The sequence below is a fragment of the Pseudobacillus sp. 179-B 2D1 NHS genome (genome assembly GCF_045370945.1).
In the GTDB taxonomy this organism is placed as follows: Bacteria; Bacillota; Bacilli; order Bacillales; family Domibacillaceae; genus Pseudobacillus.
In genome coordinates, this window is the sequence record NZ_JBIQDP010000011.1 from 57,672 (window position 1) to 153,225 (window position 95,554).

Here is a 95,554-nt window from a genome sequence, read left to right on the forward strand (position 1 = left end):
CAAGTTTAATCACGAGATGAAAGGGATTTTCCTCGCTTTGTTCTATTCGTTATTTTCTTTCTTTATCCCTTCACTTGTTCATTTATGTATTAATACAAAAAGTTTGATCTACGGATACCCCAATGAGGTTTTGATAATTCCATCCAAAGTGCTTTGAACGGACCGCTGGAGAGAGGTTGTTTATTCACAATTGTGATGTGTGCCAAAAGATGCAAGTACCAGCATTTTTCCAACCGCAAGCTTATCAAAAAGATCGAGTCTGCCTGTGATGAAAACGGTATTATTTTTAGAAACGACATGCTAAAATGAGAAAAAATGAATAAAAAGGCAGGACTTTTTTTGTATGGCTAATTCTAAAGTAATGACAGTCATGGAAAGAATAGCAAAACTATACCGACATAAGGATTATATGGACGATAAGAGCTTTGTTAAAACGAATCATATTTTTTTATTGCATAGGTTGAAAATAGCATCCATTATTTTGCTGATTTTATACGCTTATTATTTATATGTGGATGTTATTTTGGTTAATGATTTAAAAGATCCTAGTTTTAGATACACGCTGATCGCGCTCCATTCTGCTGGTTTTCTCTTATCGATTTTGTATCTTTATTTTTACCGCAAGATAAAAAATAAAGGATTCATTTTCACATCTATGTGGCCCGCTTTCCTTATTAATACGTACGTTATATTTTATGTTTTCATGGGAGCAATGGCTTCTATTAATAGTCAAAGATTAACTGGAAATGTTGATGCTTATGCGATTATTCTGATTAGTGTAGCTGTCATACTTCCTATAAAGCCTAAACATGCATTTTTCATTTTTTTGTTTAACCATGCGGCTTTTCTTATAGGCCTTTATATGGTGAATGAAGATAAATACACTCTTATAGCCAAACAAATCAATACAACCATTGCAGCAATTATAGCCTTTTTTATTGTTCTGACGTTTTATGCAAATCGAAGAAGCCAGTTTATTCATAAATTAAAAATAAAAGAAAACGAAGCAAGCTTTCGGAAGTTATTTGAAGTCAATCCGTATCCGCTGCTTCTTACTACAATCAGTGATGGCAAGATTGTGTTGATTAATCAAAGAGCCATCGATTTTTATCAGCATTCATTTGGACAGATAGAGCCATTTGACGGAAATCTGATTTATAACAATTTAGAAGAGAGATTCTTCATTGTTAAACAACTTAGTAAATACGGCAGCATCAAAAATCATATTGTCGAGCAAAATATATCTCCTGACGTGACTAAATGGCTTTCTGTAAACTATGAATTGATTGAACATGAAAATGAGAAGCATATTTTAGCTGGAGTAACCGATATAACGAATTTTAAAAAAGTAGAAGCTGAACTGAGAAGGCATGCCTCGGTAGATATTCTTACCGGCGTAATAAACAGGAGGAGCGGCACGGAAATTTTACAGAATGCCCAAAAACAACATAAAGAATTTATTTTGTGCTTTATTGATATAAACAATCTAAAAGAGGTGAACGATAAATACGGTCATTCAGAAGGAGATGAATTGATTAAGTCGGTTTGTCAGGAAATAACAAAGCATATAGAAAAAGAAGATGTTTTCTTTCGGTATGGCGGGGATGAGTTTATTATCGTCTTTTTTAATAAGCAAATGTCTGCGGTCCATAAAGTATGGGATGACATCCTTGTTGCTTTTGGTGAAATGAACGAATTACACAATAAGCCGTACAGCGTCTCAGTCAGCCATGGTTTTTGCTATTATGAATCAGGGACGGATATTTCTTTGGAAGAAGCGATTAACCTTGCTGATACAGACATGTATAAAGAAAAATCTAAATCTAAACAAAGTAAAATTTCTATATAGAGCAGAGTACATGTCCTGTTTTTTATAAAGGGATACATCCGAATGAACGGATGTTTTTTACTTCTCTTTCAATTGTCTGCAAACAGGTGATAATTTTGAAGCAGAAAAATAAACATAGAACCGCTCAATCATCTTAGCTATTGAGCGGCAGCATGTATCTCTTCTTATTTTTTTACAGCGTGAATATAATGAATCGTTTCAAATGAAGTTAAATAATCCGTTCGGTGACTGAAAAATTGTTCATTTATTTGAGCTGGTGATAAGTGCTCATAGATAAGCAACCCTACCTCTTCTAATAACCTCTCGATTTCAGCGTAAGAGAAGCATGATTTCATAGGTTCTCCGCTGGCAGCGGCCATTTCCACCATGTTTGCTACTCTATTCGATAATCCTTTTTCCTTAAACAGTTTTTCGTCTGCATAATCAAATACGATCGAGCTGCCTGACGGGATATTTGCAAATAGGTGTTTAAATAATTTTTTTATTTCATTTTTGCTTAAATAATAGGAGACTCCTAACAAACTAAAAAAGGTTTTTTGATCTTTAAACCCTTGTTTGACTAATTCCTCGTTAGAAAACTGTTTCGTAAAATCCATTGGAACGAAGTGAAGATGATTGGGAATTTCTAGGGCTGTACTCGCCAGTCTCTCTTTTTTGAACGCTTGCATAGATGGATGGTCAATTTCAAATATTTCCAGGTTTTCAATTAATTCCGGGTGGCGAAAACAGAATGTATCTAATCCAGCGCCAAGGATCACATATTGTCTGGCACCTAATTTGATTTCATGGTTTAAAACTTTTTCGCAAAATGCTGCTCGTGCTAAGGGAGTAGGGGAAAGCTGGACTTGGGTAATCCATTTTATAATTTCATCTGGATCGTTGTTAAGCCTCTGGGCGATCTCTTTGTTGAAAAAGTAAACGCCTTGAATCATATGCTCTCTAATCTCCGCAAACTCTTTTTTAGAAATGAACTCTTCGGCGATAAAGTCGTCAAAAACTTTAGGTGAGTCATATTTACTATGATAGGCACGGCCAAAGGCTGATATTAAGGCTGTTAAACTTACCTGGTTTTGATTCATGCAATTTCTCTCCCTTATAAAATAAAATAAGATTCCCCTGGCCAGGAGAATCTTATTATAGATGATTGAATTTTAATTGTAAATTATAGCATAAATAAATTTTTTTGTCAATGATTTCGCTTGTTCTTTCGATGGTCCCTCTTATCAAATAGCAGGAGAAAATAGCCAATCAATTTTTCTGAGAACACAATGAAATAGAGGAATGAAAGAAGAAGTCTGAGGAGGGGGAAACGACTTTATTGTGGGGTGTACTTTTTTAAATACAAGAAAGATATCTTTGGAGTAAAAAGGGATTTGTTCTTTTTGGGTAAGAGAAAATGATTCGTTAGGTTCGCTTCTAAACGATCAAAAAGATATAAACTGTGTAAGTCAATAAAGCGTCATTCCGAAAAGATAAGGCGGTATATCGTAATTAAACGACTTTCTGCAAGCTAACCTTCTTTATCCCGCTCGTGCTTTCGGCGTCATGTCAAGATGGTAGATAGTGAATTAGTAATATTTTGTAATTAATATTTTATGTTAAAATAAGCCAGAGGAGGGGATCACTATAAAAAGATTGATGACAGGTCTAGCCGTAATAGTTTTATTTTTCATGCTCTCCATTCAGTCGTCCACTTCCACAGCAAGGGCTGCTAGCAGTCCTAGCTTAATGGAGCAAGTGCAGGCGCTTATGGATGCTGGAGTCATGGAAGGCTATCATGATGGAACATTGCGACTCGATTCGTCAGTCACAAGGGGACAATTTGTGGCGTTTCTAGTAAGAGCTCTGGATTTGCCATCTGGTGACTCTGGATTTAAGGATGTAGGCCCCGGCAGCAGTTTATATAAAGATATCAGTGCTGCGAAAAAAGCGGGGCTTCTTTTAGGAAATGCCGAGGGCTATGCGCTCGCCAATGATCCGGTCACACGTTCGGATGTAGCTGTTATGCTTGATCGGGCCATGCAGCTAAAAGGAGAGTACCCAACAAAAGCTGCACTCACGTATAAGGATGCAGCAGATATTACCCGGTACGCCTATGAATCTGTACAGCGCATGACTCATTACGGACTCATTAAAGGAACAGCAGATAATTATTTTTTACCGAAGAAAATTGCTACACGCGGTGAATCAGCCGTGTTTGTGTATCGATTGATGGAAAAGCTTGATTTATTCTCTGGAAGCAAGGATCCGATTACGATTCCTAAGCCGATCGATTCCTCAGAGGTTGTCGTCCCAGTCAATGACTACCAATATATTAAAGTAAGAATGAATACGCGCGGTGTACCTCTTACATACGACAAACGTACGATAGATGCACATATTCGCTCAACTGATTATCATTATTACTATCATATGGGAAATGCCTCTAAGCCGCTTGGCTCCTTGAGAGTGACATTGAGAAAGTTGGATAACGGCGATGTATTCGCCTTTACAAAATTTATCCATAATGGAAACAATACATACTCAGCATCTGTCATTGTGCCGTTTCAGCAGTCGGATAATTATTCATTGGCTAAATATAATACGTTCGGCCAGGTAGATCAAAAGCATGATGATACATTCGGTGTTGATAAAACGTCACATCCGACCGGCATTTTATCAGCGAAAAAAGGCAATGCGGTGGTCAATGAAATGATGATCGGCAAAAACTATATTTCCCTTCATCGCCAGCATAATTACCCGACCGGGGATAAATCTGTTCTTCGCGAGCTGATTGAGGAGCGGGAAAGCTATCAAATGTACACGGATAAAGCGCGCAACCTCGTTACGACGCATGTCAACGTATCTGTCCGCTCTAAAGCGATTTCGGAAAACTGGATACTGTTATCGGATAAGCGTTTATTTGCCAATGATAACAACAGAAACGATTGGTTTAAACGGACGATCAGCCAATATACAACTATCAACAACTGGCTTACGGCGGACGGAGCTTACACGAAACTGCCATGGTCAATTGAGCCTGGTTATAAGATGGGATACGGCCGTAACATCACGCGCCTTCAAGGGGGAGTGTATTTAACAGCCTATACTGGCAATAAGGAACGCTACTTTTATGATCTTGTCATTAATGCAGTGGCCGATTTGGATGTATTCTCTAGCGGAGCGATCACAGCAGGAAAGAATCCGATCTTTCCGACGGAATATACAAGTTCGTTGCTTAAAAAAACATACGGTCTAACTGCTCCCTATGTTGACACTAGATTGAATGAAAACGCCGCTTTGTTCTTGAAAAACACTTCCGAATCGTTATCTATTCGAGAGCTTCAAGGCACCAACATTCGTTATGCTGATTATTTGGTGAAACAAAAAAGCCTCGGAAACATTATCCCAATCACAGCTTCTAGCTATTTAATCGCTGATTATTATGGGATCGGAAATAATCATGCCAAAACACATGCGTCACTCAATCACGCACTCGGTGAGATGCGTTTCTTGCTCGAAACATATAAGCAAACGAATCATCCTGCTTACTTGAAAACAGCCCGTGAAATTAAAGCGGGTATTGAAGCGCTTCATCCAAAGTGGATCCGCTCTAATGGTGATCTTTGGTACCGAGTAAGCCCAGCAAAGGCATTTGGAGGCGATGACTACCCTCATTTGACCCTAGCAGATCTGCTGTTAAGCCAAAATATATTTGCCGAAACAGGCATCCCGCGCAGTATAATATTTGACGAAATGATTCGCTCAAAAACGAAGTATATGGTTAACAATAAGGTGCCGATACCGGCCTTTATCGTTCAACTTCTTCGTGAACAAGGCTTCGGCAGCCTGATTAATAGCACATACCAATCTAGCACAAACAAAGCAGATATTGAAAAACGTCCTAAAGATTCGCTTGATTTGCTAGCAGAGTGAAGTTTATGTGGTGAAAATTTCTTTTCATATCCAATATCAACGTGAATTCTATCCTTTCTGTTTGCCAAATAACAATAAAAGGCGAAGGGCGATCTTTTGTAATTAGGAAAGAAATTCGCGATTCGAAAAAAGAAGCTTACGGGATTGTTTTAAAGAAAAGATTCAATAATATATGAAAAAGACCATTCTTAAAGTAATTATTTTAGAATGGTCTTTTTTGTGCGGGGTTACTAAAAAATATTTTTACACATTTTTTACATGGTGTTAGCAAGTAGATGGATAGCCGATGTGAGAGGGAGTGGCAGAAAGCATGGTCCTGTAATTTGTGCAGTTTTTCTTAGGATATAAACAAAGCGGAGTAATCAAAGAAACGTTTTATGGTAAATTTAAAAAGGAAAAAAATATTGGAAGTGAGGAATCAGATGAGTACAGTTAAAAAGCATAGTCCTAATCAATTAAAATTAATTTTACGAGGATTGATAATCATTATAGGAGGATTTATCGCAGCATATGGACTTGAAACCGTATTAATCCCAAATAATGTATCCGATGGAGGAGTAACCGGCATTAGTATCGTTGGTTCACAACTATTTGGATTACCTTTAGGAGTCCTCATTGTTGTTATTAATATTCCTTTTGTTTGGCTAGGTTATAAACAAATTGGTAAAAGCTTCGCGATTTATTCCATTATCGGCATCGCTTCACTAGCTGTTGGCACCAGTCTTATGCATCATATGCCAGCTATTATTGAAGGGGATACTTTGCTCGTTACTGTTGTCGGCGGAATTATTCTCGGCTTTGGAATGGGGTTAGCCTTGCGTAATGGCGGGGCGTTGGACGGTATTGATATGCTAGCCGTTCTGCTCTCTCGAAAATTGCCGTTTGGGACGAGTGATTTTATTCTTTTTTTAAACCTATTTGTATTCATTTTTGTCTCTACCGTATTTGGTCTACAAGGGGCCATTCTTTCCGCCATTGCTTATTTTATCGCTTCTAAGGTGATTCATATCGTTGAAGAAGGCTTAAGCGGATCAAAAACCTTTAAAATTATTACAACTCAACCTGAATTAATGGTAAAAACGATACGAGACCGCTTAGGAAGAAGTGCCACGTATAATGAAGTGTATGGCGGTTATTCCCATGAAAAGTTCAAAGAAATTACATGTGTTATTAACCGGTTAGAAGAAAGTAAAATTAAGGAAATTATTAATGAAATTGGCGAAGAGGCTTTTGTGACCGTATATGACGTAGCAGAGGTAAAAGGCGGCAATTTCAGAAAGCATAATATCCATTAGGCGAAAGTTGGCAAATAGATAGTCAGGCAACAGACAGCCCCTTTGGACAAAGTGTATATAAAGGGGCTGTCTGTTAATTGTGTTTGAAGAGTTTTTCATTTATATACCTATAACCTCTTTGTAAAACAAATGATACGATTGGCTTCGCTAAATCCTAATTTAAGATGCATCGCTAAACTTTCTTTGTTTCCTAATTCACAGTCACTAGCAAACTCCTGGCAGCCCCGTTCTCTAGCCCAATTTTCGCACGTATGAATTAGGCTTCTTGCAACCCCTTGCTTACGAAAAGCTTCTTTTACATAGAGTCCCTCTAAATATCCCACAGGGCTTGAAGTTGTCCCTTCAACATAATCATAGCGCAATTGGCATTGGGCAAACCCAATGGCTTCATTGCTATCATAAGCCAAAATTATAGTCGCATCTGGCTGGCCAAGAAGCTGTGTCATTTCGTGTATAAGTTCCTCCAAAGTATGTCCAGGCCAGAGCAACAAAGCAAGTTGAGCAGCTTCTTTCGTATCTGATAATGTTGCCTCTCTTAGCATAAAAGAACCTCCCCATTCAGTCTGTCTGCGATATGCCAGTCGTTTGGCGAGTGTGGCTCCATTTCAGGCTCCTTGAAAACAAACGCCAATATGTAAATGTAAATTTTCCTTATAAGAATTTCAGGTAACAGAGATGAACCATTAGGCTGAATGAAGCGAGAAAAGAGAAAGGGACCAGAGCGGCCCCTTTTCTAATGATAAATGTGAAGCCTGCTTATCTTTTGGAAATCCATCTATTTGAACGGCAAAGGAAGAAGGGAATGATTCGCTTATCAGGAACCAAGCTTTATTATTGAATGGATAATTTGATCCCAGTCTTCACAATGAATTTCATGTCCTGATCCATCAAGAGCCACTAATTCAGCATGAGGGATGGCTTTTGCAAGAGCAAGCCCGTGCTCGTATGGCAAGGCTGGGTCCTCTGTACCATGAATAATGAGCACAGGTACGTCGATCTCATTCATTCGATCGAAATACTCGTCTCCGCCTTGTAGCATGGCATGATTAAACCTGCTTGGTAGCTGTTTGGCACGATCGTATTCTTTTGCCGCCAGTTTATACATTCTTGCTTGTTCATAAGGTTTGGATCCAGCTAAAGTTTTCCACCCATCTGCCAGATAGGCAATAACGGCCTCTCGATCGCACCAATCTATCGATGCATTCTTCGCATGGTGATCCAGTATGCTTTGATCCATTGGAGGCAACTTTTCCGCTTCAGTCCCAAACACACTTGATGCAATGAGTGTAAGCGTGAGTGTGCGTTCTGGATATCTCAGGGCAAGAATCTGGCCGATCATACCGCCTAAGGACATTCCAACGATATGTGCCTGCTCTATAGAATAAGCATCTAGCACACCTGCCGCGTCATCGGCCATGTCCGTTATTGTATAGTTGGAAGTACCAGGCTCATATACTGTCGATCGCCCAAGATCCCGATGATCATAACGAATGACAAATCGCCCTTGATCAGCGAGGTGGAGACAAAAATCCTCATCCCACCAATCCAATGAAGACATCGCTCCCATAATCAAAAGTACGGCAGGGTCCTTACGGTTTCCAAAGCATTCTGTGCATATATCTACATTATTTATTTTCACTATCTGTTCACTCATATTTTTACCTCCGTATAATTTATTATCTAATCGCCGTTATTAAGGCGCAGATCAATAAACTCTTTCCGGAGTCTCATTGGCCTGCCCCTTTAATTATCGCAGTCGAACCCACTTAATAATCATGACGAGGCCTCCTTTTGACTAGAGTTAGAAAGGGGATCACCCCTTATATGTATGACTATAACATAACGTAGTTTCCTCACATACCGAAATTTCTCTATGTTTTATCAAATATGGCTGTGCAACCATGTTTCTAGGAAAATCTAAAATAAAGAAAGTTTTTATATAATTTGATATGCAGTAAATCTCAATGTGTCATACATAAAAAATAAGGCCCGAGATATTCAACTAACGGGTCGTATTTATAGATTTTTCTTCTGTTTCTTGAGAACGCTGATACTTTGCGCAGAGCGGAAAAAGGAAGGAGGTTAAAGTCATCAATAGAAGATACACAAAGATGGATGGCCAGCTCAAATGATAGCGATAAATAGTGAAGTAACATAGCAGTATGGCTATTAGTACACATAGGGCAGAATAAGTTAAACGTGAAGAATGAATCATTGTATAGTGGGTTTGACATTGTTTGCAATACAGAGCTCTGCTTTCAATGAAAAGTGAGGGGTAAATTTCAGTCCATTTGAACCTGCGATGACAAGTTTCGCATTTTTGCAGATTGATGTTTAACACCTCCCTAAAGATGATTTAATGAAGTTCTTCTATTAATGATACTGCATAGGGCAATGAGAAGGAAGTGATTTTATTTTAGCGAGTGAGAGCAGGAGAAAATCAAAGGGCCTATTCCTTGTTTAGAGGATAGGCTCTTTTGGTCTATATACATTATCTAAGAAAACTTTGGTTGGGAAAAGATCATTGTCTACATCGATGGTATAGCTGAACCCTTTCTTGCATCCTTGGGGAAGGGGCTCCTTTGTTAAGCGGTATTGCTTTAGAAATCTACTTTACCATTGGCAATGTAATTGTAAATGATGTGCCTTGCTGCTCTGTACTTTCGACCGTGATGGCACCATCATGCGCTCCGATTAAAGATTTAACAATAGCCATGCCTAAACCGGTCCCCTCTGATTTTTGCTCAGTCGTCGTTCCGCGATAATAGCGATTAAACAAATTTTGTTTCGTTTCCTCGTTCAAGCCAATTCCATCATCCTCAATATGAATAACAATACCTCGTACCTGCTGTTCGATGGTTGTCTCAATATTTACGGAAGCTTCGTTATGAAGCACAGCATTCATATAAATATTTTGCAGCGCACGCCGTAATAAATGATCATCAAATGCTAGTTGTATATCCGGCGTCGTAAAATGCAATTCGAAGTGATGAGGCTCTGCACGTAAATCATTGCTCACATCAGCTAAGACGCTCTGAACGAACTCCACAATATTTTGCTTTGTTTTATGGATCGGTATGGCCTGTGAACCATCAAAGCGCATGGCTAAATTTAAATCCTGCACCAGTTGCTCTAGATGCGAGCTTTTGAGATCAATTTCTTGAATAAAATTTTGCTGCTCTTCTTTTGACCAATCATAATCAGAGTTTAATAGCAAGGTAGAATAGCCTTTAATATAAGTGAGCGGCGTTTTTAAATCATGTGAAATGCCTGCAATCCAATCGCGCTTCGCTTCCTCTACCTGAGCGCGTTCAATTTTCGCTTTTTCTAACTGCAAGCGCATATCAGCAAGCTGCGTAATCACTTCCTGATACAAGCGATAGCGCATCTTTAATTTTTTCTTCCGTGTATACATTTTCTCGCACTCTTGCAGCGGGGAAAAATCTTCATGGGCAAGCTGGTTAATCCATTTCATCACAAGCAGCAATGGGCTGCCAAAGTACCAGCCAAATAGTAACATGCACAGCACCGTCACCATGCCAACAACAATGAGCACCAGCCATTCATAACGCTCACCGCCAAGTCCGAACTTTGGTAAAATCCCATCCATAACAGTTGGCAATATGATCGCTAACAGCAGCAGCCAAATCAACGAGCCTAATAGTAAATGCCAAATAAAGCGTTGTTGAATTTTCATTATGCCTCACCTGTTGGCGGAATAAATTTATAGCCAATCCCGCGCAAATTCACAATAATACTTGGCTTTCTCGTATTATCTCCTAGTTTTTTACGCAGTTTAGCAATATGGATGGTAACGGTTTTTTCTTCCCCAAACACATCTTCTCCCCAAACGAACGCATAAATTTGCGCTGTGGTGAACACGCGGTTCGGGTTTTTACAAAAGAAATGGAGTAACTCTAATTCTTTCGCCGTCGCTTCCACTGCTTCTCCTCGTATGGTTAATAAGGCTTCGTCAGGTGAAAAAGCAAACGTATCGTATACAAAGCTTTTGGCCTCGGGCTGTGACGATTGTTTTTCATACACACGCTGGCGTCGTAAAATAGCGCGTATTCTGGCTACTACTTCAAGCGGATTAAATGGCTTGGTAATATAGTCGTCACCACCGACGCTTAACCCAGTTAATTTATCGAAATCGCTCGAGCGTGCACTAATAAATAAAATGGGGGCTGTTGTTTGCTGACGAATCGCTGAGCATAAGGCAAAGCCATCACCATCCGGCAGCATGACATCAAGCAAAATAATATGGAAGTCTTGCTTGAATAGGGTTTGCATGGCTTCTTCTTTCGTTGATGCGGTGACGATATGAGAAAAATGTTCTTTCTGTAATGTAATGGTAAGCAGTTTTAAAATGCCGACTTCATCATCCACAATTAAAATTTTAGCGTCGTCTGTCATTGTAATCCCTCTTTCCTATTTCTATCCTAACAAGTTTTTCTTTTTATACCTATCTTAAAAATAAATATTACGTACATTTTCCTGCCAGTTTACTTTATTTTTACTTTCATCTTTTACGCTTGATATAAGCAAAAAACAGGAGGTTTCGCATGTGACTTATATTATTCAAACGCATCAATTAACGAAACGCTTTACATCTGAGCTCATCATCAATCATGTAAGCATGAAAGTGAAAAAGGGGGAAATATACGGATTTCTTGGTCCAAATGGTTCTGGCAAAACAACGGTTATGAAAATGCTGTTAAATTTAGTTAAGCCATCTTCTGGCGACATTATTATACAAAATGAATCGATTGCGGCCACTTCCTATAGCTACTTAAAAGACATCGGCAGTTTAATTGAGTATCCGATTTTTTATGAGGACCTTACTGCGCAGCAAAATCTGCAATTGCACTGTGCCTATATAGGCTATGACGATCATCGCCGCTTGGAAAAGGTGTTAGAGACCGTTGGCTTGCAGCAAATTGAAAAGAAAAAAGTAAAGGAATTTTCCCTTGGTATGCGTCAACGCTTAGCGATTGCGCGCGCCATCATTACAAAACCAAAAATTTTAATTTTAGATGAACCCATTAACGGGTTAGATCCTGTCGGCATTAAAGAAGTGAGGGAGCTGCTTGTTACTTTGAAAAAACAATACGACATGACCATCTTAATTTCCAGTCATATCGTAGCTGAAATTGAGTCTATTGCCGATACAATCGGCGTATTAAAGGATGGAAAATTAATCGAGGAAATCGCCATGCCTGCATTGCGCGAGCAGCATCAGCCAACGACAGAGATCATGGTAAGCGACGCAGGAAAAGCAAAGCAATTGCTGGAAGAAGCGTTTCAGGCCAAGGTACAAATCATTAACGCAACGACATTGCGCCTTACAAAAGTAAATGTAAAAACAGCCGATTTAACGAAACACTTGATTTTACACGGAGTAGACGTTGAGAGAGTGGAAATGGTGCATCAAACGTTGGAGGAATACTTTATTAACCGCATCAAAGGAGGGTACACACATGCTGCATTTAATTAAGCTGGAATGGAAAAAACATCAAATGACCCGCTATTTTAAAAGCTTTGCCTTTTGTATGATTGGCATTTATGGATTTGTGGCGCTCATTGCCTTAAGTTCAAAAAATGAAATGGATGGCGCAATGAGCTCCTTTCATGAATTTATGTCGCTCCTCACCATCCTATCGAATATTACCTTTATTATTTTCGGCAGTGTTATTTTATCGCGCTTAATTATTTCAGAATTTCGCACTAAAACAATACAAGTGGTATTCACATATCCGATACAACGGAAAAAACTATTGTTGGCTAAATTAACACTTGCTTATGCCTTTACGGCGGGAAGTCTATTAATCGGCCTTTGGCTCATGCAAATGATCACGTATTTTTTGCAGCCTTCACTCGGACTATTTGAAGGCACGGTCACATTACAAGAAATATTCTCCGTTTCTCCAAAGGTAGTATCAAACGCATTAATGATGGGGGCCATCGCATTGATTCCACTGTTTTTCGGTATGCGAAAAAAGTCCACCTCAACAACAATTACCTCAGCGGTCATTATCGGCTTTTTAATTAATGCCACAGTTTCAGACGGTGGGGACACCTTCAGCTTAGCGGATGTCGTATTTATTCCACTTATCCTGGCATTGTTTGGATTGGGGATTGCCTATCTGTCGTTCCGCAGCATTGATGTAAAGGATGTGGCCTAATGCTACGAAAAATGTTTGTTTTATTATTGCTCGGAACAATGGGTGCAGGCCTCATTCTTTATCTGAAACAGCCTGTTAAAACGGTAGCAATCGGCGGGTATAAAGCGATGCCGTATATCGACATTACACTAGATGAGTTAAATATTGATATTGCCGATTCACCTGATGATAAAATACATCTTCAAATAAAGGGGCATACATTAAATAAAAATATACTGTCAGTTAGTCAAAAAAACAATACATTCGTCCTGAAGGAGACACGCCAAAAGAAAAAATGGCAAGAAAATATTCACTTTCGTCCCATGCCAACCGTGGTCATGAAACTGCCGAAGTCCCAAAGTAAAGCTCTTACAATTAACGGTGCCTATGGCGATCTTATCATTCAAGGTTTGGAGTTGGATACAATACAGGCAGGAACCTCCGCTGGCATGGCGCATGTAAAAAATGTAATCGTCTCAAATGCTGAGTTTTCCACGGCAGACGGCATGGTGAAAATTGCTAAAAGTAGTCTCAAAAATTTATCGATCACAACAGATGCAGGCGATGTCTCCATAAAAGAAAGCACAGGCACAGCACATACGATACGAACAGCTGACGGACAAATTAAAATAACAGAGGCTACGGAACAGCCGAATATACAATTGAAAAGTGTTTCAGGTGATATCGGTATTCAATATATAAAAACACCTGCTTCGCTTCAATTGGTGACGGCTGGTGAAGATATGAAGATTGAGTTACCTAAATATGATAGAAACACTCATGCTATTGGCGACGGGACGAATCGTCTTTCGGCTAAAACCGAAGATGGCGGGCTTGTTATTCAATAAAAAATAGAGTACATAAAAATCCCCTTGCCCACTCACATTTGCTTCAAGGGGAATGAACCTAGAAAACTTTTCAGAAGCATCCGAACATTCTAAAGGGGGCTTACAGCCAAAAGAAACTGTATAGGGAACTTTAGAGATTGAAGAGGGCTTCTCCCATTAATAAAGATAGGAAGAATCCTCCTAATAAGGTGGCTGAAATAAAGGCTGGTATGGAGAGAAGAAACTTTATTCGAAGACGAATGGTACTGAAATGTCTATAAAAATGAATGATCGGTTTTGAAACCAGCATGGCAAGAAGTAAAAATATACATGATGCTATTAGATCAATACGAGTAAATGGAGGACTGATATATTCATCAAAATAAAAATTGACAACAAAAAACAAACTAAATAATACTGATTGAAAAATAAAAAATGTAAAGTGTTTCATAAAAAAATTACCTCTGTTCCATATATTGAAACTAACTAGATTATAACTCTACAGAAAAATAACAGATACTTCTACAAACGTAGTTCCTACTTGCTGAAAAGTGACAAGAAGGAAGGGAATAAGACTTTCTAACCGGATCGCAGATGAAGAGGTGTGGAAATGAGGGGATCTTCTTTTAGTAGAAGATATAGAAAGGCCTATTGCTCATGAAAATCTAGCGGAAGAGCCTACAGGGTGTCAGAAGGATCGTCTAGCTTGCCTCAAAAAGAAGGTGAAGTAGGTATTTAGATTCAATAAGGAATTACACTCTAGGAAGAGTGGTCTGAAATTAGTCTTTTATGGCTTTTTCTATTGCCAGAGCAGTTGATTCAATGTCGCCATAAGTTTCAATAGCGGCTGTTTCTAAATAAGTTATTTCAAACAGCTTCTTTTCTTTCTGATAGTTTACAGAGAGTACCCTTTTTTGGTTTTTAGAAACCGTTTGAGTGATTTGGCAGTTACTATAAAACATCATGGTTTTTAACATGTTTTTGGTATGGTCTAAAGACAAGGTCGTTATCTCCTTTTTTTAGGCTAAAAGAAGTGATTCAATACTACTTTTCTATAATTAATTATAATTTGTATTTTTTTCCTTGTATATGGAAAGTTTGATGACGTTTTTTACTTTTTTGTAACATGGCGTAAAAAGGAAAAGGTGTTTCATCAAATAGGGGGAAATATAAAAATATGAATAGGGGTACTAACATACAATTAGGTTGGTGGATAAAAGTAGAAGAAAAATAAAAAAGCCAGGAAAGCTCCCAGCTTATCTAGGGCCAATTCTATTGAATGAAACAGATCAGTAAGATCAATAGTATGTATCGGAAAGAAAAGAGGCTTGGGCTATTTATACGTCTGACTGGTCACTTAGAAATAGGGCTTTGCTTAAAAGTTTAATATCAGAATAAATATAGGTTTTTATAATGGGATTTTTGCATTTATAATAGTCGTCTGTTAACCGTTTGAGTTCATGACAAATAAGATCTATCGGAATCAAAGGAAGCTCCCCTTTCCAGTAACTAATAGTATAATGATGAACGTTATTTGTAAGACAGAGAAGAAATTTGTCGACAAGTGGAATTATACCAAACTTTACTAGGGATTCGTATTTATTAAAAAAATAAGTCTCCTATTTAGGAGACTTATTTTAATTTTATTACCAGCTGGCTTTCTTTATTCCAGGAATTTGCCCTTTATAAGCAAGTTCTCTGAAGCAAATACGGCAAAGCTTAAATTTACGATAAACAGAATGGGGTCTTCCGCATTTTTCGCAGCGTGTATATTCTTGTACTTTATATTTTGGGGTGCGTTTTTGTTTAGCGATCATAGACTTCTTGGCCATATTTTAACCTCCTTTGTGATTAAGGATAGGAGACATTTATTATTATAACCTAATAATAATTCTAATGACATAGGAGTCTGTTGGTAATTAGATAAAGGCTTTATTGCTTTATAGGAAAAACCGTATTTCATTGGAAAAACGGAAGAGACATTTGGACAAGTCTTCTAACGGAATTACAGATGAAGAGCTGGAGAAAAAGAAATCAAACGAGCAAAGACAAACCTAGGATTTAAATTGATATGGATGAACAAGAAAGCGAAGAAAATGCAAGAGATAGCAGGAAAGAGATTTAAATGGAGTCGATTTAACTAGTATCATACAGAGGTTTCTAGGAAAAAAGCTTATGGAAATTAGAGAGGCATTTATCTATTTCTCAAGAAAGGGCAGAATAAAACAAAAAATGGAGTCAACGACGAGGAGAGGTTGACTCTTTTCGTGTATTTATTCATGACGAAGAACACGAACAAATGATTAATAAGAAGGTTTTACTTTTATTTCAAGCCACTGAAAAAGCAGACGAGCATTGAATAAGCCACAATCCTATGTTTTACCTTATGGTAGGGGGATGACGGGACACGCACCTAATAAAGTGCCAGCTAATAGTATAACTTGAACCTTATTAGCGTGACCACATTTCAAGAAGAGGTGAGTGGATTGTTCTACCACATTAAGGAATTACAATATCATGCAAAGCCGGAAAGACCTGATCCGTTATATGCGAAAAAGCTACAGGAAGTTTTAGGCGGGCAATTCGGCGAAATCTCTGTTGCCTTGCAATACTTGTTCCAAGGATGGAGTGTGCGGGGGAATGGGAAGTATAAAGATTTATTAATGGATACGGGAACCGAAGAGCTGGCCCACATAGAAATGTTAGCGACAATGATTGCCCGTTTATTGGATGGTGCTCCGGTTGGCGACCTGGAAGAGGCAGCGAAAGATCCAATAATAGGAGCTATTCTTGGAGGAATGAATCCACAGCACGTGATCGTATCCGGACTAGGAGCCATGCCGGCAGACAGTGTCGGCAATCGATGGACGGCTGATTATATTATTGCGAGCGGAAATCTTTTAGCTGATTTTAGAGCTAATTTAAATGCAGAATCTCAAGGGCGATTGCAAGCCGTTCGCTTGTACGAGGAAACGAATGATAGAGGCGTCAAGGATATGCTTTCATGGTTAATAGCGAGAGATACCATGCATCAGAATCAATGGATCGCAGCTATCAAGGAACTGGAGGCAGCAGAAAGGGGGATTGTTGTCCCGGTAGCATTTCCAAAGGAATTGGAAAAACGTGAAGTCGCTTATACGCTGTTTAATTTTTCACGAGGAAATGAAAGTGCTGAAGGGCGATGGGCCCATGGAATTAGTATGGATTGTCAGGGGACATTCAATTACGTGGAAAACCCTCTTCCTTGTGCTAAAGCGCCAAAACTGAAGCCTGCCCCACCATATATATTCAATACCCCGCCAGCAGCCCTTAAAGCCAACCCGACGAACATTCCCCCAAGCATGTGTTAGCAGATTCGTTCATTTGAGCAAGAAGGAGAAAGAGCATCCTTTAGGTTTTATTTGATAAGTGAAGAAATATGAAGTTTATCATTCTTAGCAGCCCGTCTTTTTTATAAGTGCACAGCACCCTGGAAGGGGTGTTTTTTTATTTCCTACTTTTCCAAGCGGGACGGATAGTTCCACACAAATTATTTAACAAACTAGATGTATCTTTTATTCAATCAGGTGAGGGTATTTTTGACAAAAAAGAAGAAGAAATGGAGCTATGCCGCTCGTACAGGCGCTTTGCTTTCAATGCTGTTGGAACAGTGATAAAGGGAATAGCTCAAAGTTGTGGAGTGCTTCTATGTAGTAGGAATGCTTTTTTTGTCTTTGTCTAAGATAAAAGGATAGTAACATAACAACAAAAATATAATAAAAATAGATAAAAATTTATTGTAAAACGATAAATAACTTGTTAAAATCAAGTGGAAAATAAATAAGTGAGGTGCTTTTTATGGAAAGAGGAACAACACTTTTTCTAAAGATAGCAGTTATTATCATTGGACTTCCAGTTCTTGCTTTGTGCATATTTGTGGTGCCTGAGATTGCGAATTTTACAGCAGAATTATACCCGGATCGCCTATATTTGAAATATCTCATGTTCATCGGTTTGTATGCAGCGGCGATTCCTTTTTACTTCGCTTTGTATCAGGCTTTTCAGCTTTTGCATTACATCGATAAGAATCATGCATTCTCGGAACTGTCTGTAAAATCCTTAAAGAATATAAAATACTGTGCTATCACAATTAGTGTCCTGTACGTAATGAATCTGCCGCTCTTATATCTGATAGCAGAGAAGGACGACGCCCCAGGCATCATAGTCATCGGATTAATCATCATCTTTGCTTCACTGGTGATTGCAGTCTTTGCTGCTGTTCTTCAAAGGCTCTTGAAAGATGCAATTGATATAAAATCAGAAAATGATTTAACGGTCTGAGGTGAATGAGATGGCAATTATAATTAATATTGATGTTATGCTGGCTAAAAGGAAAATGAGCGTCACTGAACTTTCGGAGAGGGTTGGAATAACGATGGCTAATCTTTCTATATTGAAGAATGGAAAGGCAAAAGCGATTCGATTATCAACTTTAGAAGCGATTTGTAAAGCTTTAGACTGTCAGCCCGGAGATATTTTAGAATATAGAAATGATGAAGACGACCAAGATGAATAATAAAGTGGCATATCAGAAGGAACCGTTGAACGCACAAATCATGGGAGCGCTGAAACAACTCGTTCGTTTCGGGTGGGAGCAGGCATTATCATGTTTGTTTCCTGTCGTTATTTTTGCCTCTTTGGCTTTGACACAAATTATCCCGCTTCCCTTCCTGCCGCGGTATGACTGGTTGCTCATTATCTGCCTTTTAATGCAGTGGTGGATGGTGCATTCAGGGCTTGAAACAAGGGATGAATTAAAGGTTATTACCTTGTTTCACTTGATCGGGCTTGCTCTTGAGCTTTTTAAGGTACATATGGGCTCCTGGTCTTATCCAGAGGAAGGGTATGCCAAAATTTTTGGCGTGCCTCTATATAGCGGGTTCATGTACGCGAGTGTAGCGAGTTATCTTTGTCAGGCGTGGAGAAGACTTAAGGTTGAACTGATTAAGTGGCCGTCTTTTTTGACGGTTGTACCGTTGGCAGCTGCGATTTATTTGAACTTTTTCATCCATCATTATTGGATTGATGTTCGTTGGTGGTTATCGGGACTTGTCATTATCGTCTTCTGGCAATCCTGGGTCCTATATGAGGTTGGGGGGATTCGTTACCGTATGCCGCTCGTACTTTCTTTCATACTTATCGGTTTTTTTATATGGATTGCCGAAAATATTGCGACATTCTTTGGCGCTTGGAAATATCCAAACCAAGCGGATGCATGGAGTCTCGTTCATCTAGGAAAGGTAAGTTCATGGCTTTTATTAGTGATTGTTAGCTTTCTTATAGTAGCCACGTTAAAACAGGTTAAGGGAAAAGCTCCCTCTAAGATAGACGCTGATCAATTTCTATAGCCATTAAGAACCGCTTCAAGAAAGTCGAATCCTTAGCACAATAAGGAATTCGGCTTTTTTTAGTCGAATGTCTTCCGGCATAAAAAAAGTCGACGTGTTAGGAGGCCCCGTTGGTATGAACAGGAAAATTCAACTACGCCTTATTTGATTATACTATTGCTTCTTAGCGATCCCTACAAGCAAGAGAGCTACACTAAAAATCCATAATAAATTGGCCGTCATTATGTTGAGAGAACCTTCTGTAGAAGCCTATTCGGGTTCAAGGTAGACTGGCCCGATCAACCATACCGTCCAAATAACTAAACTTATTATTGCAATGATAAAAGAGCTTAAAAACCGTAAATAAGTACGAGAAAATTTTTGTTTGTACCATACGTATATAGTGAAAAAATAGCTATGCCCAGTGTGCCGTAAGAACTTATTAAAAGAAAATTGCGAGTGCTTTCTTCCCGTATAAATCCCACACCTTTCAGAAAGGGCTTTGTTCCTTATTTTACTATACAAACTGTGGTGTGGAAGAATAGCTGATGTTTAAAAAATATATTAGCTATTTAATGGGTATTTAGATATAGTTTAAAATGAAGATAAAGATTCATAAATGTGGTTTGATGAAAAAATAAAAGGGTATATAGAACTGTATTTTGTGGAAAGGAGGATCTGTTGTAATGATGTAACGACTCTATAGTGAAGAAAGTAAGGAATAGTGCAACAAGAAAGGATACTTATGAATGAAACAAGTTAAAGTAAAACACCGGTTTCAAATTGTGTGTATGGAATTGATCAAGAGTCAACATTTTGATGAATACCCAACAGAAGAACAAATGAAAGAGTTTGTCTACACTTATTTTCCTACATTTCATACAGATGGTGTGCCAGTTGAATGGAGAGTAGAGAAAGTATATTTCTTAGAGGATTAACAATAGCTTAACAGTAAAAAGAAGGGCATCAAAACTTTAAAGCAGCTTTGCAGCTGCCTTAGAGATTGGTGTTCCTTTTTATGTTGCAAATGTGATTGCCGCTTTCGCTTTAATGAAGAGAAGGATCAGCTTCTTTAACAGCAGATAGGGGCTTACTGGCTCTATTGGTGTGATTTGTCGAATGAATAGTATAGGAAAATACCCGTTCTTATGGAAATGTGTAGGTAGGAGGGGGTGTGTAAAATAAAAACTTATTCAATTGACTTTTATCTGAAAAATAATCAAGTCATCACATTGAACGTACAGAAAAATTCAGAAGAGGAACTGAAGAATGAACTGGAAAGAATGAAAGGATTTTATATAGTAGAAAATGGCGTAGTTAATTTGGATAAGGTAAAGGAATATAAAATCAAGGCTACTGTTTGATGGGCAGAACAAGCCTTTTTCGACGTGCTATTTTTCACTGCTGCTTTTTGCTTAGTTGGAACATCGATAAATTTCCAAGAACCAAAGCCTATATAAAATTGTAGTATATGATTGAAGAGGATTCTGCTGGCGAATAATCAGTAAAAGACTTTTAAATGGACGAGAAAAAAGAAATATGTTTTCTGAGAAGAAATGGCCTATTTAGGAGCGTCACCGTTTATAGTGACGCTCTCACTTGTCCCGCTCTAAACGTTTCTTTTAAGGAGATATTAGCAGTTGTTATTATTGTTGTTGTGGCGATTGTTACGGTTGTTATTGTTATTGCGGTTGTTTCTGTTATCAAGGTTCTCGATTTCGTTATCAAGTCCAAGCTCAAGGTTTACATTGTTTAGATCCAGTTCTTTATTACGGTTGTTATTATTATTGTTGTTGTTCAAATTACGGTTGTTATTATTGTTATTGTTCATGTGTATTCCTCCTTAGTTGTCTTTGTAATAAAAAGTAAGCAGCAAGTATCAAGCACCCAACCCCTCTGAGGCGAATAGCAAAGAGAAATAGAAGTGGTTGTTTGCGTCGATAGTTTGCTACTTATAACAGTTATTGTGTCATCATCTTCAGAGATTATTCTTTAGCATGAAGGTCTTTTTATGATTTTAATTATTATTTAATGGGCATACTACAGACGTAATGTGCCATAACCTGAAATACCCTGGGCGGGCTAGAGCCTCTCCTTACTTAAAAAGCTAGAGAACAGCAATAAAAAGAAAGCCTCCAAAAGTAATAAATCTTTGTCACACGCTAGACGTAATCATATCTTTAGGCATACACCATTCCCCCTTTCAAAGAAGAGACTTACTGTTCTTCCGAAAGCTTGGGGATATTTATGTTTTACCTGTTAGTTACCCGGAGTGAAAACCATTAACATCAATCTTTTCCCCATACTCATAGAGGAAGATACAGGCTTCTATGATTGAGTTTGGCTGCAGTGATGGCCACGGGCAAAGAAATATTAATTACACTGCCATGTTTAAATGCAAGATCATTAACAAAGCAAAAAGCCTGCTAAATTGGATATTTCTTCAGCGGGCTTTCTATGTTTCAGTTTATAAATTTGAATCAAACCGTAGCGTGCTTACAAAATCATATAGGATTTTTTTGTGATTTGGTTTAAGTGACTATATTCATTCTCTTTTAATTGTACCAGTACAGATGGAGAAAAAGACGATTCATTTTATGGCATGTACCCCGTTATTATTTGAGTTATATCAGAACTATTTTTAGAAAAGCAGAAAATGGGACAGATATAATACGAATTTAAAAGATAGGGGTAGGACAAAATGCAGAGAGAGACAAGCGAGAAAATTGGATTATTGTTAGGGTTAATAGGTGTCATTTGTTTTAGCTTAACACTCCCAGCTACAAGGGTGGCAGTGGAGTACTTTGGGACTGCCGTCGTCGGTTTAGGAAGAACAGTGGTTGCCGCTATTTTAGTAGCGATAATATTGATAGTGCGAAAAGAAAAACTGCCTTCTCTTAGCCAATTTAAAAGTCTAGTTATTGTTGCTTGTGGAGCAGTTTTAGGATTTCCTCTCCTTACTTCCTGGGCGATGGAATCCTTGCCTGTTTCTCATGGTGCTGTGGAATTAGCCCTGTTGCCATTAGCAACAGCGGGATTTGCTATGTTTAGAGCAGGCGAACGGCCTTCTCTTAAATTCTGGCTTTCCAGTGTAATCGGCTCTTTAGCTGTTATTATGTATGCTCTTCATCTTGGGTTTGGCCAATTGCAATTTGCTGATTTAGCTTTATTGGCAGCGGTGATCATACTTGGGCTTAGCTATGCGGAAGGAGGAAGATTGGCAAGAGAATTAGGCAGCTGGCAGGTGATTGCTTGGGCCATCATGATCGGTGCCCCATTTTTCATTCTTCCAGTCGGGCTGCACTTTACAACAGAAATGATCCATGCTCCTTTACAGGCCTGGGTTAGTTTTATGTATCTCGCAGTCGTTAGTCAATTTCTCGCCTATGTTGCCTGGTATAGTGGAATGGCCATGGGCGGAATAGCAAGAGTGAGTCAGATTCAATATTTACAACCATTTTTAATGATTCTATTTGCGGCCGTCTTCTTGAATGAATCCGTCACACTTTTCACACTTGTCATAGCAGGGGTGGTGGTCTTTTCTGTAATAGTAGGCAAAAATGCTCCCGTAGCCAGAAAAGGATCGATCGTAGAGAGAAGCTGACTGTGTGCTGGAGAAACTACACTTAAACGAAGGAAAACTATTAGTGAAGAAGAACATGACAGATTAGTCATATTTAATCCCTCATGTCTCTACTGGTATGGTTGTACGGCTACCCCAACTTTGTAAACCCTGTTGGGTGGAATGGAAGGCGCAAAGACTCCTGCGGGCTCACCGACCGCCCCGCGGAAAGCGAAGCGCCTGGAATGGAAATCAACAGCCTCGATTCACAAGAAAAATAAAAAGGACTGCAGACAAACTTCCGAATTTCTTGAGTTTGTCTGCAGTCTGAAACACCTACAAGTTGTAGGTAGGTGTTTTTATTTTTTAGTTTAACAGGAGTTCCATCTTCTCATGATAGTTTAATAGAAATCGATTTTTTATTTTGCTGCTTTATAAAGAGAGTCCACCTTATAGCCTTTCGCTTTATAATAGTCTAAGATTCCGTTATAAATGGCTTTAGCGGCTTCCGTACGCCAGTAATCCGATTTAAGCATTTCATTTTCTTTTTTGTGATCAATGAATGCCATCTCAGCGATAATAGCTGGCATACTATTGCGTGTAAGGACGTGCAGGTTGTTTCTTGGCTTTACTCCTCTGTCTTTCAGTTTTAAAGCTTCAACCATGCGCTGTTGAATTTTCGTTGCCAGTAGCTTGCTGTCAGCAACATAAGGGTTTTTTGAAGTCGCAGCGCCATAGTAAAGTGTCTCCGTTCCATTTCCGCCGCCAGTAGAAGCATTCGCATGAATGCTTACAAAGATATTACCACCTTTACTTTTTGCGAAACTTGTTCTCTGAGACAAACTTGGATACGTATCACTCGTGCGGGTCATATAAACCTTGAAAGGTGTGTTTTTCAGTAACTCATTTACCTTTAAGCCTGTATCCAATACCACATCTTTCTCCAGAAGGCCGAAACCGTCTGCACCTGGATCACTTCCGCCATGCCCGGGATCCAGAATAATCGTTTGCTTGGCAAGACGTGGATCTGCCTCTCCAATGCTACTTCTTTCCTCTGTCTCTCGTAAATAGCTTTTATGTACAAAACCAGTAATATGACCGGATTGGATATAAATCCAACTACCTACTTCATGTCCCGCAAGCACCTTCGTGTTTTCTTTAAGAGACCCGGTTTTCGTATATTTGGCAGCCGGACCGGTACGTACATTCAAATCATCTACATCTACCCAGCGTCTTTTATCAAAGCTTGCTGACTCTTTTGTTCGGAATTCAGGATGGATGGCACGAGCCAAAAACACAGCGAAGTCTGCACGAATGATCGGCTGATTAGATCCAAATGTGCCGTTCTCAAGCCCGTTTGCGATGCCGCGTGTTGTCAATGCTTTGGCTGCACCGGAGAGGCTTCCACCAAATTCATAACCAAAAGCTTTCGATAGCATAACGGCCATTTCACCACGTGTGACTTCGTTATATGGAAGGAACCTGCCTCCAGAGTATCCAGAGAGGATGCCTTTTTCTACAGCAGATTGGATATAACCGGAAGAGAAGTTGCCCGGTGCCACATCCTTAAAGTTGGTTGTACGCTTTGTACCATTCAATTGAAGGGCACGTCCAATGAAGGCTGCTGCTTCCGCTCGTGTTACCGTTTTATCTGAAGCGAAAGTAGTGGCAGATGAGCCATTGGCTATTCCACCTTCTTCCAGATAATTTACTTCTTTCAACGCCCGAGAAGGGACATCTACAAAGCTAGCTGCCTTGACAGTTGTAGAAGGAGAAAGAAGAGGAATCGCCAATAAAAAAAACAAAAAAGTAAACAGTAAACTCTTTTTCATAAATATTACTCCTTTATAAAATTTTACCACCCCATTCTAACATAGATATCTACACAAAAGTCTCTTCTAGAGTAATTATTAAATTTTTACTCTGAAACACATATACCCCCTTACCTGATTTTCGGAAGGGAGAAACGATCTCGCACACTTGAAAACATCAATAAAGCTGTAGAAGTCCAGGAGTCATTTTATAATTATGTCTACACTTTTGATAAGTTACTTGCCTTCTGTCATAGGATACAGAGGATATTCCCACCGATGCGTACATTCTTCCAACATATAAAATTGGCTTTCTTCATTGGGCACAATGCGAGAGCATTGTTGCCTAGGGATTACACCGTCGCTAGTTACCTCAATCCAGCTTTGACCGGACATTTCGTCATATCTTATTTCTAATTGATTACCATTTACCGTTAAGGTTCGGCCATTCTTCTTATTCTTCGCCATATTGATGAAAGCTTCAATATCGGCTGAACTCACTGGCGATCGAGAAGGAGCCAAATGTATGTCTTTCATTCCTTCCCAAGTAGGGAAGCGAACAATATTTTTAGTGATCCATTGTTCTCTGCCTAATCCTAATGCTTCTTCTGCAGTCAACCGAATTCCACGATCATAATTAACCATTTCAATAGACTGATCATCAAGGCGCTTGCCAACAAAACCGAATATTGTCTTGTAAAAATGGTAATAATACGTGGTTTCACCTAATGTAAAGTCCCGATACTCAATGATAAGCGACTGTTGACCATGGGGAGAATCAATTTTCTTGTAGCTATAATCTCTTATTTGAACCCAAAGATTGAGCATGAGTAAGAATGGAACACTTAGGAATAGGCCTGCAATAATCAATCTATTACTATATCGAGAAGAGCGAAAGCCAAGTATAGCTAAAATAATAATATCAACTGCTAGAGGAATCATATAACCGGTTTGTCTAAAGAAAAGGATGAAATAGCCTGTTAGATGCATAAGGATAAGAATCAAGTTCATGACACCTAGCAAAACGAATGCCAACTTTGTTTTTGTCATTGTCATCTCTCTGCTTTCATTTACAAGTAATCATTAGAATAACAAAGCGGCAGACCCATTAAAAGGTCAAACATCCGTTCCATCCATTTGTTTTGTACAATAGAGCATATAGATTTCTATCAGTCAGACAATTTATTCCTTTATATGGTATTATTGTTATTGAAATACATAAAGGTGGTTTGGAATGGGAAAGTAAAAAATATAGCGCACGACACTGCAACGAAACAAGAGAATATGAAGGGCGGAGCATATGCACTAAATCAACAAGGAGAAGGCACTTCAGATATCGAGAAAGTTAGTAAAATGGTGGCAGTAAAAGTAAAGGAATTGATAGTAACAGTGAACTCGCTGGCAAAAGAAAAAACGAGAGGCTGATGGTAAAAAGAATGTGAATGAAAGGCATATGCAGTAGTCATTGCATTCTTTAAGAACATCTTCAACTACTGAGAGGTGAATCGATTTTGCAACTTGGTTTATCATACAGTTAGGCTGTCTTTCAAGGGGGAAGTTTTATGAGCTTAGTTACGAGTAAAGTAATCATCATATCTGTATTCCTGCTGATCATCACAATGATTGAAACGTTAGCTTATTCAGCTAGAATTTCGGGGGCGAGGGTAAAGTTAATAGCAACCGCTTTATCCTTGTTTAGTACGTTAGTGATCATTTCAAGATTTTCTACCATGATCCAACAGCCACTAACAGCAAAGCTTATTGCAGAAGCACCGCACTTAAACAAATTAGACTACATAGAAGAGCAATACAGAATTTTAATTGGAGTAACGTCTGTTGGGGTATTACTTGGAATTCTTCTCTTTCCTACGTTCATTAATATCTTTTCACGGGCTATTGTTCAATTATCTAATGAGCGAGGTTCAATCATGGCACTGCTTTTTAAGTATGTTAATAAAAAAGGAATTGCAAAGGGATTTAGCTGTTTTAGGCTACCCAGATTAACATACCTTAAAGGGATTACTTTAAAAACAATCCCTAAGCGGATTTTCGTGATAAATGTCATTATTTCAGCTGTTTTTACTATTGGTGTCCTTTCGTCTATATATGCATCTATGCTAGTTCCACAAGATTACTCGCAGGCTGCCTTAATGTCATCAGGCATTATCAATGGTGTGGCAACTATTCTGTTGACGCTATTTGTTGATCCGAAAGCTTCAGTATTGGCTGATAGAGTGGTTAAAAAACAAAGCAGTTATGTTTATTTAAAAAGTTATTCCCTTACAATGGTCAGTTCAAAATTATTAGGCACGTTTGTGGCGCAGCTTTTATTTATTCCTGCTGCTTACTATGTCGCTTGGTTTGCTGAATGGATTTAATTTGATTTGTATGCGCAAACGAGGGATCATCCATAGAATGATTTACATAAATAAAAAGAAGTTGAGTATCTAAAAGGATCCTCAGCTTTTTTTGTTTGAATTTAGAGAAATGCCTAGAGAAGGACAAAGGAAATTAAATCTGTCCTTTTCAATATACTTGATAAATTTCCAGTTTATTGTTGATATTTGAATTCCAAATGTGTAAAATTACACTAAATTAAACATAAGTAACTAAGGGGATGCTCTATGAATGAGAAAGATGTGATTGATGTTATTTCCAAAAAAGTAAAACTAGTAAGACATGAAAAAGGATATACACAAGAGAAAATGGCAGAGGTCCTTGGGATTTCTAAAAAAACATTAGTTCAGATTGAAAAAGGGCGAACGTCTGCTACATGGACGTGCGTCATTGCTCTTTGCGCTCTATTTAGAGATTCTGAAGTTATTCAGGCAGCCTTAGGTGAAGACCCTCTGGAAGTAATAGAAACATTAGCACACGGGAACATTGATAGACCTAGAGAAAAAACACTCGGTGGAAAGATTTGGTGGAAACAGATTAAAAAAGAAAACGACTTCATTTTACAGCAGAATGTGATCAGCAAACATTATCGGATTATTGATAGGGACAATTACCGGTGGTTTAGTTCATTGGATCAAGATGAAACGCTTATATATTTTGATGAACTTTTAAAAAATAATGCCACCACTCTTTAAGATTTGCAGGAGAGTATAATGAATTTAAGGAGATCACAAACATGACCACTAAGCAGATCGTACTTATAATAACGGCGGTTAGCCTGCTCTTTTTATTAGTGCCGTTTATGATGATCCTCCGTCTGAACTACGGTAACCCATACGAAATCTATCTCGTCAATAAGCATGTACCTTCCTATCTTGAGAAAATGGGGTATACGGAGGAATCGATAATAGAACAGCATGAGGGTGAACCGAAAGAATCTTCAAATAAAGAATATCTTCATACTCAATATATGGTGAAGTTCAAAGATGAGCCAGATATAACGTATTATTATGGAGTAAGGAAAAAAGGGAAGATTGTCAAGCAGTTTTGTGAAAGGTATAGCCCAAGGTATAGAGAGATTAAAAAACCCACCAAACATAGTGAAGAGGACTGTGTGCATTATCATGAGAATCAGTAAAAAGTCGTTTTCAGTCAGTGCAGCCGCTAGCGAAGCTTTCATAAATACGAAAACATGTCTATAAATAAAAACTAAAGGCAAATAAACTTTATCTTTTAAAATCCTCTAAAATAATCTAACCATGCTAGAATAAAAGCGATTGAAAAAGAATAAAAAGTTACAAGATTGCCTAACAGTAATATATACTTAAGCGGTCTTTGGTTAATCAAAAGAGACAATACAAGCGCAACTATAGGTAAAACAATAAAACAGAGCTGCAGCGTTATATTTACAAAATTATGTGCTCCCCAAGGGCTCACGCTAAATGCGCCATATTTGACATTATAATACTTTACAGCGATAAAAAAGAGCCAAATAATGATAGTTATAGCAGTATAAATAACTGAGTTTTTATTCAAACAGACACCTCTTTCTTGTAAAGTTTTGCGGATTCATTTTGAGCGTATGTGTATAGTATGAGCACATAAGGAAACGCCCGGGGATTATTAAACTTCCAGATAAGCACAGTTTAGAAGAGCTGAATTCAAAATTGAAAGCAGAAAAAATAGTAACCTGTTTCTTGTCTCATAGAGGGTGATGGGTCAAATTTGTATTTAGAAAGGCTGTTTAAAAGTCAACGCATGGCCGACTTTTAAACAGTTTTTTTTTCATAAATAAATAGGTGTTGATAATGAATGTAATCAAAAAAATGAGCATGGTGGCGAACGGGATCTTCATCTAGTTCTTTGGCTCGCTTGATGACCTCTTCAGCTATGTCCTGCTTGCCAATTCGTTTCAGATAAGCTTGCAAATAATAATACACAGATAATGACTCATACGAAACAGCAGGCTGTAGAGATTGGCGATCGTATTGACCAAAAAGTTTGTGCTTATTGTTCCACTCTTTTAACAGCCATTCATTTAGTTGATCCGAGTTGTAGCCAATATTTTTCCGATTAATAGCAATTAGCAACTGATCGATCATATGCACCGTTTTATTGTGCACATAGGTTTCTTTTTCTATATTATAATATTCGGGAAAGAAGAGATCCTTGTTGTTATTTAAGCGAGTGAGAAGCTGCTTCGATTGCAGGGTGTCTGGGAAAAGAGAAAAAAATCCGGTGTTAAATAACTTAGAGTCATTCGTGACGATGACTTTTCCAGCGACCAATCGTAGAAGTCAACATAATAACCTGCTTTCTTTTGCTTTTTCGCTATCGTGTTTTGAATGCTTTGGGCCCATTGTTTATACGTTGGTTCTTCGAAAACTTGGCTAGCTTTTTGGAGTGCAGCGATAATCCGGACATCATCAATTAATGCATTTGTGTTAGCCTTCTTAGCCAGTTCCCATTTCACATAAGTTTCTCCTTTGTAGAGAACAGCCAAGTAACTGTTTTTCCTTCAATCCTATCTAACACAATGTTTATTCCCGCTTCGTCAGTATCCTTAAAAATCCTTTCTTGCCATTGTTCTAGATTTGTATTAAACGGCCTTTCTTAGTTAGATACAACATTACCCATATGTACACAGCGGGTGGAGAAAATAACAGAGGTAAGTCAGTTATGTAATTATAATATGAAGCATTGCTAACCTACAAAGGGAACTTATGAACAACTTATTAAAATTAATTTGGTTGTCTTTGTTGTTAACTTACAAAATGAACCTTCGGCTTTCTTTTATATAGAAAATAAAAAACTGGACCTCAATTTTGAAGTCCAGGCTCATTGCCGTGCATTACGGCTACCTATTTTAAAGTAGCTTTAATGTGAGGCTGTAGTAGTTACTTACTTCTCGCAAGCCCAACCGTCTTTATCGCGGTCGTGTTTTGAATCGTAAGCAGGGTGTCCCTTGGCCACACCTTTTGGATATTTCTTTCTAAGCTCTGTGCAGTTTTTAAATGATTCTTTTTTAGGTGCAGGCTTGGGCGCTGGTTTAGGCGCTGGCTTTGGCTTTGGAGCCGGCTTTGGTTTAGGCGCTGGCTTTGCTGGAGCCGGTTTTGGTTTCACTGGTGTGGTTTTTGGAGCACAAGCTCCATTCATAGCGTTTGCACTAGACCAGATGCCAAGTTTTTTTTCTTTAGCAGTGGCTTCAGCAGCCTGTAACTCTTCTAAATACTGAGTGTTTGGCGGAAAGATCGCAACACGGGCCAATCCTTTTTCTAATAATGTTTTGTTGAACATTTTGTTATCTAAATAAATATAAGCAAGAACACGGCCGTATTGGTCACGAGTCTGAACACCAAGTTCTACTTTCACATTTTTTCCCTGTAAGCTTTTTTTGGTAAAGTCAGATGCTTCTGGACCAAATAATTGCACGCACTTGTTGGGGTCTTTTGTCTCGGGTGTATCCACCAAAATCATACGCACAGTTTCTTTTCTACCTTTATACATGACTTTAATAGTGTCTCCATCAATGACTTCAGTAACCTTTGAAGTAACAGCTGTTGTAGGTGCAGCTGCCTGAACATTTATGGCAAAAGGTGTAAATGAGCTGCCAAGCAAGGATAAAGACAGGACAGCCGCAGCAATAGGCTTAAATAATTCTGATTTTTTGTTAAACATAATGTAGCTCCTTTTATAAATAGATAATAAGACTTGTGATTAAAGTACTGGTAATGACATAAAAATAAAGACACGTTATCACGTGTATAAGCAGAAAAACACCTTCTATAGTATCCTATAAATTGAATTGAAATGCTATATTATCTTTTCGTCAAATAACGACAAAAGTCCTTGAGATGAGCAATGATTATCCGTATTTTGTCTTCGGAACGAGGAGGGAAATGCATGGGGTAGGTCTTTATTATCAGGTGTTTTGTAATGATAGTTTGGCAGTTGGAATTTTTGTGATTCATATGTGTTCTTTCTCAGGATAGAGAAATAATTTTAGAATGGGGATAGATGGAATGGTCAAGCCATTTCATGCCATTCCTAAAAGAGGAGAGATCGAACAATGTACTGTGACAGGGAGTAATCATTTAGCACTCGTCAAAATAACGCTCTATTTAACTGTGTGCCAGCTCATGTTATAATGAGAAACTTAGGATAATTACGACTTTTGGTCATAATTGAACGGATGCCTGGTAAAAGCCTCCGCCTAGCGATAAAATATGGAGGTGTAAGAGAATGAATAAGCGATGGACAATCGGTAAAATTAAAGAATTCGTTGAGAATAACTCGGAAAGCAAGCTGCTAACGACGGAATATCATGGTTTTTCACAAAAGTTACTGTTTAAATGTGCTTGTGGCAGCAATTTTGAAAAAACATTTACAAAGTTTAAAAATAATCACCAGCGTAAATGTGACGTATGCCAACCGCCAAAAGCGTCACGCTAACGTATGGAGTCCGGAATGAGCTGCGCACAGACTAGCCCATATTTTTAACAAAACGAAGAGACTTTTTACTGAATAAAAAGGGCTTAATGCTCAAATTGATGTTTCCACTAGAAAGAAAATTTTAAAAGTGAGTAGGCGAACGACATGATTGAGATAAAAACATCTCCCCTAAGTGATGGAGAATTCAATAGAGGGGTATTTGCTACATGTGATATCAAAAAAGGAGAGCTGTTGCATGAAGCGCCAGTTATTTCTTATCCGAATGACCAACATCCATACATTGAGAAAACTTTACTTGCGGATTACGCTTTTGAGTATGGGATAAATCACTCGGCCATCCTTCTTGGTTATGGAATGCTGTTTAATCATTCTTATGAACCGAATGCCACGTATGAGATTAATTTTAAGAATCACACATTTGATTTCTATGCTTTCACAGATATAAAAGCAGGAGAAGAAATTTTAATTAATTATAACGGCGACGTGGATAACAAAGATCAACTATGGTTTGATCAGGACTAACAAGGATAGCAAAATAATAAAAAAACATTTCATCTATCCTCACTGCTGGGATAGTCACCATTTGCCAATATGAAATAAACAAAGCGAAATCCCGCTGATTTTTTATGTTTTCAGTGGGATTTATTCATTTCATTTAATATATCTTCGTTAAAGTCTTATCCACCTGTTTCTCATTTTCTTTCATCTCATGATTATTCACTGTACGTTGTGTTTTGCAAAAAAAACCGAAAGGGGAGAGGGAAGTCGGTAGGTTGTCTATCTTTGTTGGGCAATTGATAAAGGATAATTGAGTTTGATGGGAAATTTTGTTTTTCAGGATGAATCCCTTTAACCACAGTGGCCGTTTTATTAATAATGAAGATAGTAAGAGCAGTTACTGAGAAGGTGAACCAGGTAAAATTAAACAAATTTGGTAACTCTGCATATTGAAAGTAACATCATCCTTCTTCTCCGACTAAAGAGGGAGTTTTAATGAAAGAAGAGCATATAAGTTTATATGACATAAGAAAAGAACAAGGTATCTTAACATTTCCAAAAACGAAAAGTATAATGACCTTGTTCTCCATGAATGATTAAACATCAAGAGTAATGAATTGACTTAAGAATTATTTTTGTTTATTTAGCGTGTTTACTATTAGTGAGCAACTTGTCCGCCATCGGCTGCATAAACAAAACCGTTACAGAAACTTGCCGCATCGGAAGAAAGGAAGACTACTACTTCAGCGATTTCTTCTGGTTTAGCAGAACGGCGCATTGGAACGTTAGAAATAACTTCTGCCCATGTCTCTGGATCATCTTTCCACATTTGAGTCATTGGTGTTTCTGTTAAACCTGGTGCTACAGCGTTTACACGGATGCCATCTTCGGCGTGATCAATGGCAGCTGCTTTCGTTAAACCAGTTACTGCATGCTTGGCAGTAACGTATGGTGCCATATTAGGGTCTGCGATTAAACCAGCTACTGAAGCAGTGTTTACAATGGTACCCCCACCGTTAGCAATCATATGTTCAAGCTCATGTTTCACAGCAAAGAATACACCTTTTACATCAACAGACATCACTTTATCAAATGCATCCTCTTCAATATCTACGAATTTTGCTGGTTTATTTAAAACGCCAGCGTTATTGAATGCATGATGTAATCCACCAAACTTTTCTACTGTTTGTTTAACAAGTGATTTTAATTGTTCTGAGTTTGTCACGTCTGTTTTAAAGAATACAGCTTCTCCGCCTTCTTTTTCAATTAGTTCCACGGTTTCTTTTGCGCGATCATCTACGTCACCAATGGCCACTTTCGCACCACGGCGAGCAAAAGCAAGCGCTGTAGCACGTCCAATCCCAGTTGCTGCTCCAGTGATTAAGACAACACGACCTTCAAAATCTTTTATGCTCATATTATTTTCCTCCTCATTGCTCTTTGGTGTTCATCATAAAAGCTGCTTAATTGGTTACATGTGTAGTATAGCTTTCTTAAAAAAGCGCATTCAATATTTTTGTGAGAATGAGCTTATTCCTTTATAGTTATAAGCATAAGAAGGTGAATGAAAATGCAATTAACGCAATTAGAATATTTTTTAGTAGTCGCGCGATTTGAGCATATGTCAAAAGCTGCATTGGAGTTGGAGATTTCACAATCCTCCTTAAGTAAAACTATTGCCCGTTTAGAGGATGATATTGGGGTGCCGCTATTTGATCGAAAAGGGAAATCTATTCGTTTAAACGAATATGGTCGTATTTTTTATGAAAAGGCAGAAAAGGCTTTAGCTGATTTGCAGGCGGCAAAACTAGAAATTCAAGAGCTGGCTAATATTCGTGAAGATAGTGTAACGATTAACGTAATGAATTCAAAGCTGTTGCCCAAATTATTTTTTGATTTTTATAAAAAGCGCCCCAATGTTAAATTCCACCAGTATTTATTACCAGATAAATTAGCCCAACAAAAGCTAATTTCCGGTGAAATTGATTTGATGATTGTTATTCATCCCATTGTGGATCGAAGGATAGAGTGGGTGCCGCTATTTACGGAAGAGGTCTTTTTAGTCGTTCCAAGAAATCACCCTCTGGCAGCTAAAGAAAGTGTTTCATTGATCGAGGCTAAAGAGGAACTGTTTATTTTGTCAGAAACAGGTCAAAGTTTTCGCACAACAGAAAATCGAATATTCGAAAAAGCGGGTTTTACTCCGCGTATTGCCTTTGAAGGGGAAGACCTGTCTGTGATTTTACAATTAGTGAACGAAGGAAAAGGAATTTCCTTTATTTTTAAAAATTCATTTTTAGATGTGTATTTAGACAATGTAAAAATCTTAAAGATTTCAAATCCAGATTGCTTTCAAACGGTAGGGATTGCTTGGAATAAAGAGAGAAAGAGCTCATTTGTTGTTAACAGTTTTCGGGATTTTGCTATTACCTTTTTGAAAGAGGAGACTATTTTTAATGAGGAAGATAGAGGAAATGGTGTTAGCCGGATTACATAATGGCAGATGAAGGTATCGTTATCCTTTAGTTTTGAAGAATTATTTTTAATTCAAGCTGGTGAAGAATCATACTTAAGGCAACCGGGACATTTCTTTCATAGGCAGGAATAGAGTTACAGTAGCTTAATCCTTTGTTCAAAGCCGTCCGCTGCGTCTTTCTTCTACCGATGAGGGAAATGCTTAAATGATGGCATATAGTTATGTTAGGCAAAAGTTTTCGGTTTGTCATTTTGTCATTTCCCTCTTGAAGTGGGGGGGATGGCTATGAGCCTATAGTCTCCCGATAGGTTGGTGAAAATCCGGTTTGATATTACTTCATCCATCCTTTCTTCATAGGAACAGCAGCCATTCGCATGTCTGCTGTCTTTTCGGCTTTCGCCAGATAACTCAATCTTGTGTCCATAGAAAAAACACCTTTAAGTTGTATGTAAGTATTTAATACCCTCATTGCAACTTAAAGGTGGTTTTTAGAAGTTTCATTTTAAGGCGGTATTTGATTGTCCTACATATTCAATGCATGGGTTCCTGTCCATCGGTTGGCTTTAAAATTGGATTGGGGACGGGCTCATTAGCTGATTGTGGATTTGTCAGTCTCTCTTCATACCTGCGGTTAGCCGCATAAAATTGGTCTTCCAACCATCCAGCTTGCTCATGTGTTAGCTCCAATACAAGTTCATTATTAGTATCATCATAGGCAGTTAAAAGTACATAGCTTTTGTTGTCACGAGTGACATTAGCTACTCTAAGGTAAAGATTTTTAACTTCCAACCTTAAGTGCATTCCGTCCATGAATATAACCTCCCTAAAGCGTTTGTAATTACTATTCACTGGAAGGAAAAAGAGTATACAGGCAAGTTAAAGTCCACTAGTTTGAAACGAGGAGATGGATTGATAGAAAATACGGAGTATCAAAAGTCTACTGTAAAAAAAGCATAATAAAGATGAGAACGTCAGGTTTTAAACCAACAAATCTAAAATATTGAGCTATGCGGCAAATAAAGCAAGTGTAAGCATTTATCTTTCCAGCTTGAAGATATCTCAATGAGGATAGGGGAAAGAATAAAATGTATGAAGAGGCAATCATACGAAAGCGGAAACGTCCAACGTTATCCAGCTCAACGAAGGATAGATGAAAGACTGAAAACATACGAATCTCTCTTAAGACCAATCCACCATCTTACCGAGGATCATAAGCAGGTGTTATTTGAGTTCTTGATTCTTTGATCATTATGGTTAATTTATCAATAAATGTAATTTTTGTGGTAATATAAATATAAAAGAGGAGAGACAAGTGTTTGAAGTTTTTCATTTTTGTTATTGTTATCATAATTTTAAGTCTTGTATTTATCACTCTAGAAAAAATAATAGATAAACTATTTGATGTAGAAAGAAAGAAGATTTCAGAAACTCCTGGCAAAAACATTGACCGATGGGGGAGGAGCATCATCTTAGTTGTCTTTTTATGTGCTCTAGGTTTTGCTGTTACGAAGGATACAGATATTATCAAATGGTATTGGATCGTGTATTTGGCTCTGTTGTTGGGGTTTCAAGCTTTCCTCGAGTGGAAGTATTTAAGGAATTCAAAACAGTATGTTGCTACACTTGTTTTTTTAACATCGAGTAGTGCAATCATTATTTTTTACATTAATTATTTTATTCAGCTGTTGGGCTGGGGATAGCTCCCTGCACCAATGCATGCATTTTTAAAGCAATAGAGGAATGGATATTTAAACTTATGAGGTGACTATGGTTAATATTGGGGATGTAATATTTCAAATCGCTATGCTTTTATTGGTAATTTTATTCTTTGTGTCAGTGTTTTTATTTATTAGAGGGCTTCGCAAAAATCAATTTTATAGAAGCGATGCTTTAGAGAGAATCGAAAGCAAACTTGATAAAGTCATTGAAAATCAGGAGAAACAACTTAGAGATTAACCGCTTCCTGTATGAGTTATGATGAAGAGGCGTACTTTTTGGCTTACAGGTATCGGGATCGTCCTGTCCATAACTGGAATAGTAAAGAAACCGGAGGAAAATATACTTACCATTCTATTTTTAATTCTCTCCTCTTCATTTTTTATATTTTGGTTCATTGCAATTATTTTATTGTTTACGGGTCAAGTGGAATTTGTCCCATAGTGGCAAGCATACTCATGCAAATCAAAGGCTTCTTTTGTAAAACAAATAAACCAAAACAAGCGATTTCTAGTCTGAAGAAATCGCTTGTTTTAGTGAATAGATATTTCTGTATCAATGTAGATCGGCATTTTCTTGAATCTATTCTAAAAGGGATCATTTGCATCTAGCAATCAGTGGGGACGATTGGACCATTTTTTAACACACCTGTCGGACTTAAGGTGATTAAGAAGGAGTTGATTCAATTGATCATCTTAGCAGAAGTTTTGCGTACAATTGTTATAACGGTACTGATAATTAGTTCTTCTTTTTATTTTAGACAGCTAGTAAAAAATAAGAAACAAAGAAAACTTTCAACCTTTGAATTTACAATGTACCTCACCTTTCAAATTGCATATGCTTTTTTAGCAATCAGTTTACTGATTTTTATATTTGTTGAGTAATTGCTGGACAAGGCGAAGGCTTTGGGCTGACTGACTATGTGTACAGCAAATAGCATCTGATTTTTTAGGACCTTATTAATTAAAATTTACCTTTGTATTAGTTATCGTTGCTTTTTTAGTGAAAATAACGTTCTTTGGCAATGCAATAAAGAAAAACTCCTGAGGATACATTAAGAGGATGAATCTATTTATAGAGGGGGTAATAAAGAAAAAACAGCTAAAAATAGGGGGAATACACATTTTACAGAGGAAAATAGTTTCAGCCACAATCTCCGGCACGTTATTTACTGTTCTCTTAAGCTTAATTGAACCCAATCCCTTTGGGAAACCTATTAACTCAACAGGAGAGTATCTGTTTGCTGTTGTTTCAATATTTACACTGTACATGATGTATACCTTTCCAGCTATTTTACTATACGGAGTTTTTACATCTATAATTAGTGATAAAGTTGGTGAATTCATATCCATTAAAATTAAGAGGAAAAAAGCAGAATTTGTCGTCTCTGCAATGTTGCATGTTCTCTTTGGTCTTATCCTGCGATGGTTTAGTCTGGGTGCTTCGATATTATTTTTTAGTACGGACCAGATAATGAAAAAACGTGTTAGAAGGTATACATGGGTAGAAGCAATCAGTAGTTTAATTATCTCTATTTTGATGTGGATGATTGCTTCGGGGGCTCTTTGGTTGTGGGAGACATGAAAAGCTAGATGTGATGATATGTGAATTAAAGGTGTATAAAGCCATTCATTCAATTTCTTGGGGCGCTTTCACTCACAAAGAGGGATTGAAATAACGATGTTGCTAGTTTAAGAAAGGGTGTATACATGAATTACATTTCAGGTGGTTACTATGTTATTTCCCCTTCAAAAAGAGCAAATTATATGGATCAATCTTTCCTGCCAGAAATAATTGTATCAGCTAGTGAGTGTCTATGTGATCTTCATCCTGAAATAAACATATTATGGGGAGATTCACAAAAGAATAAACGAAATTACGCTGAGAAATGGAATCTTTCAAGAAGTATCTTTGAGAAAATGGAACGATGGGTAGTGGATAAATTTGAGGAGGGAACGTTTCAATTTCCACAAGTGTTTACCACAGTTGATATAGCAAGGGATTTTGCCCACATGTTTCTAAGTCATTTGAATGACATAAAGATCATCGGGGTGGCTTTGCCTGAAAGTCTTGTAGGAGAATTTTTAGATGAGGAAGAGACACTTTCTTTACCTGCTAAAGAGCGGTATGGCGTTGAAGCGCTATTAATGAATAAGATACCAGTAGATACTGAAGCATCAATGTTAAACGGATATGAGGTATTGGGTTTTGAATGTGGAACGTTCCATTCTTATATTTGTAATGGTTTAGAAAAAGACTATAGCGATAAATTCACATTTTCTTTGAACGAAAAGGGCCTCATCCCTACATTGGAAATGGCCATGAAGTATTGTGAGTATAGCAATGATGAAAGGATAGGCACGGAACCTGTATTATGGCTTCCCTGGGCGATATATGAATACAAATTCTAGTTTTATTGAACGAAAAGGTACTTTAGTATAAGTGGGTCTATTAACATTCCTAATAATCATAAGAGTCATTTGGAAAACTTATCAGGTTATGAAAATGAACCTCCACTGAATGGATACTTCTTCAGGGAGGTTCTTTCTTTTATTGAATGTATCTTCTAAAATAAGTAGGATTCTCCGTCAGCTGGCACTAAAACATTAGAGATGCCTTTTTCATTCATAAAACTCTTTAATTCTTCTCTTGACAAAGTCCAGTGGTTGACAGCTTCCATATGAACGGCAATAATTTTAGCGTTGGGAGCAGTTTTATACACTTCATAGACATCCTCTTTCCCCATGACTAGAGAACCGCCTTCAAAGAATTGATTATCTCCGGCATTGACCACAATGACTTCCGGTTTATTTGTGTCGATGACTTTGTGAACTTCTTCATACCAGACTGTATCTCCAGCTACATACAAAGTTTTTTCCGTTGGATGTTTGAAGACCACTCCACATACTTGACCAGCAAGTTGTAAAATGTCTCCTCTTCCATGCTCACCTTTTGTTTTAATCAATTGGATACCTTCAAAGGCTGTGTCCTCTTGTAAAATCTCTATATTTTGGAAGCCTGCATTTCGGATTTCTGCCGCATCTTCTTCGTTTTGAGCATATATTTTGATCTCTTTTGGCAATGCTTCTTTAGCTGCATCATCCCAATGATCATAATGAAGGTGAGTAACGATAACTGCATCAATATTTTGGATAATATGATCAACGGATGTGGGTAAGCTGACTAAAGGATTATTCTGATCTTGTCTGGGTGCATTTGGGAAAGGAGGGTAGGCGCCTTTTTCCGCTAACATTGGGTCGATTAAAAACTTTTTTCCTGCGTATTCAACGATTATAGTTGCATTACGAATTTGCTGTATATTCATATTCATTCACTCCTCTTCTTTGAAATTTTCTTGAACAATGTATATTCTATACTGTGACTCATAGACGGATACATAGATTAAATAAAGTCTTATGGCTGTTTTACTTTATTAATGAAAGGAGTTCAATAAATGTTAGATCACACGGATATTCATATCTTAAATGAATTGACCAAGAACAGTCGGATTACAATGAAAGAACTCGGAAAGAAAGTCCATTTGACTGGACCAGCTGCTTCAGCTAGAGTGGCCAAATTAGAGGAAAGTGGAATTATTGAGGGATACACGATTAAAGTCAATCAGGTGAAAATGGGTTATTCCGTTCATGCAATCATTCACATTTATACAAAAAGCCCAAATCATCAACCGTACCTGTCGTTCATAAAACAACAAGAGCCACACATAATAAATAACTACAAGACCAGTGGAGAAAGTTGCTATCTTCTCGAATGCAAATTTCCATCCAATGAACTGTTAGATGAGTTTTTGACAAGGTTGAGCAATCTTGTAAGCTACAAATTATCAATTATTATTAGCAAATAGTACATGAAAAGAAATAGATAATTGTACGCATATTCACTGCACGACAGGAAACAGGGGTCATTTAAGAATCGAGAAAAGATTGTATTACGGTACTGTTGATAAACGGGCAGAATAGAAATATGATGTATAATAAGAAAAAGTAAAAATACAAATTTTAGTAGACTGTTTTAGATAAAATAGAGAGAAGGTTATAGGATGCTAGAATTAAACGGGAAATACAATATGGCAAAGGTATTTACGGACAATGTGGAGCAAACAGCCATGTCTCAAATTGTTGAGCTATGCAACCAAGAGTTTGCTCAAGATTCCAAGATCCGGATTATGCCGGATACCCACGCGGGGGCTGGATGCACAATCGGAACCACTATGACCATTCAAGACAAAATTGTTCCAAATTTAGTTGGGGTTAACTAAATCGGCTCCAACGTTAAAAAACTCGCTCAATTGCTGGAAACCCTAACGTAAAGACGAGGGCAATCAGCAGCCAGAGGCTATGGTGACATAGTCAAATGGTTCAGAGACTTGCACCCTGTTAGCAGACTTAGGTGCAGAATTATTCCACATCCCGCTATCCAACGCTACATGATAGAAGCAAGACGTGTAGTTGAATGACAAATGGGAACGTTCCCTATGATGGTTTAAGGATATGTCAGTGAACAGAACGGGGCGAATATTCCGGCTTTAATTCCTGCCAACAGGAAGAACAATTTAACTTGGTGGAATAATTAACACGGCGAGCCTACAGTAGGAGCTGCCTACTCCGATGACTGTAGTGAAGGTATAGTCCACTCCCTAAGAAATTAGAGGATATAAAGTACGATATTGGCTGCGGCATGGAAGTGGCTGTCATTGATAAACATAAAACAGAAGTCAATTTTGATCAGCTTGATGATACTGTACGCAAATTTGTGCCAAGCGGCTTTAGTGTTCGTTCTAGAAGTCAGCGTCACCCGCTTTCTAAACGTATCAATTTTAGAGATGTTCGCGCTCCATTTAATTTGAATCGGGCAAAGGATTCTATCGGTACGCTTGGGGGTGGCAATCACTTCATCGAGTTGAACGAAATGGATGATAAAGTAGTATTGGTGATTCATTCTGGTTCACGGAATCTTGGCAAACAAGTGGCTGAATATTATCAAAAGCGTGCTTACGATGAGCTGACTGATATCACCGAACAGAGAAAAGAAGTGATTGAGCGTCTTAAGAAAGAAGGCAGACAAGCAGAAATCCCAGATGCTCTACAAGCAATTAGTCGACCAAAAGTTTCAAAGGATCTAGCCTATCTTGAAGGGCAAGGCTTTGACGATTACATGAATGATATGAAAATAGCTCAGGAGTACGCTATGTTGAACCGTAAAGCGATGGTAGATGAGATTGTGACACGCATGGGATGGGCGATCACTGATAGTTTCACTACCATTCATAATTACATTGACATGGAGAATATGATTTTGCGTAAAGGGGCAATTTCTGCACAAAAAGGTGAGCGAGTAATTATTCCGATTAATATGAGAGATGGTTCTATTATTGCCATAGGAAAGGGAAATCCGGATTGGAATTTTTCAGGACCGCACGGAGCAGGTCGTATCATGTCACGATCGAAGGCTAAACAAACTTTATCATTACATGATTTTAAAAACTCTATGAATGGCATATGGACCACATCCATTGGAGAAAGTACGCTTGATGAAGCGCCAATGGTTTATAAGCCGATAGATGAAATTATGAGCAATGTGGAAGAGTCCTTAACAATCGAAAAAGTAATTAAGCCTTTATATAACTTTAAAGCTAATTAAGCTCACCAGATGAAACGGAAGAAAAAAATTTTTTAGCGCTTTTGAACATAGGTTTAAATGAGAAGAGCCCCGTTCGTTTGAGTGGGGCTGATTTTTATTGCCAACCTTTTCGCCCGTTCCTCAAGACGGCATTTTTTCCTTTAAATTCAACAGGAGCACGGCTTTCTGTAGCTTTAAGTGGGGGAATAGTGACTTTGCAAATTCTCAGCCGCCTGACTCCTTGCCGTTTCTGCAGAACTTCTAAAGCTGTAAAGCCGGTGAATGTAAAATTGTAGGTATAATTGCGTTCTCATACCTTTTTATGTCTCACTCTCCTTTTTATTTCCTGGGCACATTTTACTGTTTTGATTGGAGGTTAAAAAGAAAAATTAGCAGGAATTTCTAATTGGAGAGAGAAATAGTCCTTTGGAGGGGGATGGATACATGGATTTGAAAGAGATCAAAAGTTACAGACAACTCGATGATTTTTTGTTTGAAAATGATGTGGAATTGAAATGCAGGGAAAGAGGGCTCAAAGTGGTAGGGATAGATCCAGGGAAAGACAGCAAGCTCACCTTTACTTTGAGCAACAGATCGCAAGTAGAATGTTTGGCCAAGCAAATGGAAGAACATTTTAGTGTGGCTCCTTTGGTTAAACAGTAAAACAACCGCCTTTTGATAAGCGGTTGCTTTTATTTTGGCCTCTAGTCCTTCTAGTGGAAATTTGCTAGTTATCATTATAGACCGAACAGGTTAAAGGAGGGAAGACAGCTGATTGGATGTAACAACTATAATAAGTATAAAAAGCAAGCCTATCTGACAAGTCTCAGATAGGCTTGCTTTTAGACATAATGAATGCGATGTTAAATTTATCAGGTGTGTGATGCGCTTTCGCGTTTTTGACTAGCTGTTTTTTTAGGCATAAAGCATGCAAACACTAACGCCACAAAAGACAAGACGAGCATAAATGCATAGGCATCACTTGAACCAGAGATCGAAGCTAATTTCGCTAGTTTGGCAGCTGTAATGTTTCCATTTTCCATGGATAGATCAGAGGCATGGGAAGTTGCTTGAATAGTATATACAGTGATGACCACTGCTGTACCAATAGCCCCTGACAATTGGCGAATGGTATTATTGACTGCTGAACCATGCGCCCCTAATTCTCTCGGTAAAGCATTCAATCCAGCCGTGTTTAAAGGCATAGAGATGAAGCTTAATCCAATCCGTAAAATAATAGTACGAACCATCAAATACATATAAGTCGTAGATTCCGTTAAATTGATGACTCCCCACATGGAAATAATAATAAATAGTAACCCCGTAATAAAGAGTGGCTTAGCCCCGTACTTATCATACATTTTGCCTGTGACAGGGGATAAGAAGGCATTGATCACAGCTCCAGGTAATAAAAGTAATCCCGCTTCAAAAGCTGTAAAACCTCTTCCATTCTGCAAGTAAATTGGTAGAAGAATTAAATCTGCATACATGATCATCGTAATTAGTACATTTATGAAGGTCGTAACAGTAAAAACCTTATATTTGAATACGCTCAAATTCAATAATGGGTCGTTGGATCTCATTTGCCGCAAACAGAATAAAGCCGTGATGATGATTCCGACAACGATAGTTACAATCACAACAGGATCATCCCAGCCTTTGCTTCCTGCATTACTGAACCCAAATAAGATGCAGCCAAAACCAATGGTTGATAAAACAACACTTGCAACATCTAATTTTGCTTTTGTTGTTTCTGCCACATTCATTAAATATTTGAACGCAAGCACAATGACGACTAATGCAAATGGGGCTAATCCAATAAATAGACATCTCCATGAAACATACTCAATGATAAAGCCAGATAATGTAGGAGCGATAGCCGGCGCAAAAATGATCGCAAAGCCAATGGTTCCCATCACGCTGCCACGCTTTTCGCTAGGGTATAAATATAAAATAACCGTCATCATGAGAGGCATAATAATTCCAGCACCAACTGCTTGAATCATTCTTCCAGTTAATAAAATGCTAAAATTCATTGCACAGGCACAAAGTACAGACCCGATGAACAAAAAGAACATCGAACTAATAAATAGCTGCCTCGTTGTAAAACGCTTCATTAAAAATGCCGTAATGGGCACTAAAACACCGTTTACCAGCATAAATCCTGTTGATAACCATTGTACAGTTGCAGCTGTGACATGAAAGACATCCATGAAACTGCTCAATGCTACATTTAATAAAGTCTGATTTAATGTCGATAAAAAACAGCCGGCAATCAGAACAGTTAATAAGATTTTCTTATTTTTTTCTGCTATCTCCTGCTCCATTTGTATACTCCTTCATTTTAAACTTGAATTCTCAACACTGTGTCGATAAAATTCATAATAACAAACTATATAGGCCTTGACCATGAACAGTTTTACTGCGAATGTTCATTAATCTACATAGAAAACGCCTTTTGTTGAGAAGGTTGAAGAAAAATCTATAAAGGAGCGTAAAATGTCTATATCTAAAAAAGAAGATCCTCGTGTGATTCGTTCGAAAGAAATGTTTAAAAATGCAGTCTTTTCTCTCTTAAGCGAGGATGCCGCTATATCAAATTTAACGGTTCAGAAGGTTGCAGCTAAAGCGGGGTTAAATCGGACAACGTTTTACTTACATTATCAAGATATTCAAGATTTACTTACGCATATTACCGCGGAGATTGTAAATGAGCTATCTGATAAAATTGTTGCTTTAATTCATTCAAAAGATTTATCAGAAAAACAACAGTTAATACAATTGCTGGATTATTTATACGTCCATAGAAATTATTTACTTACTTTATTTAATATCAATCAGTTTGAGGAGCAATTGTTTTCGTTGTTAAAACAATTAGTGGAAACGAGAAGGGAGAATACTGAAAAAAATTTACCCCCTGAATATGTTTCGGTAGATATTAAAACAGCTTCCTTGGTAGGTATCATCATGTGGTGGATAAAGAAGGGCCTTCATTTTAGTTCGGATTACATCGCCAACCAAATTTATTTAATGTACAAGGTGGAGTGGGCCTAAATCATTCATCCATGGGTTTCCTTAAAGGTTTATCAAGTTATTCTCATTAAAATTTAATAACGCCTAACTCTGAAAAGCTGGACCTCAATTTTAAAGTCCAGCTTTTCAGTTTAATTGTCATTCAATAAATCAATGTATGGGTTAGCAATTGAATCATCAATAAAGCCTGTTTAATGTATAAAACACGGAGCCAATGAATGCAACTACATATATTTCTAAAATATCCAATTAATGAAACTTATTTGTTATAAAGAGCGTATAAAGTTTTTGTAAGAAATAATTTATAGAAATTGGAGTGTTTTAATTGAGAGGAATGCAAAAATTAGAGGTTACTCCTAATGATTTTGGATCTAGGTTTTTAAATGGAGATTTTTCTGCGATCTATCAGCAGACAACAGAGGAGTTTAAGCAGTTAGCAACACTCGAACAATTTATTGAATATGGTGAGTCCTTTAATAATGGGGTAGAAACATATAGCCTGGAAATGAGTACGAATTTAAACAAGTATATAACGCAGTATTTATGGTTAGATAATGAAAGAGAGAAAGCCATAGGCATTTCTTTTGATGAAAATAACACTATTTATGGAATAAGCCTTGCACCTTTTGTTTCTTTTCCAGAAAGCGACCAACAGTACACAAAGAATACATATATTATGCCAATAAAAGAGGAATGGTTTGTTTTTTGGGGGGGGACAAACCAGTTTATTAATTATCACTATGTATATGCTGATCAAAGGTATGCGTACGACTTAATTATTATGAAAGACGGTCAATCATATAGTGGTCCCGTGAAAGAGAATGAAAGTTATTATGCTTTTAATAAAGAGATCATAGCTCCAGCAGAAGGGAAGATAGTAAAAATAGTAGACGGGATAAAGGATAATGTACCGGGCGAGTTCAATCCCGAGCCACCTGAAGGGAATTGCGTAATTATCGAACACAAAAACAATGAGTACAGCATGCTTGCGCATTTAAAACAAAGCTCCATCCTTGTGAGTGAGGGAGATTTCGTACAGCAAGGAGAGGTGATCGGGGTATGTGGAAATTCAGGAAACTCATCGGAGCCTCATTTACATTTTCAAGTAATGAATTCAATTAACTATTTGAAGGGCCAATCGATTCGTATCCGTTTTGAGAATGGGCTTGAACCCATTCAAGGAGACTTTGTTAGCCCTTTTACATCTTAACATTTAAAACTGGACTTCAATTTTGAAGTCCAGTTTGGTTGTAATTCAGTTCTTACTCATCGTCTTTATCACAATCATGCTTTAAATGATAAGTCAGAGGTCCTTTGCCAACGCTTTTCAGATATGTTTTTTTGAGATCGGTATAATTTTGAAGGCTTCTTTTCAAGGGGCTGTAGCATATAGGGAATGTAACACTGAGAAGGAGGCTACAGTTTCCTTGATAGGCGATCCACTTAATAATTAATTGCGCATATAAGCATATTATTATATGATGATTAGCGATGCAGGAGGTATGGAGAAAAATGAGCATAAAATCAATGGTAGAAATTGAAGGCATGGCAAGTGTTCTAAAATTACTTGGAGATAAAACCCGATTGACAATGATGAAATTGCTGCAGTTGAATGAATGTTGTGTATGTGAATTTGTAGCAATGTTTGAGATCAGTCAGCCTGCTATTAGTCAGCATTTGCGTAAACTACGAGATGGAGGACTAGTAAAAGAAACTCGACGAGGACAGTGGATTCATTACTCAATGAATAAAGAAAGTGAACATTATCAACTTGTGCAAAGCCTTTTGGATTACCTTCCGAGTCAAGAAAAGAATTTAGAAGAACTCAAGGAAAAGGGTTTGCGTATTTCTTGTGATTAAATCATCGGAGGTTTAGATTGTGACATCAACAATATTAGCATCATTAATCTTTTTAGTAACGCTTGTGATGGTTATTTGGCAACCAAAAAATTTATCGATTGGTTGGTCTGCCTGTGGAGGAGCATTGCTTGCCTTGTTAGTCGGTGTCGTTGACTTTCAGGATGTAGTAGATGTTACTCAGATTGTTTGGAATGCTACTTTAGCTTTTATTGCTATTATTATTATTTCCTTAATACTTGATGAGATTGGTTTTTTTGAGTGGGCAGCTTTACATATGGCACGGGCAGCAAAGGGAAACGGCACTCTCATGTTTGTTTATGTAGCGTTTTTAGGAGCGCTTGTAGCCGCCTTTTTTGCTAATGACGGGGCGGCTCTCATTTTAACACCCATTGTCCTAGCTATGGTTCGTGCATTAAAGTTTAATGAGGCCATGGTCTTTCCATTTATATTAGCTAGTGGTTTTATTGCAGATACAACTTCTTTGCCGTTAGTGGTTAGTAACTTAGTTAATATTGTTTCAGCCGATTTTTTCAATATTAGCTTTATTGAGTTTGCTACCCGCATGATTGTGCCGAATTTCTTTTCTCTGGCAGCCAGCCTTTTGGTTTTGTCTCTCTTTTTCCGTAAAAGTATTCCAAGGCATTACGATATAGATCAATTAAAGAAGCCAGTAGAAGCCATTCGGGATGCTAAGATGTTTCGCTTATCATGGGTCGTATTAGGGATACTTCTTGTTGGATACTTTGCCAGTGAATTTTTTAACATTCCCGTCTCGATGATTGCGGGTGCAGTAGCAATTTTCTTTTTATTTATGGCAAGAAGAAGTCCAGCTGTGAATACTTCAACGGTAATCAAAGGAGCGCCATGGGCAATTGTCTTTTTCTCTATCGGAATGTATGTGGTAGTGTACAGTTTAAGAAATGTAGGGCTGACAAATGTGTTAGCAGATGTTATTCAGGTGGCGGCAGATCAGGGGCTATTTGCAGCTACCATGGGAATGGGATTCATTGCTGCCGTTCTTTCATCAATAATGAATAACATGCCGACTGTCATGATTGACGCACTGGCCATTGCAGATACCAATACAAACAGCGTGATTAGAGAAGCTCTTATTTATGCCAATGTTATCGGTTCGGATTTAGGACCAAAAATTACACCTATTGGTTCTTTGGCTACTCTATTATGGCTGCATGTTTTGTCTTTAAAAGGGGTTAAGATTTCATGGGGAACGTACTTTAAAACTGGAATCATTTTGACCATTCCAACACTGTTCTTTACATTGGCAGGGCTATATATCTGGCTGCTGATTATTCACTAATAGCAATGAGCCTGCTCATAAAAGGAGATGAATAACATGAACAAAAAAATCATTTATTTCTTATGTACAGGTAATTCTTGTCGCAGTCAAATGGCAGAAGGTTGGGCAAAAAAATACTTAGGTAAGGAGTGGAATGTCTATAGTGCAGGGATTGAAGCTCATGGATTAAACCCCAATGCGGTTAAAGCAATGAAAGAAGCCGGAATTGATATTTCTAACCAAACGTCAGATATTATTGAAGAGGAAATATTAAACAACGCTGATTTAGTCGTAACGTTATGTGGGGATGCAGCAGATAAATGTCCGGTTACGCCGCCGCAAGTCCAACGCGAACACTGGGGATTTGATGATCCAGCAAAGGCAGAAGGAACAATAGAAGAGAAATGGGCTTTTTTCCAACGGGTACGTGATGAAATTGGCGAAAGAATAGAATACTTTTCAAAAACAGGGAAGTAGCCCATGAAAGGCAAAGAAATAGATTAAGAGAATAAATTGATATATGGTGATTAAAAAAGGCAGCTGCATGTTACAAGCTGCCTTTTTTAATTCGCACTAACTACTGTAATTTTTCTCTCTAGAATGCTAGTGTATGCGCCACACACCATCTCTTTTGGCCTAGGGATGAATGAGAACCTAATTTGCACCATCCCAGGGTTTCACTTTCTTCTTCAACGACAAAACAACAAGCTGGATGAGCACCATTGCCCACTTTTCATAAGTGAGTGTTTGTGTTTCAAATGTTGCATTTCCTATAACCCTGCCAGCTTTGTAAATGCATTTGACTTGTTTCCGGTCATCTTTTCTGTTCTACGATCGTTATAAATGATCAAGTGAACGAGATATATTTCAGAAATCCAATGGCTTGAGCTATATTCTCTGCTTCATCATTGTCGGTAAATATATAAAAGTTAATATCAGAATACAGATCGCCTTCGCCTTTAGTGAAAGATCTGTGGACTGCACACGCTTCAACCGATCTGTCTTGAGTGAATTTTTTGATTACTATTTAAAATATGATAATTTTAATTGATTGCGGAACAATAATAGTGTATGATGCATAGTATAAGTTAGATACTGTATGACATATAGTAAAAATGAGGTGGGTGGATGAGTAATTTATTAAATTCATTAACAACAGAGCTTAGAAGAGGGACTTTGACTTTAGCGGTTTTGAGTCAGTTGCGAACCCCCCAATATGGATATTCACTCGTCCAATTACTGGAACAGTCAGGTGTAACCATTGATCAAAGTACCTTGTATCCATTGCTTCGTAGATTAGAGAAACAGGAGTTAGTATCGAGTAGTTGGGATACCTCTGAAAGTAGACCCCGTAAATATTACGTTTTAAGCGAATACGGGCTAGACATATTTTTGCAGTTAAAAAGAGAATGGATGAAGAATTCAAAAGAGCTTTACAGCTTATTAAAGGGGGAGGAAGACAATGAATCTGATTGAGATTTACATTCGGGAAGTTACTCGAAGGCTTCCGGAAAAAAATCGTGAGGATATTGCACTTGAGTTACGATCTACAATTGAGGATATGCTGCCTGATGATCCCAGTGAAGAAGAGATAAAGACGATTCTTGAAAAATTAGGGAGTCCAGTCGTATTGGCTAGTAGGTATCGCGATCAGCCAATGCATTTAATTGGTCCACGCTATTTTGATGTATATGTTACGTTGCTTAAAATGATTTTACCAATTGCCGTTGCCATTTCGTTCATCTCGATGATTGCTGAATATTTTGTAGGTTACCGTGGTGAAGAAGCAATAGCAAATGTCGTTTTAGATATTATGGGTTTTGGCGTATGGAGGATCATTGAAGTGGTAATCCAGGTATTCTTTTGGCTAACACTTGTGTTTGCCGTTTTAGAAAGAACAGATAAAGGAAAAGATGAACATCCATTAACAGCGAGCCTTAAGAAATGGACACCTGATGATTTAAAAAACATCTCATACATCCCTAAGAAAAAAGCTATTTCAAAGATCGAAGTATTTGGAAGCTTAATGTGGACGGCGATTTGGGCAACCTTTTACTTTTATGCAAATTATCTTTTGGGTGTGTACGAAGGAGAAGGGGGCAGACTAGAATTCGTGGCCCCAGCATTAAATCAAGAGGTTTTGTTAGGATATTGGCCGATCGTTGTGGTTATGATCGGATTAGAAATAGCATTATCGCTTTACAAGTTAATAAAGGGACAATGGACAAAAAGAATAGCTATGTGCAACGCTATTCTCCAACTAATCGCAAGCATCGTCTTCATTGTCATATTGATTAATCCGGATATACTCAGCAAAGATTTCGTTAGATATATGACAAATTTATTTACTGTTACCGCTAACGAATTTACAATGTGGATCGTTGGTGGGGGGATTTTCTTCTTCGTTGTATCGGCAGCTATCAGTGTGTTTGACGGTTTCCGCAAGGCGAGAATTTATTAATCTCTATTCGCTTATTAAAAAAATAACGGGGTTCAAGCTGATGGTCAATTAAGATTGTCGGCTTTTTTTGTTGAACGAAAATAAGGATCGTTATTTTACCAGCTGGATTGTTCAAAATAAAGATCGATAAATTATAAATGATATTGATTGAAAATTTCGTCTATTGGCTATAGAGGCAAGATCATTAGAGAAAAACCGTGATATAATTAAGTTAATTACTGTCAGTGATAAGGAGTTTGGATAAATCACATGGATATCCATTCATTAAGATTGGTATTAGAAAATGATAAGTTTGATGAAGCTGAAATCATGTTAAAGGAGATGGGTAGAAGCAAAAATATAGAGGCTGTCCCTTTGCTTATTGAATATTTAAAGAGTACAGGAAATGCCTTATTGAGAAACTCCATTGCTTTGACATTAAGTGATATAGGAAATGAAGAGGCAGTACAACCGCTAATAGAAGTAATTAATGATCCAAAAACTTTGGGAAATAGAGGGACCCTGCTATATGCACTGGAACCTTTTGATTGTTCAGCACATTTAGAAACATTAGTTGATCATTTGATCAATGGAAACTTTGAAGTGCAAGCTCAAGCTCATCAATTAATAGAGGCAATTAACGGTAAAATACCAGATGAAATCTTATGTAAGTGTATTCTACAAGTAAAAGAGAAATTAAATGAAATAGAGAGGCAGGAGGGAATACTCTTAGATGCCTTAGAAACCTTTTCTTCTTTCAAAAAATGTAACTAAAATCATAAAAGTAATACATCCATAGTGGCAGGTTTTGAAGAGGTTATGTATAAAGGTGATACAAGTTTCTGTATCACCTTTTACCTTTTATTGCTGCCAATGTCATGACGCTCGCATTACATAGCTGTTAAGCCGCCATCAACAATGAATTCAGAACCTGTTGAATAGCTGGACTCCTCAGAGGCCAAGTAAACCACTAAGCTTGAAACTTCTTCCGGTTGGGCCACGCGCTTTATAGGAATATGTTTAGAGAACTCTTCCACTGCTGCTTTGGTATCTTCTTGAACAACCATTGGTGTGGCGATGACACCCGGATGCACCGAATTCACACGAATTCCGTAATTAGCACACTCGATTGCAGCCGCTTTTGTCATACCACGCACAGCAAATTTTGTATCTGTATAACCTATTGCTCCCGCAACAATACCATTCATTGATGAAATATTGACGATGGAACCGCCGCCTGCTTTTTGCATGGCTGGGATAACTGCTTTCATACCTAAAAAGACGGAAACTTGGTTGATGTCTACGATCCGACGATATTCCTCTTCCGTTACTTCTAATATAGATTTTGCCATTGTGATACCCGCGTTGTTGACTAAAACATTTACTGAACCAAAGGCTTTTTCTGTTTCAGCCACTACATTTGCCCAATCTTCAGCACTTGTTACGTTCTGTTTTACGAATAAAGCATTTTCGCCAAGTTCTGCCGCAAAAGCTTTACCTTTTTCTTCGTTTAAGTCTGTTAAAACAACCTTTGCGCCTTCTTCAATGAATCTTCGAGCATGTGCGGCACCCATACCTTGAGCAGCACCTGTGATAATGGCAATTTTTCCTTCTAAGCGAGTCATGTTTTTACTCCTCCTATAAACATCATGGCAAGATAATAAAGATAAACTACATTTGTAAATTAACAGATAAAAAGAGTGTTTGTCCAATAAAAAGATTGATGTCATAATAAAATGTAATAGAAAGTTTCTTTTTAAAGGAGATATCGATAAATGGCAAATAGCGAAGACCGTCGCTCAGCTCGTACGCAAAAAAATTTAAAAAATGCGTTATTACGATTATTGAAGGAAAAGGAGTTAAACGATCTCACTATTACAGAGGTAGCGCACTATGCCAAATGTAATCGGGTAACCTTTTATTCGCATTATAAAGATTTACACGATTTATTGGCTGCAATCTTCGATGACTATTTAACAGAATTAATTGCTCACTTTCGTGAAGGGTATCGCAGTGTAGAGCGCTTTTCGGCAGATGATGAACATCGCCATCTCCCTATTTTTGAATTTATTTATCAAAATCAATTCGTTTTCTCACTCATTTTAAAAGGGGAAGTGCTCCCGGGATCACAGAATCAATTTTGTGAAAGTCTAGTTCAAACATCTAGTCTCGAACTAAAACTAGGTGAGGCAACTGAAGTTGAAATCCCTGCACTAAACTACTTCTTAACATACGGCAGCCTGGGCTTTTTTATGTACTGGATTCACCAGGATTTCAAAGATTCTCCCGAAGTTATGGCGAAAAAATTAGCCCATCTTCAAAGCAAGATGTTTAAAGAGGCCATTGTTCTTGACGAATAATCGCTAGCCCATTATTTTGAATGAAAAAGAAGCGGTTATCCTGAGAATTATGAGGAATTTCCATCTTTGAGATTTGCAGCTGGAAAAATGGTGAACCTCTCTTTGAAAAGTCTCTGCTGTTTGGGCTTCACATAAAATTGTCTTAAAACAGTATTTTAAATGAGGTGAAATCTTGTCACATGTAAGAATTCGATGTACGGGTCTAATTATTGAACATAACTCTGTACTTTTAGTGGAATATGATGAAAATGGGATTCATTATAATTTGCCGGGTGGAGGACTAGAGCCTGGTGAAACGATCATTGAGGGGTTGCAAGAGAAGTGGTAGAAGAAACTGCAGCTCATGTTGATGCAGGGCCGCTGGCACTAATCTATGAATTTGCTCCTCATAAACAATCTGGCGATTATCATCTCAATGAGCAACACGCATTGCATCTCATTTTTGAATGTAGCATAAAGAATAATTCGCTGGCACGGTTGTCCAAGTATCCTGATCCACATCAATCGGCGGTCAAGTGGATTTCTCTAGAGGAGTTAGACTCCATTTTGCTGATACCCAATATTAGCCAGGAAATCAATGACTATCATGAAAATAAAAGAAGCATCAACTTAATTGAGGATCATAGTCTAGGTAGGCTCCGTTTAGAATTAAATTGATTTATATTGTATAATATAACCTCTATTATTGGATACAGAAAAGGCTCTTCATCAGGAGCTTCTTTTTGCTGTTTGTTCACCTAAAGTGCCTATTTCTGAAATATCTTGCTTCAAACTAAATGTGTACCAGGTTGCCCAAAGGAAGGACTATAGTTTCTAACCGAAAAGCTATGATTGTTGTTATTATTTCCAAAAAATTTGAAGGGAGAAAGAATGATGTCCAGCAGTGGAAAACGAAGAAGAATTATTTTAGATTTAGCGGTTACTTTAGATGGTTTTATCGAAGGAGCAAATGGAGAAGTTGACTGGTGTATCATGGATTCTGAGATGGAGTTCGTTAATTTCTTAAATCAGATTGATACTATTTTGTATGGGCGGAAAAGTTATGAATTATGGGGAGAATTTACTCCAAAAACGGAAGATGATGATACTGAAAAAGAACTTTGGAGATTAATCCATAGCAAAGAAAAGTATGTGTTCTCCAAAACTCAAAAGAGCACAGATAATAAAGCGATATTCATAAATGATCATATTCTTGAAGAAGTAAATAAATTAAAAAATCAGCCTGGTAAAGACATCTGGCTATATGGGGGTTCAAGTCTTATTGCCACTTTTGTCAATTTAGGGCTCGTTGACGAATTTAGATTATCTGTTCACCCTGTTGTTTTGGGAGAGGGAAAACCTTTGTTTGGTGATATAGAGGAAAGGTTAAATTTAAAGATGGTTGATACAAGAACATTTTCTTCTGGAGTTGTACAATTAATCTATCATTTAGATGAAAATAAATAGCACAACCCATTTCGAAGATAGAAGGAGCTTTTAATCGAACTTAAACTTAAATGTTACATTTGGAAAGAGTTCCATTGATATCGAACTGAACACTCTATCTATTCTCACTAGGATAGTCATCATTCATGGACATCATGTAATCGAAACGGAAATCCCACTGTATGGTTATGTCTTCAGTGGGATTCTTTCACCTTATTCAATATATTTTCACCAAGCTCTTATCTATCTGTTACTTTGTGTTTTGTCAAAAACGAAATGCCTATGGAGTAGGTTACATTTTGGGAGCTTCCATACCAAAATTAGCCCATTCTTCTTTTGATGGGCCATAAATGCCAGGAACGAGTAACCCTGCTTGTCGCATAAGAACAGTCATTTGTCCTCGATGGTGGTTTTGGTGTTGAATCAAAAACATCAAAAGAGAGCCATTTGGCATTTTTTTACCTAGAAAATCTATAGGCTCTTGCAAAGTACTGTCTGTCCATTGAGTTTTTAATGCCTGTACAAATGCCTCGCTAGCTTGATGATAGCTGTCTGCTATAAAACGTGATGAGGTAGGAACAGGCCAATCTTCAGAAATAGCTTCAAACCTTAAATTTGTGTTTGAGGCAATGATGTGGATAGCAGCAACGGTATGCCACGCAATCCGTCCTAAAGTCCAATTCTGTGAGGTAATCTCCTGTTTGAGTGATTCATCAGTTAAATTATTTAGTAATTTCTGAGTGACCCCTGCTTCATACTCCCAAGATTTTAAGAAATGATCTAATGTTTGAAACATACTGAACCCCCTAAGCTTTTTACATAATAATTTCGCTAAATCTTTAAATTTTCCTTGTGATTATTAATATGGAGAATAAAATTAAACGACTTCATTATAATGTATGTCGCTAGTCGGAGAAGAGGATAAAAATGTTAGAAAACAAATATAAAAAACAATGGAGAAATGCTTTAACGGAAAAATATCAGCTGGTGAATTTCAGATACAATACCGAAGAAAGCTTAAAGAGCGGAATGACAGAGTGGAATAAGATTCTGAATGGGGGCTCTGAGGCAACAGACTGTTACTAGCACAGGTCAAGAAGCTGCAGATTAGGTAAAGAAAAAAGCCCCTTAAAGGGGGGCTTTAGCAGCGCTATTGCTGATACATTTAGGGTCTCTTTAGCTTATTAAGTACTCTTTTAATGCTTGTTGCAACGTACCCAGTGTTTTGGTCGTATGATCAAATGAGAGGTCCTGATGTATCATTTTTCTCACGACTTCTGCTCTTAATCCGGTAATGACCGTTTTACATCCCATGAGGGCAGCGCCATTGATAACTTTCGTTAAATGGTCAATGACCTCAGGTTCCATATCGGCGATGCCTGACAAATCCATGATTAAAGTTTGGATGCGGGATACACCAATTTCAGTTAGAACCTTTTCCTCAAGGACTGACGTTCGAAAAGTATCAACCGAACCAATCAAAGGCAAAATACAGATCGAGGCATTGATCGGAATAATGGGAACCGATAGATTTTCGACCAACTCTCTCTGAGCAGTAAGCAGGGAATCCTTATATGTAGAATAATTAATAAAAAAAGTATTTAAAAATGTATCAACCCGGTTATTAATTTCCTTTTCCAGACGGAAAAAGTTCAACGTCGTCTGTTTATCTGCTAACTCGTTATACTGCTCTATAAAATTCCACAGAGTTCTCCGGATGGCTTGTACCCACTCCAATTTGAATGATAAGGTGAGGGAGTGAGTAGCCCACGCTATTCCTTCTTGTTTCGCAAATAATTGAAGTTCTCTTTCTTTCCCTTCAATAATATAAACAACTAGGTTATGGGCATTTTTTATAAGGTCAATATTTCCGATTGCCAGAATTTCATCGATTTTATCCTTTACATTGACAGCCTCAGATAGTAACTTCTCTTCAAATTCCTTAGTGTTACTTTCGAAAAATTCTTTCAATTTAAACGATTGTAGAGACGTCACTTTATACTCCCCCTTTATATCTAACTCCACGTAAACTTCTACCACTTTTCTTTATTTATTAAACCACATTATTTAAAAAATAAAATTTTAGAATTTAATCGATTGGACGGTGATAGGAGGTATTTTTCGTATTCACTTGCCTAGTTATTAGGAACTTCTTCCGCCACATTTTCAGTATGAGTAACAGACTTCTTTGTCTTGTTATATTCTTTTGCGCCAAAGTATGCGGTGCAGCGGTAACAACAAAATAATATAGCAGGCACTCAAGGCACCCTTTAAATCCGAACCGTCTGTTTAGCTAAACCGCCTAGCGTTATTAGTGAAAATGAAAAAGAAGGCATTACTCAAATGATGGGCGAGCTGCTTGAGGCCATGGTGTTCATCGATAGCTTGAATACCACGCTAGAGAGATTATCGGAAGGGAGGGGCAGTCAACATGTATTTTGATTTATCGGCAAGTCGTTTAATGAAGGATTCTGAAGTGAGAAATCTGTTAGAAAGGTGAGGGATAATCCGGTTTTACTTTTATCAGCGGAATTTGAAGCTAAAAACGTTATTTCGCTTCAAAAGAAAAAGCGGCAAGCTAATCGGAGTAGCTCACCGCCATATAGGCGAATTATGAGTATTGTAACATATTTTTCCTTTAATGGGAAGTTATACACTGACTGTAAGGAAGAAGGGGGAATAGCTGGGTATTGAACATCCAGTAATTACTCGCATGATGAAAACGGTTATGCAAATATGATCAATCAGATGGAACATGTTGGGGGGATACTTTATACAATTGAGATGAAAGAACTTTAAATTCATCCTATCACAATAAAGATGTGATTAAACGCGAGGAAATTACTAAATAGTTTTGGAGAGTCGATAATTAATAAAGGTCAAAAAAGAAAGGGAGCACTCGTTACTCTTTGTCTCTCTTGTTTAATATCACTGAATTATATTTATTTAGTATATATATATTATAGAGGGATTTTTGATTAAAAATAGAAATTTATTTGGATTAATTGCCGGTTTTGGTGTTATGTGTTATATACTTAGTATATATTGAAAAAGGAAATAACGGGAGGGGCAATATGATCAAAGTTAGCAACCTAACAAAAGAATTTTTACAAGGACAAGAGAAAACGCAAGTCTTAAAAGGTGTTGATTTAAGTATTGAAGAAGGGGAATTCGTGGCCATCATGGGACCCAGCGGTTCTGGAAAAAGCACACTACTTCAATTACTTGGGGGGCTTGATGTACCCACCAAGGGAGATATACAAATTGATCATAAGATTTTAAATAAAATGAGAGAAAAGGAAAGAACCATATTTCGTAGAAAAAAACTAGGTTTTGTTTTTCAAAATTATCAACTATTACCTAACTTAACTGTAGAGGAAAATATCGCATTTCCTCTTCATGCAGACGGGAAATTAACTAATAAGAAAAGTAAATTGATTCATGAATTAATTCATTCTGTAGGATTAGAGGGATTAAATCGTAAGTGTGCCAATCTATTAAGTGGTGGTCAGCAACAACGTGTTGCTATAGCTAGAGCACTTGTTAATAACCCGATTGTTTTATTAGCTGATGAACCAACAGGAAATTTAGACAGGGCTAAGGCAGAAGAAATTCTGGCTTTATTGTCAACCTTTCACCGTAAAAATAAGCAAACCATCGTGATGGTTACACATGATATTTTTGCAGCTGGCTTTGCAGATCGCATTCTACTTTTTAGAGATGGGGCTATAGATCAAGTGATATCTAGGAAGGATAGTGATTATGCTAAATATTTGGCGAATTTCATGGCGTAATATTACGCAAAACAAAAAAAGATTTTTCTTTACATTGCTGTCCATTATACTAGGGACATCTTTTTTAACGTCTATGCTGGTGGCTGATAAAACAACGAAGGACGTTTTTGATTATTACGAACAAATGTATGTCGCCAATGCAGATTATTGGGTTTTAAGTGATGAACATACTTATCCTGAAGAGATGATCTCGTCTATTCAAAAGGATCCCGCTGTTACTCATACATTGCTTGCCCTTGATAAGCAAGCTTTCTTTGAACTTGAAGGTAATCATTCTTTGAATGAAAGATCTGTGCGAATTACAGGAGTAAATGATCAAAATAGCCCTTTGCTGAAACTCCCAGTTATTGAAGGTAGCTTAGATAATGAAGGAGTAATATTACCAGAAGTTGTTGCAAAGCTTTTGGGAAAAGGGGTTGGAGATACGGTTCGATTTACTAATATGGGAGAAGCAAAGATTTCTGCCATTGTTGAGTATACACAACTGCTTGCAAGTCCCAGTGATTGGGAAAGTGCTGAATCAAGCAGTTTTCGCATTATGGCTCCGCTTGATATGTTAAGAGAGTGGACAGGAAAGAGTGACGAGATTTCTTATATGCGTTTTCAAGTCAAAGGTGACGGCAAAGATCTCTTTCACTCTTTTCAGCAAAAGTTCCGTGGTTCTAATGTATACATAGAACCTGTTGTTGCGGATGACCTCCAAAGCAATGATATAGGCGGACTCTATACCTTCTTCTATTTAATTGCGGGATTGTCCATGTTTATCAGCGGGTTTATTGTCTTTAATGTGATTTATACAAGCGTTATAGAAAGAAAAAGAGAATTTGCTGTAATGAAAAGCTTAGGCTATACACAAAGTTCTGTTTCTAAGCTGGTTCTTATTGAAATAGTACTTTTGGTATTGATCGGCACAGCTGTTGGAGTTCCGCTTGGTATATGGCTCGGGGATATGTTTATGCAAGCTCTTCTTAGTGTATTCAAATTTGATATGGTCTACACGTTAAATTGGAAGCTACCAGCGATGATGGCTATTATCATTGGATTGCTATTTCCTATAGTTTTTTCACTTTTTCCTATTTATAATGCAGGCAAGACGTCGATTTTATTGACATTAAAAGCAGCAAATCAAACGCAAACATTATCAAGACGGTATTTTCTTAGAACTGTTGTTGGGGTGGGGCTTCTGTGCTTTGTGTTTATAGATCACCCAGTTTCCTATGTTGCTATATTAATAGGTGTTATTCTTTTGTTTCCTTTCCTATTGTTAGGTTTAAGCAAAATAGTAAAGCCCATTTTAAAATACTTTTTTGATTATGCTGGTATCATGGCTATAAAAAGTCTCTTGCAGCAAATAAATCGTAATGCAAATACAGCTGCTATTTTAGCCATTGGTATATCGATTATATTATTACTTGGTGCAGCGGTAGGGTCAGCTCCTAAAGGATACGAAAAAGAAATAAGAAATACGTATGGGGGGGACATGAGAGTTACATCTGAGGCTCCATGGTCTGCTGAAGATATAAAAAAAGTGCTTTCTTATGATGCTGTTACAGGTGTTAAAACATTAACTGAAGCAACGCCGATTACTTGGGAAACAAATAGCGGAAGAAGTAGACAATTTTCCGTTCTTTCTGTAAGTGAAAATGGCCCCTCGTTATTTGCTGATTTCCGGGAGAAGGATCTATACAAAGAGTTAAAACAGAAACCATCCGTGTTGCTCGGGGATCGTGCCTTTGAAGAATGGGGCGGACAAATTGGTCAGAGTATACTAATGAATACTTCGAATGGTGAACAGAATTTTAAAGTTATTGGAGTGGTTAAAACATCACATTATTCTGGTTATGTCGCATTTATGGACGAGGAATACCTCAATGATGTTTTTGGATGGACAAATAGCTTTGATTTGCTACTCACTGTAAACAGTGAAGGGAACGATTCAATTCGTGACCAGTTATGGTCTGATTTTGGTGATCATCTTTCAAAGGTTCAAACCGTAGAAGATGAAATTGAATCTACTACTTCAGCTATTTCCAGTATGAGTGGCCTTATCTTAGTCATGTTGCTGATGATCATCGGCTTGGCTAGTGTGGGCACAGCTAATACGCTGCTAATGAATATTTTAGAATGTATACCTGAGATTGGAACTATGCGAGCACTCGGTTTTACTAAACAACAGGTTAGAAACATGATACTTGCTGAAGGTATGCTCATTGGATTATCAGGTGTAATTGGAGGTATTGTAACAGGCGTAATTTTAATATATGTAACAAGTAAATCTAAACTGATGGAAGGATTTATGTCTTTCCAATTACCCATGAGTAATATTATACTAGCAATAATTGCCGGAGTTTCTCTAAGCCTCTGTGCAGCCTGGATTTCCAGTAAAAGTGCAAGTAAAATGGATATCCAATCATCACTCAAAGAAGGTTGATAATTTGTCAGTAAAGTATGGGATTTTAACATTATTATTCCGGCAAAGACATCATGGGTACGAATTAAAATTGGAATTGGATTCCCTCCTTGGAATTAAAGGTAAAATTAATCCTGGTCAGATTTATACCACTCTTGATCGCCTGACACGTGACCAGCTTGTCTCATCCCCAGGAGCAGATGATCAGGAAAGAAAATTGTTTGAGTTACAACCAAAAGGTAAAGATGAATTGGAAAAATGGTTACTGGAACCCGTGCCTTATTACTCGACAAAAGAGGATTTTTTCTTTAAATGGAGTTGTGCTCGTAGAATTCACTTTGCCCAGGAAAAGCAAATGCTTGAACAACAAAAAGCAATGATTATTAAAGAAGTGATGGACTTAACTAAATTAAAAACCGAATTATTGCTTCAGGGGGACGAAAATAAATATTTATTAATCACTGGTATATTGCTGCACTTAGAAGCAGATTTAAATTGGATAAATCAAGTTGAAAATCGAAACCGTTAACATAAATATTATTTTATATAAGTTAAGTAGAGGGGGATTTTTGTCACATCCTTGATCCATCATAAGAAGAATAAAGTGGAAACGCATCAGTGAAAAAATAAATTGATTCTATCAGCCATCTAAAGGACAGTAAAACCATGGAATAGCTTTATAGCTGCTTAGGGTTTTACTGTCCTCTTTTATTTTACAAATCTATTGTCATTTTAATAAGGATAAATTAGGGAGAAGATTTTTTTAGATGTTCAAGACATCCCAAAGGATACGTACTTGTCAGAGAATCATTCAGTCTAGCAAATTCAACTATATATCAGCCAGGAACTGACTTGCAGCCAGAAGATTCTAAATATATCTCTTTGAAAAATCTATTCATGAATTTGGTTATTTATATTTTTCTGCTTAGGTACTTGCCCTGTAGTCCATCGCTTCATTTCCTTATTTTTTATGGTAACTATTCTTTTGAGCTACACCCATACGCTGAGACTGGCCGTTTGGCCGCTGTTGTCGTGAAAAGGACTATACAGGTGTATTTAAAACGAATCAAGAAACAGAGAAGCAAGCCAACTTAATTGGCGGCAAATTAGATTATAAACATTTGCTAAAAAGAAAAGAACCGGTATGTTTGACACTGTAAAACCTGCAATGATCACCCAATAGAATCCTTGGCTTTTTAAACCACAAATAAGACAAGAGCCATAAGAAAGGTCCCGCTCGTATGAGTAGGGCTTATTTTTAGATAGATAGGTTGTTTTTTTTTTTTTTGTGGAAATATTTCCCTGATTTTAACATGGCATATTATGCTATAATCGAACAGTTATTAAAAGAGGGGGAAATAATTTGAAAAAGGCTATCGTATTTTTTTTGAGCTTTCTTCTTGCATTGAGTGTCCTCATACCGAGTGCAAGTGCAGCATCTTTTAAAGATGTCTCAGTGAATTACCGATTTTTCAATGAAATTAACTATCTATCAGGGAAAAGCATCATTTCAGGTTATTCAGATGGACGGTTTGGACCTGATGATAAGGTAACCCGGGCACAGGCGGCCATTATGATTGGAAGGTCACTTAAACTTGATGGTACAAAACGACAAACAACGTTTTCAGACGTTGACGCAAATAATGTAGCCTCTGGTTACATCGATTCTGCTGTAAAAACCGGAATTATCACTGGCTTTCCAGATGGATCTTATCGTCCAAATGAAACAGTAACCCGTGGTCAATTAGCTATCTTCTTGGCACGTGCTTTTAAACTCAGTGACTCAGCTGCAGTTAATTTTAAAGATGTTTCAAAAAATTCAGCTGCCTATCCATTTATCGGAAAAATCATAGCAGCTGGTATTACAGCAGGGTATCCAGATCATACATATCGTCCTAACATTGCAGTAGCCCGTGGTCAGTTTGCAGCATTTATGTCACGTTCGTTAAACCCAGTGTTCATCGATAACACAAAGCGTCCAACCCTTAAAGTTGATTTTTTAAATGTTGGACAGGGAGATGCGATTCTCATTAAATTTCCTAATGGAAAAGCCATGCTAGTCGATGCTGGTCGTTCCGATGATGAGGTGAAAAGAGAATTAGCTTCACTTAATATTTCAGCGATTGATACGTTTGTAGCTACACACCCTGATGCTGATCATATTGGCGGAGCAAATTACGTGATTGAAAACTATAAGGTTAAGAATGTTGTAGATTCTGGTCAGGAGCATACCACTCAAATCTATCTTGATTATTTAAACGCTGTAAAAGCAACTGGCGCATCATTTAAAGTGGCACAAGTGGGTCAAAACATTACATTAGATTCTAGTGTTTCTGTGAAAGTACTTTATGTTAATAGCCATGCAAGTGATTCAAATGAAGGGTCAATTGTACTTATGGTTAGTTATGGAGAGTCTGATTATCTTCTTACAGGTGATACAGATACAAGAGTAGAAGCCTTGTTAGTGGATCAGTACGATTTGGATGCAGAGGTCTTAAAAGCTTCTCATCATGGGTCGGACACTGGTACATCCCAAGCGTTGGTAAATGAAGTTAAGCCGGATTATGGTGTTCTGTCATATGGAGAGAACAATCAATATGGCCATCCGAAATCTGTTGTCGTGAACCGTTTAAAAAACATTGGGGCACACATCGTATCAACACCGAATGGTCAAATTCAAACTTGGACAGATGGCAGTTATGTTTTTATGAAGCAAGTGCCATCAGCGCCTGTTCAGAATTCGGTCCCGGCACCCAAGCCAAAACCAACACCAGAACCAGTTCCGGCTCCCACACCAGCTCCAACTCCAACAAAGTTCCAAAATTGTACGGAGATGAGAAAGGTCTATCCGGATGGAGTAAAGAAAGGTCATCCAGCATATGAATCTAAACACGACCGTGACAATGATGGATGGGCTTGTGAAAGATCATGAGAACTGGAAAATATACCATTGATTCCATTGAAAAAGGGGTAGCCAAACTGCTATATCGTGAAGATGAATCCATTGAGGAATTAATTACTATCGAGACATTCTCTTTTGATGTTAAAGAAGGAGACCTCATTTCAATTGAAGAAGAAAATGGAAAATTAAAGCTAGAATGTTTGGAGGATGAAAAAGAAGATATTCTCAAACAAGTTCGTGCTCTAAAAAAAGAATTGTTAGACCGAGATAATTAGTTTAAAACAAGCCCACTCTATAGGGGGAATAGATCCCATAATTGAGACAGGGACCAAAACGCCTTTAAGAAGCCAGTTGCCGATAGTGTATCGGGTGACTGGCTGTTTAGTTTGGATTGAATACGAATATTTTCTGGCTTTAGTGAGGCGTAAAACGATTTGATTGGGGATTATCGGCGGTTGTTCTGTTTCGTTATCCCTTCGTTGTGGTTTTAATAACTGATCCGGTCCTTCTCGTCTCTGCTGCCTTTAACTTGACTTCTGCCAGATAACTCACTCTTTTATTCACAAAACACACCTCCAAGTTGTATTTAGGTATCCGACATCCTCATTTCAACTTAAAGGTGTTTTTACTTGTCCCATTTTAAGGGGGAATTCCAACTCAATATCTAATGCTCAATCTTTATTTTAACTAAACAATTTTTAACTGTTTTTATTTTGTCTATTTATAATATTAAACACTTCATTAAATATTTGCTCATTATTTGAATGAGAGGAGGATATTATTTTTAATTGTCGAACAGCTCCTTCACAAACACTCCATCTTACATATGAGTTTTGGGACTCATCCAAAATAAAATCAATCAATTCTTTTTCTTCTTTAGACACCTCATAATCATTTATTACTTTTTTAAGTAACTTTTGTATTTTATCGATAGCTATTTCTGGATTTTCAACTGAATCAGGTGACTTATATGGAAAGAGAACTTGATTAGATTCCTTTGTTATTTCAATGTTTTTTTCTAATCGCAAAATATTGTAGTCCAATATATCGGAACTATTAAGATTCAGCTTCATTTGATCAGAATATCTAAATTGATAACCTAATCCTCCAATAAAATGGGTAGATAAATCCATTGCACTTTCTTCTATTTCTCTACCATAAACTTCTATTAACCGTTTTGCCAGCCAATCAAGCTCTTTATAATGACTTTCCGCCATATATTTTTTTAATGACTCATCATTTTCCCCCAATGAGATATTATATAGCTCTGCAATCTTCTCAGTCCCATAGATGGAGTGTTTTACTCGAAGCTGAGAATAAAAAATTTGCTTATCAAAAGGGTTTCCTTCCAATAATAACAAGTTTTGTTGTTCTTCAACTTTTGCATCAACTTTTTGAATAATATAAAGAATTAATTGTGATTTCGTAGCAAAGTAATTATAAAATGTGCCTTTAGAAACTTTGGAATGTTCCAAGATATCTTGAATTGAAGTATCATGATAACCTTTTGTTCGAAACAATTGTTTTGCTGCTTCAATGATTTGCTCTTTTTTACTCATGCCGCATTCCCTCCCTAAAACAATTATTGACATTAGTATTACTATACCATATTATAATAAAAAATGAACTTAAGTATAAAAAAATATACATTAGTTCAAAAAGGGTAAAGGAGCATAAATATTATGGAAAACATTCACACACAACCAGTTGATATAAATGGAAAACACTTTAAAAGAGCTGGCTTTGTACTGGTTTTAATGGTTGGAACTTTTTTAACTATTATTAATCAAACCTTATTGGTTACTGCTTTGCCAAAAATCATGATCGATTTAGATATCAATGCTAATCATGCACAATGGCTTATCACAGCATTTATGTTAATCAGTGGTATCATGATTCCTATTTCAGCATTTTTGCTAAATTTAATTACTAATAGAGGCTTATTTTTTGGAGCGATGGGGAGTTTTGCCGTAGGTACTGTCATTTGTGCATTAAGTACTACATTTAGCACGCTGCTTGTAGGACGTGTTATTCAAGCTATTGGTTCGGGATTAATGATCCCTTTAATGCAAACGTTAATATTTTTGGTGTTTCCAGCTAATCGACGTGGGGAAGCAATGGGGTTAGTAGGAATAGTAATCGCTTTTTCTCCTGCAATTGGCCCAACTCTATCCGGTTGGATTGTTGATAATTATGATTGGCATTACTTATTTTATATAATCCTTCCAATCGTGGGGATGAATATATTGCTAGCATTCTTGTATATGAAAAACATTATTAATGTAACAAAAGCGAAGATAGATATCTTTTCCATTATTCTTAGTAGCCTAGGTTTAGGTTCACTTCTCTATGGAATAAGCATTGCTGGAAACAGAGGATGGGAAAATAATGTTGTATTCACTTCTTGTGTAATCGGCCTTGTAGTAATAGCAATATTTTCTCATCGTCAATTAAAATTAGCACAACCAGTTTTGGAGTTAAGGGTATTTAAGAGTAGAACCTTTACTTTGTCTACAGTCATTGTTTCTATTATTTTTATGACAATGATTGGCTCAGAGATTCTTTTACCGATTTATACACAATCAATACAAGGGTATTCAGCATTTCAATCAGGTCTAATATTACTTCCTGGTGCGCTAGTATTAGGGATTATTTCACCGATTGCAGGGAAAATATTCGATAAATATGGGATTAAAAAAATATCTATGCTAGGCATGTTTATCCTATCCCTGGCCACGTTCCCTTTCCTGCTGCTGACTAAGGATACACCTATTTGGTGGATTATTTGTCTCTATTCTTTAAGGATGTTAGGCATGGGATTAGTTATGATGCCTTTGGCTACAGCAGGGATCAATGCTTTGCCAAATCGTTTAATAAGTCATGGTTCGGCAATTAATAATACTGTTCGTCAAGTGTTTGCATCACTTGGTGCAGCCATAATGGTAGGGGTAATGTCGGCTACCGTTGCTGGGTATTCTAGCAATCATCCAGAAAAGTCCGAAGATGTTTCTCTACTCGCATTATTGGATGGACTGAACCATGGTTTCCTGTCTGCTTTTATTCTAATCATTCTTGCATTTGTTCTATCCTTTTTCATAAAGCCACCAACAGATACAAGAAAAGAGGAATGATAAAATCAGCACCTATTTAGCAAATTGAATTAAACCTGGACGGTGCAGGTGCGAAAAAGCTGTTTCCACTGAGGAAGTTTGGGAAAGGAAGAAGGAGAAAGAATCAGGGTGGGGCAATAGACCCTGAAAGTGATCGTAATGTATAGGTTGAGAGAATCCATTGCGGCTTCGAAATAAAGTTAAACCATTTATAAAAAAGACAAACCGGAATTTCCTCTCTTTATAGAGAAGGGTTTCGGTTTTTCTTATGAGCTAGGTCCTGTTTAAGTGATAGCTCAATTAAAACCGCGTATCGAAAGGATAATTAACTACTAGAAATAATATTTCACGTTAAAAACAGTGAACTATTAAAATTCAATGCTTTTCCTAGTTATGTAGAGCATCAGTTATAATATCGATAGCTACACAAAGATAATCAATGAGAGGGGTCTTCATGGATAATTTCGACTTAAAATTAAAGGAAATCTTTACGTCCACTATGTTAACAAAAAGTCAAAAAATTTCACATGCAGAAAAAATGTTAACAGAAAAGATAGGCCAAGAGACTACTAATTCAGAGTTATATTTCAAATTAGCTGTAGTGGTATTAGAAGAACCGGAAGTAGATTTTATTAAGAGCATAAAATGTATGAAAAAAATCCTTCATTATGATAAAACAAACACAGAGGCAGCTATATTCCTGTCATGGCTTCAATACTTCCATCAAGGGTATATCCATCCAAGCACATTAATTTTATTGGATAATTTATTAGAGAATGCAGAGATGGATTCACTTTCTACATCTCTTATCTATTTAGCGAAATCTTGGAGCGACGAAATCGATGAACAACAACATTATTACTTTTTGGAACAGTCTGTTGAAAGCAATAACCAGTATGTTGATAATTGCCTTGAGCTGTCAAAATGCTATCGCCATAAAGGTGAGATGGATAAAGAACGATACTTCCTGCTTAAAGCTTTGAAGAATATAGAAGAGATCTATCTAATGGATGACTTGTTTAACTTAGCAGCTGCAGAACCGTACTTGAGTGATCGCTTTAGAGGAGTTATCAATATTCCTACTTACGAGGTGCCTGAGTATAATACACTTAAAAGAGAGTCTATATTAAGAACTGTAATTGACAGTCATACGGTGAGCAATATCTTAAAAATATTAAAAGCTTCTAATTAACTAATTTATACATAATTCTTTCTTATCAAGGGCTTCTTATTTGTAAGTAATAGGAGATCAAAGCGAAACCCAACTGAATTCACGTATCTTCAGTGGGAGTTATCCGTTTGCTCCTGATTCATTCTAACCTTATGACTATTTACATCACTCACCCCTCTATAGATATACTTTGTGTGCTGCTAAAAATTAAAGGTGATTAGTGTGTTATCTTATACTTGTTCGTAAATAGTTAATTAAGAACGATTGAAGGGCCTATTTTTTGATTTTCTTTTTAAACTAACAGGGCAGTAATGATGAAGAGGAATATAGTAAAATTGTGTTGGTTTACCATGAAAAGTATAATAACATTCTCAAATGGCAGACGTTATTCACAATATCAAAAGTATAAGGGGATGAAAATGGATAAGAGAATAAAAGAATTAATTGATTATACAAGAGAAAAATACGGCTTACACGAATATCATTTACATACATTTCACATTAACCGTAGTACCACAATTTTCAATGAAACGGTTTATACACTAAGCATGGAATGGTTTCCCAATGATATTAAAGATTGGGGTGATGAGACTTGTAATCCGGAGGGAACAGCGTGTATCGAGATAGACCTCCATTCCAGGAAGGTCAGAAGTGTGATTTATGTTGGGGGAAGGTCCTATACTGATAGCATGACGTTTGATTTGAATAACAAGGACGGAATCATCAAGTGGATTGAAAAGGAAACAGGTCTGAATTACAAAAAGCAGTTTGAGTTCTGGAAGGAAGAAGAAAGAGAGCTTCATTTCAAGGAATGTATAGATGGTTTTGCCGTTTCTCCTTCAGGTTACATTGAATGTAAACTTGATGAGGAAGGAAAACTTATATTATTTTCTGTGACTGGACAGTTTCCTTCTAAGAAACTCGTAAAACAAGACATGTATACACTTTCATTTGAACAATTAGAAGAGTTGGTTAAGGAACAATTGAAGTTGGTCGAATTTCCAATCATGCAGCAGCACAAGCTCGTTCCTGCTTTCGCCATAGAGGAGATTTATATAAAAAATGATTGTTCATCTACTTTGCCTTTTGAGTTTTTGGTAGACGATAAATCTCGCTTGCAAATGGACAAAGTGGTAGAGTGGAATTATCAAATTCAACAACCTTTTCACAGGAAAATAATTTCTCTCATTGAGAATGTCACACCTGAACAAGCCTTTCGATGTGAACCACATCCAGATTTGCAGCCCATCACAGAGGAAGAAGTTAAAAAGTGTATCAGTGCTGTACAAAAATTTTTAAGTCAAGAATACGCTAATGATTCAGGAAAATGGGTATTAAAGTCATTGCATCGGGATAAGGGATACATCCATGCAACTTTAAGGGCAAAAGAACAAGAAGAACGTGTATTTAAAAGAAAAATGAAGCTATTCATTGACTCGAAGACTTATGAAGTGTTGAATCTCATGGATAATAAGTCTTTTTTAGAAATGTATATGGAATTAAAAGAAGTCGATGAAATAAAAGTCACAAAAGAGAAAGCATTTGAGCAACTCAAAGACTTTATTCAGTTGACACCATATTATGTATATGATTTTGAGGAAGGCTACTATGTTTTATGTGGAAAGTTGGATTGTCAATATGCAGTAAAAGCGTGTAATGGGGAAATAGTTGAATTGAGTGAATTGTAATATAGACCGATGGTTTATTCATACTTCTAAGCCGTATGAGAGTTAAGGCGACATCTGTCCCTAGTTTTTATGCCAAAATCGTTGGGACACATCAAGAATGGAGGCTTAACAATGGGTATTGATGTGAGTTTGATTGCATCCCTAATTTTAAATGTGACATTTTTAATTATAATATTTGGACAATTTAAGAAAATCAATGTTTTAAGGGAAGAGAATAAAAGATTAACTCCTATTGAAAACAATGATGAATGGATTGCCTTAGCAAGTGAGAAAATGAAAACCCTAGGTGACATTAAAACCATAAAGTATCTAAGAGAAGAAGAAGGAATGTCAATGATAGATGCTAAACAATTGGTGAGTGCCTTAAAAGAATAAACTTGGTTTTTCATTAACAGGTGCTTTAGTGCGATAGGATTTATCAAACTTTTCTATAGAAATCCTAATAATAATTTGAAAAAATGCTTCAGCTCTTCTTACTAGGGTGGTCACTATCCATTGATACCAGGTAACTAAAGAAGAAACCCACTGAATTCAAGTACCTTCAGTGGGTTTTTTTCATTTATTCAATACATCTTCGCCAAAGCCCTAACCTCTTCGTTTACTGTCTTTTCTTTCTCATTGTCATACGAAATAGTAGAAGCAATGGAGGGGGGCGAAATATGATAAAGAGATTGTCTATATCAGTGGTCGGCTGGATAAAGCGGTGGATCAAAGGGAACAAGCGATGCTGGATTGTTGGCTGAACAGATATAGCGTAACAGCAGCAGAAGGGCAGTTAGGAATCCATAAGAGTGCGGCTTATGAGCTAGCTATATCATAATATTGTTGATAAACTAGCTGAGTAGATCGTTTGGCAAAGGAGAAATGAATCGAGATGATAAGAGCTATCTATACTGGTGATGTCAGATACAATGAATGTAATGTATTTGAATATGACAACGAAACAAAGATGTTTCATATGATAAACGATAAAGAAATTAGTTATCATTTTGATGTCGTAATGAATGATAAAGATTTTATCGTGTTTGTTACAGATGGAGAAACCGCCTATCAAGTTGAAATCAAAAATAGGAATTCAGCTACTGAGTAGGTTACAACACAGAGACAACCTTGAAGCATATGAATCGTGAACTTTACCAGCTATAAAACGAAACACCCTGAATTTCTTCAAGGTGCTGTTTGGTTGTCTTATATTCAATTAGGTGACTCTTGACTATCGGTTGGCATTAAAATGGGGTTGTGCACAGGTTCGTTTGCTCGGTGCGGATGTGTCAGTCTCTCTTCATACCTACGATTAGCCGCATAAAATTGGTCTTCCAACCACCCGGCTTGTTCATGTGTTAGTTCCAATACAAATTCATTATTAGCGTTATCATATGCAGTTAGAAGTACATAGCTTTTATCGTCACGCGTAACATTAGCAACTCTCAGATAAAGGTTTTTGGCTTCCAATCTTAATCGTGTTCCATCCACGGATAGACCTCCTTAAAGCATTTATAGTTCCTATTCCCTGTGGGGAAAAAAGTATGCAGGTAAGTTAGAGTTTTCTAGCTTTAGACTGGATAATAATAGTATTTGTTATTAACGAGCTCATGCTCCTAACAAAGTAACAGGCGCTTTTTATTATTAATACCTCCTCTTTTTTGCCGATGTATAAGGTGAAAGAGGGTTGAGACATGGCTGAGGTTTATAAATTGATTTATCCTTTTAAAAATGAGGATGGTTTAGAAGAAGATACTCATAACATCGTGCTTTCAGCAGAGCAAATAGCATTTATTTTAAATGAACGGCACCAGCTTCCCAAATGCAATCAAAGAAACAATAGAGGAAACGTAAGTGAAACTAAAATAATTGAACACAGGTTTCCATTAAAAGAGCCTTCCTAAGGGAGTGCTCTTTCTTTTTGTAATAAAATTATCCTTAAAGTAATATCAGCAGAGAAGAACAGAGGGACTGGTAGCAGCTAAATTGTCCACCGTGCCATATATTATTGAAAACCCTTGGTTAATGCCTAGGTTATAAGGAAATATACTTACAAATGACTTCAAAAGAGAATATTTACGTTATTTGTATTAAAATGGGGAAGAGTAAGAATAGTTCTGAAAGGAGAGTCCTAAATGAACGAAGAAAAATTATATGATATAGAGATTATAACAGAGAGAGGGAAGTACGGGAGCGAAGTTAATCACGACGTTCTCCAACTAATGCTTCAGGCTGATATCGTTACAATTAAAGGTCAATCGGTAAGAGTTGCGGAAATTGAAGTAACAGGTGAAGGGATAACAAGGTTTCATGGGAATTTAGTTGATTTATAACGCTTATGTAAGCATCCAAACAATTGGGTGCTTTTTTCTTTTGAACGAAGTATTCACTGAGTGACACGAGCAGAGAAAAAATAAAGGGAGAGGAGCAATATGAGAAAAGGCCAAACAGGCTTACACGCTCACAGGCAAAGTGGTAAAGCCGTCATGTGTCCTTACTGGCACTGTGTAAAAACATAGGGGTGGCAGGCAAATTAAAGCAGGAAAAGCAAATGATAACAATTCTATAAAGATATAAATTGAAGAAGAAATGAAAAATAAATATAGATACATTCTTATTATTAGCGCTAGTATAAGAAAATTACGGGCAACAGATAATAAATGAAAAGGAGGTTACACATCATGTCACAAAAGGAAAACAATATACATGGAAAAATTTCAGGTGCACTAAAGGATGATATGGATAGAGAACCAATAGGAGATCGGCTAAATAGTGATAATGCATTTAGCGATAAAGGCTTAAATAATGCACGTTTAACTAGCGAAGCTGTGAAGAAAGAAAATCAATAAAATAAAGATAAGATCGGTTTTTATTTGGGTAGCTTTAGTGCACTAGGATTTATCAAACTTTGTTATAGAAATTATAATAGTAAAGCCATTTGCTAGGGAGAGAAGAATCTGGACAGGCATGTTTGATACTTTTAAATCCGCTATGACTGTCCAACAGAACACCGTGATTTTAACCCACAAATAAGATAAGAACAATAAGCCCCGCTCGTACGAGTGGGGCTTATTTTCATTGCCAGTGCTTTTTCCAGTTGCGGAGAACAGCGCCAGGATTATTGTATTCTGGGAACGTACGGCTTTGCGTCGCTTTGGTCGGGTTAACTGTAATGTTTGCGAAGTACCAACGGCGGTCATCAGGATCATACATAGCGGTCTGATATTTATTTTTGCCGATTACCTGTGGACGCTTTGAGTGTGGCAGCGTGTCGCCGTAAATAATCTGCGTCAGTATACCATTTCTCATATAAAACCAATCTGCGCCTTCATAGCCGTCGCCCATAGAGTATGCAACCATCAACATGTCTGGTTGCCCTTTATATCGCGAAGGAACTGTATAAACCGTTTTGCGAGTCGCGTTCAATAAGTAGCTTTTGTAGTAGAAATTCGACTTTTTAATGTGGCTTGTTTTTGGATTATGCGTATAGAGCGTGTAATTACCCGTATAGAGCAAGTCGCCCTTATCTGCCTCACTATTGTTAGCAGACGCCCAGTCGTTACGGTCTGTTGACGCAATAGCCTTCTTTTCCCTCACGCCTGCGAAATAGATTTTGTACGGCACGCCATTCGCATCTTTTAATGTGTATGTAACTCGGCTTTGTTGTGGTGTAATCGGGTTCTTTGCTGCTTCTGCTGTTGGTTTTAAAGCTGTGAAGCCGACTAACAATAAAACCGTAGAAATAATTACTTTCCAACATCTTTTCATTTTTCATCCCCCTTTTTAGTTTCTAGGTATATTCTATCAGTTGAATTGGGAGATAAAAAGAATATTTAGAAGGTATTTCCAACTGAAAAGGGAAGTAGTTCCGTGGGGAAGCTTTATCATGTTTAAAATGTCAATCACTATCATAGCCGTTTAACAGACTGGTTGGCCTGGTTTAATGATGCGGCAACAAAATACTTCGACCATTATTTGAGTTGGTTTTAGTTTTTGAATCTAATCAGATTCCGCAATAATTCAACAATCATAAGTAAGGCGGTTATTGATAGTTGCTTGTTATCCACTAATGCCACTTATAGAAAATTAAGATTAACAAAATATAGTGGCTAAATTGTTTGTCATTGGAGTGAGTAAATATGAAAAATGAGGATGTAAGGAGTTTCCTTTCCTCGGCTAATCATTATTGTACTTTAATTGATTCATTAACTTGTATTGAGGAAAGAAGTATAGAAAAACTTCTGGTTGCCCTTTTAGACTTATACTTAAAGGCACAGCAACTTCCTGATGTTGAACCTGATAATATAAAAGCACTACAAGTAGAAATTTCTTTACCCAAGATTGATTTCGGTAAATATGAATATTACTGGGAAGTATTTGACCCTTATAAATTAGATAAGCCAGAATGCGGAAGCTTATCAGATGATATTTTAGATATTTATAAAGACCTTAAAGAAGGGATCATATTGTTCGAGCAAGAAACGACTAACGAAGCAATTTGGCATTGGAAATTTCATTTTGAAGCTCACTGGGGTTCACACACAGTAAATGCTTTACGTGCTTTGCATTCAGTAAAGAACGATTTAATTTAAGCCAAAAGGGACTTTAAAATTATAAGTCCCTTTAGCTTTACGAACAATTGATAATAGCATTTAACAGAGCCTAAAAATTAAATAACATTTATTATTGACTAAACGTTCATTCAATAATAAAATAAAACTGAAAATTCAGTATGAAAGAGAGGGATTGCATTGGATTTATATTTTGAGATCACTGGTAATGGTCATCCTGTTGTTCTTGTTCATAGTGGTGGGACTGATTTGAGGGAATGGACACTTTTAGTGTCTCTTTTATCTAAGAATTACAAAGTGATTGCTTTTGATGGCCGCGGTGCTGGTAAATCACCATCTCCTATAAAACATGTAAACTATGTTGAAGACGTACTGGCACTAATGGATGACCTAGAACTGAATCAAGCAGCCATTATAGGCCATTCCATGGGAGGACAGATTGCAACCGATCTCGCTCTTAATTATCCTGAAAGAGTATCAAAACTCGTATTAATTGCTCCTTCCTTGACTGGTTTTTCCTATTCAAAAGAGTTTGAGCAATATCACAACGAAATATTGGAAGCTGCTCCTAATATTGATAAAATGTTAGAGCTTGCCCTTCGTTCATCAACATATCAGGTCGTTATCGATAGTCCGCTCAAAGATCTCATTGTCCGAATGCTCAGACATCATTTCGAGCGTATGCTTAAGTGGCCTGTTGACTTCTGCATGAAATGGCCTCAACCACCAGCAATAGAACGATTAGAAGAATTGAATCCCGAAACTTTGTTTTTTATTGGGAAAAAGGACTTGGCAGATAATTTTCGGGTTGCCGATTGTTTCCGCAGGGTTCCAAACATTCGTTTCGTCGAAATCGAGGATGCCGACCATATGCTGCCCCTCACTCATTCTGAAAATTTATATCAGGAAATCACTGCTTTTATGGAGGATTGAAGTTAAAATGCCACGTACCCCTCAAGAGAATGATCGTATTCGCCAAGCATCCAAAGAAAAAATTCGCGCTACAGCTATGGAGTTATTTATGAAACAGGGATATTACGCTACTTCTATAAGCGATATTGCTAAACAAGCGGGTATTTCGAAAGGGTTACTCTATAACTATTACAAAGGAAAAGAAGAGCTGCTTTCTGAAATGGTAGAGGTTAGAATCGGGGAAGTAGTTGAAGTAATGACGGAAGCAGTCTCCTTGGAGACACCTAGTGAACAACTTAAATTTATAATTAATGGAGCTATTGATAATATTCACAAAAACCCGGAAGTCCATAGATTCTACCTCCATCTACAAACTCAGCCAGAGTCTGATGAAGAGTTGATTAAATACAGTCGCCTTATTATCGAAGAAAATACTAGACAATTTGAACTCCAGTGTAAAATATTTGAAAGGATGGGAGAGAAGGAGCCAAGAAAACGGTCGTTATATTTTTCATCTGTTCTGCAAGGGATTATGTTGATGATATCTACCTATCCACAGAAATTTCCGATAGAGGAGATAAAGAAACAGATTACACGGGAGTTTTGTGTTTAGTTTACCGTTTAAATTATCAAACTTTATTGCAAAGATCATAAAAGTCATTTGAAAAATATCTCACTCTTGCTGGGTTATATGAATCAGACCTGTATAGAGCATGCAAACTTGCAACGATCAAACACTATTGTTCCTTTACATGGTGAAAATGTTGTAAAAAAACATAAAGGTGATTTGAGATGAAAAAACAACGATTTAGTTTTTTGTTAGTGATGAGTGTGATTTTTATGCTTGCAGCATGTAATTCGAATAAAGATGAAGATCTATTATTTCGAGGAGAAGGAGAAAGCTGGGGAACAGAGGTTTATACAGGACAAACGACAGAGTATTCAGACAAAAGAATCGCTCCGTCTATATATCTAAAGTTTAAAGGCAGCAATCCTAAAGTGGTAGAACATCTAGGGTACAAACTGGAGACGAAACAGGGTGGTTTGAGTGGAAGTGAATATACTCTGAACGAGCAAGGAGAGGCTACTCCAGATGCTGAAGAAATAAATAAAGTGGTTACGTCAGAAACAAAAGAATTAACGATAACTGTTGATTGGTCAGAAAATGGAAGAGAAAAAACAGAAGTAATAGTCCTAAAGAAAAAAGATAAATCTCACTAGAATGAATACCTATAGAACCAGGTAACTAAAGCAACACCCACTGAATTCCAATTTCTTCAGTGGGTGTTGTCATTTATTTCATTCATCTTCGCCAAAGCCTTATCCATCAGTTTAACCTCATGACTATTCACATCATCGACGCCTTGTTGTATTCTGTCAAAGATCAAAAACGAAGAGGGAGACCAGTGTGTTATCTTATCTCTGTTGATAAATGATAATCAAGTACGAGGGAAAGTCCTGTTTTTTATGATTTTCTCTTTAAATTAACGTGGCTGGTTAGTAGCTGGCTCATTAGAAGAGAAAAAAGTAAGGACTTTAGAGAAACAAGTGCTTCGAATAAAGCTAAGCAAAAAATCAATAAGGTGAATTAAAATTACACACTTTATGTGTATACTACAATTCAATCGGAGGGTTTTTAAGATGGTACAAAGCAAAAATAATGAGGATAACGATCAAATTACGAATACAGCCGGGGCTTTTCAGTCAGACGGTAGAGATATTGAATTCTCACAAGAGCTTGCTGATAAGGATGATCTAGTTGCTCAACAACGTTCAAAAGCAGCAGATCAAAGAGCAAAAGCAAGAAAAAACAATACCCAATAATAGTCCTTCTACTAAAGGTTGCAGTTTATTTAAATTAGCTTCCATAGGATTAAAAGATGTAACTAACTGATACTCGGGATAAAGCTTGGAGGTGGTTACATGGTTTCGTTAACATTCTTTGGGAATCTAAAAGAAAAACGAAGAGAAAAAATTTTTCAAAGGGGAATATGTCCCGATTGCACAGGTAGAGGATTTTTTTCTTTAGGTGTTGAATCCGTTTATGTCCAAGATTGTAACACTTGTTTGGGAACAGGAAAGGCTATAACGGATGCTTAGTTAGTTATTTTCAGCTAACTGGTGTTTTAGTGCAATGGGATCTATCAAAGTGATGAATCCTTATTGTAAAAATCATGGGGGAATTTGAAAAAATACTTCGTCGATTCTAACTAGGATGATCATCATCCATTGCTACTGGATAACTAAAGCAAAAACTCACTGAATTCAAGCGTGTTCAGTGGTTTTTTTTCGTTTTATCTGAAGCGGCGACTCCTTGAATTTTGGATAACCAGCTTCCTTTTCCAGCAGCAAACTGTGACATAAAAAGAGAACCCTTCATAGGATTCCCTTCTATCAAATGACTTCATTATGATAATTTCCAAGCAGGGATTAAAGAGTGGAATTTAAAAAAGAAACTCATGATCACATGTATGACTGAGTATATAGCTAACGTGATTAAATATGTAAGAAACCATGTTTGTACAGGCTCACGTAAAAAGAGAAAAAGCAAAAGCATACCGACTGGGAAAGGGGCTAGAATAATTAACCACATGGGAGCTTTGAGTGCCTCTGTAATAGCACCTAATAAGACTACAGAAATACCAATTATAAGAGCTTGCCAGGCTAATACCCCATTGCCAAGTGCAAGGCTGCCAATGAAATAAGATAAAGCTGTTAGTAAGATGGCTAAAAGAAAATCAATATAATACTTCACGAATGACCCACCTTTTCTAAAGATAGATTTCTATTCATATGAATATTTTACCATTATTGCTGAGTTAGGAAATAAACAGTTTATAAATAGTTAATGCATATTTTATAAAAAAATGCGAAGGAATTTTTTTATGAGCATTTTAATGGAATCACAGGTTGAGCATTTGCCGGTGCGGGTTTGTTTCTTTGAGCAGAAAAGAGCGGCCATATATCGTCTTGCTACAGCGCTTGGAATCATCTGAGTGCTGTAGATTTGAAAGAAAGATTAATAATTTTCAGTAAAATGTGTTCAAAGTTCTGTGTTGAAACAGGATTTTTCCTTTTTTATTGTTGATGTTCTAAAGCTCCGTTTATGTTACGCCATTAAAGGGTTATTTTGTTGATTAACACCTTTAGGTGATAAATATGACTATTCATATTTTTGACTGCTATTTAGATTCATTAGCAAAACAGGATAAAAATATAAAATTTGGGAAACCTATGAATATTCGTTGTCTAAGGGTGGCTTAATATGAATAACTATACAAATGATAATAGTGCAAGGAGATATTTAGCCCATGTAAGTATATTTGGAACTACTCAATTGCATTTAAGGAGCCCTTATATCATCGCATGGTGGTCAGCAGCCTTCCCGGGTTTCGGACATATGATTTTGTCTAAATATCTTAGAGGATATGCATTATTTATCTGGGAGGTTATCGTTAACATCCATGCAAATGTCAACCTTGCCATGATTTATTCTTTTCAAGGAAATATAGACATGGCTAAAGACGTGTTAGATACTAGGTGGCTTCTCATGTACATTCCTGTTTACCTTTTTGGTATTTGGGATAGTTATCGAACGACTGTAGATATGAATAGAATTTATCTTTTGGCGGAACATGAAGATCATCGCTTTAACACATTTGCTTTAGGAGCATTAGAAATTAACTACCTAGATAAAAGAAACCCGGCTCTTTCCGTCATTTGGTCGTTGTTTATCCCTGGTCTAGGACAACTATATATACACAGAATATTGACAGCTATATTTATCATCGTTGGATTAGTTACCTTTTTTTACTTTTCACATGCTCTAGAGGCAGTTTCTCTATTGTTTTTAGGTCAGGTGAAGGAAGCAACTTCTATATTGAAACCAGAGTGGTTATTATTTATTCCTTCCCATTATGGATATGCCATTTATGATGCTTACACTAATACAGTTGAAAATAATAAGCTTTTTGAAAAAGATTTAAGGAGGCACTTAAAAGAAAATTACCAATCTACCGGATTTAAAATACTTAAGGGGAAAAAAGTAAAATGAACAAAATACAAATTTTTTCGACCTTTGAAACCACCTCTTATTTGGAAATGGCTATATCAACATTGGAGAAAAAAGGGATTAATCAAGAATGTATATATGCAGTCCCACTAGATAATCGCATAGAAGAGCGGAAAATACTTGATTCTCTTCATCGCTCTGATGGTACATCATTGATTGATATAGGAATGGCACTTGCCACAGCCTTTTCCGTTATTGGTGCTAGTATCGGATTTGTCTTATCATGGGGGCCCATTTATTGGGGACTTATAGGAGCGTTTATCGGGTTTGTTTGTGGACTCGGAATCAGACTCTTTATCGAATTAGTTCTAAAAAAAAAGAGAAGGCTATTAAGAGGAAAGCATTCTGAGGTTATTCTAATTGTTAATTGTGAAGAATCGCAAATGGAGTTTATAGAGAATGTTCTTTGGAGTCACTTTGCTTTAGGTATGGCAAAAATAAAGGAATTGTAAGAAAGGAAAATTAATTTGTGGATAATTATTTTTATTGTTTTTATCCTTTTTAATATAATTGCGTTTTTTGTTCCGAAAAGGATCGATAAAGTGGTGATTTATTCCACATGCTTTTTTGCTTACGCATACGGTTTGACGTTTGATATGATATTCGACTTACATTATGATTTTTATGGCTATTTTCAAAAAGGATTTCAATGGAAGGGATTTTTTGGAACCATTCTTTACTTTCCGTCAATTAGCTTATTATTTCTTAATTTTTTTCCTTTTGAACAAAAAATATCAATAAAATTACTATACACCTTATGCTGGTCTATTTTCTCCACTTTTTTTGAATGGGTTTCCATACAGACTGGATTTTTTTATCACAATGAGTGGAAGCTTTGGTATTCTGCATTGTTATACCCAATCATCTTTTTTACCCTTGTGATTAATATGAGGTTTGTCCAAAAGATTAACAGATAGTAGATGGAAGTGAGTAACCGGAGCCTAGCAGGATTGCGCACGATCGTCACGGGGATGGATACGGAGAACCTAAAAAAATATAAAAGCAAATAGCTCAAGGCGGTGCTTATTGAGAGGGAGATAAAATGAAAGAGGAATTATCTGCTGTTTCTGTTGATGAAGAGCTATCAGAAGAGAGGTGTTTTAGAGATTATGGGTACCAAACGGGATACATATAAGAGAGTGAGGGGGAAGCTCGAGGAGAAAATAAAAAAGCAAGCATCTTTAAAGATGCTTGCTAGCGAAAGTCTTTAAATTCTTTCATTGATCCAAGCCCATGTTGATTTTGGTAACCATCCCTGTGTCGGGTTGGTTATTTTTGTAATCAAGTAGTTGTCAGTGGCATCAGCCAAACCGGCTGTTTTAATCTTTTCAGAAATCTGTGAAGTGGTTTCCGTGGTATTGATTAAAAAAGTGGATTTTAAAATATGATGATGATCAGGATAACGACGTAATACTTTTAATAAGTTATGGTATCTTTGCCCTGGACGATTTAAATCATAAGTAACTATATAGAGAGTCATACTTAACACCTCCTCTTTTTACCATATTCAACAAGATAAGAGGCGAAACCTCCCTATTTGTAGAAATATAAGGAAATGGAGTTGTTATGATGAAGCGGATTATCAAACTTAAAGATCATTTGATTTTTATTTAATCAGTAATCATGTTACCACGCTTGAAGTGCGGTAGTTTTAAGATAAAGCTTAATCAAAAATACCTCACAAACCCTATTTTCCGTTAAATAAAAAATCCATTTTGACAAAAGATTGATCAAAATGGATTCTTCTTCAGTAGATGTTAATTTGATTTTTATAAAAAAGTTTAATTATCTTCTACTCTTTGTTGTTTAACCATCGCTCCCTGTAATTAGGTGAAAACCTTTTCAATATCAAGCCCCTTTTAGATGAATAGTCTCCCCATAAATAATACAGAATATCTAAAAAGGGGGAGAAAGAATGATACCTAATTTAATTCGAATAGTATCCATAATTATTGCATGGACTTCTGTTATATTTTTACCCAAAAATGCATTTCGTAAATATTTGCCTGTTTCCATCTTTTGTTCGTCGCTTGTTATATGCGGATGTTTTTTATCCTATAAGTATAAATGGTGGAGGGTTAAAGGAGGAATCAAAGAGCTCATTTTTCATGATTTAAGCTTTATTTTTGGTCCGTTTTTTGCTGGCACCCTATGGATTTTCCATTTATCGTTTGGAAAATTTAAACGTTATATTCTTTTGAATTTAATTTCGAATTTAAGCTTTTCCTACCCACTTACTTATTTTTTTGAAAAGTTTAACGTTTATAAATTAGTTAATTTTAAACGGATCCACCTTTTTTTATATTATTTTGTCTTTGCTTTTATCATTTACTGGTATCAGCTGCTAATAGAGCATTCTAGAAAATGGTTTACTGCTTAATTACAAAGAATATTGTAGTTCAAGAGGTACTCAACAATTTGGCCCTTTAACGGAACAACGTAGTGTCACTCAACAGTTCCCCAATGGGTCTTTCAATTCAGATGATCCACTATAAAAACACCCTGTTAGACGATAGGGATCAGTCCCCCCTTTGATAGATGGGGGGTTTTTATCCTAACGCACGCATTTACTTGTACATATTCCCGTTGTTTGAAACATGAATAGCTATTTGTCCTTCCATAGCTGCCATTAACTTTTTTACTTTGTAAAATCGTTGAATATCAGGGTTTTAAAGATGGATGACAGTTTTGTAAGATTAATGAAAGAAAGATCGATTAAACCAAATCATCCAATGCGGTAGTCTTAATTCACACAGGAGAGACAAAGATGAGGAATAGACTAAAAGCATTATTGATTTTATGTTTAATCATTTCGGTATTGACCGCAGATAAATTGTGGTTTACGAAAGCGGTAAAAGCAGAAACGGATATACATCCTAATGAAAGTGTGGAAGACTTCAAGAAAGAGATGGATGACGAGTGCCAAAATGGCAGCAGACCTATGGTGTGCCGGGAGTTGCAATTGGAATTATACATGATGGACGTATTACGTATACTTTTACCTACGGTTATGCAGATAAGAAAAAAGAGATACCTATTGATGGGGATGCCTTATTTCAGGCCGGCTCTGTATCTAAAAGTCTTACCTCATGGGGAATTCTACACCTTGCAGATGAAGGGCGTTTGTCACTGGATGCCCCTGTTGAAAAGTATTTGAAAGGTTGGAAACTGCCTAATTCAGAATTTAATAATAACGAAGTTACTATTAGAAAGTTATTGAGCCACACTGCAGGGTTATCTCCACATAAAGGCTATCCCGGTGTGGCACCGGGATAGCCTCTCTATTCGATAAAGGAGTCTTTATCTGGAAAGGGATGACTGAATGACCCTGTGCAAATTACTAATAAACCGGGTAAAGAGACGCTTTACTCTGGCGTCGGTTATAGTATTTTGCAGCTTGTCATTGAAGAGGTGGCAGAAATGCCTTTTGATCGATATATGGAAGAGCAAATTATGAAGCCTTTAGGAATGAAATCCAGTTCGTTCCGGCAAGATACAAAAGATCCTAATCTTTCGAAAGCATACGGCTATTTTGGGCAAGAGCTTCCAAATTATCAATTTACCGAACAAGCCGCTGCAGGTCTTAAAACAAATGTAACCGATATGATGACATTAATATTGGCAAGTATGGATACCACCAATCAGAAAAGCAAGGGGTATGGAATCATTAAGAAAGAACGCGTAGAGGAAATGCAGAGGCTGGTGTTAGGGGAGAATGGTTTGGGGATAGTCGTGAAAAACGTACCTGATCAACAGAAGTTAATTTACCATTCCGGTGATAATCGAGGGTGGCATTCTTTTTATGGTATTAACCCGTCATCAAAAGATGGATTGGTTATCCTTACGAATAGCGAAGGGGGGATAGACTTAAGGCAGGATGTTTATCATTCTTGGATGGAATATGAGACTGGGGAAATGCCTGAAGGATATTCCTCTATTGCCAAGCTGAGAAAAAATAACTTAATTATATCTTGTGTACTCGGAGTCTTACTGGGGATATACTTGCTGTTATTTGCAGTTAAAGTGAAAAGCGGCAGAAGAGTCTTTATTATCAAACATGAGAAGAAACCGTACATCAAAGCAGGGATTAGGATATTCTTGCTCTTTATTATTGGCACGCTTCTGTTTTATGCAGCCTATGTATGGAGTACTCTAAGGTTAGCTTCAGGCAATACGACCAATTTCTTGCTAATAATGTCCTGGCTTTTGATACTTTTAGTTACTGGTTTTTTTCAAAAAAAAATCAAAGCGGAATAAACATAATAATAAAAATTCAAGAAAGGATGTTTCAGCTTCATTGTAATAGTAATAAATAAATTTTCTGCACTAAATATGAAACAGCAAGTGATTCCAGACATTCATAAAAATTAATAGGAAAAGCTTTCTTTTTAGGAGTAACATGAAAACATGAAAAGCAGAGCAGGATGAGCTGTGCAAAAAATACCGCCTGTTTGGTGAATAAAGTATACCCCTGCTATTAGTGAGCGGGGCTTTTTTAATGTATTATTCAATGGAAATACTTTGTGATTTTTATGGTACTATACCTATGTACAATAAAAAAGGGAAGAGCAGAGTGATTTGCTCACTAGAAGGTGTAAGTACGCTTGGTGAACTAGAGGATTTGGTGTTTAAATAAGTTATGAAATTAGATGTAGGAATACCAGATTGATGGTAGCTGTCGCGCAGCCTGTGCAAATTAATAAATGACCCTTCATCTTTCGGATGGAACGTCTTATTTTTCTTCTATGTGATAAGTTACATGAAAGGTTTGGGCTTATGGAAGGGGGAAAAGCGTAAAGGGGAGTCACGTGTAGTTAGGATATAGATAGAAACTTGTACATTGGCCAAACGAAAACTAAAGAATATACGTATAATGCAAGCAACCAACTGAAGACAGCAGGTTCTTATACCCACACCTATGATGACGATGATAACCGGACACGGGACGGGCAGTATAAATCTATACATAATAAACTCAATGAGCTGGTAGAAATCCAGGCTCTTAGTGAACAGCTGGCGGCCAAGTATACTTATAACGAAGACAATCGCCGTATTAGTAAGATGATCAACGGTTAAAGAAAAACTCATCTCTGTTAATTGGCCAAGGTTTCAGGATATGTACGGACGAATTGACCTTTCCTTTAGTGGGAATGTGACACCTTTCTTATTGTTTTAATGTTTTCGTTGAACTGCTTTTTAAAGAAAAAGTTATTGACAATAGAAAACATGCCGTGTTATTATAATATATTTGATAAAAAAACACATATATGATAACCTTAAGAAGGTTACCATATATGGAGGTGGATTATATGTTTCAAATTGGCGATAACATCGTTTATCCAATGCACGGAGCAGGTATAATTGAAGCCATAGAAGAAAGAGAATTCCTAGGGGAAAGACAGCAGTATTATGTCATAAAAATGTCAATCGGTAATATGCAAGTGATGATTCCAACGCATAAAATATTGAGTTCAAGTATACGGCCAGTTACTGATATTCTTGCATTGAAACACATCATACACATTTTTCAGCATGGAGAATCAGATAAGCTACTGCCGTGGAAGCAAAGGCATAAAATAAACACGAACAAAATAAAGACGGGTGAAATACAAGAAGGTGCGGAAGTTGTACGCGATTTAATGCGTATGAAGGAAAAAAAAGCACTTAATGCAAGCGAAAAAAAAATGTTGGATAATGCATATGGATTTTTGATTAGTGAACTGGAGGTAATTAAAGGAATCACTGAAAATCAAATCAAAATTTTTTATTAGGGTCAATTATAGATATGTATAGCATTCCGATGAGCATTCTGAATTTTTCGGGAACATGATGATTAAAAGTAAATCATTTCAAAGACATTCAACTTCTTCAATTACTTTTAGAACATTAACCTCTTTTATTATTTCTACAATCTAATCCATCTTTATTATTTAAATTTCTTCTATGAACATTTGAAGATTTATCAAAAAACTCGATAAAATAGTCACTTGATTTTTGTAATCCTGATTCATACTGGCACGGACAAGGAGCCGTAAGGATGAAAGAGAGGCAGGGCTTTCATTGTTTCAGGACTATCTTAGTGGTTATTTCTAGAAGAAAAAATAATCAATCTTATCTCTACCTTTAAAAACTTTTTACATCTATTGTGATAGTGAATAGAATTGTGTATCTTTTTTTCATAAATATCTAAATATATAGTCAACAATAGCAATTAACAGAATTTCTAGAACTAGAAACCATTTTATCATTCATTTAACATAATAAGATTAGATGAAACAATGAGAAGGAGTGGAGATATGAAACACATTCCAACGCAGGAATTAAGTAACGAGTTAAAGAAGCGAAAAGGGGTTACTTCTATTAAGATTGAGTCTTATGAAAAAATTGAAGTTGGTGGAATTCTTGTAGATGGTCCAGCTGTTATTCTAATTAATCAAGAATACCTAAAGATCGTTGAATGAACGAAGAAAAGGATAAGTCTTTACGAAAAGGGATGATCCTTTTTGTTTGCTGCTGATCATAATAGGATATACATAAATTTCATCTGATGCGATGGGATGAAAAGGAAGGGGAGGGTAGGAGTTATCATGGATTACTCCTATAAAATAAAATAGCGCCAACATCTATTTAATAGAAATTGATATTTCGTGTAGCGTGACGCTTTTGGCGGTTGGCATATGTCACATTTATGTTGGTTATTCCGCATATTGTCAATCCAGTGTGTTATACTGTAAACAAACCTTTGAAGCTTTACATCTTTTTCTATTACCTGTACCATCTCCCTGCTCGAACGTTGAGCAGGGTTTTTTATTGAGTATGATATAGAGGGCATAAAAAAACAGGCTCTCTATAAAGAACCTGTTTGTATAATCGATTTGAGATTAAGCAACTTTTTGAACGTTAGCGGCTTGAGCTCCACGAGGACCTTGCTCAACGTCAAACGTTACTTTTTGACCTTCGTCTAAAGATTTGAATCCGTCACTTTGGATTGCAGAGAAGTGTACGAATACATCGTCTCCATTTTCACGTTCGATAAAGCCAAAACCTTTTTCTGCATTAAACCATTTCACTGTACCTTGTTCCATTTTTATTGCCTCCTAGTGCGTTGCCACACATTATATTACTATCCTTGCCCAAAGTATCATCAAGACGAAAAGTCGATATTCATACTATCCTTTACACCGAACAAAAATAATTCTTCTCTATCATAGCAGGAAACGGAAAAAATTGCAAATTAATACTATTGTTTTAGTCGTGTGGTTATTTGTTAAACGCAGGAGTACCAGTGCAGAGGTCAGCACTTTTTAATGCCAAATACACTTATGGACTTTCTAATGAGGTGCATTTGTAAAAAGTAAGGGGGAAATGGTATAAAAAATTGAAAAAGATAATCCATATGTTCCTGATTTTATTATTAGTTTGAGAATATTCTTCAAGCAACAACGAATGTATTTCTTCAAAAATAATCTCCGATTTCCCTGTGCTAATGTTTAATAACAATAAAGTTGTTTAATTCTTATTGAACGGGTGCAGGTTAGTTCTATAACAAATTTATGCTTTTAAGGTAAAATGAGTATATATGGTTGTCAATGGAGGGAATAGAGAGTGGATTTATTACTTTGGATAACTCTTGGTTTCATCTTAATTGGATTTATTGTTATCGTTTTTATAAAAAGGAATATGGTTAATAAGAAAAATCCAACCACCCCATTCATAGTTTGGTGGATAGTTGGCACCACAGTTTGGGGCGTAGTAAGTATATTTCTTATTACAGGGCTGTTTAACAAATTTCACTAATTTGTTGGTAATGATTCTAGAGGGAAGTATCTTGCTTTTACGAATAAGTGTACTTAAACTATCAGGTGCGATGGTTCAACAAAAATTAAACAACTTTAATACCCTTTTAAGCAACACAATTCTTTTAGCTCAATTTAGTTTTAAACAACTTTTAAAAGCCTTATTACATATCAAATGTAGTAAGGCTCTTATTTATCATGGAGAAATCAAACAACTTTATTATCGTTCTACAGCTAGCATACATCTAAAATAAAGACACGCCGCAGCGTGTATAAGTTGAAAGCAATTTCCTACGGTATCCTACAAATCAATTGGGAATTCTATATTCTCGGTTTGTCAAAAAACGACAAGAGCTCATGGAGTGAGCAGCTATAATCAGTATATTGACCTGGTGACTCTAATAAAAGTTTATAATGAGGAAAAAAGTTGTGGTGTGATGTCAACAAAGGGCGTATAGGATATTCATTCATCTGTTTGTGATATAGTGGAAATGAAGGAGGAAATTTCCATGAAAAAACTCATGTTGAGTTTGATAGTAGGTACATTGCTCGCTGGCTGTGGAGATGAAAAGTCACCGATGCCAAAAGAGCCAAAAGAGCAGAAACAATCATCAGAACAGGAGAAAAACGTGTTTGTGGAGTTGGAGCAAACAGCAGATGATACAGCGATTCGCGACGCGGCGTATGAAAAGGCATTGCACGATGAGACATTGACGGGCGGCTATTTGGGCAAAGTGACGCCAGAGTTGAAAGAAGATTATGGTGTTCAGTCCATTGAGTTTCAAGCGGTAACTAATGCGATTCAAAACATTTACGGGAGTTTTCATGAGTACGGCATTCTGTACTTGAAAAACCAGGAATCTGGTGCTGAAGAATCCGGTGTCTGGGTTGGCATAAAAGATCCGGATGATAAAGCAAAGGAACTCGCTCGCCGCCTACAAAAACAAGTCGATGAAGGAAAAATTCTGGCTAAATACATTCACTTGTTTGAGAGCGAATACAGTGAATGGGACAACCAGGATTTGATGTATAAAGTGTCAAAAGCCATCAAGCCGATGAAAGACGCCATGCCGGAACCAGAGAGGGTCGAACTCAATATGAGTGTAGATACAATCACGAGGACCATTGAAATTGGTCATGACTTTTTAACAGGCGAGCAGATTAACAAACTGAAGGACCAATTTACAGATTATAAAATGAACTTTAAACAGGAAGGAAGAATGCTTCCGCTTCCTGGAGATCGCGATGTTGAATATCCGGAAGAACCCGTCTCGTATAAACAAACAAATGAAGGAGGCTGGGTAATGAAGGTATCGGCGGACAGGATGCTTGTGGTTCAGGCGAGACCGGATAATTTCTCCGCAACCGGCGGAGTATCGGAGCATTATGGAGCTGTGAATTACAGCTTTCCAAAAGCAAACGAAAAGCTGAAGATCGGCCAGCGTGTTGATGTGGAAGCATCAGGAGCGATCGCTGAATCATATCCGGGACAAGGCAGGGCCAAATTTGTTACCGTTTTGCCGACCTATCAGCCAAAAGGAGCGGATTTAACTGAAGAAGATATTGTTCGAAAAGCTATCGAACAACGAGAAGAAAAACCAGATGTAGAAGGCATTCGTGAAATTGCCTATAACAAAAAAACGGACAAATGGTTCGTCACATTTGCCAGTTCAATGGGATCAGATCCAGCTGCCACAACTATTACAATTGAAGACCAAAAATAAAAGCCATTTCAGGCGTACTGCACTAAAGGAGCAGTTTGGTTCCATAAGGATAAAGTAAAACTGACGATTGAATACGTATAATTTCGTTTTGATGGAGAGGTTGATATGATAATTAAAATGAATCAATTTAATATGAAGGATTTTTGTAAACCAAACGAAGGTTTCGTTGTTTCAGGAAGAATTATACCTGCATTTAAAAACAATGTATGGAAATATACAGTGGAAAAGTTTTCTGAACCTTATTTTAAACCATACGAAGATGATGAAATTGACATCAGTTATATTGAAGAAGAAGAGAAGGCTGTCTTTTTCTATTACGTTGAAAAAACTGTATTGGGCGGATAAAACTTCGTTCGAATTGGAATGGATATGCATTAATTGAGGACATTGCTGTTGCAAAAGAGTATAGAAAAGATGGTGTAGGAACAGCATTATTAAATAAAGCTATTGAGTGGGCAAAGGAGAATAACTTTTGCGGCCTTATGCTTGAAACACAAGATTAATGTATCAGCTTGTAATTTTTATGCCAAAAATCAATTTGTAATAGGGGCAGTTGATACTATGCTTTACTCAAACTTCCCAACAGCAAACGAAATAGCGATTTTTTGGTACTATAAATTTTAAGATAAAAAATGTAATTTAATATAATATATAGTAGAGTTGGTTATTTGAAGTTTCTTTTTATTAAACAAATGGGTGCTTTAGCACAATAGAGCTTACTAAAATGATCAATAATCATAAGAGCAGTTTGAAAAAATCCTTCATCTGCTTGCACTGGAATGGATACTAGATAATTCGAGCAAACTTCCCACTGAATTCATGTAGCTTCAGTGGGAAGTTTGTTCTATTCATCAGTACATCTTCCCAAAGCCTTATCCATCTGTCCCTCATTCGCCTTAACCTCATGATGATTGTATACTTTGTGTTCTGCCAAAAATCAAAAGAGAAGAGAGTGATTGGCGTATTGTCTTGTCCTGTTCTTTTGCGCCGAAGTATGCAGTGCATCCACCAACTACAAGAGATAGTGTTGCTTTAAAATAAAGTTTGTTCCTAAACAACTCATAAACCATTATTTTACGGTAAATAAAAGAATCCATTTTGAAAAAAGATTGATCAAAATGGATTCTTCTCTTGCAGATTTATGTTTAGTTTTCATAAAAAAGTTTGTTCATTTTAGCTATGTTCTTCAACTAAAGCACCATATAGTTTACTAACCTGATTTACTGATTATATCTTGAGTTCTTCATATTTAACTACATAGATATAATTTTTGTTGCAACTGTTTGTTGAAATGCCTGATCATGCTCAACAATAACCATTGTGGGATTAAATCTTTGGATAAGCTCTTCAATCTGCATGCGTGAATAAATATCAATAAAATTTAACGGCTCATCCCAAATATATAAATGAGCATTTTCACATAAACTTTTGGCTATAAGCAGCTTTTTCTTTTGTCCACCAGAATAATGAGATATATCTTTCTCAAATTGAATTCGGTCAAAATCCATCTTACGTAGGATGGATTTAAATAACGTTTCGTCAATCTCATGCTCTTCAATAAAGTCTGATAACAGTCCCTTCAAATGAGAAGTGTCTTGTTGGACATAGGAAATAATGAGGCCTGAACCTAAATTCATTGAGCCTGTATGCTGTATCGGATTTCCTAGAATTAGTTTTAGGATACTACTTTTTCCGCTTCCGTTCTTTCCATCAAGTACAATTCGGTCACCTTGTTCAACTTTAAAGCTAATTGGCTTATTCACTATTTGGTTACCGTACTTAACAGACACATCAGTTAAAACCATCAATTCACTCGACTGAAATTCCAATGGCTCTAATTTTAATGACTCAGTTTTTTCCACATTTTTTAGCAGCTTTGATTTTTCCTCAATGGCTTTTTGTTGCCTTGATTCAAGGTTCTTTGCTCTCTTCATCATCTTTGCCGCTTTATGGCCTACAAAACCCTTGTCCAACTTAGAGCCCGAATTCGTTGTTCCATTTTTGGAAGCTTCCACTTGATTAGACCAACCTGCTGAACGCTTTGAAGACTGTTTTAATCTCCCAATGTCTTTTTGTAGACGCTGATTTGTTGCCTCTTCGTGTTCCTGCTGTCTATCAAAATTTAACTTCCAAGAAGAATAGTTACCACTTTGAACTTCAATATTTGCCCTATTTATAGATAAGATATGGTCAACGCATCCGTCTAAAAAGATTCTGTCATGTGAAATTAAAATAAACCCTTTTTTCTTCCTTAGATAATCAGAGACCATCTTTCGTGCATCAGTGTCTAGATGATTGGTAGGCTCATCAATTAATAGAAATTGACCCTCAGTCAAAAAAAGTGCAGCAAGCAACACCTTTGTTTGTTCCCCATTTGATAATGTTTTAAATGGTCGGTACATGACCTCGGCATCAACATTTAGATAGGATATTTCACGAAGAAATTCCCAATCTTCTGCATTGGGGCAAATTTCTTCAAAGATTTCATAAGTATACTTGTTTTTATTCGAAACTGGATAAGGGAAATAATTAAATTCTACCGAAGAAATGATTTTCCCGCTATACTCATAATTCCCTAATAATAAATTAAAGAATGTTGTTTTACCTCGTCCATTTCTACCGATAAATCCAAGTTTCCAATCCGTATCTATTTGAAAGTTTACACCTTCAAAAATATTGTCAAAGCTACCTGGATAAGAAAAAGTTAAATCTTGAACTTGTATCATTGACATGATAATTCCTCCTTTGTATATCAACACTTCTTGCTTCTTATACAAAGTCGGCACATCCATCTATTCTGAATTTCTCCGCATAAGTTTGATGGATATTAACGACTTATACGGAGTATTACATGCGTAACAATAGTGTCTGAATTGCTCATTTCTCTCTCCTTTATTTATTAGATTAAAGTTACAGGTTAAAAAATATCAATCTTAACTATGAGAGAATAAAAAATCCTCCCAATTTATAATTGGAAGGATTAGCCTTTCACTTATATTACATAAGTTCTTTTTTTGCCATTGGGACCATGACGAATAAAGTGTAGACTGATTTGTAAAAATGGATAGACTAACCCTATATTTTGTAGTTTGAAGTTATTCATTTCAAATAAAAATATAGATTAGTTAATCATTGTCCATCCATCAGTCCTCTCATAATTGTATTTTTATATTAACAAATTTTTTTATGGAATACAATTCAGCCCCATCTTTACCTCAAATTACTGCTTGTTGCTCTTTGGATCATTCCATACAATTGACCACAAGCAGCATCTATATCCATTCTAAATTGACTTCTGATGGTCACATTAATACCTGGTGATTTTAATTTTTTGTAAGAGTCAACAACATGACCTTCTGTACGTGAGCAGGGTCGGCTCAATGAATTAAAATTGAAGCAAATTGAACGTGCATTAGAGAACAGCTTGGACTTTACTGAGCGGAGAATTATTGAAATAAAGTATTTTATTCTCAGGAGATAAAGGACATCAAAATTTATCTGAAATGGGCCTGAAGAAAGGAAAATACTATAAAAAGAAAAGAGCAGCCATATATTGACTTGCTACAATACTTGGAATCATCTGAGCGCTGTAGTTTTGAAACAAAGAGTGATAATTTTAATAAAGTTTAATCAAAATTCAATGATAAAACAGGGTTTTTCTTTTTATTATTGATGTTGTAAAACTCTGTTTATGTTCCTCCATTAAAGGGCCATATTCTGGAGGAATAGTTATGATGAGAATGGTGCATATGTTAAAATTAAGGAGATTATCTAAAATTAATGAATCATTTTAACAATTATTGGGTTAAGGAGGAGTGGGATAATGGATAGCAAACGTTTTGAAATTATTTATACCCAAGGGAAATTAGAGATTTTTAAGGTTATTCGTGATAATCAGACCGGGGTTCTATACATGTTGAATCAGACGGGTGCTGGAAGTGGATTAACTGTTATGGTTGATCAAGAAGGAAAACCTTTGTTAGATGAGAATTTTAAAAAGTAGAGAACGTGTTTAAGTGCCCATTCAATAGAGCTCCGTTAACCGCTTGTTTCTGAAACGGGCGCGATTGTTGAATAACATAGGGTAGAAAATGATCAAACTTTTTTTCAAATGGGTGCTTTAGCGCAATTGACCCTGCTAAAGCTATCAATAATCATAAGAGTAATTTGAAAAAAACTTCATCTGTTTGCACTAGAAGGGATACCAGGTAAACAAAGCGAAACTCGCACTGAATTTAAGTATCTTTAGTGCGAGTTTTCACTTATTCTATACATCTTCACTAAAGCCTTATTCACATCATCAATGCCACTATACATATATTTTTTTGTTTTATCAGAAATCAAAAGTGAGGAAGGTGATCAGGGAACAAACGGCCATCATGGTTTTTGAATAAGGAAGAGACAAAGATAACTGCTGTTATAAAGGAAAAGTATCGCATCTATACTGGTGTTTTTAAAAAGAACACAGAAGCGGAGAAGCAAGCCAAACTAGTCGGCGCTAAGTTGGGATATCAACCATTTGCTAAGGAGAAAACAATTTGGATAGGCGTGTCTAACACGCTGGGATCAGCTACGATAGCTCAACAGAATATCAGCCGAGAGTTTTGAGTTCAATCCGCAAATCAGGCAAGAATAATAACAGACGAAAGCCCCTATCCTTAATGGATAGGGGCTTTTTTATTTACCTTGTTGAACTAAAGCGTTTGCTACTCCAACAACAGGCGTGTTTTAATCACTGAATTAGAACATTTCCTAAATACTGAGCACTCCCTGCCGAATTTATAAATGTCACTTCCAGAACGTAATTACCTTTATTAGTTGGGAATTGAAATTCTCCTGAATCACCCAATGGGAGTTCGATTCGTTGGTCATCTTTTAATAGGAAAACTGTTATTTTGGGATCTGTCCAAATATCTCCCCCATTTTCTTCGTTTTCTTTAAAATCTAAAGAGGCTTTCTGATTTGAAAAAACCTTTATTTCATCCAGTGATGATGCAAATTTTTCAGTATCCTCTATCTTTTGTTGTACATCTTCACTTGCTGTAACCCAGCTAATATTTGCTTCTGTTAATTGTACGGATGCAATATCCAAATTTAAATGAGCAGTTGGCACTCCCACATCATAATCTTCACCAAAACACCCTGTTAATGCAAAAACTAAATACAACCCTATAAATAATTTCAGAAATCTATTCATATTCGACCTACCCTATTTTTATCTATCGAAATATATATCATAAATTGTAACATTAGTTGCACAGTCCTGTCTCGTTAGTTTAAGTATGATCGTTTTACGTTAATGAATTTTTTATTCTTTTTCTGTAACTTTTTATAAAAACATCACTAGTTGAAGTATTGTTTTGAGCTTATTTTTATAATTGAATGTCATATATATATGACATAGTTAAAATATATGTTACAATGTGTTTGGAGACATTTAAGCCGAATTACTGAATTGCCTTCGGAAAGGTGGTTTATTTTTGAAAGATATTGAAGTGAAAAATTCTGTGAAACTGAAGCGAATTGAAAAAGGAAACTTAACACAAAGTGATTTAGCAAAAATTGTAGGTGTAACAAGACAAACGATGAATTTAATTGAAGCACAAAAGTATAATCCAACAATTAAAGTTTGTTTATTAATCGCAAATGCTTTAGAAGTATCAGTAGACCAACTATTTTGGATGGAGGAGTAGTAAGGATGAAAACAATCTTCACATACATACCAATTATTAGTTTGTTACTTGTTTTATATGCTTTAGAAGATTCCATATTAAAATGGATGCTGCTAATAATATGTGCGCTCCTTGTTGTTTTAGCTAAATATATTCGGACTAAAATGAAAGCAGATGAAATCGAATTTGATGATCGAGTAAATGCTAATATATCAAAATGGTCTTTAAGAAGTGTGTATCTATTAAATGCGTTCTTGGTTTTATTATTAGTGTTGGATGCTAGACGATTGCTAACAATCAATTTGAATAACGAAATGCTGCTATTGTATCTCTTATTAACGCTTTACGTGCCTTTCTATATTGTACCGTTAATTGTAAAGAAATTTTAAAGGGGTGATTGAGAAGTGGATATTAATTTAATTGTGATTGGTATTATTTTTTTAGTGTTAGGTTATTTGGTTGGAGTCAAAAAAATGACGTGGTTATTATCAGGATTTAATGAAAAACGCGTAAAAGATAAAACAAAACTTGCAAAGATTGTTGGGAGAACTGAGGTTATTCTTGGATGTATAATGATTCTTGGCGGATTGGTAGGTGTTAAACCTCCAGGATATTTAGTTACTTTTTGCGTGCTTGTAATCCTAGGACTAGTAGTATATGTGAATGCAAAGATGGTAGAGTAACCATTTAGAGAGGTTCATATGTAATAAACAGCACAGGTTCAGTTCTTGGGCAGAACCTGTGCTGTTTTGCTTGTACTAATAATAAAATACTGGCAATGTACTGTAACAGACGCTTGAAGAGCTTATAAAACATATGCAAAAGAAAAAGGATTAGAACATTATCTAATTGAATCAAATCAAATGATGGTAAGTACGTTATCAAAGGTTTATACCATATTTAAAACGCCAACGGTCTCCATTTCTGCATAAAACAATGGATAGACCGTTTCAAATAGAAATTATAATAGTAATTCGAAAAAACATTTCATTGATTCTCGCTAGGACGAGTCTCCATTGATAACAGGTAACTAAGGCAAAACGCTCACTGAATTCAAATTTTTTCAGTGGGAGTTTTCCATTTATTCAATTCATCTTCGCCAAAGTCTTCTCCATTTGTTCCTCATTGACTTTAGTCCCATGGCTATTCACAACATCAATGCCTCTGCCTGTACATTTTGTGTTCTGCCAAAAGTTAAAAGTGAGGAGGTTGATCAGTGTGTTATCTTATACTCGTTTGTAAATCATAATTAATTACGATTGAAATTCCATTTTTATGATTTTCTTCTTAAACTAACCCAGCTAATAGTTTGTCAATATTTTTCTATAAATATTTTAAGAATTAGATGCTATACTAAAAATAGACAT

At 36.8% G+C, this 95,554-nt stretch carries 102 protein-coding genes and 5 pseudogenes; 75 read left to right on the top strand and 32 right to left on the bottom strand.

Annotation, left to right across the window (positions count from 1 at the left end; all coding sequences use genetic code 11):
* The first annotated feature begins 343 nt into the window (after positions 1-343).
* Positions 344-1,849: a sensor domain-containing diguanylate cyclase gene (locus ACH0BF_RS12540; RefSeq protein ID WP_340853697.1), complete on the top strand. Its 1,506-nt coding sequence runs from the start codon at positions 344-346 to the stop codon at positions 1,847-1,849.
* 164 nt (positions 1,850-2,013) lie between these two features.
* Here the strand turns inward: ACH0BF_RS12540 and ACH0BF_RS12545 are convergent, their stop codons facing one another.
* Positions 2,014-2,928, bottom strand: a complete 915-nt coding sequence (locus ACH0BF_RS12545; protein ID WP_340853698.1) for a class I SAM-dependent methyltransferase — start codon at positions 2,926-2,928, stop codon at positions 2,014-2,016.
* Positions 2,929-3,487: 559 nt separating this feature from the next.
* Here ACH0BF_RS12545 and ACH0BF_RS12550 point away from each other — a divergent pair.
* Together ACH0BF_RS12550 and ACH0BF_RS12555 are read left to right on the top strand one after the other, a co-directional pair.
* Complete coding sequence (locus ACH0BF_RS12550) at positions 3,488-5,764, top strand: S-layer homology domain-containing protein (protein ID WP_406909457.1); 2,277 nt, start codon at positions 3,488-3,490, stop codon at positions 5,762-5,764.
* Positions 5,765-6,186: 422 nt separating this feature from the next.
* The gene (locus ACH0BF_RS12555; protein ID WP_406909432.1) at positions 6,187-7,059 is read left to right on the top strand and encodes a YitT family protein; all 873 of its coding nucleotides are present in this window, start codon (positions 6,187-6,189) and stop codon (positions 7,057-7,059) included.
* 107 nt (positions 7,060-7,166) lie between these two features.
* Here the strand turns inward: ACH0BF_RS12555 and aac(6') are convergent, their stop codons facing one another.
* From aac(6') to ACH0BF_RS12580, 5 genes are all read right to left on the bottom strand, one after another.
* Positions 7,167-7,601, bottom strand: coding sequence for an aminoglycoside 6'-N-acetyltransferase (gene aac(6'), locus ACH0BF_RS12560; RefSeq protein ID WP_340853701.1), 435 nt, complete (start codon positions 7,599-7,601; stop codon positions 7,167-7,169).
* 272 nt (positions 7,602-7,873) lie between these two features.
* Positions 7,874-8,713: a CBF family alpha/beta fold macrolide esterase gene (gene mleCBF, locus ACH0BF_RS12565; protein WP_340853702.1), complete on the bottom strand. Its 840-nt coding sequence runs from the start codon at positions 8,711-8,713 to the stop codon at positions 7,874-7,876.
* A gap of 348 nt (positions 8,714-9,061) precedes the next feature.
* Positions 9,062-9,400, bottom strand: coding sequence for a TIGR04104 family putative zinc finger protein (locus tag ACH0BF_RS12570; RefSeq protein WP_406909434.1), 339 nt, complete (start codon positions 9,398-9,400; stop codon positions 9,062-9,064).
* A gap of 267 nt (positions 9,401-9,667) precedes the next feature.
* Positions 9,668-10,756 carry a sensor histidine kinase gene (locus ACH0BF_RS12575; protein WP_406909435.1) on the bottom strand — a complete coding sequence of 363 codons (1,089 nt, stop codon included), beginning with the start codon at positions 10,754-10,756 and terminating at the stop codon, positions 9,668-9,670.
* On the bottom strand, positions 10,756-11,475 hold the full coding sequence (locus ACH0BF_RS12580; RefSeq protein ID WP_340853704.1) for a response regulator transcription factor: 720 nt from the start codon (positions 11,473-11,475) through the stop codon (positions 10,756-10,758). Before ACH0BF_RS12580 ends, ACH0BF_RS12575 begins: the two co-directional genes overlap by 1 nt.
* Before the next feature lie 151 nt (positions 11,476-11,626).
* Between ACH0BF_RS12580 and ACH0BF_RS12585 the strand changes: the two genes are divergently transcribed.
* The 3 genes from ACH0BF_RS12585 to ACH0BF_RS12595 are packed head-to-tail and all read left to right on the top strand — an operon-like array spanning position 11,627 to position 14,071.
* Entirely contained in the window at positions 11,627-12,556 is a 930-nt protein-coding gene (locus ACH0BF_RS12585; RefSeq protein ID WP_120032095.1) for an ATP-binding cassette domain-containing protein, read from the top strand.
* Positions 12,540-13,244: an ABC transporter permease gene (locus ACH0BF_RS12590; protein WP_120032092.1), complete on the top strand. Its 705-nt coding sequence runs from the start codon at positions 12,540-12,542 to the stop codon at positions 13,242-13,244. Before ACH0BF_RS12585 ends, ACH0BF_RS12590 begins: the two co-directional genes overlap by 17 nt.
* Positions 13,244-14,071 (top strand): DUF4097 family beta strand repeat-containing protein, encoded by an 828-nt coding sequence (locus ACH0BF_RS12595; protein WP_340853706.1) that lies wholly within the window; start codon positions 13,244-13,246, stop codon positions 14,069-14,071. The genes ACH0BF_RS12590 and ACH0BF_RS12595 overlap by 1 nt, the downstream gene beginning before the upstream one ends.
* Before the next feature lie 758 nt (positions 14,072-14,829).
* Here the strand turns inward: ACH0BF_RS12595 and ACH0BF_RS12600 are convergent.
* Complete coding sequence (locus ACH0BF_RS12600; protein ID WP_120032088.1) at positions 14,830-15,051, bottom strand: hypothetical protein; 222 nt, start codon at positions 15,049-15,051, stop codon at positions 14,830-14,832.
* 645 nt (positions 15,052-15,696) lie between these two features.
* Positions 15,697-15,882: a type Z 30S ribosomal protein S14 gene (locus ACH0BF_RS12605; protein ID WP_120032086.1), complete on the bottom strand. Its 186-nt coding sequence runs from the start codon at positions 15,880-15,882 to the stop codon at positions 15,697-15,699.
* A 654-nt stretch (positions 15,883-16,536) separates the two neighbouring features.
* Here ACH0BF_RS12605 and ACH0BF_RS12610 point away from each other — a divergent pair.
* The 6 genes from ACH0BF_RS12610 (at position 16,537) to ACH0BF_RS12635 (ending at position 20,780) form a co-directional block, all read left to right on the top strand.
* Positions 16,537-17,400 (top strand): manganese catalase, encoded by an 864-nt coding sequence (locus ACH0BF_RS12610; RefSeq protein WP_120032084.1) that lies wholly within the window; start codon positions 16,537-16,539, stop codon positions 17,398-17,400.
* A 487-nt stretch (positions 17,401-17,887) separates the two neighbouring features.
* Complete coding sequence (locus ACH0BF_RS12615; RefSeq protein ID WP_120032082.1) at positions 17,888-18,370, top strand: DUF2975 domain-containing protein; 483 nt, start codon at positions 17,888-17,890, stop codon at positions 18,368-18,370.
* Positions 18,371-18,380: 10 nt separating this feature from the next.
* Entirely contained in the window at positions 18,381-18,605 is a 225-nt protein-coding gene (locus ACH0BF_RS12620) for a helix-turn-helix domain-containing protein (protein WP_120032080.1), read from the top strand.
* Between the two features lie 40 nt (positions 18,606-18,645).
* Positions 18,646-19,437 (top strand): DUF817 domain-containing protein, encoded by a 792-nt coding sequence (locus ACH0BF_RS12625; RefSeq protein ID WP_120037776.1) that lies wholly within the window; start codon positions 18,646-18,648, stop codon positions 19,435-19,437.
* A 728-nt stretch (positions 19,438-20,165) separates the two neighbouring features.
* Complete coding sequence (locus ACH0BF_RS12630) at positions 20,166-20,354, top strand: hypothetical protein (RefSeq protein ID WP_120032078.1); 189 nt, start codon at positions 20,166-20,168, stop codon at positions 20,352-20,354.
* A gap of 234 nt (positions 20,355-20,588) precedes the next feature.
* A complete protein-coding gene (locus ACH0BF_RS12635) occupies positions 20,589-20,780 on the top strand; it encodes a hypothetical protein (protein WP_340853709.1) in 192 nt (63 codons plus the stop codon).
* A 269-nt stretch (positions 20,781-21,049) separates the two neighbouring features.
* Here ACH0BF_RS12635 and ACH0BF_RS12640 read toward each other — a convergent pair whose 3' ends face one another.
* A complete protein-coding gene (locus tag ACH0BF_RS12640) occupies positions 21,050-21,247 on the bottom strand; it encodes a hypothetical protein (protein ID WP_406909437.1) in 198 nt (65 codons plus the stop codon).
* Positions 21,248-22,117: 870 nt separating this feature from the next.
* On the opposite strand from ACH0BF_RS12640, the gene ACH0BF_RS12645 reads away from it, so the two are divergent.
* Entirely contained in the window at positions 22,118-23,020 is a 903-nt protein-coding gene (locus tag ACH0BF_RS12645) for a DMT family transporter (RefSeq protein WP_340853711.1), read from the top strand.
* Between the two features lie 377 nt (positions 23,021-23,397).
* On the opposite strand, the gene ACH0BF_RS12650 is transcribed toward ACH0BF_RS12645, so the two are convergent.
* Positions 23,398-24,810, bottom strand: coding sequence for an N-acetylmuramoyl-L-alanine amidase (locus ACH0BF_RS12650; RefSeq protein ID WP_340853713.1), 1,413 nt, complete (start codon positions 24,808-24,810; stop codon positions 23,398-23,400).
* 216 nt (positions 24,811-25,026) lie between these two features.
* A complete protein-coding gene (locus ACH0BF_RS12655) occupies positions 25,027-25,839 on the bottom strand; it encodes a hypothetical protein (protein ID WP_182916957.1) in 813 nt (270 codons plus the stop codon).
* 159 nt (positions 25,840-25,998) lie between these two features.
* Between ACH0BF_RS12655 and ACH0BF_RS12660 the strand changes: the two genes are divergently transcribed.
* The 4 genes from ACH0BF_RS12660 to ACH0BF_RS12675 all read left to right on the top strand — a co-directional run bounded on the left by ACH0BF_RS12660 (position 25,999) and on the right by ACH0BF_RS12675 (position 28,324).
* Positions 25,999-26,214, top strand: a complete 216-nt coding sequence (locus tag ACH0BF_RS12660) for a hypothetical protein (protein WP_340853714.1) — start codon at positions 25,999-26,001, stop codon at positions 26,212-26,214.
* 137 nt (positions 26,215-26,351) lie between these two features.
* Complete coding sequence (locus tag ACH0BF_RS12665; RefSeq protein WP_120032064.1) at positions 26,352-27,167, top strand: lipid II flippase Amj family protein; 816 nt, start codon at positions 26,352-26,354, stop codon at positions 27,165-27,167.
* 246 nt (positions 27,168-27,413) lie between these two features.
* Entirely contained in the window at positions 27,414-27,881 is a 468-nt protein-coding gene (locus ACH0BF_RS12670) for a helix-turn-helix domain-containing protein (protein ID WP_340853718.1), read from the top strand.
* A gap of 41 nt (positions 27,882-27,922) precedes the next feature.
* Entirely contained in the window at positions 27,923-28,324 is a 402-nt protein-coding gene (locus ACH0BF_RS12675) for a DUF3139 domain-containing protein (protein ID WP_120032060.1), read from the top strand.
* 95 nt (positions 28,325-28,419) lie between these two features.
* Here the strand turns inward: ACH0BF_RS12675 and ACH0BF_RS12680 are convergent, their stop codons facing one another.
* The 4 genes from ACH0BF_RS12680 to ACH0BF_RS12695 form a co-directional block, all read right to left on the bottom strand.
* Positions 28,420-28,722 (bottom strand): hypothetical protein, encoded by a 303-nt coding sequence (locus ACH0BF_RS12680; RefSeq protein WP_120032058.1) that lies wholly within the window; start codon positions 28,720-28,722, stop codon positions 28,420-28,422.
* Positions 28,723-28,955: 233 nt separating this feature from the next.
* Complete coding sequence (locus tag ACH0BF_RS12685) at positions 28,956-29,309, bottom strand: hypothetical protein (protein ID WP_340853722.1); 354 nt, start codon at positions 29,307-29,309, stop codon at positions 28,956-28,958.
* A 56-nt stretch (positions 29,310-29,365) separates the two neighbouring features.
* Positions 29,366-29,659, bottom strand: a complete 294-nt coding sequence (locus ACH0BF_RS12690; RefSeq protein WP_340853723.1) for a hypothetical protein — start codon at positions 29,657-29,659, stop codon at positions 29,366-29,368.
* Positions 29,660-30,087: 428 nt separating this feature from the next.
* Entirely contained in the window at positions 30,088-30,864 is a 777-nt protein-coding gene (locus ACH0BF_RS12695) for a thermonuclease family protein (RefSeq protein WP_406909438.1), read from the bottom strand.
* Positions 30,865-31,208: 344 nt separating this feature from the next.
* Here ACH0BF_RS12695 and ACH0BF_RS12700 point away from each other — a divergent pair, with 344 nt between their 5' ends.
* The 3 genes from ACH0BF_RS12700 (at position 31,209) to ACH0BF_RS12710 (ending at position 32,160) form a co-directional block, all read left to right on the top strand.
* Positions 31,209-31,334 (top strand): hypothetical protein, encoded by a 126-nt coding sequence (locus ACH0BF_RS12700; RefSeq protein WP_259455556.1) that lies wholly within the window; start codon positions 31,209-31,211, stop codon positions 31,332-31,334.
* Positions 31,335-31,428: 94 nt separating this feature from the next.
* Positions 31,429-31,638: a hypothetical protein gene (locus ACH0BF_RS12705; RefSeq protein WP_120032050.1), complete on the top strand. Its 210-nt coding sequence runs from the start codon at positions 31,429-31,431 to the stop codon at positions 31,636-31,638.
* 144 nt (positions 31,639-31,782) lie between these two features.
* Positions 31,783-32,160: an SET domain-containing protein gene (locus ACH0BF_RS12710; RefSeq protein ID WP_120032048.1), complete on the top strand. Its 378-nt coding sequence runs from the start codon at positions 31,783-31,785 to the stop codon at positions 32,158-32,160.
* Between the two features lie 634 nt (positions 32,161-32,794).
* On the opposite strand, the gene ACH0BF_RS12715 is transcribed toward ACH0BF_RS12710, so the two are convergent.
* The gene (locus ACH0BF_RS12715) at positions 32,795-33,553 is read right to left on the bottom strand and encodes an SDR family NAD(P)-dependent oxidoreductase (protein ID WP_340853726.1); all 759 of its coding nucleotides are present in this window, start codon (positions 33,551-33,553) and stop codon (positions 32,795-32,797) included.
* 153 nt (positions 33,554-33,706) lie between these two features.
* On the opposite strand from ACH0BF_RS12715, the gene ACH0BF_RS12720 reads away from it, so the two are divergent.
* Positions 33,707-34,633 (top strand): LysR family transcriptional regulator, encoded by a 927-nt coding sequence (locus ACH0BF_RS12720; protein WP_182916955.1) that lies wholly within the window; start codon positions 33,707-33,709, stop codon positions 34,631-34,633.
* 25 nt (positions 34,634-34,658) lie between these two features.
* Here ACH0BF_RS12720 and ACH0BF_RS12725 read toward each other — a convergent pair whose 3' ends face one another.
* Positions 34,659-34,862: a hypothetical protein gene (locus ACH0BF_RS12725; RefSeq protein ID WP_120032042.1), complete on the bottom strand. Its 204-nt coding sequence runs from the start codon at positions 34,860-34,862 to the stop codon at positions 34,659-34,661.
* Positions 34,863-35,143: 281 nt separating this feature from the next.
* Positions 35,144-35,422 (bottom strand): hypothetical protein, encoded by a 279-nt coding sequence (locus ACH0BF_RS12730; protein ID WP_120032040.1) that lies wholly within the window; start codon positions 35,420-35,422, stop codon positions 35,144-35,146.
* 506 nt (positions 35,423-35,928) lie between these two features.
* Between ACH0BF_RS12730 and ACH0BF_RS12735 the strand changes: the two genes are divergently transcribed.
* The 4 genes from ACH0BF_RS12735 (at position 35,929) to ACH0BF_RS12750 (ending at position 38,739) form a co-directional block, all read left to right on the top strand.
* Positions 35,929-36,312 (top strand): DUF4181 domain-containing protein, encoded by a 384-nt coding sequence (locus ACH0BF_RS12735; protein ID WP_120032037.1) that lies wholly within the window; start codon positions 35,929-35,931, stop codon positions 36,310-36,312.
* A 67-nt stretch (positions 36,313-36,379) separates the two neighbouring features.
* Positions 36,380-36,568 (top strand): DUF4083 family protein, encoded by a 189-nt coding sequence (locus ACH0BF_RS12740; protein WP_120032035.1) that lies wholly within the window; start codon positions 36,380-36,382, stop codon positions 36,566-36,568.
* 822 nt (positions 36,569-37,390) lie between these two features.
* The gene (locus ACH0BF_RS12745) at positions 37,391-37,912 is read left to right on the top strand and encodes a hypothetical protein (protein ID WP_406909439.1); all 522 of its coding nucleotides are present in this window, start codon (positions 37,391-37,393) and stop codon (positions 37,910-37,912) included.
* 125 nt (positions 37,913-38,037) lie between these two features.
* Positions 38,038-38,739, top strand: coding sequence for a hypothetical protein (locus ACH0BF_RS12750; RefSeq protein WP_406909440.1), 702 nt, complete (start codon positions 38,038-38,040; stop codon positions 38,737-38,739).
* A gap of 155 nt (positions 38,740-38,894) precedes the next feature.
* Here the strand turns inward: ACH0BF_RS12750 and ACH0BF_RS12755 are convergent, their stop codons facing one another.
* Positions 38,895-39,653, bottom strand: coding sequence for an MBL fold metallo-hydrolase (locus ACH0BF_RS12755; protein WP_120032033.1), 759 nt, complete (start codon positions 39,651-39,653; stop codon positions 38,895-38,897).
* Between the two features lie 129 nt (positions 39,654-39,782).
* Here ACH0BF_RS12755 and ACH0BF_RS12760 point away from each other — a divergent pair, with 129 nt between their 5' ends.
* The 4 genes and pseudogenes from ACH0BF_RS12760 to ACH0BF_RS12775 all read left to right on the top strand — a co-directional run bounded on the left by ACH0BF_RS12760 (position 39,783) and on the right by ACH0BF_RS12775 (position 42,631).
* Complete coding sequence (locus ACH0BF_RS12760) at positions 39,783-40,193, top strand: Lrp/AsnC family transcriptional regulator (protein ID WP_340853732.1); 411 nt, start codon at positions 39,783-39,785, stop codon at positions 40,191-40,193.
* Positions 40,194-40,388: 195 nt separating this feature from the next.
* Positions 40,389-40,604: pseudogene (locus ACH0BF_RS12765) on the top strand (RtcB family protein); the annotation flags it as partial.
* 422 nt (positions 40,605-41,026) lie between these two features.
* Positions 41,027-41,989 carry an RtcB family protein gene (locus ACH0BF_RS12770; protein WP_340853734.1) on the top strand — a complete coding sequence of 321 codons (963 nt, stop codon included), beginning with the start codon at positions 41,027-41,029 and terminating at the stop codon, positions 41,987-41,989.
* 423 nt (positions 41,990-42,412) lie between these two features.
* A complete protein-coding gene (locus ACH0BF_RS12775) occupies positions 42,413-42,631 on the top strand; it encodes a hypothetical protein (protein ID WP_340853735.1) in 219 nt (72 codons plus the stop codon).
* 209 nt (positions 42,632-42,840) lie between these two features.
* Here ACH0BF_RS12775 and ACH0BF_RS12780 read toward each other — a convergent pair whose 3' ends face one another.
* On the bottom strand, positions 42,841-44,295 hold the full coding sequence (locus ACH0BF_RS12780) for a DHA2 family efflux MFS transporter permease subunit (protein ID WP_406909441.1): 1,455 nt from the start codon (positions 44,293-44,295) through the stop codon (positions 42,841-42,843).
* A gap of 172 nt (positions 44,296-44,467) precedes the next feature.
* Here ACH0BF_RS12780 and ACH0BF_RS12785 point away from each other — a divergent pair, with 172 nt between their 5' ends.
* The 8 genes from ACH0BF_RS12785 to ACH0BF_RS12820 all read left to right on the top strand — a co-directional run bounded on the left by ACH0BF_RS12785 (position 44,468) and on the right by ACH0BF_RS12820 (position 51,372).
* Positions 44,468-45,022 (top strand): TetR/AcrR family transcriptional regulator, encoded by a 555-nt coding sequence (locus tag ACH0BF_RS12785; RefSeq protein ID WP_340853739.1) that lies wholly within the window; start codon positions 44,468-44,470, stop codon positions 45,020-45,022.
* Between the two features lie 313 nt (positions 45,023-45,335).
* On the top strand, positions 45,336-46,211 hold the full coding sequence (locus tag ACH0BF_RS12790; RefSeq protein ID WP_406909458.1) for a M23 family metallopeptidase: 876 nt from the start codon (positions 45,336-45,338) through the stop codon (positions 46,209-46,211).
* A gap of 302 nt (positions 46,212-46,513) precedes the next feature.
* Positions 46,514-46,861: an ArsR/SmtB family transcription factor gene (locus ACH0BF_RS12795; protein ID WP_340853740.1), complete on the top strand. Its 348-nt coding sequence runs from the start codon at positions 46,514-46,516 to the stop codon at positions 46,859-46,861.
* Between the two features lie 19 nt (positions 46,862-46,880).
* Positions 46,881-48,179, top strand: coding sequence for an arsenic transporter (locus ACH0BF_RS12800; RefSeq protein WP_406909442.1), 1,299 nt, complete (start codon positions 46,881-46,883; stop codon positions 48,177-48,179).
* A gap of 36 nt (positions 48,180-48,215) precedes the next feature.
* Positions 48,216-48,635 carry an arsenate reductase (thioredoxin) gene (gene arsC, locus ACH0BF_RS12805; protein ID WP_340853742.1) on the top strand — a complete coding sequence of 140 codons (420 nt, stop codon included), beginning with the start codon at positions 48,216-48,218 and terminating at the stop codon, positions 48,633-48,635.
* A gap of 651 nt (positions 48,636-49,286) precedes the next feature.
* Positions 49,287-49,634 (top strand): PadR family transcriptional regulator, encoded by a 348-nt coding sequence (locus ACH0BF_RS12810; protein WP_120032007.1) that lies wholly within the window; start codon positions 49,287-49,289, stop codon positions 49,632-49,634.
* Positions 49,621-50,619 (top strand): HAAS signaling domain-containing protein, encoded by a 999-nt coding sequence (locus tag ACH0BF_RS12815; RefSeq protein WP_340853744.1) that lies wholly within the window; start codon positions 49,621-49,623, stop codon positions 50,617-50,619. Before ACH0BF_RS12810 ends, ACH0BF_RS12815 begins: the two co-directional genes overlap by 14 nt.
* 249 nt (positions 50,620-50,868) lie before the next feature.
* Positions 50,869-51,372, top strand: coding sequence for a HEAT repeat domain-containing protein (locus ACH0BF_RS12820; RefSeq protein WP_406909443.1), 504 nt, complete (start codon positions 50,869-50,871; stop codon positions 51,370-51,372).
* A 116-nt stretch (positions 51,373-51,488) separates the two neighbouring features.
* Here the strand turns inward: ACH0BF_RS12820 and ACH0BF_RS12825 are convergent, their stop codons facing one another.
* A complete protein-coding gene (locus tag ACH0BF_RS12825; RefSeq protein ID WP_406909444.1) occupies positions 51,489-52,223 on the bottom strand; it encodes a glucose 1-dehydrogenase in 735 nt (244 codons plus the stop codon).
* Positions 52,224-52,373: 150 nt separating this feature from the next.
* Here ACH0BF_RS12825 and ACH0BF_RS12830 point away from each other — a divergent pair, with 150 nt between their 5' ends.
* The 4 genes from ACH0BF_RS12830 to ACH0BF_RS12845 all read left to right on the top strand — a co-directional run bounded on the left by ACH0BF_RS12830 (position 52,374) and on the right by ACH0BF_RS12845 (position 54,404).
* Positions 52,374-52,958 carry a TetR/AcrR family transcriptional regulator gene (locus ACH0BF_RS12830; protein WP_406909445.1) on the top strand — a complete coding sequence of 195 codons (585 nt, stop codon included), beginning with the start codon at positions 52,374-52,376 and terminating at the stop codon, positions 52,956-52,958.
* Between the two features lie 172 nt (positions 52,959-53,130).
* Complete coding sequence (locus tag ACH0BF_RS12835) at positions 53,131-53,286, top strand: NUDIX hydrolase (RefSeq protein WP_340853748.1); 156 nt, start codon at positions 53,131-53,133, stop codon at positions 53,284-53,286.
* The gene (locus ACH0BF_RS12840) at positions 53,280-53,615 is read left to right on the top strand and encodes an NUDIX hydrolase (protein WP_406909446.1); all 336 of its coding nucleotides are present in this window, start codon (positions 53,280-53,282) and stop codon (positions 53,613-53,615) included. Before ACH0BF_RS12835 ends, ACH0BF_RS12840 begins: the two co-directional genes overlap by 7 nt.
* A gap of 216 nt (positions 53,616-53,831) precedes the next feature.
* Positions 53,832-54,404 (top strand): dihydrofolate reductase family protein, encoded by a 573-nt coding sequence (locus ACH0BF_RS12845; protein WP_406909459.1) that lies wholly within the window; start codon positions 53,832-53,834, stop codon positions 54,402-54,404.
* 271 nt (positions 54,405-54,675) lie between these two features.
* Here ACH0BF_RS12845 and ACH0BF_RS12850 read toward each other — a convergent pair whose 3' ends face one another.
* Positions 54,676-55,179, bottom strand: coding sequence for a DinB family protein (locus tag ACH0BF_RS12850; RefSeq protein ID WP_120031994.1), 504 nt, complete (start codon positions 55,177-55,179; stop codon positions 54,676-54,678).
* A 131-nt stretch (positions 55,180-55,310) separates the two neighbouring features.
* Here ACH0BF_RS12850 and ACH0BF_RS12855 point away from each other — a divergent pair, with 131 nt between their 5' ends.
* Positions 55,311-55,469, top strand: a complete 159-nt coding sequence (locus ACH0BF_RS12855; protein WP_406909447.1) for a hypothetical protein — start codon at positions 55,311-55,313, stop codon at positions 55,467-55,469.
* 90 nt (positions 55,470-55,559) lie between these two features.
* Here ACH0BF_RS12855 and ACH0BF_RS12860 read toward each other — a convergent pair whose 3' ends face one another.
* Positions 55,560-56,378, bottom strand: a complete 819-nt coding sequence (locus tag ACH0BF_RS12860; RefSeq protein WP_340853754.1) for an STAS domain-containing protein — start codon at positions 56,376-56,378, stop codon at positions 55,560-55,562.
* Between the two features lie 1,079 nt (positions 56,379-57,457).
* Between ACH0BF_RS12860 and ACH0BF_RS12865 the strand changes: the two genes are divergently transcribed.
* From ACH0BF_RS12865 to ACH0BF_RS12885, 5 genes are all read left to right on the top strand, one after another.
* On the top strand, positions 57,458-58,177 hold the full coding sequence (locus ACH0BF_RS12865) for an ABC transporter ATP-binding protein (RefSeq protein WP_340853756.1): 720 nt from the start codon (positions 57,458-57,460) through the stop codon (positions 58,175-58,177).
* Positions 58,146-60,608, top strand: a complete 2,463-nt coding sequence (locus ACH0BF_RS12870) for an ABC transporter permease (protein WP_340853757.1) — start codon at positions 58,146-58,148, stop codon at positions 60,606-60,608. Before ACH0BF_RS12865 ends, ACH0BF_RS12870 begins: the two co-directional genes overlap by 32 nt.
* Positions 60,609-60,612: 4 nt before the next feature.
* Positions 60,613-61,116 carry a PadR family transcriptional regulator gene (locus ACH0BF_RS12875; RefSeq protein WP_340853758.1) on the top strand — a complete coding sequence of 168 codons (504 nt, stop codon included), beginning with the start codon at positions 60,613-60,615 and terminating at the stop codon, positions 61,114-61,116.
* Between the two features lie 876 nt (positions 61,117-61,992).
* Entirely contained in the window at positions 61,993-63,519 is a 1,527-nt protein-coding gene (locus ACH0BF_RS12880; protein ID WP_406909448.1) for an S-layer homology domain-containing protein, read from the top strand.
* Positions 63,516-63,764 carry a hypothetical protein gene (locus ACH0BF_RS12885; RefSeq protein WP_340853760.1) on the top strand — a complete coding sequence of 83 codons (249 nt, stop codon included), beginning with the start codon at positions 63,516-63,518 and terminating at the stop codon, positions 63,762-63,764. Before ACH0BF_RS12880 ends, ACH0BF_RS12885 begins: the two co-directional genes overlap by 4 nt.
* Before the next feature lie 423 nt (positions 63,765-64,187).
* Here the strand turns inward: ACH0BF_RS12885 and ACH0BF_RS12890 are convergent, their stop codons facing one another.
* Entirely contained in the window at positions 64,188-65,048 is an 861-nt protein-coding gene (locus ACH0BF_RS12890) for a TetR/AcrR family transcriptional regulator (RefSeq protein ID WP_340853761.1), read from the bottom strand.
* A 123-nt stretch (positions 65,049-65,171) separates the two neighbouring features.
* Here ACH0BF_RS12890 and ACH0BF_RS12895 point away from each other — a divergent pair, with 123 nt between their 5' ends.
* The 5 genes from ACH0BF_RS12895 (at position 65,172) to ACH0BF_RS12915 (ending at position 70,548) form a co-directional block, all read left to right on the top strand.
* A complete protein-coding gene (locus ACH0BF_RS12895; protein ID WP_340853762.1) occupies positions 65,172-66,620 on the top strand; it encodes an MDR family MFS transporter in 1,449 nt (482 codons plus the stop codon).
* A gap of 433 nt (positions 66,621-67,053) precedes the next feature.
* On the top strand, positions 67,054-67,791 hold the full coding sequence (locus tag ACH0BF_RS12900; RefSeq protein WP_406909449.1) for a hypothetical protein: 738 nt from the start codon (positions 67,054-67,056) through the stop codon (positions 67,789-67,791).
* A 290-nt stretch (positions 67,792-68,081) separates the two neighbouring features.
* The gene (locus tag ACH0BF_RS12905) at positions 68,082-69,458 is read left to right on the top strand and encodes a hypothetical protein (protein WP_406909450.1); all 1,377 of its coding nucleotides are present in this window, start codon (positions 68,082-68,084) and stop codon (positions 69,456-69,458) included.
* Between the two features lie 111 nt (positions 69,459-69,569).
* Positions 69,570-69,833 carry a hypothetical protein gene (locus ACH0BF_RS12910; protein WP_340853765.1) on the top strand — a complete coding sequence of 88 codons (264 nt, stop codon included), beginning with the start codon at positions 69,570-69,572 and terminating at the stop codon, positions 69,831-69,833.
* A 499-nt stretch (positions 69,834-70,332) separates the two neighbouring features.
* Entirely contained in the window at positions 70,333-70,548 is a 216-nt protein-coding gene (locus ACH0BF_RS12915; RefSeq protein ID WP_120031974.1) for a hypothetical protein, read from the top strand.
* A 104-nt stretch (positions 70,549-70,652) separates the two neighbouring features.
* On the opposite strand, the gene ACH0BF_RS12920 is transcribed toward ACH0BF_RS12915, so the two are convergent.
* On the bottom strand, positions 70,653-70,931 hold the full coding sequence (locus ACH0BF_RS12920) for a hypothetical protein (RefSeq protein ID WP_120031972.1): 279 nt from the start codon (positions 70,929-70,931) through the stop codon (positions 70,653-70,655).
* A gap of 203 nt (positions 70,932-71,134) precedes the next feature.
* Between ACH0BF_RS12920 and ACH0BF_RS12925 the strand changes: the two genes are divergently transcribed.
* The 3 genes from ACH0BF_RS12925 to ACH0BF_RS12935 all read left to right on the top strand — a co-directional run bounded on the left by ACH0BF_RS12925 (position 71,135) and on the right by ACH0BF_RS12935 (position 72,289).
* A complete protein-coding gene (locus ACH0BF_RS12925; RefSeq protein ID WP_406909451.1) occupies positions 71,135-71,344 on the top strand; it encodes a hypothetical protein in 210 nt (69 codons plus the stop codon).
* Positions 71,345-71,575: 231 nt separating this feature from the next.
* Positions 71,576-71,773 (top strand): hypothetical protein, encoded by a 198-nt coding sequence (locus tag ACH0BF_RS12930; RefSeq protein ID WP_120031968.1) that lies wholly within the window; start codon positions 71,576-71,578, stop codon positions 71,771-71,773.
* Positions 71,774-72,121: 348 nt separating this feature from the next.
* On the top strand, positions 72,122-72,289 hold the full coding sequence (locus ACH0BF_RS12935; RefSeq protein ID WP_340853767.1) for a hypothetical protein: 168 nt from the start codon (positions 72,122-72,124) through the stop codon (positions 72,287-72,289).
* Between the two features lie 226 nt (positions 72,290-72,515).
* On the opposite strand, the gene ACH0BF_RS12940 is transcribed toward ACH0BF_RS12935, so the two are convergent.
* Complete coding sequence (locus ACH0BF_RS12940) at positions 72,516-73,208, bottom strand: hypothetical protein (RefSeq protein WP_340853768.1); 693 nt, start codon at positions 73,206-73,208, stop codon at positions 72,516-72,518.
* Between the two features lie 126 nt (positions 73,209-73,334).
* Between ACH0BF_RS12940 and ACH0BF_RS12945 the strand changes: the two are divergent.
* From ACH0BF_RS12945 to ACH0BF_RS12975, 7 genes and pseudogenes are all read left to right on the top strand, one after another.
* Positions 73,335-73,553 (top strand): annotated as a pseudogene (locus ACH0BF_RS12945) (IS1595 family transposase); the annotation flags it as partial.
* 26 nt (positions 73,554-73,579) lie between these two features.
* Positions 73,580-74,032, top strand: coding sequence for a DUF5063 domain-containing protein (locus tag ACH0BF_RS12950; RefSeq protein ID WP_340853769.1), 453 nt, complete (start codon positions 73,580-73,582; stop codon positions 74,030-74,032).
* A 159-nt stretch (positions 74,033-74,191) separates the two neighbouring features.
* Positions 74,192-74,944 carry an alpha/beta fold hydrolase gene (locus ACH0BF_RS12955; protein ID WP_340853770.1) on the top strand — a complete coding sequence of 251 codons (753 nt, stop codon included), beginning with the start codon at positions 74,192-74,194 and terminating at the stop codon, positions 74,942-74,944.
* A gap of 7 nt (positions 74,945-74,951) precedes the next feature.
* Positions 74,952-75,536 (top strand): TetR/AcrR family transcriptional regulator, encoded by a 585-nt coding sequence (locus ACH0BF_RS12960; protein WP_120031959.1) that lies wholly within the window; start codon positions 74,952-74,954, stop codon positions 75,534-75,536.
* Positions 75,537-75,715: 179 nt separating this feature from the next.
* Positions 75,716-76,144: a hypothetical protein gene (locus tag ACH0BF_RS12965; RefSeq protein WP_340853771.1), complete on the top strand. Its 429-nt coding sequence runs from the start codon at positions 75,716-75,718 to the stop codon at positions 76,142-76,144.
* A 420-nt stretch (positions 76,145-76,564) separates the two neighbouring features.
* Positions 76,565-76,747 carry a YfhD family protein gene (locus tag ACH0BF_RS12970; protein WP_120031955.1) on the top strand — a complete coding sequence of 61 codons (183 nt, stop codon included), beginning with the start codon at positions 76,565-76,567 and terminating at the stop codon, positions 76,745-76,747.
* A gap of 99 nt (positions 76,748-76,846) precedes the next feature.
* On the top strand, positions 76,847-77,023 hold the full coding sequence (locus tag ACH0BF_RS12975) for a hypothetical protein (protein WP_340853772.1): 177 nt from the start codon (positions 76,847-76,849) through the stop codon (positions 77,021-77,023).
* Between the two features lie 307 nt (positions 77,024-77,330).
* Here ACH0BF_RS12975 and ACH0BF_RS12980 read toward each other — a convergent pair whose 3' ends face one another.
* Positions 77,331-77,678 (bottom strand): hypothetical protein, encoded by a 348-nt coding sequence (locus ACH0BF_RS12980; RefSeq protein WP_340853773.1) that lies wholly within the window; start codon positions 77,676-77,678, stop codon positions 77,331-77,333.
* A 510-nt stretch (positions 77,679-78,188) separates the two neighbouring features.
* On the opposite strand from ACH0BF_RS12980, the gene ACH0BF_RS12985 reads away from it, so the two are divergent.
* The 3 genes from ACH0BF_RS12985 to ACH0BF_RS12995 all read left to right on the top strand — a co-directional run bounded on the left by ACH0BF_RS12985 (position 78,189) and on the right by ACH0BF_RS12995 (position 79,912).
* On the top strand, positions 78,189-78,977 hold the full coding sequence (locus ACH0BF_RS12985) for a hypothetical protein (RefSeq protein ID WP_120031951.1): 789 nt from the start codon (positions 78,189-78,191) through the stop codon (positions 78,975-78,977).
* Positions 78,978-78,982: 5 nt separating this feature from the next.
* Entirely contained in the window at positions 78,983-79,447 is a 465-nt protein-coding gene (locus ACH0BF_RS12990; RefSeq protein ID WP_340856388.1) for a hypothetical protein, read from the top strand.
* Between the two features lie 93 nt (positions 79,448-79,540).
* Complete coding sequence (locus ACH0BF_RS12995; RefSeq protein WP_406909452.1) at positions 79,541-79,912, top strand: CBO0543 family protein; 372 nt, start codon at positions 79,541-79,543, stop codon at positions 79,910-79,912.
* 290 nt (positions 79,913-80,202) lie between these two features.
* On the opposite strand, the gene ACH0BF_RS13000 is transcribed toward ACH0BF_RS12995, so the two are convergent.
* Positions 80,203-80,475, bottom strand: coding sequence for a hypothetical protein (locus tag ACH0BF_RS13000; RefSeq protein ID WP_406909453.1), 273 nt, complete (start codon positions 80,473-80,475; stop codon positions 80,203-80,205).
* A gap of 1,287 nt (positions 80,476-81,762) precedes the next feature.
* On the opposite strand from ACH0BF_RS13000, the pseudogene ACH0BF_RS13005 reads away from it, so the two are divergent.
* The 4 genes and pseudogenes from ACH0BF_RS13005 (at position 81,763) to ACH0BF_RS13020 (ending at position 85,456) form a co-directional block, all read left to right on the top strand.
* Positions 81,763-83,252, top strand: a pseudogene (locus ACH0BF_RS13005) (serine hydrolase domain-containing protein).
* Positions 83,253-83,828: 576 nt separating this feature from the next.
* A complete protein-coding gene (locus ACH0BF_RS13010) occupies positions 83,829-84,071 on the top strand; it encodes a hypothetical protein (protein WP_406909454.1) in 243 nt (80 codons plus the stop codon).
* 233 nt (positions 84,072-84,304) lie between these two features.
* Positions 84,305-84,766 carry a CarD family transcriptional regulator gene (locus ACH0BF_RS13015; RefSeq protein ID WP_120031941.1) on the top strand — a complete coding sequence of 154 codons (462 nt, stop codon included), beginning with the start codon at positions 84,305-84,307 and terminating at the stop codon, positions 84,764-84,766.
* A gap of 525 nt (positions 84,767-85,291) precedes the next feature.
* Positions 85,292-85,456, top strand: a complete 165-nt coding sequence (locus ACH0BF_RS13020) for a BC1881 family protein (RefSeq protein ID WP_120031939.1) — start codon at positions 85,292-85,294, stop codon at positions 85,454-85,456.
* A gap of 420 nt (positions 85,457-85,876) precedes the next feature.
* Here ACH0BF_RS13020 and cspC read toward each other — a convergent pair whose 3' ends face one another.
* On the bottom strand, positions 85,877-86,080 hold the full coding sequence (gene cspC / locus ACH0BF_RS13025) for a cold shock protein CspC (protein ID WP_120031937.1): 204 nt from the start codon (positions 86,078-86,080) through the stop codon (positions 85,877-85,879).
* Positions 86,081-86,600: 520 nt separating this feature from the next.
* Here cspC and ACH0BF_RS13030 point away from each other — a divergent pair.
* From ACH0BF_RS13030 to satA, 3 genes and pseudogenes are all read left to right on the top strand, one after another.
* Entirely contained in the window at positions 86,601-86,792 is a 192-nt protein-coding gene (locus ACH0BF_RS13030) for a hypothetical protein (protein WP_406909455.1), read from the top strand.
* A 508-nt stretch (positions 86,793-87,300) separates the two neighbouring features.
* Positions 87,301-88,515 (top strand): DUF3221 domain-containing protein, encoded by a 1,215-nt coding sequence (locus ACH0BF_RS13035; protein WP_340853776.1) that lies wholly within the window; start codon positions 87,301-87,303, stop codon positions 88,513-88,515.
* A 105-nt stretch (positions 88,516-88,620) separates the two neighbouring features.
* Positions 88,621-89,139, top strand: a pseudogene (satA, locus tag ACH0BF_RS13040) (streptothricin N-acetyltransferase SatA).
* Positions 89,140-89,768: 629 nt separating this feature from the next.
* On the opposite strand, the gene ACH0BF_RS13045 reads toward satA, so the two are convergent.
* Positions 89,769-91,247: an Lsa family ABC-F type ribosomal protection protein gene (locus ACH0BF_RS13045; protein WP_406909456.1), complete on the bottom strand. Its 1,479-nt coding sequence runs from the start codon at positions 91,245-91,247 to the stop codon at positions 89,769-89,771.
* Positions 91,248-91,725: 478 nt separating this feature from the next.
* A pseudogene (locus ACH0BF_RS13050) lies at positions 91,726-91,872 on the bottom strand (23S rRNA (adenine(2503)-C(8))-methyltransferase ClbB); the annotation flags it as partial.
* A gap of 466 nt (positions 91,873-92,338) precedes the next feature.
* Here ACH0BF_RS13050 and ACH0BF_RS13055 point away from each other — a divergent pair.
* On the top strand, positions 92,339-92,518 hold the full coding sequence (locus ACH0BF_RS13055) for a DUF6440 family protein (protein WP_120031922.1): 180 nt from the start codon (positions 92,339-92,341) through the stop codon (positions 92,516-92,518).
* A 729-nt stretch (positions 92,519-93,247) separates the two neighbouring features.
* Here the strand turns inward: ACH0BF_RS13055 and ACH0BF_RS13060 are convergent.
* On the bottom strand, positions 93,248-93,712 hold the full coding sequence (locus ACH0BF_RS13060) for a hypothetical protein (protein ID WP_120031918.1): 465 nt from the start codon (positions 93,710-93,712) through the stop codon (positions 93,248-93,250).
* Between the two features lie 283 nt (positions 93,713-93,995).
* On the opposite strand from ACH0BF_RS13060, the gene ACH0BF_RS13065 reads away from it, so the two are divergent.
* Together ACH0BF_RS13065 and ACH0BF_RS13070 are read left to right on the top strand one after the other, a co-directional pair.
* Positions 93,996-94,208: a helix-turn-helix transcriptional regulator gene (locus ACH0BF_RS13065; RefSeq protein ID WP_220702323.1), complete on the top strand. Its 213-nt coding sequence runs from the start codon at positions 93,996-93,998 to the stop codon at positions 94,206-94,208.
* 383 nt (positions 94,209-94,591) lie between these two features.
* The gene (locus tag ACH0BF_RS13070; RefSeq protein WP_120031914.1) at positions 94,592-94,870 is read left to right on the top strand and encodes a DUF3784 domain-containing protein; all 279 of its coding nucleotides are present in this window, start codon (positions 94,592-94,594) and stop codon (positions 94,868-94,870) included.
* Positions 94,871-95,554 lie beyond the last annotated feature (684 nt).

Excerpts from the sequence above, each read along its gene's own strand:
- ACH0BF_RS12540 (WP_340853697.1), top strand. The coding sequence starts at position 344 with ATGGCTAATTCTAAAGTAATGACAGTCATGGAAAGAATAGCAAAACTA.
- ACH0BF_RS12545 (WP_340853698.1), bottom strand. The coding sequence starts at position 2,928 with ATGAATCAAAACCAGGTAAGTTTAACAGCCTTAATATCAGCCTTTGGC.
- ACH0BF_RS12550 (WP_406909457.1), top strand. The coding sequence starts at position 3,488 with ATGACAGGTCTAGCCGTAATAGTTTTATTTTTCATGCTCTCCATTCAG.
- ACH0BF_RS12555 (WP_406909432.1), top strand. The coding sequence starts at position 6,187 with ATGAGTACAGTTAAAAAGCATAGTCCTAATCAATTAAAATTAATTTTA.
- mleCBF (WP_340853702.1), bottom strand. The coding sequence starts at position 8,713 with ATGAGTGAACAGATAGTGAAAATAAATAATGTAGATATATGCACAGAA.
- ACH0BF_RS12575 (WP_406909435.1), bottom strand. The coding sequence starts at position 10,756 with ATGAAAATTCAACAACGCTTTATTTGGCATTTACTATTAGGCTCGTTG.
- ACH0BF_RS12580 (WP_340853704.1), bottom strand. The coding sequence starts at position 11,475 with ATGACAGACGACGCTAAAATTTTAATTGTGGATGATGAAGTCGGCATT.
- ACH0BF_RS12590 (WP_120032092.1), top strand. The coding sequence starts at position 12,540 with ATGCTGCATTTAATTAAGCTGGAATGGAAAAAACATCAAATGACCCGC.
- ACH0BF_RS12595 (WP_340853706.1), top strand. The coding sequence starts at position 13,244 with ATGCTACGAAAAATGTTTGTTTTATTATTGCTCGGAACAATGGGTGCA.
- ACH0BF_RS12605 (WP_120032086.1), bottom strand. The coding sequence starts at position 15,882 with ATGGCCAAGAAGTCTATGATCGCTAAACAAAAACGCACCCCAAAATAT.
- ACH0BF_RS12615 (WP_120032082.1), top strand. The coding sequence starts at position 17,888 with ATGGAAAGAGGAACAACACTTTTTCTAAAGATAGCAGTTATTATCATT.
- ACH0BF_RS12620 (WP_120032080.1), top strand. The coding sequence starts at position 18,381 with ATGGCAATTATAATTAATATTGATGTTATGCTGGCTAAAAGGAAAATG.
- ACH0BF_RS12625 (WP_120037776.1), top strand. The coding sequence starts at position 18,646 with ATGGGAGCGCTGAAACAACTCGTTCGTTTCGGGTGGGAGCAGGCATTA.
- ACH0BF_RS12630 (WP_120032078.1), top strand. The coding sequence starts at position 20,166 with ATGAAACAAGTTAAAGTAAAACACCGGTTTCAAATTGTGTGTATGGAA.
- ACH0BF_RS12640 (WP_406909437.1), bottom strand. The coding sequence starts at position 21,247 with ATGAACAATAACAATAATAACAACCGTAATTTGAACAACAACAATAAT.
- ACH0BF_RS12645 (WP_340853711.1), top strand. The coding sequence starts at position 22,118 with ATGCAGAGAGAGACAAGCGAGAAAATTGGATTATTGTTAGGGTTAATA.
- ACH0BF_RS12650 (WP_340853713.1), bottom strand. The coding sequence starts at position 24,810 with ATGAAAAAGAGTTTACTGTTTACTTTTTTGTTTTTTTTATTGGCGATT.
- ACH0BF_RS12655 (WP_182916957.1), bottom strand. The coding sequence starts at position 25,839 with ATGACAAAAACAAAGTTGGCATTCGTTTTGCTAGGTGTCATGAACTTG.
- ACH0BF_RS12665 (WP_120032064.1), top strand. The coding sequence starts at position 26,352 with ATGAGCTTAGTTACGAGTAAAGTAATCATCATATCTGTATTCCTGCTG.
- ACH0BF_RS12670 (WP_340853718.1), top strand. The coding sequence starts at position 27,414 with ATGAATGAGAAAGATGTGATTGATGTTATTTCCAAAAAAGTAAAACTA.
- ACH0BF_RS12675 (WP_120032060.1), top strand. The coding sequence starts at position 27,923 with ATGACCACTAAGCAGATCGTACTTATAATAACGGCGGTTAGCCTGCTC.
- ACH0BF_RS12695 (WP_406909438.1), bottom strand. The coding sequence starts at position 30,864 with ATGTTTAACAAAAAATCAGAATTATTTAAGCCTATTGCTGCGGCTGTC.
- ACH0BF_RS12700 (WP_259455556.1), top strand. The coding sequence starts at position 31,209 with ATGGTCAAGCCATTTCATGCCATTCCTAAAAGAGGAGAGATCGAACAA.
- ACH0BF_RS12705 (WP_120032050.1), top strand. The coding sequence starts at position 31,429 with ATGAATAAGCGATGGACAATCGGTAAAATTAAAGAATTCGTTGAGAAT.
- ACH0BF_RS12710 (WP_120032048.1), top strand. The coding sequence starts at position 31,783 with ATGATTGAGATAAAAACATCTCCCCTAAGTGATGGAGAATTCAATAGA.
- ACH0BF_RS12715 (WP_340853726.1), bottom strand. The coding sequence starts at position 33,553 with ATGAGCATAAAAGATTTTGAAGGTCGTGTTGTCTTAATCACTGGAGCA.
- ACH0BF_RS12720 (WP_182916955.1), top strand. The coding sequence starts at position 33,707 with ATGCAATTAACGCAATTAGAATATTTTTTAGTAGTCGCGCGATTTGAG.
- ACH0BF_RS12725 (WP_120032042.1), bottom strand. The coding sequence starts at position 34,862 with ATGACAAACCGAAAACTTTTGCCTAACATAACTATATGCCATCATTTA.
- ACH0BF_RS12730 (WP_120032040.1), bottom strand. The coding sequence starts at position 35,422 with ATGGACGGAATGCACTTAAGGTTGGAAGTTAAAAATCTTTACCTTAGA.
- ACH0BF_RS12740 (WP_120032035.1), top strand. The coding sequence starts at position 36,380 with ATGGTTAATATTGGGGATGTAATATTTCAAATCGCTATGCTTTTATTG.
- ACH0BF_RS12745 (WP_406909439.1), top strand. The coding sequence starts at position 37,391 with ATGAATCTATTTATAGAGGGGGTAATAAAGAAAAAACAGCTAAAAATA.
- ACH0BF_RS12750 (WP_406909440.1), top strand. The coding sequence starts at position 38,038 with ATGAATTACATTTCAGGTGGTTACTATGTTATTTCCCCTTCAAAAAGA.
- ACH0BF_RS12755 (WP_120032033.1), bottom strand. The coding sequence starts at position 39,653 with ATGAATATACAGCAAATTCGTAATGCAACTATAATCGTTGAATACGCA.
- ACH0BF_RS12760 (WP_340853732.1), top strand. The coding sequence starts at position 39,783 with ATGTTAGATCACACGGATATTCATATCTTAAATGAATTGACCAAGAAC.
- ACH0BF_RS12770 (WP_340853734.1), top strand. The coding sequence starts at position 41,027 with ATGGAAGTGGCTGTCATTGATAAACATAAAACAGAAGTCAATTTTGAT.
- ACH0BF_RS12775 (WP_340853735.1), top strand. The coding sequence starts at position 42,413 with ATGGATTTGAAAGAGATCAAAAGTTACAGACAACTCGATGATTTTTTG.
- ACH0BF_RS12780 (WP_406909441.1), bottom strand. The coding sequence starts at position 44,295 with ATGGAGCAGGAGATAGCAGAAAAAAATAAGAAAATCTTATTAACTGTT.
- ACH0BF_RS12785 (WP_340853739.1), top strand. The coding sequence starts at position 44,468 with ATGTCTATATCTAAAAAAGAAGATCCTCGTGTGATTCGTTCGAAAGAA.
- ACH0BF_RS12790 (WP_406909458.1), top strand. The coding sequence starts at position 45,336 with ATGCAAAAATTAGAGGTTACTCCTAATGATTTTGGATCTAGGTTTTTA.
- ACH0BF_RS12795 (WP_340853740.1), top strand. The coding sequence starts at position 46,514 with ATGAGCATAAAATCAATGGTAGAAATTGAAGGCATGGCAAGTGTTCTA.
- arsC (WP_340853742.1), top strand. The coding sequence starts at position 48,216 with ATGAACAAAAAAATCATTTATTTCTTATGTACAGGTAATTCTTGTCGC.
- ACH0BF_RS12810 (WP_120032007.1), top strand. The coding sequence starts at position 49,287 with ATGAGTAATTTATTAAATTCATTAACAACAGAGCTTAGAAGAGGGACT.
- ACH0BF_RS12815 (WP_340853744.1), top strand. The coding sequence starts at position 49,621 with ATGAATCTGATTGAGATTTACATTCGGGAAGTTACTCGAAGGCTTCCG.
- ACH0BF_RS12820 (WP_406909443.1), top strand. The coding sequence starts at position 50,869 with ATGGATATCCATTCATTAAGATTGGTATTAGAAAATGATAAGTTTGAT.
- ACH0BF_RS12825 (WP_406909444.1), bottom strand. The coding sequence starts at position 52,223 with ATGACTCGCTTAGAAGGAAAAATTGCCATTATCACAGGTGCTGCTCAA.
- ACH0BF_RS12830 (WP_406909445.1), top strand. The coding sequence starts at position 52,374 with ATGGCAAATAGCGAAGACCGTCGCTCAGCTCGTACGCAAAAAAATTTA.
- ACH0BF_RS12845 (WP_406909459.1), top strand. The coding sequence starts at position 53,832 with ATGTCCAGCAGTGGAAAACGAAGAAGAATTATTTTAGATTTAGCGGTT.
- ACH0BF_RS12850 (WP_120031994.1), bottom strand. The coding sequence starts at position 55,179 with ATGTTTCAAACATTAGATCATTTCTTAAAATCTTGGGAGTATGAAGCA.
- ACH0BF_RS12855 (WP_406909447.1), top strand. The coding sequence starts at position 55,311 with ATGTTAGAAAACAAATATAAAAAACAATGGAGAAATGCTTTAACGGAA.
- ACH0BF_RS12865 (WP_340853756.1), top strand. The coding sequence starts at position 57,458 with ATGATCAAAGTTAGCAACCTAACAAAAGAATTTTTACAAGGACAAGAG.
- ACH0BF_RS12870 (WP_340853757.1), top strand. The coding sequence starts at position 58,146 with ATGCTAAATATTTGGCGAATTTCATGGCGTAATATTACGCAAAACAAA.
- ACH0BF_RS12885 (WP_340853760.1), top strand. The coding sequence starts at position 63,516 with ATGAGAACTGGAAAATATACCATTGATTCCATTGAAAAAGGGGTAGCC.
- ACH0BF_RS12890 (WP_340853761.1), bottom strand. The coding sequence starts at position 65,048 with ATGAGTAAAAAAGAGCAAATCATTGAAGCAGCAAAACAATTGTTTCGA.
- ACH0BF_RS12895 (WP_340853762.1), top strand. The coding sequence starts at position 65,172 with ATGGAAAACATTCACACACAACCAGTTGATATAAATGGAAAACACTTT.
- ACH0BF_RS12900 (WP_406909449.1), top strand. The coding sequence starts at position 67,054 with ATGGATAATTTCGACTTAAAATTAAAGGAAATCTTTACGTCCACTATG.
- ACH0BF_RS12905 (WP_406909450.1), top strand. The coding sequence starts at position 68,082 with ATGATGAAGAGGAATATAGTAAAATTGTGTTGGTTTACCATGAAAAGT.
- ACH0BF_RS12910 (WP_340853765.1), top strand. The coding sequence starts at position 69,570 with ATGGGTATTGATGTGAGTTTGATTGCATCCCTAATTTTAAATGTGACA.
- ACH0BF_RS12915 (WP_120031974.1), top strand. The coding sequence starts at position 70,333 with ATGATAAGAGCTATCTATACTGGTGATGTCAGATACAATGAATGTAAT.
- ACH0BF_RS12925 (WP_406909451.1), top strand. The coding sequence starts at position 71,135 with ATGGCTGAGGTTTATAAATTGATTTATCCTTTTAAAAATGAGGATGGT.
- ACH0BF_RS12930 (WP_120031968.1), top strand. The coding sequence starts at position 71,576 with ATGAACGAAGAAAAATTATATGATATAGAGATTATAACAGAGAGAGGG.
- ACH0BF_RS12935 (WP_340853767.1), top strand. The coding sequence starts at position 72,122 with ATGTCACAAAAGGAAAACAATATACATGGAAAAATTTCAGGTGCACTA.
- ACH0BF_RS12940 (WP_340853768.1), bottom strand. The coding sequence starts at position 73,208 with ATGAAAAGATGTTGGAAAGTAATTATTTCTACGGTTTTATTGTTAGTC.
- ACH0BF_RS12950 (WP_340853769.1), top strand. The coding sequence starts at position 73,580 with ATGAAAAATGAGGATGTAAGGAGTTTCCTTTCCTCGGCTAATCATTAT.
- ACH0BF_RS12960 (WP_120031959.1), top strand. The coding sequence starts at position 74,952 with ATGCCACGTACCCCTCAAGAGAATGATCGTATTCGCCAAGCATCCAAA.
- ACH0BF_RS12965 (WP_340853771.1), top strand. The coding sequence starts at position 75,716 with ATGAAAAAACAACGATTTAGTTTTTTGTTAGTGATGAGTGTGATTTTT.
- ACH0BF_RS12970 (WP_120031955.1), top strand. The coding sequence starts at position 76,565 with ATGGTACAAAGCAAAAATAATGAGGATAACGATCAAATTACGAATACA.
- ACH0BF_RS12975 (WP_340853772.1), top strand. The coding sequence starts at position 76,847 with ATGGTTTCGTTAACATTCTTTGGGAATCTAAAAGAAAAACGAAGAGAA.
- ACH0BF_RS12985 (WP_120031951.1), top strand. The coding sequence starts at position 78,189 with ATGAATAACTATACAAATGATAATAGTGCAAGGAGATATTTAGCCCAT.
- ACH0BF_RS13000 (WP_406909453.1), bottom strand. The coding sequence starts at position 80,475 with ATGACTCTCTATATAGTTACTTATGATTTAAATCGTCCAGGGCAAAGA.
- ACH0BF_RS13015 (WP_120031941.1), top strand. The coding sequence starts at position 84,305 with ATGTTTCAAATTGGCGATAACATCGTTTATCCAATGCACGGAGCAGGT.
- ACH0BF_RS13020 (WP_120031939.1), top strand. The coding sequence starts at position 85,292 with ATGAAACACATTCCAACGCAGGAATTAAGTAACGAGTTAAAGAAGCGA.
- cspC (WP_120031937.1), bottom strand. The coding sequence starts at position 86,080 with ATGGAACAAGGTACAGTGAAATGGTTTAATGCAGAAAAAGGTTTTGGC.
- ACH0BF_RS13035 (WP_340853776.1), top strand. The coding sequence starts at position 87,301 with ATGAAAAAACTCATGTTGAGTTTGATAGTAGGTACATTGCTCGCTGGC.
- ACH0BF_RS13045 (WP_406909456.1), bottom strand. The coding sequence starts at position 91,247 with ATGTCAATGATACAAGTTCAAGATTTAACTTTTTCTTATCCAGGTAGC.
- ACH0BF_RS13055 (WP_120031922.1), top strand. The coding sequence starts at position 92,339 with ATGGATAGCAAACGTTTTGAAATTATTTATACCCAAGGGAAATTAGAG.
- ACH0BF_RS13060 (WP_120031918.1), bottom strand. The coding sequence starts at position 93,712 with ATGAATAGATTTCTGAAATTATTTATAGGGTTGTATTTAGTTTTTGCA.